Origin of the sequence: Pseudomonas sp. Marseille-P9899 (assembly GCF_903166565.1) — a bacterium.
Lineage (GTDB): Bacteria > Pseudomonadota > Gammaproteobacteria > Pseudomonadales > Pseudomonadaceae > Aquipseudomonas > Aquipseudomonas huaxiensis.
In genome coordinates this window covers 1660927-1776269 of the sequence record NZ_CAESCG010000001.1, presented here as the reverse complement: position 1 = coordinate 1776269, position 115343 = coordinate 1660927, and the positions used below count along the sequence as shown (strand labels likewise).

Annotated in this window: 84 protein-coding genes and 3 pseudogenes (2 of these 87 only partly in view); 51 read left to right on the top strand and 36 right to left on the bottom strand. The window is 64.7% G+C overall.

What is annotated here, in order from left to right; translation table 11 throughout:
* Nucleotides 1-1544, bottom strand: partial view of a TonB-dependent receptor gene (locus tag HWV67_RS07620; RefSeq protein ID WP_175650641.1) — the 5' portion only. The gene continues 463 nt to the left of window position 1, outside the view; the window shows 1544 of its 2007 coding nt (coding positions 1-1544); the start codon lies at nt 1542-1544; its stop codon lies off the left edge, out of view.
* A gap of 104 nt (nt 1545-1648) precedes the next feature.
* Nucleotides 1649-2587, bottom strand: a complete 939-nt coding sequence (locus HWV67_RS07615) for a helix-turn-helix transcriptional regulator (RefSeq protein WP_175650640.1) — start codon at nt 2585-2587, stop codon at nt 1649-1651.
* 936 nt (nt 2588-3523) lie between these two features.
* Between HWV67_RS07615 and HWV67_RS32055 the strand changes: the two are divergent.
* Nucleotides 3524-3769, top strand: a pseudogene (locus tag HWV67_RS32055) (methyl-accepting chemotaxis protein); the annotation flags it as partial.
* Nucleotides 3770-3796: 27 nt separating this feature from the next.
* Nucleotides 3797-4231, top strand: a complete 435-nt coding sequence (locus HWV67_RS32050) for a CZB domain-containing protein (protein ID WP_371929287.1) — start codon at nt 3797-3799, stop codon at nt 4229-4231.
* Between the two features lie 86 nt (nt 4232-4317).
* Here the strand turns inward: HWV67_RS32050 and HWV67_RS07605 are convergent, their stop codons facing one another.
* From HWV67_RS07605 to HWV67_RS07595, 3 genes are all read right to left on the bottom strand, one after another.
* Nucleotides 4318-5211, bottom strand: coding sequence for an alpha/beta fold hydrolase (locus HWV67_RS07605; protein WP_175650638.1), 894 nt, complete (start codon nt 5209-5211; stop codon nt 4318-4320).
* A 9-nt stretch (nt 5212-5220) separates the two neighbouring features.
* On the bottom strand, nt 5221-6003 hold the full coding sequence (locus HWV67_RS07600) for an SDR family NAD(P)-dependent oxidoreductase (RefSeq protein ID WP_175650637.1): 783 nt from the start codon (nt 6001-6003) through the stop codon (nt 5221-5223).
* Nucleotides 6004-6073: 70 nt separating this feature from the next.
* Nucleotides 6074-7492, bottom strand: coding sequence for an aldehyde dehydrogenase family protein (locus HWV67_RS07595; RefSeq protein ID WP_175650636.1), 1419 nt, complete (start codon nt 7490-7492; stop codon nt 6074-6076).
* Nucleotides 7493-7759: 267 nt separating this feature from the next.
* Between HWV67_RS07595 and HWV67_RS31615 the strand changes: the two genes are divergently transcribed.
* Genes HWV67_RS31615 through HWV67_RS07560 form a run of 7 tightly spaced genes read left to right on the top strand, consistent with a single transcriptional unit; the run spans nt 7760 to nt 15731 of the window.
* A complete protein-coding gene (locus HWV67_RS31615; protein WP_175650635.1) occupies nt 7760-10081 on the top strand; it encodes an enoyl-CoA hydratase-related protein in 2322 nt (773 codons plus the stop codon).
* Nucleotides 10078-11304 (top strand): acyl-CoA dehydrogenase family protein, encoded by a 1227-nt coding sequence (locus tag HWV67_RS07585; protein WP_175650634.1) that lies wholly within the window; start codon nt 10078-10080, stop codon nt 11302-11304. The genes HWV67_RS31615 and HWV67_RS07585 overlap by 4 nt, the downstream gene beginning before the upstream one ends.
* A 57-nt stretch (nt 11305-11361) precedes the next feature.
* Nucleotides 11362-11784, top strand: a complete 423-nt coding sequence (locus HWV67_RS07580; protein ID WP_175650633.1) for a Zn-ribbon domain-containing OB-fold protein — start codon at nt 11362-11364, stop codon at nt 11782-11784.
* A gap of 1 nt (nt 11785) precedes the next feature.
* Nucleotides 11786-12952 (top strand): thiolase C-terminal domain-containing protein, encoded by a 1167-nt coding sequence (locus tag HWV67_RS07575; protein ID WP_175650632.1) that lies wholly within the window; start codon nt 11786-11788, stop codon nt 12950-12952.
* Between the two features lie 17 nt (nt 12953-12969).
* Nucleotides 12970-14196, top strand: coding sequence for an NAD(P)/FAD-dependent oxidoreductase (locus HWV67_RS07570; RefSeq protein WP_175650630.1), 1227 nt, complete (start codon nt 12970-12972; stop codon nt 14194-14196).
* 12 nt (nt 14197-14208) lie between these two features.
* Complete coding sequence (locus tag HWV67_RS07565) at nt 14209-14529, top strand: 2Fe-2S iron-sulfur cluster-binding protein (protein WP_175650629.1); 321 nt, start codon at nt 14209-14211, stop codon at nt 14527-14529.
* A 47-nt stretch (nt 14530-14576) separates the two neighbouring features.
* Nucleotides 14577-15731 (top strand): acyl-CoA dehydrogenase family protein, encoded by a 1155-nt coding sequence (locus tag HWV67_RS07560; protein ID WP_175650991.1) that lies wholly within the window; start codon nt 14577-14579, stop codon nt 15729-15731.
* Between the two features lie 39 nt (nt 15732-15770).
* Here the strand turns inward: HWV67_RS07560 and HWV67_RS07555 are convergent, their stop codons facing one another.
* Nucleotides 15771-18386, bottom strand: a complete 2616-nt coding sequence (locus HWV67_RS07555; protein ID WP_175650628.1) for a LuxR C-terminal-related transcriptional regulator — start codon at nt 18384-18386, stop codon at nt 15771-15773.
* A gap of 54 nt (nt 18387-18440) precedes the next feature.
* On the bottom strand, nt 18441-19610 hold the full coding sequence (locus HWV67_RS07550; RefSeq protein ID WP_175650627.1) for an aromatic ring-hydroxylating oxygenase subunit alpha: 1170 nt from the start codon (nt 19608-19610) through the stop codon (nt 18441-18443).
* 271 nt (nt 19611-19881) lie between these two features.
* On the opposite strand from HWV67_RS07550, the gene HWV67_RS07545 reads away from it, so the two are divergent.
* From HWV67_RS07545 to HWV67_RS07485, 13 genes are all read left to right on the top strand, one after another.
* Nucleotides 19882-21087: an acetyl-CoA C-acetyltransferase gene (locus HWV67_RS07545; protein WP_175650626.1), complete on the top strand. Its 1206-nt coding sequence runs from the start codon at nt 19882-19884 to the stop codon at nt 21085-21087.
* 12 nt (nt 21088-21099) lie between these two features.
* Complete coding sequence (locus tag HWV67_RS07540) at nt 21100-23256, top strand: 3-hydroxyacyl-CoA dehydrogenase NAD-binding domain-containing protein (RefSeq protein ID WP_175650625.1); 2157 nt, start codon at nt 21100-21102, stop codon at nt 23254-23256.
* A 12-nt stretch (nt 23257-23268) separates the two neighbouring features.
* A complete protein-coding gene (locus tag HWV67_RS07535) occupies nt 23269-24570 on the top strand; it encodes a 3-hydroxyacyl-CoA dehydrogenase NAD-binding domain-containing protein (RefSeq protein ID WP_175650624.1) in 1302 nt (433 codons plus the stop codon).
* A 17-nt stretch (nt 24571-24587) separates the two neighbouring features.
* Nucleotides 24588-25388, top strand: a complete 801-nt coding sequence (locus HWV67_RS07530; protein WP_175650623.1) for an enoyl-CoA hydratase-related protein — start codon at nt 24588-24590, stop codon at nt 25386-25388.
* 142 nt (nt 25389-25530) lie between these two features.
* Nucleotides 25531-28053, top strand: coding sequence for a LuxR C-terminal-related transcriptional regulator (locus tag HWV67_RS07525; protein WP_175650622.1), 2523 nt, complete (start codon nt 25531-25533; stop codon nt 28051-28053).
* Nucleotides 28054-28182: 129 nt separating this feature from the next.
* Nucleotides 28183-30630 carry a CaiB/BaiF CoA transferase family protein gene (locus HWV67_RS07520; protein WP_175650621.1) on the top strand — a complete coding sequence of 816 codons (2448 nt, stop codon included), beginning with the start codon at nt 28183-28185 and terminating at the stop codon, nt 30628-30630.
* Nucleotides 30627-31493, top strand: coding sequence for a crotonase/enoyl-CoA hydratase family protein (locus HWV67_RS07515; RefSeq protein ID WP_175650620.1), 867 nt, complete (start codon nt 30627-30629; stop codon nt 31491-31493). Before HWV67_RS07520 ends, HWV67_RS07515 begins: the two co-directional genes overlap by 4 nt.
* A gap of 234 nt (nt 31494-31727) precedes the next feature.
* A complete protein-coding gene (locus HWV67_RS07510; RefSeq protein ID WP_175650619.1) occupies nt 31728-33398 on the top strand; it encodes a DUF1302 domain-containing protein in 1671 nt (556 codons plus the stop codon).
* A 133-nt stretch (nt 33399-33531) separates the two neighbouring features.
* Complete coding sequence (locus tag HWV67_RS07505; RefSeq protein WP_175650618.1) at nt 33532-34662, top strand: WD40/YVTN/BNR-like repeat-containing protein; 1131 nt, start codon at nt 33532-33534, stop codon at nt 34660-34662.
* Nucleotides 34662-37154 carry an efflux RND transporter permease subunit gene (locus HWV67_RS07500; protein WP_371929275.1) on the top strand — a complete coding sequence of 831 codons (2493 nt, stop codon included), beginning with the start codon at nt 34662-34664 and terminating at the stop codon, nt 37152-37154. The genes HWV67_RS07505 and HWV67_RS07500 overlap by 1 nt, the downstream gene beginning before the upstream one ends.
* A gap of 63 nt (nt 37155-37217) precedes the next feature.
* The gene (locus HWV67_RS07495) at nt 37218-38576 is read left to right on the top strand and encodes a DUF1329 domain-containing protein (RefSeq protein ID WP_175650616.1); all 1359 of its coding nucleotides are present in this window, start codon (nt 37218-37220) and stop codon (nt 38574-38576) included.
* A 91-nt stretch (nt 38577-38667) separates the two neighbouring features.
* On the top strand, nt 38668-40191 hold the full coding sequence (locus tag HWV67_RS07490) for a class I adenylate-forming enzyme family protein (RefSeq protein WP_175650614.1): 1524 nt from the start codon (nt 38668-38670) through the stop codon (nt 40189-40191).
* Between the two features lie 137 nt (nt 40192-40328).
* Nucleotides 40329-40943, top strand: coding sequence for a glutathione S-transferase family protein (locus HWV67_RS07485; RefSeq protein ID WP_175650613.1), 615 nt, complete (start codon nt 40329-40331; stop codon nt 40941-40943).
* 36 nt (nt 40944-40979) lie between these two features.
* Here HWV67_RS07485 and HWV67_RS07480 read toward each other — a convergent pair whose 3' ends face one another.
* Nucleotides 40980-42182, bottom strand: a complete 1203-nt coding sequence (locus tag HWV67_RS07480) for a cytochrome P450 (protein WP_175650612.1) — start codon at nt 42180-42182, stop codon at nt 40980-40982.
* 115 nt (nt 42183-42297) lie between these two features.
* Nucleotides 42298-42618, bottom strand: a complete 321-nt coding sequence (locus HWV67_RS07475; RefSeq protein ID WP_175650611.1) for a 2Fe-2S iron-sulfur cluster-binding protein — start codon at nt 42616-42618, stop codon at nt 42298-42300.
* A 130-nt stretch (nt 42619-42748) separates the two neighbouring features.
* On the opposite strand from HWV67_RS07475, the gene HWV67_RS07470 reads away from it, so the two are divergent.
* The 14 genes and pseudogenes from HWV67_RS07470 (at nt 42749) to HWV67_RS32040 (ending at nt 57438) form a co-directional block, all read left to right on the top strand.
* On the top strand, nt 42749-44356 hold the full coding sequence (locus HWV67_RS07470; protein ID WP_175650610.1) for a GMC family oxidoreductase: 1608 nt from the start codon (nt 42749-42751) through the stop codon (nt 44354-44356).
* Between the two features lie 14 nt (nt 44357-44370).
* Nucleotides 44371-45498, top strand: coding sequence for an acyl-CoA dehydrogenase family protein (locus tag HWV67_RS07465; RefSeq protein ID WP_175650609.1), 1128 nt, complete (start codon nt 44371-44373; stop codon nt 45496-45498).
* Nucleotides 45499-45601: 103 nt separating this feature from the next.
* A complete protein-coding gene (locus HWV67_RS07460) occupies nt 45602-46195 on the top strand; it encodes a TetR/AcrR family transcriptional regulator (RefSeq protein WP_175650608.1) in 594 nt (197 codons plus the stop codon).
* Between the two features lie 92 nt (nt 46196-46287).
* Nucleotides 46288-47262, top strand: a complete 975-nt coding sequence (locus HWV67_RS07455; RefSeq protein WP_175650607.1) for an NAD(P)H-dependent flavin oxidoreductase — start codon at nt 46288-46290, stop codon at nt 47260-47262.
* A 31-nt stretch (nt 47263-47293) separates the two neighbouring features.
* The gene (gene fadB, locus HWV67_RS07450; RefSeq protein ID WP_175650606.1) at nt 47294-49447 is read left to right on the top strand and encodes a fatty acid oxidation complex subunit alpha FadB; all 2154 of its coding nucleotides are present in this window, start codon (nt 47294-47296) and stop codon (nt 49445-49447) included.
* Between the two features lie 55 nt (nt 49448-49502).
* Complete coding sequence (locus HWV67_RS07445) at nt 49503-50675, top strand: acetyl-CoA C-acetyltransferase (RefSeq protein ID WP_175650605.1); 1173 nt, start codon at nt 49503-49505, stop codon at nt 50673-50675.
* 19 nt (nt 50676-50694) lie between these two features.
* Nucleotides 50695-51477 carry an SDR family NAD(P)-dependent oxidoreductase gene (locus HWV67_RS07440; RefSeq protein ID WP_175650604.1) on the top strand — a complete coding sequence of 261 codons (783 nt, stop codon included), beginning with the start codon at nt 50695-50697 and terminating at the stop codon, nt 51475-51477.
* A 12-nt stretch (nt 51478-51489) separates the two neighbouring features.
* Nucleotides 51490-52668, top strand: coding sequence for an acyl-CoA dehydrogenase family protein (locus HWV67_RS07435; protein WP_175650603.1), 1179 nt, complete (start codon nt 51490-51492; stop codon nt 52666-52668).
* The gene (locus tag HWV67_RS07430) at nt 52668-53432 is read left to right on the top strand and encodes an SDR family NAD(P)-dependent oxidoreductase (RefSeq protein WP_175650602.1); all 765 of its coding nucleotides are present in this window, start codon (nt 52668-52670) and stop codon (nt 53430-53432) included. Before HWV67_RS07435 ends, HWV67_RS07430 begins: the two co-directional genes overlap by 1 nt.
* A 9-nt stretch (nt 53433-53441) precedes the next feature.
* Complete coding sequence (locus tag HWV67_RS07425) at nt 53442-54095, top strand: histidine phosphatase family protein (protein WP_175650601.1); 654 nt, start codon at nt 53442-53444, stop codon at nt 54093-54095.
* Between the two features lie 14 nt (nt 54096-54109).
* Complete coding sequence (locus HWV67_RS07420; RefSeq protein ID WP_175650600.1) at nt 54110-55147, top strand: phosphotransferase family protein; 1038 nt, start codon at nt 54110-54112, stop codon at nt 55145-55147.
* Entirely contained in the window at nt 55144-55464 is a 321-nt protein-coding gene (locus HWV67_RS07415; RefSeq protein ID WP_175649393.1) for a DUF6285 domain-containing protein, read from the top strand. The genes HWV67_RS07420 and HWV67_RS07415 overlap by 4 nt, the downstream gene beginning before the upstream one ends.
* Nucleotides 55465-55503: 39 nt before the next feature.
* A pseudogene (locus tag HWV67_RS32045) lies at nt 55504-56577 on the top strand (HAMP domain-containing protein); the annotation flags it as partial.
* Nucleotides 56563-57438, top strand: coding sequence for a methyl-accepting chemotaxis protein (locus tag HWV67_RS32040; RefSeq protein ID WP_371929286.1), 876 nt, complete (start codon nt 56563-56565; stop codon nt 57436-57438). The pseudogene HWV67_RS32045 and the gene HWV67_RS32040, both read left to right, overlap by 15 nt.
* A 188-nt stretch (nt 57439-57626) precedes the next feature.
* Here the strand turns inward: HWV67_RS32040 and HWV67_RS07405 are convergent, their stop codons facing one another.
* On the bottom strand, nt 57627-58541 hold the full coding sequence (locus HWV67_RS07405) for a LysR family transcriptional regulator (protein ID WP_095155092.1): 915 nt from the start codon (nt 58539-58541) through the stop codon (nt 57627-57629).
* Nucleotides 58542-58761: 220 nt separating this feature from the next.
* Here HWV67_RS07405 and HWV67_RS07400 point away from each other — a divergent pair, with 220 nt between their 5' ends.
* The 6 genes from HWV67_RS07400 (at nt 58762) to HWV67_RS07375 (ending at nt 70111) form a co-directional block, all read left to right on the top strand.
* Entirely contained in the window at nt 58762-59784 is a 1023-nt protein-coding gene (locus HWV67_RS07400; protein WP_095155091.1) for a zinc-dependent alcohol dehydrogenase family protein, read from the top strand.
* Nucleotides 59785-60332: 548 nt separating this feature from the next.
* On the top strand, nt 60333-61709 hold the full coding sequence (locus tag HWV67_RS07395; protein ID WP_175650598.1) for a hypothetical protein: 1377 nt from the start codon (nt 60333-60335) through the stop codon (nt 61707-61709).
* Between the two features lie 71 nt (nt 61710-61780).
* Entirely contained in the window at nt 61781-63430 is a 1650-nt protein-coding gene (locus HWV67_RS07390; protein WP_175650597.1) for a VRR-NUC domain-containing protein, read from the top strand.
* Entirely contained in the window at nt 63427-65688 is a 2262-nt protein-coding gene (locus HWV67_RS07385; protein ID WP_175650989.1) for an ATP-dependent DNA helicase, read from the top strand. The genes HWV67_RS07390 and HWV67_RS07385 overlap by 4 nt, the downstream gene beginning before the upstream one ends.
* A gap of 94 nt (nt 65689-65782) precedes the next feature.
* Nucleotides 65783-67423 carry a phosphoglucomutase (alpha-D-glucose-1,6-bisphosphate-dependent) gene (gene pgm, locus HWV67_RS07380; RefSeq protein ID WP_175650596.1) on the top strand — a complete coding sequence of 547 codons (1641 nt, stop codon included), beginning with the start codon at nt 65783-65785 and terminating at the stop codon, nt 67421-67423.
* Nucleotides 67424-67603: 180 nt separating this feature from the next.
* Nucleotides 67604-70111, top strand: a complete 2508-nt coding sequence (locus HWV67_RS07375) for a UvrD-helicase domain-containing protein (RefSeq protein WP_371929274.1) — start codon at nt 67604-67606, stop codon at nt 70109-70111.
* On the opposite strand, the gene nhaB is transcribed toward HWV67_RS07375, so the two are convergent.
* Nucleotides 70068-71570: a sodium/proton antiporter NhaB gene (gene nhaB / locus HWV67_RS07370; protein ID WP_175650595.1), complete on the bottom strand. Its 1503-nt coding sequence runs from the start codon at nt 71568-71570 to the stop codon at nt 70068-70070. The two genes, HWV67_RS07375 and nhaB, sit on opposite strands and share 44 nt — an antisense overlap.
* Before the next feature lie 165 nt (nt 71571-71735).
* Between nhaB and HWV67_RS07365 the strand changes: the two genes are divergently transcribed.
* Complete coding sequence (locus HWV67_RS07365; protein WP_175650594.1) at nt 71736-72548, top strand: crotonase/enoyl-CoA hydratase family protein; 813 nt, start codon at nt 71736-71738, stop codon at nt 72546-72548.
* Nucleotides 72549-72579: 31 nt separating this feature from the next.
* Entirely contained in the window at nt 72580-73410 is an 831-nt protein-coding gene (nudC, locus tag HWV67_RS07360; protein ID WP_175650593.1) for an NAD(+) diphosphatase, read from the top strand.
* Here nudC and HWV67_RS07355 read toward each other — a convergent pair.
* The 5 genes from HWV67_RS07355 to HWV67_RS07335 form a co-directional block, all read right to left on the bottom strand.
* The gene (locus HWV67_RS07355) at nt 73378-74157 is read right to left on the bottom strand and encodes a TSUP family transporter (protein ID WP_110968653.1); all 780 of its coding nucleotides are present in this window, start codon (nt 74155-74157) and stop codon (nt 73378-73380) included. The genes nudC and HWV67_RS07355 overlap by 33 nt on opposite strands.
* Before the next feature lie 144 nt (nt 74158-74301).
* A complete protein-coding gene (locus HWV67_RS07350; RefSeq protein ID WP_095155082.1) occupies nt 74302-75069 on the bottom strand; it encodes an SDR family oxidoreductase in 768 nt (255 codons plus the stop codon).
* 22 nt (nt 75070-75091) lie between these two features.
* Nucleotides 75092-76159 carry a phosphotransferase family protein gene (locus HWV67_RS07345; protein WP_175650592.1) on the bottom strand — a complete coding sequence of 356 codons (1068 nt, stop codon included), beginning with the start codon at nt 76157-76159 and terminating at the stop codon, nt 75092-75094.
* 195 nt (nt 76160-76354) lie between these two features.
* Nucleotides 76355-76672 (bottom strand): SCP2 sterol-binding domain-containing protein, encoded by a 318-nt coding sequence (locus HWV67_RS07340; protein WP_036995189.1) that lies wholly within the window; start codon nt 76670-76672, stop codon nt 76355-76357.
* A gap of 56 nt (nt 76673-76728) precedes the next feature.
* Entirely contained in the window at nt 76729-77439 is a 711-nt protein-coding gene (locus tag HWV67_RS07335) for a histidine phosphatase family protein (protein WP_175650591.1), read from the bottom strand.
* A gap of 199 nt (nt 77440-77638) precedes the next feature.
* On the opposite strand from HWV67_RS07335, the gene sohB reads away from it, so the two are divergent.
* Both sohB and HWV67_RS07325 read left to right on the top strand, forming a co-directional pair.
* Nucleotides 77639-78655 carry a protease SohB gene (sohB, locus tag HWV67_RS07330; protein ID WP_175650590.1) on the top strand — a complete coding sequence of 339 codons (1017 nt, stop codon included), beginning with the start codon at nt 77639-77641 and terminating at the stop codon, nt 78653-78655.
* Nucleotides 78656-78726: 71 nt separating this feature from the next.
* Complete coding sequence (locus tag HWV67_RS07325) at nt 78727-83946, top strand: dermonecrotic toxin domain-containing protein (RefSeq protein ID WP_175650589.1); 5220 nt, start codon at nt 78727-78729, stop codon at nt 83944-83946.
* 236 nt (nt 83947-84182) lie between these two features.
* On the opposite strand, the gene HWV67_RS07320 is transcribed toward HWV67_RS07325, so the two are convergent.
* The 4 genes from HWV67_RS07320 to metH all read right to left on the bottom strand — a co-directional run bounded on the left by HWV67_RS07320 (nt 84183) and on the right by metH (nt 90890).
* Nucleotides 84183-84677, bottom strand: coding sequence for a DUF934 domain-containing protein (locus tag HWV67_RS07320; RefSeq protein ID WP_175650588.1), 495 nt, complete (start codon nt 84675-84677; stop codon nt 84183-84185).
* A complete protein-coding gene (locus HWV67_RS07315) occupies nt 84661-86319 on the bottom strand; it encodes a nitrite/sulfite reductase (RefSeq protein WP_095155076.1) in 1659 nt (552 codons plus the stop codon). The genes HWV67_RS07320 and HWV67_RS07315 overlap by 17 nt, the downstream gene beginning before the upstream one ends.
* A gap of 524 nt (nt 86320-86843) precedes the next feature.
* Nucleotides 86844-87062: a DUF2970 domain-containing protein gene (locus HWV67_RS07310; protein ID WP_110968648.1), complete on the bottom strand. Its 219-nt coding sequence runs from the start codon at nt 87060-87062 to the stop codon at nt 86844-86846.
* A gap of 120 nt (nt 87063-87182) precedes the next feature.
* On the bottom strand, nt 87183-90890 hold the full coding sequence (gene metH / locus HWV67_RS07305) for a methionine synthase (protein WP_175650587.1): 3708 nt from the start codon (nt 90888-90890) through the stop codon (nt 87183-87185).
* Nucleotides 90891-91049: 159 nt separating this feature from the next.
* Here metH and HWV67_RS07300 point away from each other — a divergent pair, with 159 nt between their 5' ends.
* From HWV67_RS07300 to HWV67_RS07290, 3 genes are all read left to right on the top strand, one after another.
* A complete protein-coding gene (locus tag HWV67_RS07300; RefSeq protein WP_175650586.1) occupies nt 91050-93350 on the top strand; it encodes a fatty acid cis/trans isomerase in 2301 nt (766 codons plus the stop codon).
* A 170-nt stretch (nt 93351-93520) separates the two neighbouring features.
* Nucleotides 93521-94105, top strand: coding sequence for a Fe-S biogenesis protein NfuA (nfuA, locus tag HWV67_RS07295; RefSeq protein ID WP_175650585.1), 585 nt, complete (start codon nt 93521-93523; stop codon nt 94103-94105).
* A 272-nt stretch (nt 94106-94377) separates the two neighbouring features.
* Nucleotides 94378-94836 (top strand): hypothetical protein, encoded by a 459-nt coding sequence (locus HWV67_RS07290; RefSeq protein WP_175650584.1) that lies wholly within the window; start codon nt 94378-94380, stop codon nt 94834-94836.
* On the opposite strand, the gene HWV67_RS07285 is transcribed toward HWV67_RS07290, so the two are convergent.
* From HWV67_RS07285 to paaA, 11 genes and pseudogenes are all read right to left on the bottom strand, one after another.
* Nucleotides 94775-97246 (bottom strand): TonB-dependent receptor plug domain-containing protein, encoded by a 2472-nt coding sequence (locus HWV67_RS07285; RefSeq protein ID WP_175650583.1) that lies wholly within the window; start codon nt 97244-97246, stop codon nt 94775-94777. The two genes, HWV67_RS07290 and HWV67_RS07285, sit on opposite strands and share 62 nt — an antisense overlap.
* Before the next feature lie 61 nt (nt 97247-97307).
* Nucleotides 97308-99542: a TonB-dependent receptor gene (locus HWV67_RS07280; RefSeq protein WP_175650582.1), complete on the bottom strand. Its 2235-nt coding sequence runs from the start codon at nt 99540-99542 to the stop codon at nt 97308-97310.
* 204 nt (nt 99543-99746) lie between these two features.
* Nucleotides 99747-101801, bottom strand: coding sequence for a phenylacetic acid degradation bifunctional protein PaaZ (gene paaZ, locus HWV67_RS07275; RefSeq protein ID WP_175650581.1), 2055 nt, complete (start codon nt 101799-101801; stop codon nt 99747-99749).
* A 33-nt stretch (nt 101802-101834) separates the two neighbouring features.
* Complete coding sequence (locus tag HWV67_RS07270; RefSeq protein WP_175650580.1) at nt 101835-103061, bottom strand: OprD family porin; 1227 nt, start codon at nt 103059-103061, stop codon at nt 101835-101837.
* Between the two features lie 32 nt (nt 103062-103093).
* Nucleotides 103094-104662: pseudogene (locus tag HWV67_RS07265) on the bottom strand (cation acetate symporter); the annotation flags it as partial.
* A complete protein-coding gene (locus HWV67_RS07260; RefSeq protein WP_110968640.1) occupies nt 104653-104961 on the bottom strand; it encodes a DUF485 domain-containing protein in 309 nt (102 codons plus the stop codon). The pseudogene HWV67_RS07265 and the gene HWV67_RS07260, both read right to left, overlap by 10 nt.
* 152 nt (nt 104962-105113) lie before the next feature.
* Nucleotides 105114-106190: a 1,2-phenylacetyl-CoA epoxidase subunit PaaE gene (gene paaE / locus HWV67_RS07255; RefSeq protein ID WP_175650578.1), complete on the bottom strand. Its 1077-nt coding sequence runs from the start codon at nt 106188-106190 to the stop codon at nt 105114-105116.
* A gap of 31 nt (nt 106191-106221) precedes the next feature.
* A complete protein-coding gene (gene paaD / locus HWV67_RS07250) occupies nt 106222-106755 on the bottom strand; it encodes a 1,2-phenylacetyl-CoA epoxidase subunit PaaD (RefSeq protein ID WP_175650577.1) in 534 nt (177 codons plus the stop codon).
* The gene (paaC, locus tag HWV67_RS07245; protein ID WP_110968637.1) at nt 106742-107497 is read right to left on the bottom strand and encodes a 1,2-phenylacetyl-CoA epoxidase subunit PaaC; all 756 of its coding nucleotides are present in this window, start codon (nt 107495-107497) and stop codon (nt 106742-106744) included. Before paaC ends, paaD begins: the two co-directional genes overlap by 14 nt.
* The gene (gene paaB, locus HWV67_RS07240) at nt 107497-107778 is read right to left on the bottom strand and encodes a 1,2-phenylacetyl-CoA epoxidase subunit PaaB (RefSeq protein ID WP_095155061.1); all 282 of its coding nucleotides are present in this window, start codon (nt 107776-107778) and stop codon (nt 107497-107499) included. The genes paaC and paaB overlap by 1 nt, the downstream gene beginning before the upstream one ends.
* A gap of 25 nt (nt 107779-107803) precedes the next feature.
* The gene (paaA, locus tag HWV67_RS07235) at nt 107804-108793 is read right to left on the bottom strand and encodes a 1,2-phenylacetyl-CoA epoxidase subunit PaaA (RefSeq protein WP_175650576.1); all 990 of its coding nucleotides are present in this window, start codon (nt 108791-108793) and stop codon (nt 107804-107806) included.
* Between the two features lie 214 nt (nt 108794-109007).
* On the opposite strand from paaA, the gene HWV67_RS07230 reads away from it, so the two are divergent.
* Nucleotides 109008-109586: an NAD(P)H-dependent oxidoreductase gene (locus HWV67_RS07230; RefSeq protein WP_175650575.1), complete on the top strand. Its 579-nt coding sequence runs from the start codon at nt 109008-109010 to the stop codon at nt 109584-109586.
* Nucleotides 109587-109589: 3 nt separating this feature from the next.
* Entirely contained in the window at nt 109590-110165 is a 576-nt protein-coding gene (locus HWV67_RS07225) for a TetR/AcrR family transcriptional regulator (protein ID WP_175650574.1), read from the top strand.
* Between the two features lie 172 nt (nt 110166-110337).
* Here the strand turns inward: HWV67_RS07225 and paaK are convergent, their stop codons facing one another.
* The 5 genes from paaK to paaG all read right to left on the bottom strand — a co-directional run.
* Nucleotides 110338-111657 carry a phenylacetate--CoA ligase PaaK gene (gene paaK, locus HWV67_RS07220; protein ID WP_175650573.1) on the bottom strand — a complete coding sequence of 440 codons (1320 nt, stop codon included), beginning with the start codon at nt 111655-111657 and terminating at the stop codon, nt 110338-110340.
* 93 nt (nt 111658-111750) lie between these two features.
* Nucleotides 111751-112962 carry a 3-oxoadipyl-CoA thiolase gene (gene pcaF, locus HWV67_RS07215; protein WP_175650572.1) on the bottom strand — a complete coding sequence of 404 codons (1212 nt, stop codon included), beginning with the start codon at nt 112960-112962 and terminating at the stop codon, nt 111751-111753.
* Nucleotides 112959-113399, bottom strand: coding sequence for a hydroxyphenylacetyl-CoA thioesterase PaaI (paaI, locus tag HWV67_RS07210; RefSeq protein ID WP_175650571.1), 441 nt, complete (start codon nt 113397-113399; stop codon nt 112959-112961). Before paaI ends, pcaF begins: the two co-directional genes overlap by 4 nt.
* Nucleotides 113392-114909 (bottom strand): 3-hydroxyacyl-CoA dehydrogenase PaaH, encoded by a 1518-nt coding sequence (paaH, locus tag HWV67_RS07205; protein ID WP_175650570.1) that lies wholly within the window; start codon nt 114907-114909, stop codon nt 113392-113394. Before paaH ends, paaI begins: the two co-directional genes overlap by 8 nt.
* 4 nt (nt 114910-114913) lie before the next feature.
* On the bottom strand, nt 114914-115343 hold the 3' portion of the coding sequence (gene paaG / locus HWV67_RS07200; protein ID WP_175650569.1) for a 2-(1,2-epoxy-1,2-dihydrophenyl)acetyl-CoA isomerase PaaG. The gene runs 362 nt beyond the window's last position; 430 of the gene's 792 nt are visible here — the last part of the coding sequence; the start codon falls outside the window, past its right edge; the stop codon is at nt 114914-114916.

The window sequence follows — 115343 nt, the reverse complement described above, 5'->3', positions numbered from 1 at the left end:
GCGCCGCGGGTGCGTGCATCGCCGACGTTCTGCAGGTACTGGCCCTGCACCGGGCCGACCGAGAGCTGGTAGTCCTTGATGCGCATCTGATAGGCAGCACCGGCCAGTTCCAGGCTGTTGTCGAACAGGTTGGCCTTGAAACCGACCTCGTAGTTGCGCGCTTTTTGCGGTGAATAGGCGAAGTCGATGTTCTGCGGGGTGACCGCGCGGGTGAAACCACCCGCCTTGAAGCCGGTGCTGTACAGGGCGTACACCGAGACGTCGTCGGTGAGCTTGTAGTTGATACCCAGCTTGGGCGAGGTGGCGTTGTCGCGCTTGTCGTTGTCCATCGCCAGGATGGCGAAGCGGGTATCGACATCGGTGCGCTGTTGTTCGAAGCGGATGCCGGGGGTGATGTCCAGGCGTTCGGTAGCGTGCCAGGTGAGCTCGCCGTAGGCGGCGTAGGAGCGGATGTCCTGGTGCGAGTCGAGCGCATATGCCGGGATCTGGCGCTTGAAGTCCAGGTCCTCGGCGTACAGGCCGGTCACGAAGTCCACGGCCTTGCCGGGTTCCTTGCGCGATGCCAGGCGCAGCTCCTGGGAGATCGTGCGCTGCTGCTCGGGGGTGTAGCTGCCGAACACGGTGCGCTGGTTGTCGCGGGTCTGGTAGCCGGTCAGAGCGCTGAGCACCATCGAGCCCAGGTCGTAGTCCACGTGCAGGCCGTAGCGGTTGGTGGCCAGCCGGTAGTTGGACTCCATCGGCAAGACGCGGCGAGCGTCCTTGTCGCCGTCGACCACGAAGTATTCTTCGTCGGAGTGGGTGACGTCGCGCGAGGCGCTGACCATCACGTCCAGCGGGCTGTCGGTGGGTGCGTAGCGCAGGCGTGCGCGGCCGTTGCTGTTGTCGTTGTCGCCCAGGCGCGAGCCGGTGTTCATGTTTTCCAGCTCGCCGCGGGTGTCGCTGGTGCCGACCGCGATGTCACCGAACAGCGCACCTGGCACCAGCGGCCCGCTGGCCATGAGCTGCATGCCCTGGCCGCGCTTGTTGGCATCGAGGCTGGCGTCGAAGCGCGCTTGATCGTCGGGTTTGCGCGTAACCACGTTGATCACCCCGCCGACCGCGCCGCGGCCATACAAAGTGCCTTGCGGGCCGTAGAGAATCTCCACCTGTTCCAGGCCCTGGGGCAGCAGTTGCGAGAGCAGGGCCTGGTCTTGCGGCAGGCCGTCGATCAGCAGTTGCGCCGCCGGGTTGTAGAAGTCAGGCGAGGACTGTCCGCGAATGGTGAAGTTGTCGAAGGCCCGCGAGGAGCGCTGGCGGATGTGCACGTCGGTGAACACCCGGTCGAGCTGGTCGACCCGGCGCAGGCCACGGGGCAGGATTTCGTCGGCAGTGGCCACGTCGGCGGCACCGGCGATGTCCTGCAACTGCTGGTCGCGCTTGGTGGCCTTGACGGTTACGGCGGGCAGTTCGAGGACGGCGCTGGTGGTGTCATCGGCCTGTGCCGGGATGGCCAGAGCGAGGGCGAGCAGCGACAGCGGGTAGGGCAGAAACGTGGTTTTTTTCATGATGGGGGGATCGCTGATTTTTGATAATAATAATTATTATTATCTGTGCGGTCGGCGATCTACCCCATGCGGGAATTTACGATCCCAATCGGGAAAACTTCACCTCAGTGGATGTCCTTGAGCCCTTTGACGGTGGCCGGCGCGACACCGTGGATGCGCCGGAAGGCCGCGGCGAACTGGCCGGGGTTGGAATAGCCGACGAATTCACAGGCCTGCAGCACGCTACAGGCGCCGGCTTCGAGCAGCGAGCGTGCTTGCTGCATGCGCACTCCGCGCAGGTATTGCGCGATGGTCTGGCCGGTGGCGGCTTTGAACGCCGACTTCAGGTAGCACTCGTTGATGCCCACACGCCGGGCCAACGAGGCGATGGAGTGGCTGTGGGCGAACTCGTCGTGAAGGATGTCGCGGGCGTCCTGCACGGCCACCCGCTGGCGCACAGGCAACTGCGGGCGCTGGCGCCAGGGTTTGTGGTCGGCCAGTTGGGCGAGCATCTGCAGGGCGGCGGCTTCGGCGTGCAGGCGTCCAATCGTGGTGTGCATGGCGCTGGTCAACAGGGTACTGGCGGTGGCCATGCCGAGGCTGTGGCACAGGTGTTCGCTGTCGAGCAGCAGCTCGGTGCCGTCCGGGCCGCCAATGGTCTCGGCCTGGTCCTCGAACAGCTGCTCAAGCAGCGGAGTGGGCACCTCGATCGACACGCCGCTGAAATGACCGGCCATCTCGCGATTGAAAGTCTGCTGCTCGCTGGCCTGGCGCAGCATCACCCCGGCACCGTGATAGACCGTGGGCTTGCGCTGCTCGGGGACCTGCAGGTGCAGCTTGCCGGCGACCATGATCTTGATGGTCAGGCAGCCGGGAGGTTGTACGTAGTGATCTTCGAAGGTGCCGGCGAAATCATACTGACCGCGGGCGAGGGTGATGCCATGGGCGATACGGTGCAGGTCGGTCCAGCCGCTTCCGTGGTGTTCGGGCAGGTCGAAGCGGGCATAGCCAGGGTCACGATCTGTGGAAAGCGATGCAGCGGGTGGGCAGGTTGGGGTAGACACAGCACATCTCCCAGAAGCCAATGACCTGAGGCGCCGGGCACCGGAGTGGCAGATCCGGGCGGGGGCACAGGGGCGGGGGCTAGGATAAGGCTTTTTGTCTTTATGTAAATGATAATTATTGTTGATTGTGGGTTGGTGCGAAGACTTGCGCGAAGCGGTGATCCCTTAGAGGTGTGCCGGGTTGGAAAGCAGAATCTGTGAATCACTCGGCCCAAGAAGATCGACCAGAATGGCTGACATCTATTCTCGAGGCTTCTGGCGGATTGATCAGTACGTAACGAGTCCGCCCGAACCCTGACGAACGACAAAGAAACCGGCCATTGAGCCGGTTTTTTGCCTTTGATACCGGACTAATACGCCATGCATTGCTCCACGGCATGGCAACAAAAGGAGGTTCAGAGAAACTATCCGGGTGGTGGTTTTGAGCGCACGGCAGGTTTCACCCGCGATTGTTCGGTGAGGTAGAACGCTGGCGGCTGCATGCAGATGAACGACACGTTTCTGGAATTTGATCGATATAGGTACAGCATGAAAGTGTGGTGGAAGAAGGCAGATTCACGCGGCGCTGAGGTTGAGCGTTTGAAACAGGCACTCGAGATTGCAAACCATGATCTGGAGGCCGCCAATGGTCGCCTCGCGCAAGCAGAACAGCAGGTTGTCGAATGCCACGGTCGTATCAGGAAGTTCGAAGATCTGGCCGCCAATCTCGCTACCTTTTCGCATTCGCTGGAGATGACCCAGTCCTCCTTCGCCAAGTTGGCGGGGACCATGGGCGATGAGCGGCAACACGCAGTACAGGCCCAGCTCATTTCCATGGATAGCCGCAATGCGATCGACCTGATTGCGGTCAACCTCCAGACACTGGCAGGCACTTCCGAAGAAGCCTCGCACAAGGTTGGACAGCTTGATGAGCAGGCGCAGAAGGTCGGTGGAATACTGCAAATGATCAAGGAGATTGCTGACCAGACCAATCTTCTGGCGCTCAACGCCGCCATTGAGGCGGCTCGCGCAGGCGACGCCGGGCGTGGCTTCGCGGTGGTGGCCGATGAAGTGCGCAAGCTGGCCAAGCGCACCGCGGAGGCTACTGCGGAAATCACCACCTTGGTGGGGAAGATTCGTCTGGACAGCTCGGACAGTCGCGATCAGATCGCCTCCCTTGCAGAGCATTCAGCGTCATTCAGCAAGGATGGGCAGGCCGCAGCGGATACCATGAGACGTCTTCTGAGTATGTCTTCCACCAGCGAAAAAACGGTCTCGGCCTCGGCGTTGCGCAGTTTCTGCGAGCTGGCGAAGGTTGATCATCTGATTTACAAGTTTCGCGTGTACAAAGTTCTGTTCGGTATTTCCAATGAAAGCGAATCCAGTTTTGCACTCCATACCCATTGCAGGCTTGGCAAGTGGTATTACGAAGGTGAGGGCAAGACCAGCTACGCCCAACTCCCCGGCTACCGCGATATAGAGAGTCCTCACAAAAAAGTCCACGACGCGGCCTTCGCGGCGCTGCGTGCTCATGCACAGGGCGATTCGGTTACCTTGTTGAAGGAGGTTGCTGCCATGGAAGAGGCAAGCCTGATCGTCCAGGATTGCCTCGAGCACATGGCTGAGAGCGGCGAGAGAGACACGCGTTTGCTGCAGCGTCACTGATGACATGAGCTTCGTGTTGTCGAAGGCAGCGGAACCGCAGTCGTAGATCGCTACTGTTTTTCATCATTGGTTTGGTGGGTACAGCGTCATTCAGGGCGCCCGCTATCTGCTACGAACCCCGCCACCTCCCGCACGAAATCCTCGAACCGGTCGTGATGCGGCCAGTGCCCCGCATTGGCGTACAGAACGACCCGTGCATCGCTGAAGTGGTCGATGCGCGGCTGGTTGTCGGCCAGGGAGAAAAAGCTGTCTTCGCCCCACGGCAGCAGGACGGGGCAGCGTACCGCCTCGATCAGTTCTAGCAGTTCCGCCTCGCTGCTCCAGAGCTGCGCAGGCTTGCGGGCGAAGTCGTCGAATTTCCAGGCGTAGCGGCCATCCTCCAGGCGCCGGCTGCCGTGGCTGGCGAGGTGCTCGGCCTGGGCCGCGCTCAGGTTGGGATTGCGGCTGTGAAAGTGCGCAATCGCCTGTTCCAGGCTGTCGTAGCGATGGCTCTGCCGCTCCGGTAGTTTCAGCCGGTACAGCGCTTGCTCGCGCAGGCGCTCGGCGCTGTTGCGGCGATGGTTGCGTTTGACATCCTCGGGCGCCGGGCCCAGTCCTTCGATGCACACTAGTTTGTGGACACGCTCGGGGAACGCCGCGGCATAGCGCAAGGCGATATAGCCGCCGAGGGAGTGCCCGACCAGGGTGGCACGGTCCAGTCGCAGGTGTTCGGTCAGGGCCAGCAAGTCCCATAACCAGGCGTCGTAGGTGTACAGGCCGCTGTTGCTCCATTGGCTGTCGCCGTGGCCGCGCAGATCCGGGGCGATGATTCGCCAGTCGCGACTGAGGTGTTCGGCCACCCGGTCCCAGTTGCGGCAATGGTCGCGGCCGCCGTGGATCAGCAGTAGGGGCGGGGCATCAGCGGGGCCCCATTCGACGTAGTGCAATTGCAGGCGCTGCGAGGTGAAGAAGCGCGAAACAGGTTTTGGCGGACTGCTCATGGGGGCTCCCTAGCGGGCGTACTGTGCGTCATCGACGCGCAGGCAGATGCCGGTGACGAATTCCGACTGCGGCGACACCAGATACAGCAGGCTGCTGTCCAGTTGCTCCGGTTGTCCGGCGCGGCGGCGGGGCAGGCGGCTGAGCATGCGCTCGGCATGCTCCTGCAACTGGCCCTGGGTCATCTCGGTTTCGAACAAGCCAGGCGCGATGGCATTGACGTTGATGCTGTGGCGCGCCCATTCCATCGCCAAGGCTTCGGTCAGGCGTACCACCGCCGATTTGCAGGCGCAGTAGAGCGCGGCGTTCATGCCGGGGCTGTAGTGGAAGGCACCCACTGAGGCGATGTTGACGATCCTGCCCGGCCTACCGCTACCGATCAGGTGCCGGGCGACTTCGCTGGACAGCACGAACGGCGCGCGGACGTTGGTGAACAGCAGTTCGTCGATATCTCCGGCTGTCGTCTGCAATGCACTGGCCGGGCGTCCGATGCCGGCATTGTTGACCAGAATGTCGAGGCTGCCGTGACGATGCACCAGGCCCTCGATCAGCGCTGGCAGTTGCTGGCTATCACGCACGTCCATGACCTGGGCGAAGGCCTGGCCGCCAGCCTGCTTGATCTCGGTCACCAGTTCTCGCAGGCGCTGTTCGCGGCGCCCCGCGACGATGACGCTGGCGCCCGCGGCCGCCAGTACCAGGGCAAAGCGCCGCCCCAGGCCGCTGGACGCGCCGGTGACCAGCGCCACCTTGCCAGCGAGGTCGGTGTGTCGCGTGACGGGGGGGGTGGAATCCATGGGAGTACTCCGGGCAAGCGCCGCCGCGGCCGGCCGTTGAGGGCTGGTCGTGGCGGCGTAGTGGGGTGGGTCAGGCGGATTTAGGGATGAAGATCGACTTCGGCTGGACGAATTCCATCAGCCCGGCCACGCCGTTTTCGACGCCGAAACCGGATTGCTTATGGCCGCCGAGTGGAATGCCCGGCGAGGACTCCAGGTTCTGGTTGATCCACACGGTGCCGGTGTCCAGGCGCTTGGCGATCGTCACTGCCTGATCGACGTCCTTGCTCCATACCGCGCCCGCCAGGCCGTACTCGGTGGCATTGGCGCGGGCGATAACTTCGTCGATATCGCTGAAACGCAGCAGCGGCAGGATCGGGCCGAAGGCTTCTTCGGTGACGACACGGGCGTCCTCCGGCGGATTGTCCACCAGCGTCAGCGGCATGAAGTAGCCGGTCTCCGGCACCGGGCCACCCTCCAGCAGGGTCAGGCCGGCTTCCCGGGCTTCGTCGCGCATCTGCAGCACGCGACGGTATTGCGCCAGGTTCTGGATCGGACCGAAGACGTTGCCCTCGACCATGCCGTCGCCCACCGGCAGGTTTTGCGCCAACTGGTGCAGGCGGTCACGCAACTGCTCGTAGATGGCGTCATGGATGTACAGGCGCTTGCACGCCACGCAGACCTGGCCGCTGTTGAAGAAGGCGCCCATGAACAGTTGCTGGGCGATCTGCTCGACATCCACATCCGGCAGCACGATGGCCGCGTCGTTGCCGCCAAGTTCCAGGGTAATGCGCTTCAGGTCGCGGGCTGCCGACTCCATGATGCGCCGGCCGGTGGCGGTGGAGCCGGTGAAGGAAATCTTGGCGAAGCCTGGGTGACTGGTCATCAGCGGCCCGAGGTGATCGCCGCCGCTGATGATGTTGAGCACGCCGGCAGGGAGCAGGTCGCGGGTCAGTTCGCCGAGGCGCAGGGTGGTCAGCGGGGTGAAGGGCGAGGGCTTGAGCACCAGGGTGTTGCCGGTGATCAGGGCATGGGAAATCTTCCACGAGGCCAGCAGAACCGGGAAATTCCACGGCACGATGGCGCAGACCACGCCCAGCGGGTCGTAGTGCACTTCGACCCGGCGCTGGGCGGTTTCTTCGACGATTTCTACGGGGGTGTCGAGCTGCGCGATACCGCGAATCCAGTGGGCGGCGCCGAGTATTTCCTCCTTGGCCTGGTTCAACGGGCGACCGTGCTCGAGAGTGAACAGCCGGGCCAGTTCGTCGGCGTGTTCAACCAGGCGTTTGGCGAACTGGTTGAGGGCTTGCTGGCGCTCGGCGCGCGGCGTGGCTTTCCAGCCAGGGAAGGCACGCTGTGCGGCGGCGACCGCCAGGTCCAGTTCGTATTGGCCGGCATCCGGGGCGTGACCGATGACTTCGCCTGTGGCGGGGTTGATCACGTTCAGTTGGCTGGCACATTCGGCGGACTGCGCGTCGATGGTCATGAGGGGCGCGAGGCGTGGGGGCATGGTTCGGGTTCCTGTCGGTTCTTGTTTTTCATAGGGGGCGCAAACGCGCCAGATGAGCAGGCATTTACCTAAAATAGTTAGATAAACATCCTCCGTCAATCAGCCTTTGTCTATCGATAGCGGCTAAAAACAGAGACGGTAAGATGGGTGTTTTCAAATTCAATCTATTACTGTTAGATTAAATCGCACGTCCCGAGTGCGATCCCCCATCGCCCCGAGGCGCCAAGAACAATAAGGGCCAAGCCCCACCGCCTTGAGGATTTGCCGATGTCCCATCCTGCAACGACCGCCGTGATCATCGGGGTCGGCGAATGCGTCGACCGCCCCGATGACGTGCGCGACGCCCTTGAACCCCTGGCCCTGATGGAGCGCGCTGTCCGTGCCGCGAATGCCGACAGCGGCGCCGACCTGCTGACGCATGTGCAGTCGCTGGAGGTGGTCGGCCTGGTCAGTTGGCGCTATGAAGATCCGGCGAAGACGCTCTGCGCGAGGCTGGGCATCCAGCCTGATCGCGTGGTCAACGCCTCCATGGGCGGTGAAACCCCGGTGCGGTTGATCCACGAAGCGGCACTGCGAGTCGCTGCCGGACAGGAGTTGACCTCGTTGATCGTCGGTGGCGAAGCCATGGGCTCCATCAGCAAGGCCCGTCGCCAAGGGCTGAAGCTGGATTGGACACCCATCGCCTCCCGCGAGCGTGCCTGCCGGTTTGCCAACGACTCCATTGCCACCCGTCCCGTAGCCCGCAGCCTGGGTATTCGCGAGCCGGTGCAGATGTACCCCTTCTATGAAATGGCCTGGCAGGCCCGACAAAAAAACAGTCCGGCCCAGGGGCATATCGACTCGTCGCGGCTGTGGGCACGTTTTGCCCAAGTCGCCGCGAGCAACCCGAGTGCCTGGCGCGGTGAAGCGCCCAGCGCCGAACAGATCGCCGAACGCAGCGAAGACAACCGCCTGATCTGCTGGCCCTACAGCAAATGGATGGTCGCCAATCCCAACGTCAACCAGGCCAGCGCGGTATTGGTCACCAGCCTTGCCAAGGCGCGGGCGATGGGCGTAGCAGAGGATCGTCTGGTGTATGTCTGGGGCGGCGCCCTGGCCAGCGAGGCCGATGACTTTCTCGACCGCGACGACTATAGCCGCAGCCCCGCTCAGGCAGCGGTGCTCAAGGAGGCTTCGGCGTTGGCCGAGGGCGAGACGTTCAACCATCTGGAGCTGTATAGCTGCTTCCCGGTGGTGGTGAAGATGGCCCTGGAAAACCTCGGCCTCGATCCCGCCGAAGGGCCGGCGCCGACGGTCTGTGGCGGCCTGAGCTTTTTCGGCGGACCGCTCAACAACTATATGGGCCACGCCACCTGCGCCATGGTGCGGACCTTGCGAGACGCACCGTCGGACCTCGGTTTGCTGTACGGGCAGGGCGGTTTCGTCACCAAACACCAGTCGCTGGTGCTGAGCCGTCGTGCACCGGCGCAGCCCCTGTCGCTGGACCGCAAGCCGGCACCGCAGCAAGGCGCCGCCCCGGCACTCGACCTCGACTACCGCGGCCCCGCCAGCATCGAAAGCTACACCGTGCTCCACGACCGCGACGGCCAGCCGCGCCAGGGCGTGGTGATCCTGCGCACGCCGCAGGGCGCGCGAGCCATGGCGCGGGTTGGCGTCGATGACGAGGAGGCGATGGTGGTATTGCTGTCGGAGACCCACAACGCCATTGGCCGCAGCGGCCACCTTTATCAAGATGTATTCGGCAAACCGTGCTGGCGCCTGGACGCCGCAGCCCGCCCGCGGGCGCTGCGCTTCACCCGCGTCGAGCGGCGCGGTCCGATCACCCTGGTGACCATCGATCGCCCGGCGCAGATGAATGCCTTGCACCGTGACGCCAACGCCGAGCTGGCGCAGATCTTCGATGACTTCGCCGCCGATCCGCAGCAATGGGTGGCGATCATCACCGGTGCCGGTGAGCGGGCGTTTTCTTCCGGTAATGACCTCAAGTACACCGCTAGCGTCATGGCCCGCGGCGAGCAGGTGGAAGTGCCCGTCAGCGGCTTTGCCGGGCTGACCTCGCGCTTCGATCTGAACAAACCGGTGATCGCCGCCGTCAACGGCCTGGCCATGGGCGGCGGTTTCGAGATTGCCTTGGCGTGTGACTTGATTATCGCCAGCCATAACGCCAGTTTCGCCCTGCCCGAGCCCAAGGTCGGGCTCGCTGCCCTGGCGGGTGGTTTGCTGCGCCTGCCGCAGCAGATCGGCTACCAGCAAGCCATGGGCATGATTCTCACCGGTCGCCACGTCAGCGCCGACGAAGCGCTGGAACTGGGCCTGGTCAACGAACTCGCCAGTCCCGCCGAGCTGCTGCCCACCGCACTGCGCTGGGCCGAACAGATTGTCGCCTGCAGCCCGATGTCGATCCGCGCTTCCAAGGAAATCGTCCGTCGTGGCCTGGAAACACCCGAGCTGCGCGTCGCTTATCAGGCCCAGACCGGCTACCCGGCAACCCGTGCCCTGTTCCGGTCACCCGATGTCCTCGAAGGGCCGCGAGCCTTCGCGGAGAAACGCGCACCGCGCTGGGACGGCGGCAAGGGGAGCGCCTCATGAACCTGCAGTGGACCGCCGAAGAGCGGGCCTTCCGCGAGGAAGTGGCGGCGTTTTTCGAGCGCGAGATGAGTGACGATTTGCGGGCGGCCGGGCGTTGGATGACCAGCGTCTACGGTGACCATCAACTGGCCATGCGCTGGCAGCTCAAGCTGCTCGCCCAAGGCTGGCTGGCGCCGTCCTGGCCGGTGGAGCACGGCGGCTGCGACTGGAGCGTCGCCCGGCATTACATCTTCGCCCAGGAAAAAGCCAAGGCCTTCGCGCCGCCCACTTCGCCCATGGGGTTGCAGATGTGTGCGCCGGCGTTGATCGCCTTCGGCACCGCCGAACAGAAAGCGTTCTTCCTGCCGCGCATGCTCAGCGGCGAGCATTTCTGGTGCCAGGGCTATTCCGAGCCCGAAGCCGGTTCTGACCTGGCGGCCCTGTCGATGCCCGCCGAGGATGTCGGCGACGCGCTGCTCTGCCACGGCAGCAAGATCTGGAGCACCCATGCCCATGTCGCCAACTGGGTGTTCTGCCTGGTGCGCACCTCGCGGGAAGACCGCTCGCAGAAGGGCATCAGTTTCGTCCTGATCGACATGCGCAGCCCCGGCGTTGAGGTGCGCCCGATGGTCTCGCTGACCGGCGAGCACATCCAGAACGAGATCGTCTTCGATCGGGTGCGGGTACCCAAGACCCAGGTCGTGGGCCGTATCGGTGAAGGCTGGACCGTCGCCAAGTACCTGCTCGAATTCGAACGCGGTGGCGCGGCCTACGCGCCACAGATGCTGGCGCGCCTGCGCGAATTGCGGGGTTTTGCCCGGCAGGCACCGGGGCAAGCAGGGCGCAGCCTGGCCGAGGACCCGCTGTTCATGGCGCGTTTGGCGGAGGTCGAGTGTCAGGTCCGGGCGCTGGAGATGTATGAACTGCAGACCCTCTCGGCCCTGGCCAAGGGTGGTTCTCCGGGGGCGTCGGCCTCGGTGCTGAAGATCCTCGGCACCGAGCTGCAACAGGCAGTCACCGAGTTGGGCCTGGACGCTGCCGGCCATTACGGCCTGGCGTTCCAGCCCCAGGCCGGATTCACCGGTGGCGCCGTCGGCATTGCCCACGGCGGTCCGAGCTTTCATGGCGAGCGACTCGCGGCCCTGGCGCCGCTGCGTTACCTCAACGAACGGGCCGGCAGCATCTATGCCGGGACCAACGAAATCCAGCGCAACATCCTCGCGAAAACCGCGCTGGGACTCTGAACGGCGCCTGCGCCGAGGCCTGCGTGCGGGCCACCACAATAACAAGGGAGTCAAACAGTGAAAGGTATTGGTGCTGATGGCGAGTACTGGGCCGCGCTGGCCCAGGGGCAATTGAAAATGCAGCGCTGCGACGGCTGTACCCGATGGAACTGGCCGGCGGTCTGGCGCTGCGGTGAATGCGGCGGCTGGAGTCAGAGCTGGCACGCGGTGGTGCCGCGTGGGCGAATTTACAGTTGGACCCGAACCTGGCACGACTTCGGCGCGCCGAAGGGTCTGGCCATTCCCTACATCAGCGTGGTGGTGGAACTGGACGATGCCGGCGGCACGCGCCTGCTCGGCACGCTGGACGCCAGCGCCGCGCAGCCCGTGATCGGCCAGCCGGTCACCGGGCGTCCACATCACGACACGTTCGAGGGCGAAGCCCTGCTGGCCTGGCGCTGGAGCGCCGGCCCTGTCAACTCATCTGCCGAGGAAGTCTGAAATGCCCGCCAATCCAATGCTCGATGCGGTTTCGGTCGCGGGTGTCGGCCTGCGTCAATACAAGCGCGGCACCGCGCCGCTGCCTGAACAAGGCGTGCTGGTGCAGGCGATCATCGATGCCTGCGACGACGCCGGTTTTGACCCGGCGCAGATCGACGGCTTTGTCTCCTACGGCGACGACAAGAACGAACCGGTGCGGCTGATGCCTGACCTGGGCACCCGCGAACTGCGTTTCAACGCGCAGATGTGGGGCGGCGGCGGCGGTGGCATTGCTGGTGCTTTCGGCATCGCCGCTTCGGCGATCATCAGCGGTCAGGCCACTGCGGTGGTGGTGTTCCGCGCCTTGGTGCAGGACAACAGCGGGCGCATGTCGGCGGCGGTGATGCGTCACCACCTCAACGACCATATCGTCGGCGCCGGCCTCGTTTCGCCGGCGCAGATCTGCGCCCTGCGTGCCCAGCGCCTGTACGAGCACCACAAGGTGCCGACCTCGGTCGCCGAGGAGCTTGTCCGCGCTTCCTACTACCACGGCTCGCGCAACCCGCACGCCACCGCCTATGGCAAGCCGCTGGATATCGGGGCCTACCGCGAAGGCCGGCTGATCGCCGATCCGTTCCGCCTGTTCGACTGCTCGCGGGAGAACGACGGCGCTGGCGCGCTGCTGCTGGTGTCCACCGAGCGTGCCCGCGACCTGCGCAAGAAGCCGGTGCGCCTGCTGGGCGTGGCCAACGGTGCGCACAAGGGCTGGGGCGATCTCTGCGAGAACGACCTCGATTACGCCTCGGCCGGTTTCAAGCCGATTGCCAAGCGTCTGTGGGAGCAGACCGGCGTGACCCCAGCGGATGTCGATGTGGTGCAGCTCTACGAGAACTTCAGCGCCCAGGGTGTGGCCTCGCTGATCGACCACGGTTTCTGCACCTACGACAACGTCGCCGAGGTGATCCGCTACGAAAACCTGATCGCCGACGGCGGCAAGCTGCCGGTGAACACCGCCGGCGGCAACTTTGCCGATGGCTTCGTCCACGGCATCGGCGTTGCCATCGAGGCGGTGCGCTGCCTGCGCGGCGAGTCCGCCAACCCGGTGGCGGATGCGCGCATCTGCCTGATGGCCGGCGGCCCCGGTGCACCCACCGTCAGTTCGGCGCTGTTCGCCAGCGACGACCTGTAAGCCGCGAGGAAATGAACATGTCCGAACCTCATTGCGTCATCGTCGGTGGCAGCCATGCCGGCGCCCAAGCCGCGGCCAGCCTGCGCCAGGAAGGCTGGAGCGGGGCGATCACCCTGGTCAGCGCCGAGCCGCTGCTGCCGTACCACCGGCCGCCGCTGTCCAAGGGCTTTCTCTGTGCCGACAAGAGTGACGAAGCGTTATTGATCCGCCCGGCGGATTTCTATGCCAAACAGAACATCGACGTGCGCCTGGACACCCGTGTCACCCGCGTCGATCCGAAGGCCAACCGGCTGTATTGCGACAGCGGCCTGACACTGGATTACAGCCACCTGATCCTCGCCACCGGCGCCGAGGTGCGCCGCCTGCAGTTGCCGGGCGGCGACCTGCCGGGCATCTGCTACCTGCGCGACCGCCAGGATGTGTTGCGCATCCGCGAACACCTGCGCCCCGGCGGCCACGCGGTCATCGTCGGTGGTGGTTACATCGGCCTGGAAACCGCCGCTTCACTGCGCCAGCAGGGCATGCACGTCACGGTGCTGGAAGCGCTGCCGCGAATCCTGCAGCGGGTGACTGCGCCGGAGGTCTCGGCGTTCTACACCCGGGTGCACCGTGAAGAAGGCGTCGAGGTGGTGCTGGACGCCCGCCTCGAATGCTTCGTCGGCGAGGACAAGGTGCGCGAAGTGCTGCTCGCCGACGGCCGCCGCCTGCCGGCGGACCTGGTGGTGGTGGGCATCGGCGTATTGCCCACGGTCGAACTCGGCCGCCAGCTCGGCCTCGCTGATGTGGAGCAGGGCATTACCGTTGACGAACATGCGCGCACGGTGCTGGACAACGTCTACGCGGTGGGCGATTGCACCCGTCACTTCAATCCGCTGTATGACAGCTGGCTGCGTCTGGAATCGGTACAGAACGCCAGCGACCAGGCGCGCATCGCCGCCCTGGCGATCTGTGGCAAAGCCACGGCTTACACGGCGTTGCCTTGGTTCTGGTCCGATCAGTACGACCTCAAGTTGCAGATCGCTGGCCTATCCAGCGGATACGACCGGGTGGTGCTGCGTGGCGACAGCCAGGCCGGTCGCAGCTTCTCCGCGTTCTACTTCCATGGCGACAGGCTGCTGGCAGTGGACGCGATCAACCGTCCCAAGGACTTCATCGTCGCCAAGCGTTTTCTTGCTCAGGGCAAGTCCGCTGATCCGGAGCGGCTGGCGGACGAGTCCATCGATATCCAGGCCTGTTTCAGTTGAAGGAGTCGGCCCATGCCAGTCATTACCTTTGTCGCCCATGACGGGGCGTCTTTCGAAGTCGAAGCCGCAGCGGGCAGCAACCTTATGCAGGTAGCGCTCAACAACGGCATCGACGGCATTCTCGGCGAGTGCGGTGGCGCTTGCAGTTGCGCCACCTGCCATTGCTACCTCAGCGAAGCCGATTTCGCCCGGGTGCCCGCGCCCGGATCGATGGAACGGGACATGCTCGACTGCGTCGCCGAGCCCGAGCCCACCAGCCGCCTGGGTTGCCAGGTGGTGATCAGCGACGACATGGACGGTCTGGTGGTGCGCATGCCCGCCTCGCAGTACTGAGCCTGACAAGCTTCCGACAACGACAAGAAAGGAGAAGCGTGGTCATGATGCCGCGTGTGATTTTCGATGCAGAACACCAGCAGTTCCGCGACAGCGTGCGCCGCTATGTGCAGGGTGAAATCGGCCCCAAGGCCGAGGGCTGGCGCGAGGCCGGACGGGTTGATCGGCAGGCCTGGCTGGATGCGGGCGCCCAGGGCTACCTGTTGATGTGGGCGCCCGAGGAATATGGCGGGCTGGGGATCGATGATTTCCGTTACGACCAGATTCTCTATGAAGAGAACGTGCGCTACGGCGAGGTCGGGTTCTACCTGCAACTGCATTCGCGGTTGGTGGCGCCCTACATCGGCCATCACGGCAGCGAGGAACAGAAGGCGCGCTTCCTGCCGCGCTGCATCAGCGGCGAGAGCATTCTTGCGGTGGCGATGACCGAGCCCGGCGCCGGCTCCGACCTGGGCGGCATGAAAATGCGTGCCGAGGACCGTGGCGACCACTGGCTGCTCAATGGCTCCAAGACCTACATCTCCAACGGCCTGATTGCCGATGTGGTGCTGGTGGCGGCGCGTACCGTACCCGATGCCAAGTACGGCATCGGCCTGTTCCTGGTGGAAGAGGGCATGCCCGGCTTCAGCCGCGGGCGCAAGCTGGACAAGATGGGCCTTGATGCCCAGGACACCGCCGAGCTGTTCTTCCAGGATGTGAAAGTGCCCAAGGCCAACGTGCTGGGCGACCCCACCAAGGGCTTCAGCTACATGATGCAGGGCCTGGCCGAGGAACGCCTGACCGGCTCGGTGATGTCCCTGGCCAGCGCCCAGACCGCCTTCGACTTGACCCTGGAATTCATCCAGGAGCGCAAGGCCTTCGGCCGCAGCGTCGGCAGCTTCCAGAACTCGCGGTTCAGGATGGCCGAGCTGCGCAGCCAACTGGACTCGCTGCAGACCTTCCTCGACCAGTGCGTGCTGCTGCACAACAAGCGCGAGCTGAGCGCCGAGGTGGCGGCCCAGGTCAAGCTGCTGACCTCGGAGCTGGAGGGCAAGGTGATCGACGAGTGCCTGCAGCTGTTTGGCGGGGCGGGCTACATGGAGGAATACCGTATTTGCCGTATGTACCGGGATGCGCGGATTACCCGGATCTTCGCCGGGACCAGCGAGATCATGAAGGAGATCATCGGACGCGGGTTGGGGCTGGATGATCGGAAGGGATAAAGTCGGACCCCATCGCTGACATACCAGCGATGGGGTCCATCAGATCAACTGCATCTGCCGCGCCAGCGACACCGCTTCGGTACGGCTGCGCGCCCCCAGCTTGGCGCTGATGCTGCGCAAGTGGGTGCGCACCGTGGTTTCCGAGACGAACAGGCGGTCGGCCATGTCGTTGTTGCGCATCCCGGTTTCCAGCAGCGCCAGCACTTCGAACTCGCGCTGCGACAGGCTGATCTGCGCCTTCGCCATTTCCGCCGCCGAATTCACCAGCGGTGCGAGCCGGGCGATGAAGCGCTCCAGCAGTGAGTCCTGGCCGCGCAAGGTCGCGCGGTTGCGCTCGCACCACTGACTGGCCAGGTGACAGAGCTGCTCGCCTTCGTCCAGGAAGACCCGGTAATAGCCTTCGCTGATGGCGTGGCGCAGCGGCGCCTCCAGCACCCGCAGTGCCCCGGCCTCGTCGCCACTGCCGACCATGGCGCGGGCCAGCAGCATCTTCAACTCCATGGCCCGACGCACCCGGCCCACCGCCTCGGCGGCGTCCACCGCTTGCCGCAGGTGTTCGATCGTCTGCGCCGCCGGGGTGCCATGGGCCGCCAGACGCAGGCTCATCATCGGTGCCCAGTCGGCATCGTAGACGCAGGCCACCAGCACACCGGATTGCTGCTGGCCCAACTGCACCGTAGAACGCCGGCAGGCATAGCTGGCGCCCGTGAGATCGCCCTGGCGCCAGGCCAGCCAGGCTCGACCGAGCCAGGCGGCGCTGCTCAGCCGCGGGATGGCGTGGATGCTGCCCAGTGAATCCAGTTCGTCGAGGTATTCGTTGGCCAGTTGCGGCGCGCCGTTGATGGCGTGGATCCGCGACACCAGCAGGTGAGCCTGGATCAACTGGTCCGGGGTGCCGTTCTCGGCGATCAGTGGCATTACCCGGGTTAGCACCTGCAGGCAGCGTGCGGTTTCGTCCCGTTCATACAGGGCGATGGCCAGGGTCACGTCACTGAGGCTGGCCCGTTGCAGGTAGGGCGAGTGGTTCGGCCGTTCGCCGCCGAGCTGGCTGAGGGCGGTACTCAGGCGCGCCTGGATCAGGTCGAGTGAGCCGCTGCCGGTGATGGTCAGCGCCTGGTTGAACGAGGACTGCCGCACCTGCGGCGAGGACATCCGCGCCAGATGCCGGCGTGCGATGGCGAAATCATTTCGGGCAATCAGCGCGTAGATCACGATGTGCATCAGCACCAATTGATGGAAGTCCAGTTCGCCTTCTGCCGGGTCGCTGTCGATTTGCGCCAGGTCGAGGCTTTCATGGGTGCGGTCGGCCATGCTCAGGCTGACCGCGCGCACGGTCGGCATCTGGCGGCTGAGTTCCGCCGGCAGGTCGGGAAAGTCGCGCAGGTTGGCGAGGTAGCGCAGCGCTTCGTCGTGACGGCGGTTCAGGCCCAGGGCCCAGGCCATGGTCAGGGTCAGGCGCGGGTGGTTGCCGAAATGCTCACCGGGTAGCTGATCGAGCCAGCGCAACAGCAGGCGCGCGCGACCTTGCACCAGCAGCTCGGGGGACAGTGCCTCCAGCAACCGGACCGCCGCGTCGCTGCAACCGGCCTGCAGGTAGTGGTTGATCGCCAGGATCGGGCGCCCGCGTCGCTGATACCAGTCTGCGGCGCGGCGCTGGATATCGCGGTGCTGCCCGGCGCCGGCCGCGGCCTTGAGCACAGTGGCGAACACACTGTGGTAGCGCCAGGTCTTGTGCTGCGGATCGACCCGGACGATGAACAACTGGTGTTTTTCCAGCCAGGCGATCATGGCTTCGCTGTCCTGGCGTTGCAGGACGTGGTCGCAGGTGTCGGCGTCGAATTCGTCGAGGGCGCAGGACGCAAGCAGGAATTCCCGCACGGGCTCAGCGAGGGTGGCGAGCACCCGCAACGACACCATTTCAGTCATCGAGGCGCGCCCGTCGCCGAAGCGTTGCAGCAGTTCGGCGTCACTCAGCGGGCCCTGCACCGTGGCGCAGAACAGGCCGAGAAAGGCCGGCCAGCCTTCGCTCTTGCGGTGCAGCAGGGTGATTTGCGCGTCGCTCAAGTGGTGACCGGGGCGCTGCTGGAACAGCCGCTGGGTTTCCTCGTGGGTGAAATTGAGTTGGTGCGCGGTGATCTCCAGGATCGCGCCCTGGGCCCGCAGACGCGGCACGCCGATGCTTGGCAGGGTGCGCGAGCCGATGATGACCTCGCTCTCGGGGCCGATGCGTTTGAGCAACTCGCGCATCAAGCTGAGGATGCCTTCGTTGCTGATGGCTTCGAACTCATCGAGGAACAGGCAGATCGGCGCGCCCAGCAGCAGGTGTTCCATGCGCTCGAACAGGTTGCCGCCTGACGCGGGTTCCAGGGCGAAGGCGCGTTCGAGGCGCTGGAGGAAGTGACCGATGTCATTGTCCCGCTCCGACAAGGTCAACCAGGCGCAGGCCCGGTGTGCCGAGCGTTCCTCGAAGAATTGCCGGAGCAGGGTGGTTTTGCCGAAACCCATCGGCGCATGAACCAGGGTCAGCGCCCGAAGTGGTTGTTGGTTGAAGCGTTCGAGCAGGTGCACGCGGCGAAAGGTGACGGCTTGGCCAGGGCCGGGCTTCTGGATGGCCTGGCGCGTGGCTTCGGGGTGATGAATGGCGACGGCTTGCATGGGCTCTCCCTCACGAGGGTGCGGGCTGCCCGCGCGAGGCGGGCAGGGCGGCGCTCAATTCATGTGTTTTTCGAGGGTTTCGTACTGCATCAGGATGCAGTGTTCGAGCCCCGAATAGACCACGTCGATGTTGTCCAGTGCGCCGGTCTTGAGGCCTTTCCAGCAGTACTCGGCGGCGACGAAATCCTCGTTGCCGAACACCCCCAGCACGGTGTCGTAGGAGGTCTTGTACAGCGCTTCGGACTTGGCGTTGTCGGCCTTGTTGAGGGTCAGCATGTGGTAGTCCACCTGGGTTTTGCCGGCTTCGGTGGGGATCACGATCATCACGCTCATGTAGTACGGGCTGGTGATCAGCACGGTGTTGGGGAACAGCAGGTAGGCGTGGGTGATGGTCTTGTGGATGTTCTTTTCGTTCTCCAGACCGTCGGGAGCGAATTCGACCTTGCCGGAGATCTGCCGCAAATGGTCGCCCATGCGGGTGACCACGGTGGGCACGTCGGCGAACAGCGGGCCCACCGATTTGGCGTGCAGGCGCTGCACGTGATAGCCCTCGAGGAAGGGTTCGATCACCTGCTTCCAGTTGGACTCGAGGTGGAAGGTCTTACGCCCGTAAAGGTGCTGTTCGTTCAGGGCCAGGGCGTTGAGGTCGGCGAGGATGTCGTCGCCCAGCAGGCTGAAATCGCCCTCGGCGTCACGGTCGAGAATGGCCCAGATGATGCCGCCGGCTTCCTTGCTGGGCAGTTCCACCAGGTTGCGTTTTTCCTTGTTCAGGCAGGCGAAGGTCTCGGCGCGGGCAACCCCGGCGAGGTTGCCGTCGAGCTTCCACGACCAGGCGTGGTACGGGCAGGTGATGCGCGCGCTTTTCTGTGGCTCGCAGCCGGGTACCAGGGTCGAGCCCTTGTGCATGCAGGCGTTGATGAACACGTGCACCACACCCTCGCGGTCGCGGGAGACGATCAGCGGTACACCGTAGGCATCGTGCGGCAGCAGGCTGCCTGCCTCCGGCAGCATGGCCGAGACGGTGATGGCTACCGGCAGGCGGCGGAAGACCTTTTCCTGCTCCCTGGCGTACACCGCGTCGTCGAGAAACATCGCGGTGGGGCGGGTCGCTTCGATCACCGGGGTGGTGGCTTCGTCGTGGGCCGGGATGGCGCGGATGGCTTCGATCTGACTGGCTGTCAGGTCATTCAAACGCTGGTAACGGATCTGGGTTTCAACGCTCATGGCGGGGTCCTTTTTGTTGTTTTCGAAGGGCTTTGCAGGGGACTCACGATTTAACTAATGGCATTAGGTTATTTCGCGTTCCCGCTAAATACAAGCCCCGATCTGGCCGGTCGTCGCGGCGTCTGACGTGAATCAACACAGGCTGCATTCCCTGTCGCTCGCTGCGCCAAATCGTCGGAAGCGACGACGGCAAAGGGTTTTCGCCTCACTACCATCGCTGCCGACGGCTCGGTTTTTCGCGAGCTTTTTTCTTACTGAACGGGAGTCGCTCGTGGCTGACGCTTATCTCTACGACCATGTCCGCACGCCTCGGGGACGCGGTCGCTCCGACGGCGCTCTGGCGCAAATCACCCCTGTCCAGTTGGCGGCGCAGACCCTCATCGCGCTGCGCCAACGCAATGGCCTGGACACCGCGCAGATCGACGATGTGATCCTCGGTTGCGTGGCACCCATCGGCGAGCAGGGCGCCAACATCGCGCGTCTTGCGGCCATCGTCGCCGACTACGCCGAACAGGTGCCGGGGCAGCAGATCAACCGCTTCTGCGCCTCGGCGCTGGAGGCGGTGAACCTGGCCGCCGCAGTGGTTTCCAGCGGTCAGGCCCAGGCGGTGGTCGCCGGTGGTGTCGAGTCGATGTCGCGCACACCGATGGGCGGCGATGGCGGCCCCTGGTACGCCGATCCGCAGACCAACTGGAAGTCGTACTACACGCCGCAGGGCATCGGTGCCGACCTGATTGCCACCCTCGATGCCTACCGCCGCGAAGACATCGACGCCTTCGCCGTGGAAAGCCAGCGTCGCGCTGCCCATGCCTGGGCCGCGGGCTATTTCGACGGCTCGGTGATTCCGGTGCGCGATGTCATCGGTGAGGTGGTGCTGGCCCGCGACGAACACCTGCGCGCTGGCACCACCGTCGCCGATCTGGCCCGGCTCAAGGCGGCGTTCACCGCCATGGGCGAAAGCGGCTACGACGCCCTGGCCCTGCAACGCTACCCGCAGGTCGAGCGCATCGAACATGTGCACACCGGCGGCAACTCGTCGGGCATTGTCGACGGCGCCAGTGCCGTGCTGGTCGGCAGCCGTGCCTACGGCGAGCGCAACGGGCTCAGGCCGCGCGGCCGGATCCTCGGTTTCCAGTCGATCGGCAGTGAGCCGACCATCATGCTCACCGGCCCTGCGCCCTGCAGCGCGAAGCTGCTGCAACGCCTGGGCCTGGGCTTCGACGATATCGACCTGTTCGAGGTCAACGAAGCGTTCGCCTCGGTGGTGATGCGCTTCATGCGCGAGACCGGCGTCGGCCACGACCGGATCAACGTCAACGGCGGCTCCATCGCCCTCGGCCACCCCCTGGGCGCCACTGGCGCGATGCTGGTGGGCACCGCCCTCGATGAACTGGAACGCCGTGGCGGCCGCCGCGCGCTGATCACCCTGTGCGCGGCAGCGGGCATGGCTACCGCCACCGTGATTGAACGGCTCTGAAGGATGATGACCATGCACAACCTTACTCTCACGATCGATGCCGACGGCGTCGCGCTGATCGGCATCGACGTTCCGGGACGCAGCCTGAACATCCTCACCGCAGACCTGCAGCAAGAGCTGGCCACGGTCTTTGACCAACTGGCCGGCAACGAGGCAGTCAAGGGCGTGGTGATCCACTCGGCCAAGGCCCGTGGCTTTATCGCCGGCGCCGACTTGCTGGAACTGGTGAAGAACTTCGAGCGCGGTACCACCAAGGTCCAGGCCCGCGACCAGAGCGCCAGCCTGCAACGCCTGACCCGGCGCATGGAAACCTGCGGCAAGCCGGTGGCCACCGCCATCGGCGGGTTGGCCCTCGGCGGCGGTCTGGAACTGGCCCTGGCCACCCATTACCGCGTGCTGGCGGATGATCCTGCCGCCCAAGTGGGCCTGCCGGAAGTCAGCGTCGGCCTGCTGCCCGGCGGCGGTGGCACCCAGCGCCTGAGCCGCTTGATCGGCGTGGCCCAGGCCCTGCCGTTGCTACTCGAAGGCAAACCGGTGGGCCCGCAGCGGGCGCTGGAATTGGGCATCGTCGACGCGCTGGCCGAACCTGCACAACTGATCGCCAAGGCCCGGGCCTGGGTGCTGGCCAATCCGCAGGCCAGCCAGCCCTGGGACCGCAAAGGCTGGAAACCCGCTGACCTGCGCCAACTGGCGTATCCCAACGGGCCGTTGACGGCGAAAATCCTCCAGGCCCATGTGGCCTCACGGGGCAATTTCCCGGCGCCGTTGGCGATCCTTTCCTGTGTCGGCGAAGGCTTGCAGGTGGATATCGACACTGGCCTGCGCATCGAGGCCAACTATTTTGCACAACTGCTGACCAGCCCGGTGGCGCGCAACCTGATCCGCACCCAGTTCATCAACAAGGCCGCCGCCGAGAAACTCTCGCGTCGTCCACAAGGCCCGGAGCGCGTGCGGTTCAGCCGTATCGCGGTACTCGGCGCCGGGCAGATGGGCGCCGGTATCGCCCAGGTCGCGGCGCAGGCCGGTATGACTGTGGTGTTGCTGGACGCTTCCCTGGACCAGGCCCGCGCCGCTCACCAACGTATCGCCGACGATCTGGGCAAGGCAGTCAAACGCGGCACTCTGCGCCAGGACCAGGCCGATGCGGCCCTGGCGTTGATCCGTCCGACCGCCACTTACCAAGATCTGGCCGACGCCGAGCTGGTGGTCGAAGCGGTCTTCGAGGATCTGGCAATCAAGGCCGAAGTGACCCGTCGCGCCGTCGAGGTGCTGCCGGCGGGCGTGTTGTTCGCCAGCAACACCTCGACCTTGCCGATCTCGCTGCTGGCCGAGGCTTTCGCCCGTCCCGAGAACTTCATTGGCCTGCATTTCTTCTCTCCGGTGGAGCGCATGCCACTGGTGGAGGTCATCCGCGGTCGCGCTACCAGCGACCCGACCCTGGCCAGGGCGCTGGACTTCATCGGTCAGTTGAAGAAAACCCCGATCGTGGTCAACGACAGCCCGGGCTTCTTCACCAGCCGGGTGTTCGGCAGCTACGTCGATGAAGGTTTCCTGATGCTCAAGGAGGGTATCAGCCCGCAATTGATCGAGCAGGGCGCGCGCCAGGCCGGCATGCCGGTAGGGCCGTTGGCGGTGGCCGACGAGGTGTCGCTGGAACTGCAGCTCAAGGTGCATCGCCAGGCCCTCGAGCTGAACCTTGACGAGCGTTTCCAGCGCGGCGCGGCCATCGACCTGGTGAAGGCGATGGTCCACGAGTTGCAACGGCCGGGGCGCCGCGCCGGCGGTGGTTTCTACGAATACCCGGAAGGCGCCGCCAAGCATCTGTGGCCCGGCCTTGCCAGCCACTGGCCGGTGGCGGAGCACCAGCCAGAGTTGGAGGAAGTTCGCCTGCGCGTATTGACCATTCAGGCGCTGGAAGCTGCGCGCTGCGTGGAAGAGGGTGTGGTCAGCGAAGCGGCGGACGCCGACCTCGGCTCGACCCTGGGGATCGGCTTCCCGACCTGGACGGGCGGTGTGCTGTCGTACATCGACACGCTGGGTGCCGGCGCCTTCGTCGCCCAGTGCGATGCCCTTGCCGAGCGTTGGGGCGAGCGTTATCGGCCTTCGGCGTGGCTGCGCCAACGGGCCACGGCGAGACAGAGCTTCCACCCCAGCCTGCTGTCGGCGTAAGGCGGGTCCAGGATGAGCGGATTTCCTCTCGATCCCCGTCGCGGCGATGCCTTCGCCGCCGACAATGGCCTGCTGGTGCGAACCTGTGTGATCGGTGCTGGCGTGATGGGCGCCGGCATCGCCTACACCTGTGCCTTCAATGGCCTGCCGGTGCGCCTGAAGGACGTGCGTCAGGCGCCGCTGGACCAGGCCATGGCCCAGGTTCGCCGGCTGCTGGCCCGCCAGGTCGGGCAGGCGCGTCTTGATCCGGAGGCTGCGGCCAATATCGCCGCAGCGATCCATCCACAACTGGATTACCAGGGCTTCGAACGCGCCAGCGTGGTGATCGAGGCGGTGGTCGATAACCTCGGCATCAAGAACAAGGTGCTGGGGGAAGTGGAAGGACTGGTGAGTGCCGATGCGGTGCTGCTGAGCAACACCTCGTCGCTGCGCATCGACGACCTCGCCGCGGCCTTGCAGCGCCCGGACAACTTCGCCGGGCTGCACTTCTTCAACCCGGCCCCGGTGATGCCGCTGGTGGAGGTGATCCGTGGTCGCCTGACCAGCGACTACACCGTGCAGACCGCGGTCAAGCAGGCCTTGGCCATGGGCAAGGTGCCGATCGTGGTACGCGACGGGCCGGGCTTTCTGGTCAACCGCATTCTGATGGCCTACATGCACGCCTTCCTGCGGCTGCTGGCCGACGGGGTGGATTTCGCCCGGGTCGACCGGGTCGCCGAAGCCTTCGGTTGGCCCATGGGGCCGGCGTACCTGGAGGACGTGGTGGGGCTGGATATCGGCTCGCATTCCTGCGACCTGATTTTCGCCGGCTATCCGCAGCGGATGCCGGGCATCGCCAACGACGCCATTCGCATCCTGCTGGCCGCCGGCCTGCTCGGACAGAAAAGCGGCGCCGGGTTTTATCTGCACGAAACGGACAGCGATGGCCGCCCGGCCAGGCAAGTGAACCCGGCCGCGCGGCAGTTGCTGGCCGAGCACATTGGTCCGGTGACCGATGAACTGTCCGACGGCGCGATCATCGAGCGGTTGATGCTGGCGATGATCGTCGAGTCAGTGCACGCCCTGGAGGAAGGCGTGGTCGCCAGCGCCGCCGAACTGGACCGGGCGCTGCTGCTGGGCATCGGTTTTCCCGCCTGGCGCGGCGGTGCTCTGCGCTATGCCGACGAACTGGGCGCGGCCAGGGTGCTGGCCCGCTGTGAACATTATCGCCACCTCGGCGACGCCTATGCGCCGCCGCCACTGTTGCGGGCCCTGGCGCGCGAGGGTGGCCGTTTCCATGACGGGGGCGCCGATCCGGGCGACCCGCGAACCTGATGAAAGGACCTCTGACCATGCACCAACCCTTCAGCTACATCACCTACGAGACCCGCGGCGCTGTGGCGCTGCTCTCGCTCAATCTGCCGCACAAACTCAATGGCATGAGCGCGCCGATGCAGGCCGAGATCCGTGCCGTGCTGGAACACCTGCAGACCCAAGGCGACGTGCGGGCGCTAGTCATCACCGGCAGCGGCCGGGCCTTCTGCTCCGGCGCCGATCTCGGCGATATCAGCCAGAAAGGCGATGGCCGCGCCCAGGCCGAGAGCACCTACCGGGCGATGGTCGAGCAGTCCAACCCGATGATTCTTGATATCCGCCAGTCGCGGATTCCGGTGGTGGCGGCGGTCAACGGCATTGCTGCCGGGGCCGGGGCGAGCCTGGCGCTGGCCGCCGATGTGGTGGTGGCGGGGCGCTCGGCGAGTTTTCTCATGCCTTTCGCGCCGCGTCTGGGCATCGTCCCCGATCTTGGCGCCACCTGGCTGTTGCCGCGCTTGCTGGGCGAGGCGCGGGCGCGGGCGGCGCTGTTGCTGGGCGAGCGCATCAGCGCCGAGCAACTGGAGCAATGGGGTGGGATCTGGGCCTGCGTCGAGGACGCCGAACTGCTCGACACCGCCCTGGAACTGGCCGGGCGCCTGGCGGCTTCGCCTCGTCACTCGGCAGAGGAATTGAAACGCGCGCTGGACTGCGCCGAACACAATTCCCTGGCCGAGCAATTGCAGTACGAAGCCGACCGCCAGCGCGAACTGATCGCTCACGCGGATTTCCAGGAAGGTGTGGCTGCGTTTCTTGGCAAGCGCGCCCCGGTATTTCCCTGATCTGCAACCTTGGCAGAGCGTCAGGGTTGCCAATCTATATGCGTTAGGTTTAGCTTAGGCACCGTTTGCAAAACAATAAGAACAGTCCAGGCATCGACGCTCTACCACGGGGGTCGGTGCACTTAACTGAGTGCCCGTGCAAATGCCTTCATCGTCTTTCGCTGAGCCTCTCACCCTGCGCCTGATCGAGCGGCCGCGGCTGCTGGAACCCTTGCTGGCGCAGATCCGCCGGCAGCGGGTGAGCTTTATCCAGGGCCCCGCCGGCAGCGGCAAATCAGTGCTGCTGGACCAGGCGTTCCAAGCCGTGGCCGGGCAGTTGCAGACCGCCCGGCTGTCGCTGGCGTCCAGCCCCCTGAGCAACACCTCCCTGCGCGCCTCTCTGTTATCGCTGTTTTCCCGATTGTGCGGGCAGGACCGTGGGCGGGCGCCGTTCGTGATCTTCATTGACGATGCCGACCAGTTGCTCGGGCGCACCGATCCTTCGGTGCTGCGCCAGTGCCTGAGCAGCCTGCCGGCCCAAGGCAAGCTGGTGATCGCCAGCCGGCGCAAGCTGGCGCTGCATCACTTCGGCCTGGCCAGCGAACCCGGTGAGCCGCTGCAACTGGGGCAACTGCTGTTCACCCCGCAAGAGCTGCGTCAGGCCTTGAGCCGGCACGGCCAGCCGCTGGACGCGGCGGCGCTGATGGCAGCGTGGCGTTTCAGCGAAGGCTGGCCGGCGGTGCTGGCGTTGCTCTGCGCCAGTGATGTCGAGGACGGTTCGCTGGATGCCGAGCACATGCTGCAGGCATGGTTCGAGGAAGAACTGTTCAGTGACCTCGGCCCCGCGTTGTTGCGCTTCGCCTTCGAGGCTAGCGCCGTAGGTCAGATCCAGACGCAATTGCTCGACTGGGTGCGCGGGCGCTGCGACAGCCAGGGCCATATCCGCGGCCTTGCTCATGAGCACGGTCTGTTGCTGGACGGCGGCACGCGCTTGCCGCGTCCATTGCTGGCAACCCTGCGTCGCCAGCACCGGCGTGACGCGCCGCTGCGGGTCAGGGAACTGCACCGCGCCGCGCTGGAAACCCTGCTCGACCTGCAGCGCCTGGAGCCGGCGCTGGAACAGGCCTATCAACTGGGTGATCGGCCGTTGCTGCTGGGTTTGCTCCAGCGTCATGGGCACAGCTTGTTGTGTCAGGGGCGGATGCGTTCGTTAAGTCGCTGGCTCGGCGAACTGGACGCCGCCGGCCTGCTGGAGAGTATCCCCCGCCTGCAACTGACCCTGGCCTGGGCCTTGCTGTTCAGCAACGACCAGGCCGGCGCCCTGGCGATGGTTACGCGCTTGCGCGCCGGGCCCCGGGATGGCGAGCTGGACGCAGACCTCTGCGCTCTGGAACTGACCTCACTGAGCATGCGCGACCAGGTACAACTCGGCCTGGCCCAAGCCGACCTGCGCCGCGCCAATGCAGACGCAGGTGGTTTCGCCGGCGGCGTGCAGCAGTGCACCCGGGCGCTGCTGCACCTGCTGGATGGCGAGCTGCAAGCGGTGGAGGACTGGCTGACCCGGCGCCTGGACTCCCTCGACAGCCAGTCCGGCGCTTTCGTCGGTGCCTATGCCCGGGCGATTCTGGCCATGGGCGCGCTGCTGCGTGGCGAGCCTGACCAAAGCCGAAACTGGTTGCGTCAGGCCCGCGAACAATTGGCGGGCGAGCAGACGCCTTCCCACGGCAATTCCCTGCTTGCCACGCTGCAAGCTCTGGCGCTGTACGAAAGCGGCCGCATCGACGAGGTTCGGCAACTGCTTGAACTGCACCTGCCGCTGCTGCGCCAGACCGGCTTGCTGGACCAGATCATCCTTGCCCACAAGCTCTATGCGCGGATCCTGCTGAACCACGAACAGGGCAGCGCGGCGCTGGAGGTGTTGGCGGCGCTGGAGTGCCTGGGCCGTGACGGGCAACTGCCGCGCATGGTCATTTGCGCGAGGCTGGAGCAGGCCCGTTGCGCCCTCAGCCGTGGCGACCTGGCCCAGGCCCGTGCGCTGTTCGACGAAGCCGCCGAACAGCGCGGCACCGAGCAGGTTCGCCGCTACGCCTTCCTGCCCAGCGACAGCGACAGTTTCGAACTGCTCGGCGCACGCCTAGCGCTGGCCGAAGGCCGTGACGACGGGCTGGTGGAGGGCCTTGCCGCCGAGCTCGAGCGGGGGCTCGGCAGCGATCGCCTGCGCCGCGCGCTGAGCATTCGCATCCTGCTGGCATTGGCGCTGGAGCGCCGCGGCCACGAGCACGCCGCCTTGCGCATGATTGAAGCGGCGCTGTCGTTCGCCGCACCACGGGGCCTGAAGCAGGCCTTTCTTGACGAAGGCCCGGCGGTGTTGGCGCTGGTGCAGCGAGTGGGGCAGGGCGTGTCGTCGCTGGCGACCTTCGCCGCCAGTCTGCTGCTGGGTAGCGGACTGAGCCTCGAGCACCAGCCGGCAACCGTGCCGGTGAACGCCAGCCTGCTCACCGCCAAGGAAGTCCAGGTGCTGGCGCTGATGGCCAGCGGGCAGAGCAACGATGCGCTGGCGCGGCTGTTGTTCGTCTCGGAAAGCACGGTGCGCACCCACCTGCGCAGTATCAACGCCAAGCTCAACGCCCGCAGTCGTCTGGAAGCCCTGGCGATCGCCCGGCGCGAAGGGCTGATCGCTGGCTGAACCACGGGAAAATCGTCGGAAACGATGAGGAAGGCGCCGGCCTCCCTACTCGATACTCACCCCGAACCTCGCGAACGGCCGCGGCCCAGGGCCTGCCGTTCGTTATCACAACACAGAGAAAGGGGCGACATGATGCAGACACGGACGCGGCAAGCGGACCTGCCACTGTCGGGGGTACGGGTGGTGGAGTTGTCCTTCGGCCAACTGGAAATGTGCGGTCGGTTTCTCGCCGACCTGGGTGCCGAGGTGATCCTGGTGGAGCCCCTCGGCGGCGTGCCATCGCGGCATGCGGCGCCGTTGTACGCGGGCCGCAGCTTGCGGTTCGCCAGCCACAACGCCAACAAGCGCAGCGTCGAGCTGGACCTGGACAACGCCGCCGGGCGCGAGGCCCTGGGCCGGCTGCTGGACAGCGCACAGATCTTCCTCGAAGGCGCGCCTCGTGGCTGGCTGGAACGCAGCGGTCTGGCTGCGCACCTGCGCCCTGATCTGGTCACCCTGGCGATCAGTGCCTTTGGCCGCAACGGACCTTACGCCGACTTCCAGGCCAGCAACACCGAGCTGCTGGCGATGGGCGCGGTGCTGGCCCGCTCCGGTATCAAGGGCGAAGCGCCGTTGCTGCCGCCTGGCGAACTGGCCGAGGAAAGCGCCGCGCTGCAGGCCGCCTGGGTGGTCCTCAGCGCTTACTGGAACTGCCTGAATGGCGGTCTCGGTGGTGTGCTGGATTTCTCCATCCATGCCTCGACCCTGCAGGTCCTCGACCCGGGCATGGGCGTGACCGGCAGTGCCGCCGGTGGTCGCAGCGCTCTGGAACTGGCGCCGCGTGGCAGGCCGCCGCGAGGTAATGGCTACCCGATCTTCCCGTGTCTGGACGGCGCCGTGCGTATCTGTCTGCTCAATCCACGGCAGTGGCAGGGCATGTCGACCTGGCTGGGGGACGATCATCCCTTCACCGATCCGTCCTTTGCCAACCTGGCCAAGCGCTTCAAGGTGATCCGCGAAATCAATGCGCTGATCGCCGAGCTGTTCCGCCAGCGTCCGGCGGCCGAACTGGTCAGCGAAGGCCAGCGCCGCGGCGTGCCGATCGCTGCGGTGGCAACGCCCGGTCAGGTGCTGGAAGACCCGCACTTTCTCGCCCGCAACAGCTTCGTCGATTTGCCGCTGGGTGAAGGGCTCAGCGGCCGGGTGCCCGGCGGCTATGTCGAGATCGACGCCTTGCCTGCCGGTATCCGCCAGCCGGCGCCTCTGCTTGGCGAGGCCAATGGGTTGTCGAGCGACAGCGTCGCTGCGCCCCCGGTTGTTGAACGGCATCCCCGACGTCCGTTCGCCGGCATTCGCGTGCTCGACCTCGGGGTCATCGTCGCCGGCGCCGAACTGGGCCGTCTGCTGGCGGACCAGGGCGCCGAGGTGATCAAGGTGGAGAGCCGCGACTACCCCGACGGCCTGCGCCAGTCGCTGGACAATGCGCCCATGAGCATTTCCTTCGCCCAGGGCTCGCGGGGCAAGCAGTCGTTCGGCCTGAACCTGCGCGATCCTCGCGGGGTGGCGCTGTTCAAGCAACTGGTGGCCGACGCCGACGTGGTGCTGTCCAATTTCAAGCCCGGCACCCTGGAGTCGCTGGGCATTGGCTACGAGGTGCTGGCGGCGATCAAGCCGGACATCATCATGGCCGACAGCAGCGCCCTAGGTAACCACGGCCCGTCCAGCAGCAGCATGGGCTACGGCCCGCTGGTGCGCGCAGCCACCGGGCTGACCTGGTTGTGGCGCTACCCCGGCAGCGACGACGGTTTCAGCGACAGCACGACCATCTTCCCCGACCACTTCGCCGCGCGGATTTCCGCGGCGGCCATTGCCGCGCTGCTGGTGCGTCGCCAGCAGCGGGGTATCGGCGGGCGGGTCAGCGTCTGCCAGGCCGAGGCTATTCTCGGTGCGCTGTCCACGGCGTTCCTCGAAGAATCGCTGCGCCCGGGCAGCTTCGTGCCCCAAGGCAATCGCAGCCGCTTCGTGGCGCCGAGCGGCGTCTTTCCCTGCGCGGGCGATGACGAGTGGTGCGCCATCAGCGTGACCTCCGACGCCCAGTGGCGGCGCCTCTGCGAAGTACTGGAACGGCCCGACTGGCTCGACGCTGCACACCTCGCCAGCGTCGACGGCCGCCTGGCCCGGGCCGAGGAACTGGAGGCCGGGATTGCCACCTGGACCGCACAGCACACGCCGCTGCAAGTCCGCGACCAACTCCAGGCTGCGGGCATCCCTGCCGGCAATATGCTGCGCCTGGACCAGATGGCCAGCGACCCGCAGCTATTGGCCCGCGGCTTTTTCAGCACCTTGCGCCAGCCCGGCCTGTCCGCGCCGCTGCTGACCGAAAACACCCCGGCCCTCGGTCCGCTGCCCGAGCCGGAGATTCGCCCCGCACCTTTCCATGGCGAACACACCCTGGCCCTGGCCGAGCGCCTGCTGGGCCTGGATAGCGCCGCCCGCGAGGCGCTGGTCGCCGCCAGTGTGCTCGAACCCCTGTCTGCCGAAACCGCCGCCTGGCTCGCCGAGCGCGAAGCCCCGATCCCTGAGGAGCCCCGTCCATGAACCGCCCAACCTTCGAGACCCTGGAACTGCTGCTGGAAGACGGCATCGCGCTGATCTGCCTGAACCGCCCGGAGCAGCTCAACGCCTTCACCCCCGTGATGGTCCGGGAGTTTCTCCAGGCCCTGGACTACACCGACGCCGACGATGAGGTGAAGGCGGTGGTGGTTACCGGTCGTGGCCGGGCGTTCTGTGCCGGCGCCGATCTCTCGGCGGGGGCTGGCGCCTTTGACTATGCAGGCGAGGGCGAAGGGTCCGAGGGCGTGTTCCGCGATGAAGGCGGGCTGATGACGTTGCGCATTTTCCGCAGCCTCAAGCCGATCATCGGTGCGGTCAATGGGGTCGCTGTCGGCGTCGGCGCCACCCTGTTGCTGGCGATGGATGTGCGAGTGGCTTCCTGCGAAGCCCGCTTCGGTTTTGTCTTCGCCCGTCGCGGCATCGCCCCGGAGGCGGCGTCCTCGTGGTTCTTGAGCAAGGCAGTGGGCATTTCCACGGCCCTGCAGTGGTGCTACTCCGGGCGCCTGGTCAAGGCCGACGAGGCGCTGGCCCGCGGTCTGTTGCAGTCCATTCATGAGCCGGACCAGGTGCTCGCGGCAGCCAAGGAGATGGCGCGCAGTTTCATCGACCATAGTGCGCCGGTGTCGCTGGCCGTGACCCGCCAGATGATCTGGCGCATGAGCACGGTGGAGCACCCGATGGACGCCCACTGCCTGGACAGTCGGGTGGTGCAACAGCGCGGTCGTTCGGCGGACGCGCGCGAGGGGGTCGCGGCGTTTCTGCAGAAGCGCCCGGCGCAGTTCAGCGAGCGGGTCTCGACCGATCTGCCGGACTGTTTCGACTGGCACCGCGAGCCGCCGTTTCACTGATTGAAAGGCCGGGGGTGCGGTCGCCAGGGCTTGAAACAGAGCCGTCCGCGCAAAATCGTCGCATCCGACGATGGGGCCGCCAGCATGGATACCGTAGCGTGGGAAGTGGCTGTCAGGCCGTGTGAATGAAGCGGTACGGGCCCCGTCGCAGGGGCCCACCGCAATGACAACCACTCCCATGGGTTGGGAGTGCCGACGCAGATTCCAACAATAATTACAAAAGGAGAAGCGCTGATGAATGTCAGTCGCAGAGTGTCTCGCAACAAGTCGATGACCCTGGCCCTGTTGCCCCTCGCGGTGATGGCGGCGGGCTGCTCGACGGCGGTGCAGGCGTTCACCTTCACCACCGAAGACTGGAACGGCTACTGGGATAACACGGTGACCTACAACCTGGGCTTTCGTGCCCGTGACGTCGACAACAAGATCGGTAACAACCCGGCCTTCGACGAATCGGAATACAAGTTCAAGGACCGCGGCGATGTGGTGACCAACCGCTTCAACCTGCTCACCGAACTGGGCGGCACCTACCGCGATCATCTTTCGCTGCGGGTGTCGGCCCAGGGCTGGCACGACTTCGCCTATGACGACGATGTCGAGGGCAACCCCGGCGAATATGCGCCGGGCATGCCGTACTCGGCGTTGGCGGCCTATCCGTCGGGCAAGTACCGCAGCGGCGTCAAGCATGCCTATGTCACCGGCGGTCGCCTGCTGGATGCCTTTGTGCAGTACTCCGACACCTTTGCCGGACACTCCACCACCGCTCGTTTGGGCCGCAACACCCAGTACTGGGGCAACGGCCTGTTTTTCCCGTTCCAGAGTATTTCCTACTCCCAGGGCGCGCTGGACGGCATCGCCGGTGCCGCCTCGCCGGGCACCCCGGCCAAGGCATTGTTCATCCCGCGTAACCAGGTCAACCTCAGCACCCAGCTGACCTCCGAATTCTCCCTGGGCTTCCAGTACTTTCTTGACCGCGCCGAGAACATCCTGCCCCAGGGCGGCACCTACCTGGCGCCGAGCGATTTCCTGTTCACCGGTCAGGACAGCATGCTCGGCATCGCCCGCGGCTCCAGCCGGCGCAATGACAAGATCAACGATAACTTCGGCATCAACGCATCCTGGCAGGTCACCCCGGAAACCACCCTCGGCTTCTACTTCCGCCGGCTCGACGAGGTACAGCCCTGGGCGCCGCTGCTGAAGATCAACGACAACGGTGACCCGAACTACTTCCTCTCCTACAACTCGGGCGTGAAGCTCTACGGCATCAGCCTCGATGCTCCCTTGGGCAACAGCAGCCTGGGCATGGAACTGTCGTACCGCGACGGCACGGCGCTGAACAGCGCGCCGGGCTTCGTTTCCGACGACCCGGACCGTGGCGCCACCGGCAACGTCGCCAACCTGATCGCCAACGTCATGGTGCCGCTGGGCAGCACGCCGCTATACGAGACCGGAACGTTCATCGCCGAGCTGGCCCACACCCGGGTGATGTCGGTGGATTCGCGCAATAAGGGTCTCTACAACGGCGAGGGCTATGACGGCTGCGGCGGCGGCAAGTGGGACGGCTGCTCGACCCGCAACGCCACCGCGCTGGCCTTGTCCTTCACCCCCGAGTGGATCCAGGTAGCACCCGGCCTGAACCTGAGCATGCCGAGCAGCGTCACCGTCGGCCTCAAGGGCAACGCCGGCGTTCTCGGCGGTACGGCTCAGGGTTCCTACAAGTTCTCGGTAGGCGTAGCCGCGACCTACCTGTCCAAGCACACCCTGAAAGTCGAGTACATCGGCAGCCGCGCCCGCACCACCGGCACGACCTACACCCCATCGGGACTGCCGATCTACGAGGGCGGCAACGGCGCGTACATGCTCAACGACCGTGACTGGGTGTCCATCACCGCGCAGACGGTGTTTTAACTTCAGCAACGCGCATGTGGTTTTTTGGCCCTCCGGCTCCGAGGGCCCTTTTTTCCGCATGAATGATGAGGAGCGTCGGTCCCGCGTCGTCGGGATCGAAGTCCGCAAAAGCAATAACAAGAAGGACCCGATTATGTGGCGTTGGACCTGCACCCAAGAACACCGCCGGCGGTTCGCCGGACCCGGCAGCGCCGTCCTGATGCTTGGCTTGCTGCTGTCACTGGCCGGCCAGGCCGCGGCCCAGGGCTTCGCCGATCCGCTGGAAACGCCGGCCCCGCGCTACGCCGACGGGCTTGCCGGGCTGCCGATCCAGGCCCTGGCCAATACCGGCGAGGCGTTGCTGGCGGTAGGACTGCGCGGGGTGATCCTGCGTAGCGAGGATGCCGGCCGGCACTGGCAACAGATGCCGGTGCCGCTGAGTTCCGACCTGCTGGATGTGTCGTTCGTCTCGCCGCAACACGGCTGGGTCGTCGGCCAGGACGGGGTGATTCTCGCCAGCGAGGATGGCGGGCGCACCTGGACCCGGCAGTTCGACGGGCGCCAGGCCCTGGAGCAGTTGAGCCGCTATTACCAGGACGACACCGCGCTGGAACCACAGGCCCGTGATGCTTACCTGGACCAGTTGCGCACCAACCTGCAGGCCGGGCCGGTGCTGCCGTTCTTCAGCGTGCGCTTCGTCGACGACCGTCATGGCTTCGCTGTTGGTCCGTTCGGCATGTTCGTCGCCAGCGATGACGGCGGCCAGCATTGGCGGCCGGCGCTGCACCAGATCGACAACCCGGATTTCCTCCACTTGAACGCCATCGCCCAGGTCGGCGAGCACCTGTTCATCACTTCCGAGCAGGGCATCGTGTTCAAGGCCGACCGCAGCGGCGCGCATTTTCGCCCGGTGAGCACCGGCCATGTCGGCTCGTTCTTCAGCCTTGCCGGCCACGGCGATGTGCTGCTGGCCGGCGGCCTGGGCGGCGTGCTCTACGCCAGCCACGACCAGGGCGAAAGCTGGCACGCACTGAAGTCGCCGCTGACCCAACTGGTTTCACGTATCGAGTTCGACCTGCGAGCGCAGCGCTTCACCGCGATCACCGCCGGCGGCGAAGTGCTTGAACTGAGCGCCGATTTTAGCCGTTCCAGCCTGCGCCAGAGCGCCGCGCCGATGCTCTACACCGACGTGCTGAGCCTGCCGGGGCAGGTGATCTACGCCGGAATCCAGGGCCTGCGCCCGGACAGCGCCGAGCCCGTCCAACCGTCCCGAGGGGAGCAGTAATGGTGGATATGTCACGCCACACCAGCATGCCGGTAGTCGCGCGCATCGAGCAGTTCGATGCCCGCAGCGGCGACCTCGCCGAACGCATCATCTTCAATTCGCGGATCGTGGTGATCCTGCTGTCCCTGCTGGCGACCGTGCTGCTGGGCTGGCAGGCGAGCAAGCTGACCGTGGGCGCCAACTTCAACCAGATGGTGCCGCAGTCGCACCCCTTCATCGAAAACTACTTTGCCAACGCCGACTCCCTCGGCGGCCTCGGCAACGCCGTGCGCATCGTGGTGGAGAACAAGCAGGGCGACATCTACGACGCCGAGTACCTCGAAGTGCTCAAGCGCATCAATGACCAGGTGTACCTGCTGCCGGGGGTTGACCGCGCGTTCGTCAAGTCGCTGTGGATGCCGGCGGTGCGCTGGACCGAGGTCACCGACCAAGGCTTCGTCGGCGGCCCGGTGATGCCCGAGGATTACAGTGCTTCTGCGGCGTCCCTGGCCCTGCTCAAGCGCAATGTCGTTCGTGGCAATTTGAGCGGCAGCCTGGTGGCCACCAACGGCCGTTCGAGCATGCTCTTCGTGCCACTGCTGGAGCGTTTCGCCGACAGTGGCGAGCCGGTGGATTCGGCCGGCTTCGCCAAGCGCCTGGAGAGCATTCGCCAGTTCGAGAGCGACAAGATCGGCATCCATGTGGTGGGCTTCCCGCAACTGGTCGGCGACCTGGTGGCGGGCCTCGGCAAGGTCATGGTGTTCTTCGTCTTCGCCGCGCTGATCGCCATGGCGATCATCTTCGTCTACACCCGCTGCGCCCGCAGTACCTTGCTGGTCACGGTGTGCTCGGTGATGGCGGTGTCCTGGCAACTGGGCATCTTCCACCTGATGGGCTACGTCATCGATCCGTATTCGATCCTGGTGCCGTTCCTGGTCTTCGCCATCGGCATTTCCCACGGCGCGCAGAAGATGAACGGGGTGATGCAGGACATTGGCCGCGGCACCCATCGCTATGTTGCCGCGCGCTATACCTTCCGCCGCCTGTTCCTCGCCGGGCTGACCGCGTTGCTGGCCGACGTGGTGGGCTTCGCGGTGCTGGTGATGATCGACATCCCGATGATCCAGGGCCTGGCCATTGCCGCCAGCATCGGCGTTGGCGTATTGATCTTCACCAACCTGATCCTGCTGCCGGTGTTGCTGTCCTATACCGGCGTGTCGCCTCGGGCGGCGCAGCGCAGCCTGCGGGAAGAGCAGGGCGGCAACCGCCTGGAGTTCCTGGTCGCGCTGACCCGGCCGCGTCCGGCTGCGCTGATGGTTGGCGCCTCCGTGGTGCTGGCGTTGGTGGGCTACCTGGCGAGCTTGAACATGCAGGTCGGCGACCTCGATCCGGGCGCCCCGGAGCTGCGCGCCGATTCGCGCTACAACCAGGACAACGCCTTCATTACCGGCAATTTCGGCCTGTCCAGCGACCAGTTCGCGGTAATCGTCAAGACCCCTACGGGGCAGATCAACAGCTTCCAGACCCTGCTGGAAATGGACCGCCTCGAAGAGCGCCTGCGCCGTCTGCCGGGTGTGCAGACCACGGTGTCCATGGGCAGCCTGACCCGGCTGTTCACCGCCGGCAACTCGGAGAACAACCCGAAATGGCTGAGCATCCCGCGGGACGCGCTGATGACCACCAACGCCACGTCGCAGATCGCCGTGACCTACCCGGACCTGGTCAACGGCGATTACACCGTGGCCCCGGTGATCGTCTACCTCGCCGACCACAAGGCGCAGACCCTGGAGGCGGTGGTCGCCCTGGTGCAGGACTTCGCCCGCGAGCACGACAGCGCCGACCGGCAGTTCCTGCTGGCCGCCGGCAGCGCCGGGATCGAGGCGGCGACCAATGACATGGTGCGCCATTCCCACTACCGGCTGATCGGCTGGGTCTACCTGGCGGTGATCGTGCTCTGCTTCATCACCTTCCGCTCGTGGCGGGCGGTGCTGGTGGCGGTGATCCCGCTGGCTATCACCACCATCCTCTGCGAGGCATTGATGGTCTGGCTGGGCATCGGCCTGAAGGTCGCCACGCTGCCGGTGATGGCGCTGGGCGTGGGTATCGGCGTGGACTACGCGCTGTACCTGCTGAGCGTGCAACTGGGCAACATGCGCCGCGGCCTGCCGCTGGCCGAGGCCTACCGCAATGCGCTGAATTTCACCGGCAAGGTGGTGGCGCTGATCGGCATCACCCTGGCGGTGTCGGTGGTGACCTGGGTGTGGTCGCCAATCAAATTCCAGGCCGACATGGGCTGGCTGCTGACCTTCATGTTCGTCTGGAACATGGTCGGCGCCCTGGCCCTGATTCCGGCGCTCTCGTATTTCCTGCTGAACCGGCAGTTCCAGGATTCCGCGTCCCGCCTGGCGGGGCAGGAACCGGTGGATGAGCACGCCATCCACGCCCCCCGACAACAGGCGTCAGTGCGCGACAAGGCACAGGCGCTGGTTGCTCCGCTTCCCGAGGTTCGTTAGTACCCGCCCACGTTCAGTGATGCCTGCGTTTTGAATAATAAAAATCGAGACAGGAGAACAACAATGAAGACCCCCGATATCCGCAAACACACCCTGGCTGCCCTCAGCCTGGCCGTGTCCCTGGTGTTCGCCGCGGCCCCGGCCCTGGCCGAGGAGCTGACTCCGTTTGGCGCCATCAAAGGCGCCAATGCCGACGGCAGCATCCCGGCCTACACCGGCGGCCTGACCCAGCCGCCAGCCGGTTACACCGGCAACGGCAATTACATCGATCCCTATGCCGCCGACAAGCCGCTGTACAGCATCACCAAGCAGAACCTGGCGCAGTACGCCGACAGCCTGACCCCGGGCACGCGCTTTCTGTTCGAGCGTTTTCCGGATTACCGCATCGACGTCTACCCGACCCGGCGCAGCATGCACTGGCCGGATGCGGTGCTGAAGAGCACCGTCGAGCACGCCGGCCAGGCGAAGCTGGCGGGAGAGGTCGAGGGCGACCGCATCGACAACTCGTTTGCCGGGATTCCGTTCCCGCAGCCAAAGACCGGCACCGAGGCGCTGTGGAACCGCTACTTTACCTACATCCCGTACCTGGAGCTGACCGCCGCCTCGTACATGGTCGACTCCCGCGGCAATGTTTCGCTGCTGCCTGAGGGCACCATGCACAAGGCCAACGTGATCTACGAGCCGAAGCTGCAGAACAGCGACAACACCGGCATCACCGACATGGCCAACATCGTCTCCTCGGCGCCCGCCAACGTTGCCGGCTACGCGCAACTGCGCAAGGAACGCCTGGACTACGGCTCCAGCGGCACCCTGGCGTGGTTCTACGATCCGGGCCAGCGTCGCGTGCGTGTGGCGCCGAACTACACCTACGACATTCCGGCGTCGAGCCAGGGCGGGGTGCTGTTCTATGACGAAGTGTTCCTCTTCTCCGGGCGCATGGACCGCTTCAACTACAAGCTGGTGGGCCGCGAGGAAATGGTCCTGCCGTACAACAGCTACAAGCTGCTGCAATCCAACTACAAGGATGTGCTCGGACCAAAATTCCTCAATCCCGATGCCATCCGCTGGGAGAAGCACCGCGTCTGGGTGATCGAGGCCGAGCTCAAGGACGGCGCCCGTCACGCTTACCAGAAACGCCGCTACTTCCTCGACGAAGACTCCTGGGTGGTACTGGCCACCGAAGGCTACGATCATGCCGGGCAGATTCACCGCGTCGGCTATACCTATCCGGTGTTCGAGTACACCGGGTTGGGCGGCGTGTCCAACGGCAGCCATGGTTTCTACGATTTCAACCGTGGCAGCTACGCGGTGATCTGGATGGGCAAGACCTCCGGCAAGCCGGCCGACGTGAAGTTCTTCAGTGAGGTCAAGCGTCCGGAGATGTTCACCCCGCGCGGCATTGCCGGTACATCCACCCGCTGAGTGCTTCAAAACCCGGCGTGCCGCTGGCCGCCGGGACTGACAAGAACAAGACCGCCTCTGCATTTCATGAGGCACCGTGAGGATTACAAAGATGTCCGGGACGCTTATCGAGACGTTCAACTGGTGGGCGGTGGAGCGCGCCGACGTGCCTGCGCTGGTGGTTGGCGACGAGCACGTCAGTTACGCCCAGCTCAAGGCCTGGGCCGGCTCGGCCGCGCAGTGGCTGGTGGCCCAGGGTGTGGAGCCCGGTGACCGGGTCGGGATCATGGCGGCCAACTCGCTGCAATGGATCATCCTCAGCCAGGCGGCGATGCTGGCCGGGGCGATTCTCGCGCCGGTCAACCCGCGTTTCACTTTCAGCGAGGCGTCTTATCTGCTGCTGGAGCGTTACCGGGTCAAGGCGATTTTCCATGACGCCGAGCGCGCCGACGTGGCACGCAAGATGGCCGACCAGGTGCCGGGTTGCGGGGTGTTCGACCTGGCGGAAATGGACCGGCTGCGGGATGTTCCGTTCGACCCTGAAATCGCTCTGCCAGAGGGAGCCCTGGACGCTGATCTGGTGATCATTCCCACCAGCGGCTCCACCGGGCGGCCCAAGGGCGTGGTGCTGTCGCATCGTTCCATGGCCGGCTACATCGCCGACTCCTGCCTGGCCCGGCCCGGCGCCTTCAGCGAGCCGCGGGTGTTGCTGTTCGCGCCGCTGTGCACCTCCGCCGGCTACGTGGTGCTGACCCAGTATCTGGCTTATGGCGGCACGGTCTATCTGGAGCAGGCGTTCGACGCCGAGCGGGCGATCGACAAGATCGTCAGCCAGCGCATCACCACCATGATGGGCACGCCGATCTTCTTCGAACGCATGGCGGCGTGCGACAGCTTCCGCGATGCCGACCTGAGCAGCCTCTATTACTGCCTGGTGGGTGGTTCGCGGGTATCCCGCGCCTTGCTCGATGCCTGGCTGGGCAAGGGCGTCCTGCTGCGCCAGCTCTACGGCCAGACCGAAGTGGGCGGGCAGGCTACCTTCAACACCGACCAGGCCTCCATCAGCCACCCGGAGAAATGCGGGCGCGGCTCGATGTACACGCGTATCGCGGTGATCGACCTGCAAGGCAGCTTCGTGCCGCCGAATACGCCGGGGCAAATCGTGGTCAAGGGCCCGGGGGTGATGGTGCGCTACTGGGAAGACCCGGAAGCCACTGCCAGCACCCTGGTGGATGGCTGGGTGCGCACCGGCGACCTGGGCATGCTCGACGAGGACGGGCTGCTGACCATGCTCGACCGGATCAAGGACATCATCATTTCCGGTGGCCTGAATATTTCTGCGGCGGAAGTGGAACGGGTCATCTCCGAGTATCCGGGGGTGCACGAAGTGGCGGTAATCGCTGCCCGCGACGACACCTTCGGCGAGACTCCGCTGGCGATCATCCATGGCCCGGCGCCGGGTGATATCCCTGAACTGCTGCTGCATTGCAGCACCCACCTGAGCAGCTACAAGGTGCCGCGCTATATGGTCTGCACCAGCGAACCGCTGCCGCGGCTGGCTTCGGGCAAGATCGCCAAGCCGAGCTTGCGTGAAGAGTATGCGGAGGCGCACCTGAGGTTGAGTCGGGTGCGCTGAGGTTGTTTTTGGGCCGCTTTGCGGCCCTTCGCGAGCAAGCTCGCTCCCACCGGTTCTCAGCAGACACTGTGGGAGCGAGCTTGCTCGCGAAGGGCTGCAAAGCAGCCCCGATGATCCCTGTCATGAGGACACTGCCAATGATCACCCTGTACCACAGCAAGGATTCCCGCTCACTGCGTTGCCTCTGGTTGCTGCAAGAACTCGGTCTGCCGCATCAGGTGGAGTGGGTGGCCTTTCCGCCGCAGTTGAAACAGCCCGAGTACCTTCAAATCAACCCCAACGGCACGGTGCCGTACCTGATCGATGGCGAGAACGCGCTGCGCGAGTCTGCCGCTATCCTGCTCTATCTGGCCAACCGCTATGGCCACGGCAACTGTGTGGTCCCCGTGGACTCGCCGTTTTACGCCGCCATGCTCGACTGGCTGTTCTACGGCGAGACCGCCCTGGCCGGGTCGCTCTCCGCGGCGCTGCGCTACGCCATGTTCCTGCCGCGCCCGCAGCGCAATGAAGTGGTCGCGCAGGACTACCGGGAAATGATGGTGCAACGCCTCGATGCCCTGGACCGGGCGCTTGCGCAGGGCCCGTACCTGTGCGGCGACACTTTCACCATCGCCGATATCTCGGTGGGCTACGGCCTGCTGCTGGGCGAATTGTTGGGGCTGGCGCCGCGTTACCCGCAGCGTATCGCCGACTACCTCGCACGCCTGAAAGACCGCCCGGCGTTTCTCAAGGCCCGCGGCCTCGCCAACTGAGTGAAGCCTGGCGGCTCGCGCCGCCAGGCTCCCGCCTCACCACTGCAACGGCAGTTCCAGCAAGGCCAGCGCGTAGCCCATGCGGTATTTCGGCACGCTGCCCGGCACCACACTGAAGCTCGGCACACGCTTGAGCCATTCCTCGGCCAGGATGCGCATCTCTGCGCGGGCCAGGAAGTGCCCCAGGCACAGGTGGGCTCCGGTGGAGAAGGTCAGTGCTTCCTTCTTCGGCCGGTCGATATCGAAGCGGTGCGGGTCTGCGTTCTTGCGCTCATCGCGGCCGGAAATCGGCAGCAGGCAGAGCACCATGTCGCCTTTCCTGAACTGCATGCCGAAGCGCTCGCAATCCTTCAGCACCATGCGCGGCGTACTGATGATGCCGAAGCAACGCAGGCCCTCGTCGACGAAGGACGGGATCAGCGCCGGATCGGCCGCCAGCCGGGCCTGCAACGCGCTGTCGCCGGCCAGTTGACGGAAGGTGAAGGCGGTGGCGTTGGCCACCGTGTCCATGCCGCCGAGGAACAGCAGGAAGCACATGTTCTGGATCTCGTCGAGGCGGATCGGCCGGCCGTCGATCTGCACGGTCAACAAGTGGCTGATCAGATCCTCGCCGGGAGCCGCGCGTTTGGCCTCGATCAACTCGGTCATGATGCCGACGATCTGCCCGCCCAGATCATGCAGTTCCGCCTGCACGTTGGTGGCGAAGAAACGGTCGGAGAGGGTGCGGAACTCCCGCAGCCGCTCCAGCGGCATGCCCATCAACTCCATGAAGATCGACACCGGAAAGGCCGAGGAAATGCTGTCGGCAAAATCGCAGTGCCCCTGGTCCTGCACCTCATCGATCAGGCGGTTGGCCCAGTAGCGGATCTTCTCTTCCAGCGCCTTGACGTTCTTCGGCGAGAAATGCGGCATCAGTGCCTGGCGATAGGGCAGGTTGGCCGGTGGATCGAGGCTCAGCGGAATGAACACCGGCGGGTTCTCGATACGCGGGATCTGCTGCTCGGACGCGGAGAAATGCTCGGGATCGCGCACCACCTCACTGATCTCGTCATACCGCGTGACGACCCAGTGGCCGCCGTTACGCAGGGTGTAGAACACCGCCGGCGCCTCGCCGTGCAGGCGCCGGGCATAGGTTTCGTGGAGGTTTTCGGTGGGGTGGTCGGTGCCCGTGACGTTGAACATGTCGAAGTCATACAGGTGCTCGGGAGCGACGTGGTCCGGACGGGGTGAGACGGTCATTGCGTGTTCCTCGGTTTTTGTTATGTGAGGTTGTTTTTAACTAATTAAATTAGTTTATAGGTCGTAATCCGACGCCATTTCATGACGTCCTCCGGCAAGTGTCCGCTGCGTTGTCTCAGCGCTGCAGCCGTGGCACCTCCAGTTCGAGGCCGTCGAGGGCTTCGGTCAGGCGGATCTGGCAGCTCAGGCGCGTGTTGGGGCGGGGCTCCGGCACGCATTCGAGCATGTCGCGTTCCATTTCGGTTTGTTCTGGAAGCCTCGCCTGGAAAGGCTCGGGCACGATCACGTGGCAAGTGCCGCAGACCAGGTTGCCGCCGCAATCGGCAAGGATGCCGTCGACGCCGTGGGCCACGGCCACTTCCATCAGCGTCGGCCCCGGGGCGGTCTGGATGTCATGCCGGCTGCCGTCGGGCGTGATGAATGTCAGGTTGATCATCGGTGCAGGTCCTCATTGTTTTCATTGTGGGTTGACCCTGGAAAAATATCTAAATAGATTAGATAAATGTCCCGGGGCCTGTGTCAACCGTTCCGGCGTGTGCCAACAACAATAAAAACGAGTGAGTACCATGGCTGAATTCGATTACATCATCGTCGGCGCCGGCGCGGCCGGTTGTGTATTGGCCCATCGGCTGTCCGCCGATTCGCGGGTCAGCGTGGCCCTGCTGGAGGCGGGCGGGCGCGACAACAGCTATTTCGTCAAGATGCCCAAGGGCCTGGCCAAGGTCATGCAGGACGCCAGTTGCACCTGGCTGTATCCCGCCGAACCGGAGGAGGGCAACGCCTTCATCGGTGATATCTGGGCGCGCGGCCGGCTGATGGGCGGTTCCAGCAGCATCAACGGCATGATGTACGTGCGCGGCCAGCCGGCGGATTTCGACGAGATCGCCGCGCAGTCCAGCGACGACTGGGCCTGGGCTCATATCGGCGAAGCCTATCGGGCTTTGGAATCCCACGAACTGGGCGCCGGCCCGACCCGGGGTGACCAGGGCCCGCTGCGCCTGAGCCTGGCCGACCGGCGCAATGCCCTGACCGAAGCCGTGCTGCAAGCCGGTGTCAGCATGGACCTGCCGCGCAAGGGCGACGTCAACCAGCCCGACGATCAGCCGGCGGTCGGCTATTCCTCGCGGACCATCTGGAAGGGCCAGCGCCAGAGCGCATCACGGGCGTTTATCGAGCCGGTGCGCGGGCGCCCCAACCTGACCATCATCAGCGACACCACCGTCGACCGCGTGCTGTTCGACGGCCAACAGGCGGTGGCCGTCGAACTGGCGTCCGGCGGCAGCATCAGCGGCACCTTGCGTGCCCGTCGGGAAATCATCCTTGCCTGCGGCGCCATGGCTTCACCGGGAATTCTCCAGCGCTCCGGCGTCGGGCCGGGTCATCTGTTGCGCGATCTTGGCATCGAGGTGGTCTGCGACAACCCCGAGGTCGGCCAGAACCTGCTGGAACACCGCGCCCTGTTGCCTCAGTGGCGCTTGCGCCAGCCGCTCTCCGACAACTGCGAATACACCGGCCTGCGTCTGCTGAAAAACACCCTGCAATACGTGCTCCGGCACAGCGGCCCGATGTCGTCGGCAGCCTATGAAATGGGCCTGTGGCTGAAATCCGATGCGAACCAGCTGCGCCCGGACATCCAGTTCCTCGTCGCGCCGTTCACCTTTGACTACAGCACCCACCGCCAGACCCTGGAGAAGCATCCGGGGCTGGGCATGGTCGCCTATCCGCTGCGCCCGACGTCGAAGGGCCAGGTGAACATCCGCAGCCGCGACCCGCACCAGTTGCCGGAGCTGAAACCCAACTACCGCACCACCGAGCACGACCGTGCGCTGATGATCCGCACGCTGCAACTGGCCCGCGAGTTCGCCGCGCAATCGCCATTGGCGCCCTACATTGCCGAAGAAACCTTCCCCGGCCCGCAGTGTGTCAGCGACGAGCAGATCCTTGCCGCCTACGACCAGCACGGCAGTTGCGGCTACCACGCCGTCGGCACGTGCCGGATGGGCAAGGATGACGCTTCGGTGGTCGATCCGGCGCTGCGCGTGCGCGGTGTCAGCGGCCTGCGAGTGGTCGACGCCTCGATCTTCCCGCAGATCCCGTCGGGCAACACCAACGGCCCGACCATGGCCATGGCCTGGCGCGCAGCTGACCTGATCCTGCGCAACGCGGCCAACTAAGGGAGAGCACACCGATGGACCTGTCCCTGACCACCGAGCAGCGCCTGCTGCAGGACACCCTTGAACGTTGCGTGCGCGACTATCGCCACGGCCCCACCTCAACTGCCGGCCTGGCCTGGGCTGTACCTCAGGGCCAGGAACTGTGGCGCCGACTGATCGGCGAGCTGGGCCTCGGTCTGCTGGTGCCGAAGGCGGGCGGCGAGCCGCTGCATGTGGAGCACGCGCTGGTGCTGGAAGTGTTCGGCCGGCATTTGCTGCGCGAGCCGTTTCTCGAATCCGTGGTCGTGGCGGGGCACCTGCTGGCGGCCCTGGGCGGCGAGCGGGCTGAAACCTTGCTGGATGAAATTAGCGCCGCCGAAGCCATCGCTGTACTGGCGTGGGCCGAGCCGCAATCGAGTCATGACTTCGCCGATCTTGCCCTGCTCGCAAGCCGTGACAACAACGGCTGGACCCTCGACGGACGCAAGTGCCTGGTGCGCAGCGCCGCCTGCGCCAGTCATTTCCTGGTGGTGGCGCGGACTTCCGGCCGTCCTGGCGACGCGCAGGGGTTGTCGCTGTTCCTGTTGCCGAAGGACACGCCAGGGCTCAGCCTGAATGAATACCCCTGCGTCGATGGCGGCCACGCCGCCGACCTGCAACTGGATCGGGTCAGGCTCGATGCGTCGGCGCTGCTGGGCGAGGAGGGCGCAGTGTTTTCTCACCTGGAGCGCCTGCGCGACATCGCCGTCGCCGGTGCCTGCGCCCAGGCCCGCGGCCTGCTCGGCGAAATGCTCGAACAGACCCGCGCCCATGTCGGCCAGCGTCGCCAGTTCGGTCAGTCGCTGGCGGGTTTCCAGGTGGTCCAGCACCGCCTGGTGGACATGTATTTGCACGTGCTCAAAGCCGGCTCGGCCTCGTTGTTGGCGACCCCCAGCCTCGACACGCCCGGCAGTGGCCAGGCGGCCTCGGCGGCCCAGGTGGTCATGGCCTCGGCCTGCCGCTTTGTCGGCCAGTCAGCCGTGCAGTTGCACGGCGGCATGGGCATGAGCAATGAAATCGCGATCAGTCACTACTTTCGCCGCGCCACCGCTCTGGAGCGGGAGTTCGGCAGTCGTGACTTTCATTTGGTCCGATACAACGCTCTCCAGCCTCTGGCGCCCTGATAGAATCGCGCATCGTCGATGACCGGCAACCGCGCCGGCTCCCCACTCAAACCACGGCGCCCGCACGAAGCAGGCGCTGACGGCTCTCACAGGAATGATTCTCTTGGGTAGACCTTCAAAACCGATCATCTCGAAGGAACTGGCGGTACGTGCCGCGCTGGAAGTCGTGGACGACAAAGGCATCGACGGGCTGACCCTGCAACTGGTGGCGCGCAAGCTCGGTGTGCAGGCGCCGTCGCTGTATTACCACTTCAAGGGCAAGTCGGAGATGCTCGAAGAAGTGGCGCGGATGATCCAGGTCGACGCAATCATTCCCAACCTGCGCACCACCGGCAATTGGCGCGATGCGTTGATCGAGCTGGCCGTGGCGGTGCGTGCGTCGATCCTCCGGCACCCCAAGGCGGCGCCGCTGCTGCTGCAGTTCTTCCCCCGCCACCTGATGCTCAAGTACTACGATTTCTGGGCCACCCGCTACGACATCCCCGCCGAGCGCAAGATGCTGGTCATCGAAGGCGTCGAAAAACTCACCTATGGCTCGGCCCTGATTGGCGCCATGAGCCGTGCCGGTGGTGTGCCGCCGATGCCCGAGTTCGACCAGACCGAATACCCGGCGCTGGCCGAGGCGGTCAATGCCAATCAGCTTGATGACGATGCAATGTTTGTCGAGACGCTGCGGGTGTTTCTCTACGCGTTCTAGCTCCGCAGATTCGTCGTAACCGACGATACCCGCCCCCCCGCTGATGCCGGACCATGGCCATCGACCGATTGTTCAGGTGGATGGCCACAGGCATGAATACACGAATCACGAAACTCTTGGGCATCAGCTACCCGATCATCCAGGGCGGCATGATGTGGGTCGGCCGCGCCGAGCTGGCGGCGGCAGTTTCCAATGCTGGCGGCCTGGGGATCATCACCGCGCTGACCCAGCCAGACCCACAGGCACTGGCCGAAGAGATCGCCCGCTGCCGCACCCTCACGTCGCGCCCGTTCGGGGTCAACCTGACGCTCCTGCCGTCGATTAATCCGCCGCCCTACGAGGCTTACCTGGACGTCATCATCGAGTCCGGGGTGAAGGTGTTGGAAACTGCCGGCAACAACCCCCGCGAGTTCATCGCCAAGGCCAAACAGGCCGGGCTGGTGGTGATCCACAAATGCGTGGCGGTGCGCCATGCGCTGTCCGCCGAGCGCAATGGCGTCGACGCGGTGTCCATCGATGGCTTCGAATGCGCCGGCCACCCCGGTGAAGACGATATCTCCGGCCTGGTGCTGATCCCCGCTGCCGCGCGGCGGCTGTCGATTCCGGTGATCGCCTCTGGCGGCATCGCCGACGGCCATGGCCTGGCTGCCGCCCTGGCTCTGGGCGCGGAGGGCGTGAACATGGGCACGCGCTTCTGCGCCACCCAGGAAGCGCCGATCCACCCGTCCATCAAGCAGGCGCTGCTGGCCGCCGACGAGCGCGACACCCGCCTGATCTTCCGCAGCCTGCGCAACACCGCGCGAGTGCTGCGCAATGCCATTTCCGAAGAAGTGGTGAGCCTTGAGCGCCGCGAGGGCGGGGTGACCTTCGAGGACATCCGCCCGCTGGTGGCCGGTGCCCGTGGACGTGCGGCACTGGAGTCGGGGCAGGTGGACGACGGGGTGATCACCGCCGGCCAGTGCGTCGGCCTGATCGATGACATTCCCACCTGCGCCGAGCTGATCGAGCGCATGGTCGCCGAGGCCCGCGAGCAAGTGCGACGCGTGGCCGGCCAGTTCGACGCCTGACCCGAAAAACAACAACAAGAGGGGCTTTGCAGTGACCGATTTTCTCTTCCGTGGCCAGTCCCTGACCCTGGCGCGAATCGAACAAGGCTTCGCCGAGCTGTGCCTGCGCCGCGACGATGCGGCTATCAACAAGCTCGACGCCCGCACCGTGGATGAACTGAACACTGCTCTCGGCCTGCTGGAGCAGCAGGCCGACCTGCGTGGTCTGCTGGTCAGCAGTGGCCTCGACGTGTTCGTGGTGGGCGCCGATATCAACGAATTCACCGACCTGTTCACCCGCACCCGGCAGGACATCGTCAGCCACACCTGGCAGGCCAACCAACTGTTCGAGCGGCTGGCCGCCATGGCGGTCCCCAGCGTGGTTGCCATCAACGGTTTCGCTCTTGGCGGCGGCCTGGAACTGGCCCTGGCCTTCGATTACCGGGTCATGGCGGAGGGCGCCCGCATCGGCCTGCCTGAGGTCAGTCTCGGGTTGATTCCCGGCTATGGCGGAACCGTTCGCCTGCCGCGGGTCAGCTCGCTGGACGTGGCGCTGGACTGGATCGTCAGCGGCAAACCGCAATCCGCCGCCGCAGCACTTGAGGCCGGCGTGGTGGAACAGCAGGTGGCCGCCAGTGAACTACGTTCCGTTGCCCTGGAATTGCTGGAGCAGGCCGCCTCTGGTCAGCTCGACTGGCGTGCCCGCCGCGAGCGGCGCCTGGGCCCGCCAGCAGCCATCGTCGACACCGACCGTTTCGAACAGGCCCGTGCCCAGGCGCGGCGCCTGGCCGGCAAGCACCAGCCGGCCCGTAGCTGGGTGGTCGATCTGCTGGAGGCGGCCAGTCGCGCCAGTCACCGGGAGGCCCTGCGCCTCGAAGGCGAAACCTTCGCCAAGGTGGCCAAGACCCAGGCGGCGGCGTCGCTGGTGCGCACCTTCCTCAACGACCAGGCGATCAAGAAGATCAGCCGTCAGCATGATCGCCAGGCCGAGCCGATCCGCCAGGCGGTGGTGCTGGGCGCCGGCATCATGGGCGGCGGTATCGCCTACACCAGTGCCTTGCACGGCACCGCCACGCGGATGAAAGACATCCATCAGCAGGCCCTCGACCAGGGCATGGCCGAGGCCACCAAGCTGCTGGCGCGGCAGGTTGGCAACGGCCGTCTCAGCGAAGCGCGTGCCGCTGCCGCACTGGCGGCGATCACCCCGCAACTGGACCACAGCGGCTTTGCCGAGACCGACATCCTTATCGAGGCGGTGGTGGAGAATCTGGCGGTCAAGCGCAGCGTTTTGCAGGAGACCGAACGCCAGGTTTCGACACGTACCGTGCTGTTGTCCAACACCTCGTCACTGGGGATCGACGAGATCGCCGTGGGCCTGGTCCGGCCGGAAAATTTTGCCGGCATGCACTTTTTCAACCCGGTGCCGGTGATGCCGCTGGTGGAGATCATCCGTGGCAGCCGCAGCAGCGCGACCACGGTCGCCAGTGCCGTGGCCCTGGCGCTGAAAATGGGCAAGACGCCGATCGTGGTCAAGGACTGTCCGGGCTTTCTGGTCAACCGCATCCTTGCCGCCTATATCCGCGCCTTCCTGCAACTGGTGGACGAGGGCGCCGACTACGAGGCGGTGGACCGTGCCGCCGAAGCGTTCGGCTGGCCCATGGGCCCGGCCTATCTGGAAGACGTGGTCGGCCTGGATACCGGCGCCCATGTCTGCGATGTGATTTTTGCCGGTTATCCGCGGCGCATGCCGGCGGTGCCGGGCAATGCGATCAAGGCGCTGCTGGCAGCCGGGCGTCTGGGTCAGAAGAACGGCAAGGGCTTCTACCGCTACGAAGCCGGTCCCGGCGGGCGCCCGGCGCGTTTCCCCGACCCTGAAGCCCAGGCCCTGGTGGCCGCCGCTCGTAGTGGTGCGGCGCGGGTATTCCGCGACGAGGAGATCACCGAGCGGCTGATGCTGGCGATGATCGTCGAAGCCGTTCATGCCCTCGAGGAAGGTGTGGTTGCCAGCGCCGCCGAACTGGATACCGCCCTGCTGCTGGGGCTGGGTTTCCCGGCGTATCTCGGCGGCGCGCTGGTCTATGCCGACTGGCTCGGCGCGGCCCATCTGGTATCGCGCTGCACCCATTACGCGGCGCTGGGCGAAGCCTACCGGGCGCCGGCGTTGCTGCTGGAACTGGCGGTGAACGACGGCCGTTTCTATCCCTGAACTGGCCGGGCCTGCTTGGCCCGGCACCCTCGACAACAAGAACAAGGAATCGAGCATGGCTCAAGCCTATATCGTGGCCACCGCGCGTACTGCGGGCGGTCGCCGCAACGGACGCTTGTCCGGCTGGCACCCGGCGGACCTCGCCGGTGAAGTGCTGAACGCCCTGGTGCAGCGTGCGGGCATCGACCCGGCGCTGATTGAGGACGTGATCCTCGGCTGTGTCGGCCAGGCCGGCGAGCAGTCCACCAATATCGCCCGCAATGCGGTGCTGGCGGCGGGGCTGCCGGAAAGCATTCCGGCGACCACCGTTGACCGCCAGTGCGGTTCGTCCCAACAGGCCCTGCATTTCGCGGTGCAGGCGGTGCTGTCCGGAACCCAGGACATCGTCGTCGCGGGCGGCGTGGAAAGCATGAGCCGCGTGCCCATGGCCCTGGCGCACTGGCTGCCTGAGCAACACGGCTACGGCCAGTACGTCAGTCCGGGCATGCAAGCGCGTTATCCAGGCGTGGTGTTCAGCCAGTTTGATGGTGCCGAGGCGATTGCCCGCAAATACGCGCTGGACAAGGACACCCTCGACCGCTTCGCCCTCGACAGCCACCGCAAGGCCGCCGAGGCGACCCGTAGCGGTGCCTTCGACGCGGAGATCGTGCCGGTGCGCATCAGCCTCGAAGGCGGCGGCAGCGACTGGCACCGGGTGGACGAGGGTATTCGTTTCGACGCCACCCTCGAAGGTATCGCCGGGGTCAAGCTGCTTACCGAAGGCGGGCGCATCAGCGCTGCCAGTGCCAGCCAGATCTGCGATGGCGCCTCGGCGTTGCTGGTGGTCAACGAGCGCGGTCTGAAGACCCTCGGCGTCGAGCCGCTGGCGCGCATCGAGCACATCAGTGTCCTCGGCCACGACCCGGTGATCATGCTCGAAGCGCCGATTCCGGCGACCCGCCGCGCCCTGCAGCGCGCCGGTTTGCGCATCGACGACATCGACCTCTACGAAGTCAACGAAGCCTTCGCCCCGGTGCCGCTGGCCTGGTTGCAGGCGCTGGAGGCCGATCCGCAGCGCCTCAACGTCCACGGCGGCGCCATCGCCCTCGGCCATCCCCTGGGCGGTACCGGCACCAAGCTGCTCGGCACGCTGCTCCATGCCCTCGGCCGTCACGGCAAGCGCTATGGCCTGCAAACCGTCTGCGAAGGCGGCGGCCTGGCCAACGTCACGATCATCGAACGCCTTTGATTTCTGGAGAGCCAGCAGCATGAAACTCGACAATTCCATCGTTGCCGTGGTCACCGGCGGCGCTTCCGGCCTCGGCGCCGCCACGGTGCGCGCCCTGGCCGCCCGCGGCGCCAGGGTGGCGATCTTCGACCTCAACGAAAACCTCGGCCTGGCCCTGGCCGAAGAAGTCGGCGGCGCCTTTTTCAAGGTCGACGTCACCTCCGATGCCAGTGTCGATGAAGGTTTCCGCGGTGCCCGCGAGGCGCTTGGCCAGGAGCGGGTGCTGGTCAACTGCGCAGGCACCGGCAACGCCATCAAGACCGCCTCGCGTGACCGGGTCACCGGCGAAATTCGCCATTTCCCGCTGAACGACTTCGACCGCATCGTCCAGATCAATCTGCTCGGCACCTTCCGGGCCCTGGCCAAGAGCGCCGCCGGGCAACTGGCGCTGGCGCCGCTGGCCGATGGCGAGCGCGGGGTCATCGTCAACACCGCTTCGGTGGCTGCCGAGGACGGCCAGATCGGCCAGGCCGCGTACTCGGCGTCCAAGGGCGGGGTTGCGGCGATGACGCTGCCAGTCGCCCGGGACTTGTCCGGCGAGGGTATCCGGGTCAACACCATCCTGCCGGGGATCTTCGACACGCCACTACTCAAGGGCGCGCCGCAACCGGTGCTGGATGCCCTCGGCGCCTCGGTGCCGTTTCCCAAGCGTCTGGGCCGGGTCGAGGAGTTTGCCGCACTGGTCCTGTCCATCATCGAGAACGGCTACATCAACGGCGCCTGCCTGCGCCTGGACGGCGCCATCCGCATGGCGCCGCGCTGAGGATTTCTGCCCATGAATTTCGCAATCGACCCAACCCTGCAGGCCCTGCAGGCGAAAACCCGGCGCTTCATCGATGAAGTGGTGCGCCGTTATGAAACCGATCCGCGGCAGGATGCCCACGGCCCGCACGAGGCGCTGCGCGACGAACTGGTGGCGCAGGCGCGGGAATGGGGGCTGCTCAGTCCCCACGCCGGCACCGAGCTGGGTGGCATGGGCTTGTCCCACATTGCCAAGGCCATCGTCTTCGAAGAAGCCGGCTATTCGGCCCTGGGCCCTGTGGCGATGAATATCCACGCCCCCGACGAAGGCAATATTCACCTGCTGGAAGTGGTCGCCAGCCCGGCCCAGCGCAAACGCTGGCTGCGGCCACTGGTAGAGGGCACGGTACGCTCCTGCTTCTGCATGACAGAACCTGCGCCGGGTGCCGGCTCCGACCCCTCGATGTTGCGCACCACGGCCCGGCGCGATGGCGATGACTACGTGATCAGCGGCACCAAATGGTTTATCACCGGGGCCGAAGGTGCTGGTTTCGCCATCATCATGGCGCGGATTGAGGACGGTGAGGCCACCATGTTCCTCGCCGACATGAACCAGCCCGGTGTGAAAATCGAGCGGCTGATGGATTCCCTCGACAGTTGCTTCACCGGTGGCCATTGCGTGGTGCATTTCGACGGCCTTCGGGTACCCGCCGACGCGGTGCTGGGAGAAGTGGGGCAGGGCTTGCGTTATGCCCAGGTGCGCCTGGCGCCGGCTCGCCTGACCCACTGCATGCGCTGGCTCGGCCAGGCGCGTCGTGCCCATGACGAGGCGGTGGCGTATGTCAGCGAGCGCGAGGCCTTCGGCAAGCGCCTGATCGAGCACGAAGGCGTGGGTTTCCAGTTGGCCGACAACGAAATGGACCTGCACAGCGCGCGCCTGACCATCTGGCATTGCGCCTGGCTGCTGGACCAGGGCCAGAAGGGCCGCCATGAGTCCAGCGTGGCCAAGGTGCTGTGTTCCGAAGCCCTGTGGCGGGTGGTCGACCGCAGCGTGCAGGTGCTCGGCGGCAGCGGCGTGACCGGCGAGCGCGTGGTCTCGCGGATCTTCCGTGACATGCGTGCTTTCCGCATCTACGACGGCCCGTCGGAGACCCACCGCTGGAGTATCGCCCGGCACATCGACCGCCAGCACAACCCGGCGAGGTTCCGTTGATGAGTGGCGTCTTTGACCTTGCCGGCAAACGCGCGCTGGTCACCGGCGCCTCCAGTGGCCTGGGCGAACACTTCGCCCGCTTCCTGGCCGCCGCGGGGGCCGAGGTGCTGGTTGCCGCGCGCCGCCGCGAGCGCCTCGACACGTTGGTGGCGGACCTGCGCTGGCAGGGTGCGACGGCCCGTGCGCTGGAACTGGACGTCACCAACGCCGCTTCGATCGACGCGGCGTTGGCCGAACTGCGCGGTGTCGGCGGTATCGATGTGCTGGTCAACAACGCTGGCGTGAGCATTGCCAAGCCGGCGCTGGAACAGGCGGAACAGGACTGGGACGCCGTACTCGACACCAACCTCAAGGGTTGCTGGAGCATGGCCACCGCCGTGGCGCGGCAGATGGTGGCACTGGGGCGACCGGGCAGCATCATCAATATCGCCTCGATCCTCGGCGAACGAGTGGCCGGCGGCGTGGCGCCCTACGCGGTGTCCAAGGCCGGGGTGCTGCAACTGACCCGCGCCCTGGCCCTGGAGCTGGCCCGCCATGGCATCCGGGTCAACGCCTTGGCACCGGGTTACATCAGCACCGAGCTGAACCAGGACTTCCTCGCCAGCGATGCCGGGCAACGGTTGCTGTCGCGCATCCCGCAGCGCCGCTTCGCCACCCCGGAAGACCTGCGCGGCGCCTTGCTGCTGCTGGCCAGCGACGCCGGGCGGTCGATCACCGGGGCAACCCTGGCGGTCGATGGCGGCCACTTGATCAGTTCGTTGTAGGAGCGGCCGATGTCCAGTCTGTTGCTGCTGCGTCACGGCCAGGCCGCGTTCGGTGCGGATGATTACGACAGTCTGTCGCCGCTGGGTGTGCGTCAGGCCGAGGCCACCGGGGTGTTTTTCGCCGAGCGGGAGATGGCGTTCGACGCGGTTTATGTCGGACCACGCCACCGGCACCGCGACACGGCACGCTCGGCGGTCAGCGACGCCGGGTTGCTGGCCGTGCCGGCGCTGGACGAGTTCGCCGAGGGCGACGTCCTGCTGGCGGCCGCCAGGCGCGAGTTGCTGGCACGGGGTGAGCCCTGGCCCGAGGATCGTGCGGCTCAGTTGCGGCACTACGGTGCGCAGTTGCGCCACTGGTCCACCGGCACGGCAACGGTCGCCGGCGCCACGCCACTGGCCGAATTCGGCGCCACCGTCGGCGACTGGCTCGATAGCCTGCGTCAAGGAGTTCGGGGCCAGCGGCTGCTGGCGGTGACCTCGGCGGGCACCATCGCCCTGCTTGCTTGCCGTGCGTTGTGGCTGCCCGACAACCGCGTCCACGAACTGCTGCTGGCGCTGGACAACGCCTCGCTTAGCGAAATCGTCTTCGACGCGCAGCGCTTGTCGCTGCGGGTCTTCAACAGCACGGCGCACCTGCCGGCGGCGCTGGCCAGCCGCATATGAAACGGGAACAGAGCATGAGCATTGATTCAACTGCCGTCCGGGCCCTGGATGCACCCGAGGTGCTCGCGGCCCTGGCTGCCGAGCTTGGGGATAGCCTGTCGGCGCGGGCGCTGGAAGTCCTTTCTGTGCAGCGCCTCTCCGGCGGTGCAGTGCAGGAAAACTGGGCGCTGCGCCTGCTTGTCGACGGCGTCCGGCACGCCTGGGTATTGCGCACCGATGCGCCGTCGGCGGTGGGTGCGAGCCTTGGTCGCCAGCAGGAGTTCGCCGTGTTGCAACGGGTTCACCAGGCCGGGGTGCGGGTGCCACGTCCGGTGCTGATGGTCGAGCACAGCGTGGCGTTGGGCCGGCCGTATTTTCTGATGGAGTGCCTTGGCGGCATCGCTGCCGGCCATCGACTGACCCGTGAACGGGATGCGCTGCTCGATTCCGATGCGCTGCTGGACGACCTGGCCGCGACACTGGCCCGCTTGCACGGTATCGAGCCGGTCTCCGGTGAGCTGGATTTCCTCTCGCGCCCCGAAGGCTCACCAGCCCTGGCTGCGATCGCCGACTACCGCCGCTACCTCGACACCCTGGCAGAACCGCAGCCGGTACTGGAGTGGGGGCTGCGCTGGTGCGAGCGGCACGTTCCGCCGTCGCTGCCGCTGCGCTTGATCCACCGCGACTTTCGTACCGGCAACTACCTTGTCGACCACGGCCGTCTGAGTGGCGTGCTCGACTGGGAATTCACTGCCTTTGGCGACCCGCGGGAAGACCTCGGCTGGTTCAGCGCCCGCTGCTGGCGTTTCGCCGCGCCGCAACGCGAGGCCGGTGGCATCGGCGATCTGAGCACGTTCCTCGACGCTTACCAACGGGCTGGCGGCATTGCCCTGGCGCCAGCCGAGCTGACCTACTGGCAAGTCATGGCGCACCTGCGCTGGGGTGTGATCGCCCTGCAACAGGCCCAGCGTCACCTCAGCGGCCAAGAGCGCTCGCTGGAGCTGGCGCTGACCGGGCGCCTGTTGCCGGACCTGGAAATCGAAATCCTAAAGCTGACCCGGGAGGCCCCATGAGCCGCTTGCCTGATGCCCACGACCTGTTGCTGACCGCCCGCGAGTCGCTGTTGCAGCGCTTGTTGCCCGCGTTGCCGGCGGAGTTGCACTACGACGCGCGGATGTTGGCCAGCGTCCTGGCCATCGCCATTCGCGAACAGGTGCCCGCGCCCCCGTCCGATCCCTCGCGGGCTCTGACCCGGGAAGTGGTGCTGGCCATCCGCCGCGGCGAGCACGATGACGGCTCGCTGTTCCCGGCGCTGCTGGAGCACACCCGCGCCAAGCTGCGGATCAGCAATCCCCGGCTGCTGGAGGTTTACGCCGGTATTTTCGACTGAGGCCGCCTGCGCCTCGCCGCATACAACAAGGACAACAACATGCGCGCCATCCTCCTCGGACTTTCCAACCTGTCGGTGGGCAACCGCCTGTACCTGGGTTTTGGCTTGACCTGTCTGCTGACCCTGGTAGTGGGCCTCAGCGGTTTCAAGGTTATCGACCTGCTGACCGCTGGCAACGACCGGGCCAGCGACCTGTCCCAGGTGCAACTGCTGGTGCTGCGGGTGCAGGTGGCCGAACGCACCTTCGCCCACCAGCGCAGCGACGAGGCGGCGGGGCAGGTGCGGGCACTGGTGGCGCAACTGTCCGATTATCTGCACCGGCATCCCGGCTTGCCGGGCCGTGAGACCCTGGACGTCGCCAAGGGCCAGTACCTCGAAGAGTTCGAGCGCTTCGACCGGCTGCAACAGGATGCCCTGCAGGCCAGGGTCAAGATGCAGCAACAGGCGGACGAGGTGCGGCGTAGTTTCGAAACCCTGGAGCAAGACTTCTTCGACGCCGCCAAAGGCCTCGACGAGCAGGCCGCGATCAGCGCCGCCGAGGCCCTCGACCGGGCCAATGATGTGGCGGAACTGGTTCGCATGCTGCTGACCTTGCGCACCCTGGAGTTCACCTGGGACCTGCAACCCAGCGCCGAGCACTACGATGCCTGGCACACCTTCAATGCCGGCATCACCGAAAACCTGGAAAGTCTCTCGCGCCAGGTCGAAGGTCCACACCGCAGCGCCTTGCAGGACGCCCTGAAAGCCTTGCAGCACTACACCGAAGCCTTTGTCGGCTATCGCGACGGCATGCACAGCAGCGCCTCCAGCCAGACCCGCATGATCGGTCTGGCGCAACAGATGCTTGGCCTGAGCGCCAGCGCCTACGACCATGAGGCCGCACTGCTGCATCAGCAGAGTCGCAGCTTTCTGCTGGGCATGGGCCTGATCCTGCTGTTTTCCATGCTCCTCAGCGTGCTGGCCGCCTGGCTGATTCGCCGGCTGACCCTGCAACCGCTGCGCGAAACCCTGGTAATGGCTCGACGGGTGGCCGATGGTGATCTGCGCGAGGAGTCGCCCTGCCCACGACGCGATGAATTCGGCGAGCTGCAACAGGCGATGCATGGCATGACCGGCAACCTGCGTGGGCTGGTGGGGCATATCCAGCGTGGCGTGAGTCAGTTATCCCGGGCCACCGAGGGCCTTGGCGTGCTCAGCCGCGAAAGCCTCGACGGTATGGACCGGCAGCGCAGCGAGACCGAACAGACCGCCAGCGCTGTGCAGCAACTGGCAGCCAGTGCCCAGAGCGTCGCCGAAGACGGCGCCCGCGCGTCCCAGGCCGCGCTGGAGGCTGATGACAGAGCCAAGCGCGGCGAGCAGGTGGTGCTGCAGATGCTCGGGCAGATCAGGTTGCTGTCCGATGGCATGCAACAGACCGCAGGTTCCGTTGCCCGTCTGGATGAGCAGAGCCGCAGCATCGTGCGGGTACTGGACGTGATCAAAGCCCTGGCCGAACAAACCAACCTGCTGGCCCTGAATGCTGCCATCGAAGCGGCGCGGGCCGGCGAGTACGGCCGTGGTTTCGCCGTAGTCGCTGACGGCGTGCGTGGCCTTGCCGGGCGCACACGCCAGTCGGCAGGGGAAATCGAAGGCACTATCGATCAATTGCTTCACGTCACCACCCAAGTGGTTCAGGAAATGCAATCGGGCCTGGCTTTGATCGACGACAGCCTGTTATTGGCCGAAGAGGCGGGCTCGTCACTGGAATACATCACCCGCATGGCGTCGGTCATCGAACAGCGCAACCAGCAGATCGCCGCCGCAGCCGAGGAGCAGAGCAGCGTGGTGGAGCAGATCAGCGACAGGGTGGTGCGCATCTGCGATGTGACTCAGTTGAATGTGGCGACGAATCATCAGATCGACCTATCCACTCAGGAGGTTTCGAACCTGGGGCGGCAGTTGACGGAGCGGATTGAGTTCTTTCGGAATTTTTGAGGGTGTTGGAATAAAGAAACGAGGATTGCACTATTCAGGACCGCATCGATCAAAACGTAGCTCGGTTACAGCACGTTCACGCTGGCAGAGGTCGCAGTTGAGGATCGGGAGGAGCGGACGATTCTCTGGACATGGATGGCCTTCACGGTCAATCAAACGGTAGAAATGATCAGGCTATCTGCCGATGCCTAGAGACTATCCGGATCCCCAAAAAACATCTGAATCCTCGACCGCAACCACTTCTCCCCCGGATCATTATCCTGCGCCCCGCGCCAGGCCATATGCAGTTCGAAGGTCCGCGCCTCCAGCGGCAGCTCTTCGGCGCGCAGGCCGCCGGCGGCGGTGAGGATGTCGGCGGTGTAGTCGGGGACGGTGGCGACGATGTCGGTGCCGGTCAGCAGGCTGCCCAGGCCATTGAACTGCGGCACCGCCAGCACCACGTGGCGTTCGCGGCCAAGCTTTTGCAACTCTTCATCGATGAAGCCGCTGAGGTCGCCGGCGAAGGACACCAGTGCATGGGGTCGTTTGCAGAAGTCATCAAGGCTCAGCGAGCCGGGCACGCTGTCGGCCCGCAGCAGTTTCGGCTTGCTGCGTCGCAGTACCTTGCGCTTGGCGTTGGCGGGTAGATCGGCGGTGTAGCTGACGCCGACGGAGATTTCGCCGGAGGCGAGCAGGGTCGGCATCAACAGGTAATTCACCCGGCGCACCACCAGCACGACGCCCGGTGCCTCGGCACGGACGCGCTTGAGCAGCAGTGGCAGCAGGGCGAATTCGGCGTCGTCCGACAGGCCGATACGGAACACGTTGGTGCTGGTCGCCGGATCGAAGTCGGCAGCGCGGCTGACGGCGGTGGAGATGGAGTCCAGCGCCGGCGAGAGCAGGGCGAAAATCTCGGTGGCCCGCGCCGAGGGCTCCATCGCGCGTCCGGTGCGGACGAACAGCGGGTCATCGAACAGGGTACGCAGCCGCGACAGCGCGGCGCTGATCGCCGGCTGGCCGAGGAAGAGTTTTTCCGCAGCCCGGGTGACGCTGCGTTCGTGCATCAGGGTCTCGAAGACGATCAGCAAATTGAGATCGACGCGGCGCAGGTCGTTACGGTTCATCGGCTTCGCTTCGCTGGCGGTTCGGGGCAAGGGGTGAATCTTACGAGCAAAGGCTGTTACCCTGCACCGTAAATTGTGGCTGTGTGCCAGTGTACGGCAAGCAGCCCGGCATGAGCCCAATCGATGACAAGCATGTCGACTATTAATGACCACTGATGGTCTAACCGTGAAAGCCCCGATAGAGTTCAGGGCATTAGAGGTTCACTAGGCGAGGTTTGCGATGTCCCGCATGATCCGTTTCCACAAGTTCGGTCCGGCCGAGGTGCTCAAGATCGAAGAGCAACCAACACCCGCACCGGCTGCCGGGGAAGTGCAGATTCGTGTCCAGGCGATCGGCGTCAGTTGGTATGACGTGCTCTGGCGGCAGAATCTGGCGCCGTCCCAGGCGCGTCTGCCGGTCGGTATCGGCCATGAAATGGCGGGCGTGGTGACGGCGGTAGGCGAAGGTGTCGATGACCTGGCGGTGGGCGACAAGGTCGCCAGCTTCCCGGCCAGCAGCCCCAACGATCACCCGGTCTACGGCGAAATCATCGTTCTGCCGCGGCTGGCGCTGACCCGCTACCCCGACATCCTGACCCCCATCGAAGCCAGCGTGCACTACACGCCGCTGCTGATGGCCTATTTCGCCTACGTCGATCTGGCCCGTGCCAAGGCCGGGCAGACCGCGCTGGTCACTGATGCCAGCCACTGCGCCGGCCCTTCATTCGTGCAACTGGGCAAGGCCCTGGGCCTGAAGGTGATCGCTGCCACCCGCGATGCCGAACAGCGCGAGCCGCTGCTCAAGCTGGGTGCCGACAAGGTGATCGTCACCGAGGAGCAGGATCTGCTCATGCAGATCAACAAGTACACCGACAACCGTGGGGTCGACATGGTTCTGGACGGGCTCGGCGGGCCGCAGATGTCGCTGCTCGGCGATGTCCTCGCACCGCGCGGCAGCCTGGTCCTGTACGGCCTGCAGGGCGGCAACCAGACGCCATTCCCGGCTTGCGCGGCGTTCCAGAAGAACATCCAGTTCTTTGTCCACTGCATCAGCAACTTCACCGGCAAGCCGGAGTTGGGCATCACCCAGGACCAGGTCGCCCTGCACCGGGCGCTGCGGGATATCAACCAGTTCACCGCGGACCGCCAGTTGTTGCCGCAAATCATCCAGGTCTACCCGTTCGAGCGTGTCGTCGACGCTCACCGGCATATGGACGAGTGTCCGTGTGGTGGCCGTGTAGTACTGGAACTGCCCGACGCCTGACAGCATTTTCAGCTCCCTCCTGCAAAGCCCGAGAATATGCTCGGGCTTTTTTGTGAATTTTACCTCCTAAAATTTCAGAAATTTCCTATTAGTCTTATGCGGACTAAGGACTTTGCTTCGGCTATGTTGTTGCTGTGGGAATAAAGGTATTCCAGTGTCCGTAGAATTACGCTGCGCTGTGCAAAAGTATCAGTTGCATCAGGCCGCAGAGGACTTCCCGCACGTAATCAAACCCGCCTTGCCGTTGTCGTCTCAAGGAGTGAGATATGTACGTTGAATTGTTGATTGCCTTGAATTCCAGCCGGAGCAGGCGTGTTCCGGCTGCCGGGGCTTGCGGCGAAGCCTGTCGGGAGTGCGTGTTTAAGTGTGTTGGTTGGAATGTAAGAAACTTCCTGCAAGCTGGAAATAGATTCCTACATTGAAAGTAAAAATTGAATCCGAAGAGAAGGAGAGTTTCTTCTTTGGGCATCTTTTCGGGTGTGTTTCCAGTTTTCAATAGTTGCAATAAATATCAGGGAAATACTATGGGCGCGATTCATGACCAAGCCATGCAATATGTCTATCAGCAAGTCCTGCAGCGACTGCTCGAACGCCTGACCCAGGGCCAACGCGCGTCCTTGCAGTTGCTGATCCAGCGGCTGATGGTGATTGCCGGAGGTCTTGAATGCATCCATGGGTTGAAGGTCATGCTGGTGCACACCGGCAGTCAGGACAGCACCCACACCCTGGCCTTTCTCAGGGCTGCGCAACTGAGCCTGGCGGCGCGCTCGCCCGGCACGTTCAACCTGCGGGTAGCCACGGCCCGGCATACCGATATGCCCGCCGTCGTGCTGAGCAACATCGAGCGGGCGTTCGCCGCGCTGGTGGTGCATGACGATCCGCGGGTCGAGCTGCTGATGATCGATGATGGCCAGGTGCGTCCCTTCGATGCCCGTCAGGCGATTTCCCGGCCGCAGCAGCAGGCGGACCGCCACGCGGTGCTGATGGCGGGTCATCTGACGCCGGGCCACCCGCACCTGGCCCTGACCCACAGGCACTACCTCGATCTGGCCGACCTGCATCGCCTCGGCGCGGCCTGGAACGGCGGTGTCGACGTGCTGGTCAGCGGTGACCCCGGTCCACGGCGCAAGCGCTTTCTTGCCAGTGCCCTGCGGATGATGCGTGAGGTCGGGCTGCCGCGCGTGCGGCCGCTCGAGGCCTTTCCTCGCGCCCTGTTTGAACTGGCTTGCGCTGTGCGCCAGGAATACCGAGCGCCCGCGTCTGGCGATGGTGTAGCGGAAAAGCCCGAAGCGCCCGAACCTCGCAGCCGCATGCCGCGCTTTATCGCCGTGGACGACCTGGTCCACGACCCGTCCTGTGGCTCCGGGCAGCTTCTGCTCGAACTGCTGCGCTACCGCCACGATGAATGGTCGTTCGCGTTTCCTGTCACGGAGCCCGGCAACCCGTTGTTGCGCGCGCATCTGCAGGGCCTGCGCAGCGAGTTCGCCGACGGGCGCTGCTATCAGGATGGACTTGAAGACTGCTTGCGGCGCGCGCAAGAGGGGATGCAGCGCGAGCAATTGCCGATGGCCCTGCGTGAACAATTGCTCGGGCCCTGGCAGAAGGCCGATGACCTGTTGCAGGTAAGGCGTCTTGCCGGAGATTTTGCGTCGCAGGCGTTTGGTGCCAGCGAGGCGCAACTGATCTGCCTGCTGTTCTCGCCATTCGTCAGCCAGGGCAGGGCGCTGGAGGGCTTTTTGCGGCGCTGTCACCCGGGGATGGTGGTGGCACTGCCTTATCTGCACAAGGCCCTGCATGGGCAGCCGTCGTCGGAGTCGGTGGTGCAATGGCTGACCGGTACCAGCGGGTTGCCAATGGCCACGCTGCAGGCGCTGTATCGGCGCAAGGCGCTGATCGAGGCCTGCGCGGACGCGCCCGACCATTGATCTTGTGCGGTTGCCAATAGCGCTGGTCTGTATGTATAACCAGTATCCGTTTTCCGTTGGTTGTACCGCTCGTGATCGCCCACTCCGTCAACGACCCGCTTTATTACCTGCACAATTTCCGCCAAGTGCTGGACTGGCTGCGTGCGCGCTACACCGATTTGCTGGATGCCGGCGAACACGCCTTCATCGAGCAATTCGAGCGCCTGCCGCAGCCCAGCCAGGCGTTGTTGGTGCGGATGGTGATGCGCAAGGGCGTGCTGTTCCGTGAGCGCCGGCTGGTCTACGCCGAGATAGGTGCGCCCCGCGAGGCGCTGGAACCCTTGCTGGCGCTGGGCTGGGTCGATGATGACGCGCCCTTGGGGCTGGATGCGCTGTTCGAGGTATTGCTCAAGGAGGAAATCAGTACCTGTTTTGCCGCCGTGCTGAGCCGACCCAAAGCCGCCAAGCACGAGCTGTTCGAGCAGTTGCACGAGCAGTTTCCCGAGCCGCGGCCGTTACGGCAGTGGTGGCCGGACTGCGAGGAGGCGATCTATGTGCTGCGCCAGCAGGCGCTCTGCGACCGTTTGCGGCTGATGTTCTTTGGCAATCTCTATCAGGATTGGTCCGAGTTCGTCCTCGCCGACCTGGGTCTGCTGCGCTATGAGCAGGTGCGCTTCAGCACCGATTCCCGGGCCTTGCGCGAGCGCGCCGATATCGAGTTGTGCCTGACGTTGCATGCCTGCGCCGAGCAACTGGAAAGTGAACCGGATATCGACCTGTTGCTCGGACAGTTATCCGCTCTGAATACAGACAACCCGTGGCTGGAGCGCCGCCGGGCACGCGTTCAATACCAGCTTGCCTACCACTGCGAGCGCCAGGGCGACTGGCCGCGGGCGTTGCTGATCTATCCGAACTGCGTCCACCCGCAGGCGCGGGAACGGCATATCCGCGTTCTCGAGCGCAGCGGCGATTACCCCGCAGCCCTCGAATTGGCGCTGCTGGCCGCGGAGCAGCCGGGCAACGCCGCCGAAGCTCAGGCGCTGAGCCGGATTTTGCCGCGGCTCAAGCGCAAGCTCGGTGGTCCGCCGCAGTCACGGCGCAAGCCCCACGCAATCAGTCGCCTGGACCTGTGTCTCTCGCAGGAACTGGCGGCATTGGGCGTGGAGCGGGCCGTCCAGGTTTACCTGGAACAGGCCGAGGCGGCGCCGGTTCACTATGTCGAGAACACCCTGTTCAACAGCCTGTTCGGCCTGCTGTGCTGGAGCGCGATCTTCGCGCCGCTGCCCGGTGCGTTCTTCCACCCGTTCCAGAGCGGCCCGCAAGACCTGCTGGATGCCGGCTTCCAGGCTCGCCGCGCTGAGCTGTTCGCCGATTGCCTCGGGCAACTGGAGGATGGCCGCTACCGCCAGACCATTCTCGCCAACTACGCCGCCAAGCACGGCCTGCAATCGCCATTCGTGTACTGGGAACTGCTGACCCTGGGATTGTTGGAACAGGCACTGGAGTGCCTGCCGCCTGCTCACCTGAAGCAGTGTTTCCTGCGTTTGCTGGAGGATATCCAGGCCAATCGCGCCGGCATGCCTGACCTGATCCAATTCTGGCCCGAAGAGAAACGCTACCGGATGATCGAGGTAAAAGGCCCCGGCGACCGCCTGCAGGACAACCAATTGCGCTGGATCGAATTCTGCTCCACCCACGGGCTGCCGGTGGATGTCTGCCACGTCGAATGGGCGAGCCCGTGAGCTATCGGGTGGCGGTGCGCACCTTGTGCGAGTTCACCGCCAAGGTCGGCGACCTGGACCTGCGGTTTACCCCGTCACCCACCGCGCAGGAAGGTGTGGCCGGGCATCGCCGGGTGGTGGGGCGGCGCGGCAGCGACTACGAGGCCGAGGTTGCGCTGGACGGGGTATTCGGCAGCCTTGAAGTCCGTGGCCGTGCCGACGGCTATGCGTCGGGCCGCAATTGCCTGGAAGAGATCAAGACCCATCGCGGTGACCTGAACACCCAGCCGGACAACCACCGGCAATTGCACTGGGCACAGGCGCGGGTCTATGGCTGGCTGATGTGCCAGCAGCGCAACCTGGCAACGATCAACCTGGCGCTGGTCTACCTGGATGTCGACAGCGACCAGGAAACCCGTTTCGAATGCACCGCCAGCGCCGCCGAGCTCGAAGCCTATTTCCACCAGCTATGCGGACGCTTCGTACAGTGGGCCGAGCAACAAAGCCGGCGCCTGACGCTGCGCGATGCCGGGCTGCAGACGTTGGGCTTTCCCTGGCCGGCGTTTCGCAAGGGGCAACGGGAGCTGGCCGAGACTGTTTACAAGGCGGTTAGCACCGGCCGCTGCCTGATGGCCCAGGCCACCACGGGCATCGGCAAAACCCTCGGCACGCTGTTTCCGTTGCTCAAGGCCATGCCTCGCCAGCCGCTGGACAAGATCCTCTTCCTCACCGCCAAGACCCCGGGTCGCGGGCTGGCCCTGGATGCGCTGCGTCAGGTAATGGCGGCCGATCCCGAGCTGGCCCTGCGTAGCCTGGAGCTGGTCGCTCGCGACAAAGCCTGCGAATACCCCGGCACCGCCTGCCACGGCGACGCCTGTCCGTTGGCCAAAGGCTTTTATGACCGCCTGCCAGCCGCCCGCGAGGCAGCGATGCGCCTGCCGCTGCTGGACAAAGCCCAGGTCCGCGAACTGGCCCTGGCTCATCAGGTCTGTCCGTACTACCTCGCCCAGGAGCTGGCACGCTGGGTCGATGTGCTGGTGGCGGACTACAACTACTACTTCGACCAGAGTGCGTTGCTGTTCGGCCTTGCCCAGACCGATCAATGGCGTCTGGCGCTGGCGGTGGACGAGGCGCACAACCTGGTGGAGCGGGCGCGGCAGATGTACAGCGCCAGCCTCGACCAGGGCCAGTTGCAGGCCTTGCGCCGCGAACCGCCGGCGGGCATGGCCAGCGCCTTGCAGAGCCTTAACCGTGAATGGAACCGCCTGCACAAGGAACAGGTGGCGCCGTATCAGGCGGGCAACGAGCTGCCGACGGCGTTTCTCAAGGCGTTGCTGCGCTGTGTCGGTCTGGTCCAGGAATTGATGAACCGCACGCCCCAGGCGGTGGACCCGGCGCTGTTGCAGTTTTTCTTCCAGGCTTTGCAGTTCCTGCGTTTGAGCGAGGTGTTCGACGAGCACTTCCTGTTCGACATCAGCAAACGCAACGGGGCAGGGCGCCGCAGCCTTTCGACCTTGTGCCTGCGCAACGTGGTGCCGGCGCCGCTGCTGGCCCCGCGATTCGCCGCCGCGCGCAGCGCCGTGCTGTTTTCCGCCACGCTCAGCCCACGGCATTTCTACGCCGACCTGCTGGGCATACCCGCCGACACGGCCTGGCTCGAGGTCGAATCGCCTTTCGTGGCAGAGCAGTTGCAGGTGCGTATCGTCAGCGAGGTGTCCACCCGCTATCAGCACCGTCAGGCCTCGCTGGCGCCGATCGTTGAACTGATTGCCAGTCAGTATCGCGATCAGCCGGGTAACTACCTGGCGTTTTTCAGCAGTTTCGAATACCTCCAGCAGGTGTCGGCGCTGCTGGCCGAGCGTTATCCGGGCATTGAGCAGTGGTCGCAGTCCTCTGGCATGGACGAAGAACAGCGTCAGGGCTTTCTCGATCGCTTTGTCGAAAACGGCCACGGCATTGGTTTTGCGGTGCTCGGCGGGGCGTTCGCCGAGGGCGTGGACCTTCCGGGAACGCGCTTGATCGGCGCATTCATCGCCACCCTCGGGCTGCCTCAGGTCAATCCGGTGAATGAGCAACTCAAGCAACGTATGGCGGCATTGTTCAGTTCAGGCTTCGACTACACCTATCTCTACCCCGGTGTGCGCAAGGTGATCCAGGCGGCCGGGCGGGTGATCCGTGGCACCGAGGATCGTGGCACCGTCATGCTGATCGACGACCGTTTCGCTGAAGCCCGCGTGCAACGGATGTTTCCGGCCTGGTGGGCGCCTCAGGATAAATAGTCAGGTGGCGTGGATCTTCATCGTCGCCTTGTAGTCGAAGTGCCAGTAAACTGCGTGATTTCATCACCCTGAAACTCTTTTCTTGAGGTTTTGCATGAAGCTCAGTCCTCTGGCTGGCAAGTTGGCTCCCGCTTCCGTACTGGTCGATATCCCGCGTCTGCTGACCGCTTACTACACTGGCCAGCCCGATGTTGGCGTGGCTACCCAGCGGGTCGCCTTCGGCACCTCCGGCCATCGCGGCAGTTCCTTTGACCTGAGTTTCAACGAGAACCATGTGCTGGCTATCAGCCAGGCCATCTGCCTGTACCGTCAGGCGCAGGGCATTGATGGCCCGCTATTCATCGGCGCCGACACCCACGCGCTGTCGACTCCAGCCCTGGCCAGTGCGCTGGAAGTGCTGGCGGCCAATGGCGTCGAGGTGATGCTGTCGAAGGACGACGAGTACACCCCGACTCCGGCCGTGTCCCACGCGATCATCTGCTACACCCGTGGCCGCACCTCCGGCCTTGCCGACGGCATCGTCATCACGCCGTCGCACAACCCGCCGCAGAGTGGCGGCTTCAAGTACAACCCGCCCAACGGCGGCCCGGCCGACAGCCATGTGACCAAGTGGGTCGAGGCCAAGGCCAATGAACTGCTGGCCGACGGCCTCAAGGGCGTCAAGCGCCTGCCTTACGAGCAGGCACTGAAGGCGGCCACCACCCATCGCCATGATTACGTCGGCAGCTATGTCGCCGATCTGGTCAACGTCATCGATTTCGATGCTATTCGCGGCGCCAACCTGCGCCTGGGCGTCGATCCGCTGGGCGGCGCGGGCGTGCGCTACTGGTCGGCCATCGCCGAGCACTACAAGCTCAACCTGGAAGTGGTCAACGCCGAGGTCGATCCGACCTTCCGCTTCATGTCGGTGGACTGGGACGGCCAGATCCGCATGGACCCGTCCTCGCCGTACGCCATGCAGGGCCTGATCGGCCTGCGTGACCGTTTCGACGTGGCCTTCGCCTGCGACCCAGACCACGACCGCCACGGCATCGTCACCCCGACCGGTGGCCTGCTGGCACCGAACAACTACCTGGCCGTGGCCATCGACTACCTGTTCCAGAACCGTCCGCAGTGGCGTGCGGACGCCGCGGTCGGCAAGACCGTGGTCAGCAGCGGTCTGATCGACCGGGTTACCGCGCGTCTGGGTCGTCGCCTGTACGAAGTGCCGGTGGGCTTCAAGTTCTTCGCCGATGGGCTGTTCGACGGCTCGCTGGGCTTCGGTGGCGAGGAGAGCGCGGGGGCGTCGTTCCTGCGCAAGGACGGCAGCGTCTGGACCACCGACAAGGACGGCCTGATCCCGGCGCTGCTGGCAGCGGAGATTACCGCCCGTACCGGCCGTGACCCGAGCCAGGCCTATGCCGAGCTGACCGCCGAACTGGGCGAGCCGTTCGCCACCCGCGTCGAGGCCAAGGCCAACCCGCAACAGAAGGCCCTGCTGGGCAAGCTGGCGCCGGAGCAGGTCAAATCCACGGAGCTGGCCGGCGAGCCGATCCAGCAGATACTCAGCCATGCACCGGGTAACGACCAGGCCATCGGCGGCCTGAAAGTGATGACCGCCAATGGCTGGTTCGCCGCGCGGCCGTCGGGCACCGAGGACATCTACAAAATCTACGCCGAAAGCTTTATCGACGATGCGCACCTGCAGCGTCTGGTGAGCGAAGCGCAGGAGCTGGTGGACAAGGCGATTTCCTGACCCTGATCGCCGGCAAGCCGGCTTCCACCTTGTGGGAGCCGGCTTGCCGGGCGCCTTGCCGCAGCGATGACCTTTCTCAACTCCCCCCGCTAATCCCCTGATTTTCCAGACAATCAGTTCTGTCCCATTGCGCCCGAATGGGGTAAAACTTCCGGCTTATGTGATTTCCTGCCGGAGCCGGTGTGTCAGACAAAGCTTCCCCCGCAACCCCTCGAATTGACCCTCTCCGCCCAGCTGCCGTGGATCCGGCGCCTCACCGCGCGCCTGCTCGGCCGTGGCCTCAATCGCCTGCGGGCACAACACCGGGATTCCTGGTTCCAGGGCCACGCCAGCGGTCAGCGCACTGGCCACGCTGATGGCCTGCGTGAGGGTTACGACCAGGGTCGTGTCGATGGTTACGAAGCCGGGCGCCAGGTGCTGGTGATCCGTGACACCCGTCCCGACGGCCACGGTATTCCCGGCCTGGACGACAGCCTGTTCGACGACTGGCGCCTGCCACTCACCGCCGAGCTGAAGAAGCGCTTCAAGGCCGATGTCGCCCGGCATCTGCCGGAGCACGCCCAACCCAGCGCCGCGCAATGGAAGATGATCTTCAGCGACACGCCTTCCACCTGTGTCATCGCCGGCGCGGGAGCGGGCAAGTCCACGTCCCTGGTGCTGCGCATCCTGCTGCTGCGCCACTACCTCGGTTACGAGCTGGACGCCATGACCGTGGTGACGTTCACCCGCGAGTCGCGCAAAGACTTTATTGCCCGTCTGCTGCAGGTGTTCAGCCTCTGGCAGGTGGCGTTGAACCCGGCGCAGGCGCGGGAGCTGGTGCGCACCTTCCACTCAAGGATCCTGCCGCTGGTGCGCAGCCTGCCGGGGTTCAGCCAGGTGCGCGCCTTCGAGACCCTCGGCAGCGAGCTACCCGCCGGCGCGGAAGCCGATGCCGAGAGCAACCCCTTCGACCTGCGCATCAACGACGCCCAGCGTCAGCAACTCAACCTGTGCTACCGCGACCTGCTGCGGACCAATCCGCGCTTTGCCGCGTTGATCGGCGGGCTGCGCCGCGAGGCGGTGCAACTGAAGTCGCTGGAAAAAGACCATCCCGACGTGCAGAAGCGCATGGCGGTGACCCAGCTCTCGGCCAGTCGCGATGAAGAACTGTGCGACACCATCGAAGACCTGTGGTTTGGCGCCGGTGCCTGGCCCATCAAAGGCATCGAGCCGAGCCGCGAGACGGTCGAAATCAACGGCAGTCGCTTCCATTTCCATGGTCATATCGCCGAGCTGGATGCCTGGGTGGTGCTGGGCTTCGATCCGGGGGAAAACCAGCAGTACAAGCGCCCGAGCGCCAAGCTGCCGGTCTGGGCTGAGTGGGTTATCAAACGCACCCTGTTTCAAGCTTTCTGCGATAAGCCTGTGATCTGGCTGGAAAATTACGCTGCCGCCAAGCGCTTGACCGCGTCCCTGGCGGGCGATGCGGTGGCGGGTCCCGGCTTCGATTACAAGGTCAAGGGCGAGCTGGCCGCAGCGCCGCTGCTGGATGCTTTCGTCACGGCGGCGGGCTTTATCGAGAATCTGGGGCTGGATGTGACTGTCGCAGTGAGTGGCATGAGCTTCCCGCAGGGCGACAGCGATGCGCAGTTCTTCGAGGCCCTGAGCCTGTACTGGAAAGCGCTGGAAGACCATCTGCTGGGGCAGTCGCCGCCGGTGATGAGCTACAACCGCATGTTCGCCCTGTTCGGCGAGAACAACCCGGAGAACCTGCGGCTGTTGCCCGACCCGTTGCTGCGGCCGCTGGCGCACCTGATGATCGACGAGTTCCAGGATGTCTCGCCACAGATCGTTTCCTGGCTGCGGGCCAGCCTGCGGGAAATCCGCCGCCGTGGCCCGGCCGTGCAGGTCGGGCGCCGGGCCCAGCATTCCTCGCTGCTTTGCGTGGGCGATGACTGGCAGTCGATCTATGGCTGGCGGGGCAGCTCGCCGAAGTACTTCATGGAGTTCGCCAAGACCTTCGTCGCGCCTTCCAGCACCCGGGTGATGCTCACCGACAACTACCGTAGCCACCAGCACATCATTGATGCCGCCGAGCATATCGTGAAGTCCGCGCCGTCGATCACCGGCAAAAAGGCCAAGGCGGTGGGGGCGGCGGCTGAAGAGCGTTGGCCCGTGCACGTGCAGGAGCGGGACGAGGCAGCGCTGGCGCAGCAGGTAATGGAGCACTACCAGCGCGGCGATTCGATCATGATCCTGTTTCGAAAAGGTTCCGATAAAGCATTGATTTCAGAGCATATTCAATCGGTAGTTAATGTGGATTCTAGCTTGCCGCCCGGGCAGCGCCGGCTGCGCCAATTGACCTATCACAGCGCCAAGGGCCTGCAGGCGGATGCGGTGTTCATGCTCGGGGATTGCCAGTATGTGACCCGCTCGCCGTACAAGAGTCAGGTCTACCGACTGGCGGGGCTGGGCCGCTCGGGTGACCCGGAAGCCTTCGATACGGCGCAGAAGGAAGAGATCCTGCGGCTGGCCTATGTCGCGATTACCCGGGCGGTGCGCCACTGCTACTGGCACGTGGAAGTGCCTAACGGGGAGCAGGCGAACCTGCCCCGGGCTTCGGTGCAGGTGGATGGGAAGAAGGCGTTCTTCGAGGATTTGCGCGTCACAACCAGTAGGTCACAGCCCACCAGCCCAATCCGCCCATGACAACGGTGTACGGCAACGCCATCCACACCATCCGTCCGTAAGACAGCCGGATCAGCGGCGCAATGGCCGAGGTCAGCAGGAACAGGAACGCCGCCTGGCCGTTCGGCGTGGCCACGCTGGGCAGGTTGGTGCCGGTGTTGATCGCCACGGCCAGGGTCTCGAAGTGCTCGCGGCTCATGGCGCCGTCGAGGAACGCCTGCTTGACCTCGGTGATGTAGATGGTGGCGACGAACACGTTGTCGCTGATGGCCGAGAGCAGGCCGTTGGCGATAAACAGCATGCCCGGCTGCTGCTCCGCCGGCAGCGCCAGCACCGCCTGGATCAGCGGTGTGAACAGCGCCTGCTGGTGAATCACCGCGGCCACGGCGAAAAACACCACCAGCAGCGAGGTGAACGGCATGGCGTCCTGGAACGCCCGACCCAGGCGGTGCTCGTCGGTGATACCGGTGAACGAGGTGATCAGCACGATCACCAGCAGGCCGATCAGGCCCACTTCGGCAATGTGCAGTCCCAGGCAGACGATCAGGATCAGCGCGGCAATCCCCTGCACCAGCAGGGCGGCGCGTTGCTGGGCGGTGCGCTGGGCGTCGTCTTCGGCGGCGTAGGCGGCGAGCACCTGGCGCACCCGGTCCGGCAGCAGGGTGCCGTAGCCGAACCAGCGCAGCTTCTCCAGCAGTACGCAGGTCATCAGGCCCGCCACCAGCACCGGCAGCGACACCGGCGCGACCTTGAAGAAGAAGTCCTGGAAATGCCAGCCCAGCTCATGGCCGATCAACAGGTTCTGCGGCTCGCCCACCAGCGTGCACACACCACCCAGCGCGGTGCCCACCGCACCGTGCATCAACAGGCTGCGCAGGAAGGCGCGGAACTGCTGCAGGTCTTCACGGGCCAGTTCGGGAATCTGCTGATCGCTATCGATGTGCGCATCGCCTCGCGGATTGCTGCCGGAGGTCACGCGGTGATACACGGCGTAGAAACCGACGGCGGCGCTGATGATCACGGCGGTCACGGTCAGCGCATCAAGGAAGGCGGACAGGAAAGCTGAGAGAAAGCAAAAAGTCAGCGCAAGCAATGACTTGGACTTTATACCTAACAAAATACGTGAGAAGGCGAACAGCAACAGATCCTTCATGAAGTAGATCCCGGCCACCATGAACATCAGCAGCAGGATCACCGGGAAGTTGTGCTGCAGTTCTTCGTACAGCGCCTGTGGCGTGGTCATCCCCAGCAACAGGGCTTCGACCAGCAGCAGGCCGCCGGGCATCAGCGGGTAGCATTTCAGCGCCATGCCCAAGGTGAAGATGAACTGCACCACCAGCACCCAGCCGGTGACCACCGGACCGAGGGTGAACAGCAGCAGCGGATTGAGCAGCAGGAACAGGCAGAGGGTGGCCTTGTACCAGCGCGGCGATTGGCCGAGGAAGTTGTGGGCCAGGGCACCGGCAAGGGAGCGGGGCATGAAGATGTTTCCTGATAATTCAAAGACCTGGGCACGGTGCCGCAAGCGCTTTGCAAGATCAAGGCATGGAGTCCCGGTTTTGGCACAAGTGCGGCCTGGCGGTTGGGATATAGTCCGAGCTTTCTAATCTCTCTTTCCTGCCTCTGCTGCTCAAGGAGCGTCGCCGTGACCGACTACACCGCGTTCAAGGTCGAGCTGTCGAACAACATCGCCCACGTCCAGATCAACCGCCCGGAAAAGATCAACGCCATGAACGCCGCGTTCTGGAGCGAGATCGTCGACATCTTTCAGTGGATCGATGAGACCGATGCGGTGCGGGTGGTGGTTATCAGCGGTGCCGGCAAACACTTTTCCTCGGGCATCGACCTGATGCTGCTGGCCTCGGTGGCCAACGAGCTGGGCAAGGACGTCGGCCGCAACGCCCGCCTGTTGCGCCGCAAGATCCTGCAGATGCAAGCCTCCTTCAACGCCGTCGACAACTGCCGCAAACCGGTGCTGGCGGCGATCCAGGGTTATTGCATCGGCGGCGCCATCGACCTGATCGCCGCCTGTGACATGCGCTATGCCGCCAGCGATGCCCAGTTCTCCATCAAGGAAATCGACATGGGCATGGCCGCCGACGTCGGCACCCTGCAACGTTTGCCGCGGATCATCAGCGATGGGCTGGTGCGCGAACTGGCCTACACCGGGCGCACCATCGACGCCGAAGAGGCGTTGCGCATCGGCCTGGTCAACCGTACGTTCGACGATCACGCCAGCCTGCTTGACGGAGTCTTTGCCATTGCCACGGAAATTGCGGGAAAATCCCCGATTGCCGTGGCCGGCACCAAGGAGATGCTCAGCTACATGCGCGATCACCGGATCGACGACGGGCTCGAGTACATCGCCACCTGGAACGCCGCCATGCTGCAATCCACCGACCTGCGGGTGGCCGTGGCCGCCCACATGAGCAAACAGAAGCCGGAGTTCGCCGACTGAGCAGGGCGGCGACCCGCTAAGGAAAGGGAACATGTCAGCGCGTTGGACCACAGCGGTACTGGATACGACTCTCAATGGCGGCCTGGCGGTCGTGCGCAGCGCCGAAGGATTCATGCTGGACGCCAACGGCGCGCTGTTCCCCCGCGACTGGCTCAAGCGCCAGGAGCTGGATATCCGCTTCGAACACGGCATTGGCCATTACGATGGCCAGCCGGTCTACCTGATCGAGTTGCACGGCACCCAGGCGTTGCCCGGGTGCGGCTGGCAGGGGCTGCGTCAGTTCATGCTGGACGGCGACTTCGATACCTACAAGATCCTCGGCTATGCCGCGCAGATTTCCACCTGGGCCCGCGAGCACCGCTTCTGCGGCAGTTGCGGCCAGGCCATGACCCAGGTGCCGCTGGAGCGGGCGATGTACTGCCAGCCCTGTGACCTGCGCAGCTACCCGCGGATTTCCCCGAGCATGATCGTGCTTGTCACCCGTGGCGACGAAATCCTCCTGGCGCGTTCGCCGCGCTTTGTCACCGGCGTCTACAGCACCCTGGCCGGCTTTGCCGAGCCGGGCGAGTCGGCGGAGGATTGTCTGGTGCGCGAGGTGCGCGAGGAAGTGGCGATCGAGGTGCAGAACATCCAGTACGTCGGCAGCCAGTGCTGGCCGTTCCCGCACTCGATGATGCTGGGCTTCCATGCCGAGTACGCGGGTGGCGAGATCGTCATGCAGCCGGACGAGATCGAGGACGCCCAGTGGTTCCGCATCGATGCGCTGCCGCCACTGCCGGCCGGGCGCTCCATCGCCCGCTACCTGATCGACCTCTATGTGGCGCGGCGCTTAGGCCTGGCCGAACCAGTGCTGCCACGCTAGGCGCACGGTCAGCGCCAGCACCACGGTGATGAACACCGGGCGAATGAACTTCGAACCGCCGCTGATGGCGGTTCGGGCACCGAAGAAGGCGCCGACCATCAACGCCGAGCCCATCGACAACCCCACCAGCCAATCCACCTGACCCGAGAAGATGAACACCGACAGCGCCGCCGCGTTGCTGACGAAGTTCATGCTGCGCGCTACGCCGCTGGCCTTGACCAGGTCGATGGGGTAGATCAGCAGCGTGCTGACGGTCCAGAAGGCACCGGTACCGGGGCCAGCGACGCCGTCATAGAAACCGAGGGTGAAACCCTGCGGGAACTGCCATTTCTTCTTGATGGGCGCATCGGCGTCCAGTGGCGCCTTTGGCGTGCCGCCGAACAGCAGATAAACGCCGCAGGCGAAGACCACCACCGGCAACATCTTGTTCAGCCACTCTGCTGGCAGGTAGTGGGCGATGACCGCGCCGATCAGCGCACCGACCAGGGTGCCCACCAGCGCGTGCTTCCACTGCGCCGGGTGGAACAGCTTGCGCCGGTAGTAAGTGAAACCGGCGGTGGCCGAGCCGAAGGTGGAACTGAGCTTATTGGTGCCCAGGACCAGGTGCGGCGGCATGCCAGCGGTGAGCAGGGCGGGTGTGGTCAGCAGGCCGCCACCGCCGGCGATGGCATCGATGAAACCGGCAACGAAGGCTACGGCGGCGAGAATGGCGAGGGTGGTGAGGTCAACGCTGAGTTCGAAAGGCATGGGAATTTCTTGAGCGACAGGGGCAGGCGGGAATGGGCTCGCCGGAAGGGCTGTATGTTACCGCTGTCGTCAGGTTTTGTGTTGGGTTGAGGGCCTCATCGCTGGCTTGTCGGGGCGCCGAGCCGAGCGATGAGGCCCAAAAAGTCAGGACAGGAACCCACCGTCCACATTCAACGCCACACCCGTGGTGTAGCTCGACGCATCGCTGGCCAGATACAGCACCGCGCCCGCCATCTCTTTCGGATCGGCCACGCGCTTGAGCGGGATCTGTTGCAGCGCGGTATTGAGGATGGCCTCGTTCTTCACCAGCGCCGAGGCGAACTTGGTGTCGGTCAGGCCCGGCAGCAGGGCGTTGCAGCGGATGCCGAACGGCGCGCATTCCTTGGCGAAGACCTTGGTCATGTTGATCACCGCGGCCTTGGTCACCGAATAGATGCCCTGGAACACGCCTGGCGAGACGCCGTTGATCGAGGCGACGTTGATGATGCTGCCGCCGCCGTTCTCGCGCATCAGCTTGCCGGCTTCCACCGACATGAAGAAGTAGCCGCGTATGTTCACGTCCACGGTTTTCTGGAAGGCGCTGAGGTCGGTGTCCAGCACGTTGCAGAACTGCGGGTTGGTGGCGGCATTGTTGACCAGGATGTCCAGGCGCCCGAACTGCTCGCGAATACCGGCGAACACGGCGCCGATCTGCTCCATTTCGCCAATGTGGCAGGCAACGGCGGTAGCCTTGCCGCCGGCGGCGATGATGGCGTCAGCGACATGCTGGCAGCCGTCCAGTTTGCGGCTGGAGACGATCACATGCGCGCCTTGCTGGGCCAGCAGGTGGGCGATGGCCTCGCCGATGCCGCGGCTGGCGCCGGAGACGAAGGCGATCTTGCCATCGAGGTCGAATAGTTGGGTCTTGGACATGGGCGGTTCCTTGTTGTAGTTGTCAGAGGCTGGACGCTTTGATGACCTGCAGGCTCATGTGTTCCAGCAGCTTGTTCATGTGGATGAACTGGGCGAAGCGTTTGTCCTGGGTCTGGCCGTGGTAGAAGCGGTAGTAGATCTGCTGGACGATCCCGGCCAGGCGGAACAGGCCGTAGGTGTAGTAGAAGTCGAAGTTGTTGATCTCGATGCCCGCGCGTTCGGCGTAGTAGTCGACGAACTGGCGGCGGGTGAGCATGCCGGGGGCATTGCTCGGCTGGCGACGCATCAGTTGCACCGGCGCCGGGTCATCGGCTTCGATCCAGTAGGCCAGGGTGTTGCCCAGGTCCATCAGCGGGTCGCCGATGGTAGTCATTTCCCAGTCCAGCACGCCAATGATGCGCATCGGGTTTTCCGCGTCGAGGATGACGTTGTCGAAGCGGTAATCGTTATGGATGATGCCGGGGCGGTGATGGTCCGCCGGCATCTTCTCGCGCAGCCAGGCGATCACGGCTTCCCAGCGCGGCGCGTCGGGGGTCAGGGCCTTTTCGTAGCGGGTGTTCCAGCCTTCGATCTGGCGCTGCACGTAGCCTTCCGGCTTGCCCAGGTCGGCCAGGCCGCAGGCGTGGTAATCGACCTGGTGCAGTTCCACCAGGCGATCGATAAAGCTCTTGCACAGTGCCTCGGTGCGCTGGGCGTCGAGGCCCAGTTCAGGCGGCAGGTCGGAGCGCAGGATGATGCCCTTGACCCGCTCCATCACGTAGAACTCGCCACCGATCAGCGACTCATCGGTGCAGTGCACGTAGGCCTTGGGGCAGTACGGGAAGCCGGCGTTGAGCTGGTTGAGGATGCGGAACTCGCGACCCATGTCGTGGGCCGATTTGGCCTTGTGGCCAAAGGGCGGCCGGCGCAGCACGAATTCGCGCTCCGGGTAGGTCACCAGGTAGGTCAGGTTGGAGGCGCCGCCGGGGAACTGGCTGATGGTCGGAACACCGCTGAGGCCGGGGATGTTCGCCTTCAGGTACGGATCGATCAGGGCGGGATCGAGTTCTTCGCCGGGGCGGACCTGGGTGGACTGGTCGGTGAGCGTCATGCTTTTCCCTTATTTTGGTAGCCATGGAACATTGGCTAATCTAATTCTCGCGCGGATGACTGCCAAGTGCCGCCGTGCCTTATTGGCGTGGGTGTTGCCTGTCGATCAACGCACCTGATGCCGTCTGATTCGCGGGCGAAAAAAAACCGAAGCGGGTGAGGGCTTCGGTTCTTTTTTCCGCCATGGGCGTGACGCTTAGGCCGGGAACAGCTCGCTGAGCTTCATCGACAGCATCATGTCGCCTTCAACGCGCAGCTTGCCGCCCATGAAGGCCTGCATGCCGTCGGTTTCGCCGCTGACGATGCCTTTCAGGGTTTCGCTGTCCAGCACCAGGGTGCAGTTGGCGTCGGCGTTTTCGCCTTCTTGGATTTCGCAGGTGCCATCCTTGACGATCAGGGCGTAGTGCTTGTCTTCATCGGTGATGTTGAAACCGAAGACCAGGTCCAGGCCGGCAGCGGCAGCCGGGTTGAATTTGGCTTTCATGGCTTCAACGGCTTTGGCGACATCGCTCATGGTGTTTTCCTTATTAAGTGATTTCAGCGACGCAGGGGGTCGCGGTGAGCCGGAATTCATCGGTAGGTGACGAGTTCCGGCACCCTCAATAGCCGCACGTGGGCTTGGCTGTTGAAGGAGGCCAGGGTCACTTCGCTGCCACGGAACTTCAGTTGGCTGAGCGAGGTGTTGATGATCTGCCAGTTCAGCTCGAAAGCCTGGCTGGCGCTGATACCGGTGACGCGGTGAAGCAGGGCGGCGATGGTGCCGCCGGAGGTGAAGATCGCAATGTTGTCGCCGCTGGCGGCCTGCTCCAGCACTCGCTGCAAGCCGTCGCCGGTGCGCTGGACGAAACCGGCCCAGCTTTCCAGGCCATCGGTGTCGTGTTGCCCGCCATGCCAGCGCTGCACGATCAGCGCGAACAAGCGCTGGAACTCGGCGCGGTTATCGCGGGCGTTGCGCAATATATGCAGAGCTTCGGGCTCATCCGGCAGAAGGCCGGGGAGCAGCGCGCGGATCACCGCGTCGGCGTCGAATTCGTTGAAAGCAGCATCGGTTTCAAGCGCTGGCACCAGGGCGCCGCCCGCTTGCATGCTGGCCATCGCCAGGCTCGCGGTGTCTTGTTGACGGCGCAGGTCGCCGGCCAGGCAGCGATCCAGGCTCAGTCCGAGTTCGGCCATATGAGCGCCGAGCACTTTGCTCTGGCGTGTGCCGACCGGGGACAGCACGTCGTAATCATCTGCACCGAATGAGGCCTGGCCATGTCGAATCAGGTAGATGCTGCCCACGTCGTACGCCTGGGTAAGTAGGATTTGGCGAGGTTAGGTTGCCACCGGCAGGCTGTCAACGAAAAAACATACAAGCGTTTGAAAAGGGCGTTTGAACTGCGTTGCTGGAAATTTCCTACGCTGGCGACGGTCTGCCGGCGTCGGTATGCTTCACTATCGTTTTCGCGCCCTCACGGCGCAGGTCAGCTAAGGAGTTATCGTGGAGTTTCTTGCAGAGTACGCAAGCTTTCTCGCCAAGACCGCCACCCTGGTGATCGCGGTTCTGGTTGTGCTGTCGGCTATCGCCGGTCTTCGCGGCAAGGGGCGGCGCAAGGCCGGCGGGCATTTGCAGGTTACTCGGCTCAATGAGTTCTACAAGGACTTGCGTGAGCGCCTGGAGTCGGGCCTGTTGGAAAAGAGCGAGCTCAAGGCCCTGCGCAAGCAGCAGGCCAAGGAGCTGAAGAAACAGAAGAAAACCCCGGAAGACAAACCTCGGGTGTTTGTCCTGGACTTTGACGGCGACATCAAGGCCTCGGCCACCGACAGCCTGCGCCACGAAATCACTGCGCTGCTGACGTTGGCAACGCCGCGCGACGAAGTGGTGCTGCGTCTCGAAAGCGGCGGCGGCATGGTCCACAGCTACGGCCTGGCTGCCTCCCAGTTGGCGCGTATTCGTCAGGCCGGCGTGCCGCTGACGGTGTGCATCGACAAGGTCGCGGCCAGCGGCGGCTACATGATGGCCTGTATCGGCGAGCGCATCGTCAGTGCGCCATTCGCCATCCTGGGCTCCATCGGCGTGGTGGCGCAGTTGCCCAACGTCAACCGCCTGCTGAAGAAGCACGATATCGACTTCGAAGTCCTCACTGCCGGCGAATACAAGCGCACCCTGACGGTGTTCGGCGAGAACACCGAGAAAGGGCGGGAGAAATTCCAGGAAGACCTGGACGTGACCCATCAGTTGTTCAAGGACTTCGTGTCGCGTTATCGCCCGCAGTTGCACATCGATGATGTCGCGACCGGTGAAGTCTGGTTGGGCGTGGCGGCGCTGAACAAGCAACTGGTCGATGAACTCAAGACCAGCGACGAGTACCTTGGCGAGCGCGCGCGTGATTCGAACCTCTATCACCTGCACTATGCCGAGCGCAAAAGCCTGCAGGAGCGGGTAGGGCTGGCGGCTAGCGGCTCGGTTGAGAACGCGGTGCTCGGGCTGTGGAGCCGCCTCAGCCGCTGGCGTTAAGCAGTATGTAGCACCGTCGCATCAGCTCAAGCAGGTTTCCTTGGTGCTCATTTGCCTCAGGAAAACCTGCGATGACATCCCCCCATCCCCCCGCTGTCCCCGATCTGCACGCGCCCTTCATCCAGGGGCGCTTGCCCGATCACTTCAAGCACTCCACTCCCGCCGACTTCAAGCGTCTTCGCGACAGTCACCTGGCCGAGCAACACGGTGCCTCGGCGCCCGACCATTGGTTCAACAGCGCCCTTGAGGTAGAACGTCAGTCCCTGCTGGAGTATCAGGCCCGCCGCCGTCACTCCAGGACGGCGTTGGCCATCACGCTCAAGCCACTGCAGGGCATTGGCGAATTTGCCGAGCCCTTGCTCCAGGCGCGTATTGCGTCTGTGTTGGGCGTGACGGTTGATCTGAACAAGGATGAGTTCGTCCAGATCACCCGCGAGCCGGACATGGCTGGCTCCATGCTCAGGACCGTTCCACAGCGGCAAAGCCTGATGCAGGCTGCGCTGCAGAACTTTGCCAAGGACGTCGAGTTCGAGGCCGGCACTGCGCTTGCGCCCAAAGATGCGTTCAGTCTGGAACTGGTTCCCGCCAACCCGGGTGCCTATCCGCGCTTTCGCTATCGCTATCGGGAGAAGCTATCCATCGAGCCGGCGCGGTTCGCCCGCCTGTGCCACGACCTTGACCTCGGCGGACAGTACCAGCGGCACCTGACCCAGGTGTACGGCAACCCTGCTACCCGCAACACGGTGCGTGAGCAATCCGTTGTCGCCTGCAAGGATCAATTGCGGGTTGATATGCAGATCGCCTTCCTGAAGCAGGACATCGGTCCCTCGGCCCGGCAGATGCTGCTGGCGTTGCTGGGAGGGGAGCGGGCTCCGCGCTTCAATGACAGGCCGGTCCGTTGCTGGCAGTTGTCGATGTTCGGCACGGCATTGGCCCAGGTGCTGCTGATCAGCGGTGGCCTGGGCAGAGGAGACAGCGCCGAGCCGCTGTTGGTCTACCTGCCGGGGGCGCCTTCGAGTCCGTTGAAGGAATATCCCTCGGCCAGCGCGGCCATACGCGACCTGCGGGTCAAGCTGCGCTTGCCCGACTATCAGGCACTGTTGCGCCGGTATGTGCCCAAGGCCAGCGAGGCCCATGTCATGCACCGGCTCGAAGGGGTGTTGTACCACCAGGTTCGCCAGCCCAATGGGGTGCATGAGCGCCAGCCCGATCCCAACGCCAATCTTAATTTGAGCGCAGTGCCCATCGAGGCTGAGCTCTTCGGTCACCTGCAGGACCGTTACGTCGAAAAGCTCAAGGCCGATGCCAGGACGCTGGCCGTGCCCAGCGCCGATGCCGATGAGCAAGCGCGCAAGGCACGCCTGGCGTACTGGGAGAGCATGGGTTTCGATCTGCTTAACGCCGCCGCGTTCTTTGTGCCCGGGCTGGATCTGGTCATGGCGGCCGTGGCAGCAGAGCAATTGTTCGCGCAGGTGGTCGACGGCGTTCATCTCTGGGAGGAGGGTGATCGGGACGAGGCCTGGTCGGTTTTTGAGGCGGTGGGGCTGAATACCGCCCTGATGGCGGGGCTGGGCGTGGTCGGTCATCAGGCGTCGAGGGCCGCTTCAAGCGAATTCATGGACGGGCTGATCCAGGTCAGTCGGCCGGACGGCCAGCTTCGTTTGTGGAAGCCGGACCTGAAGCCCTATGCCAGTGAGGTGGATCTGGCCAACGAGGTGTGCGACGCACAGGGGGTATACGCGCTCGCCGGCAAGCGCTACCTGCGCCTGCACGATAGCGTTCATGAGATCGCCCAGGGCGCGGATGGCGAATGGCGGATTCTCCATCCCGGCAACGCCGAAGCCTATCAACCGCAGCTCAGGCATAACGGCCAGGGTACCTGGGTGGCGAAGGGCGAGCAGCCGCTGACCTGGAGCCGGCGGCAACTGTTGTGCCGCATGGGTCCGGTGACTCACGGGCTGGAGGATATCGAGCTGGCGCACGCAGCCGATATCAGTGGTATCAGCGACGATATGCTGCGTCGGGTGTACCTGGAGAACACCCCGATCCCGCCGTTGCTGGTCGACACCCTGCGACGGCTGCGCCTGGATCAGCGTATCAGCCGGATGGTCGAACATATGCGCAGCGGCTTGCCTGGCGGGGTGGACATGGGCTTCTGTGCAGGGCTGGCGATAGAGTTGCCGGGCTGGCCGGAGCGGGTGATCGAGGTGTTCGACGGGCCTGCGTTCTCGGGTGCTTCGACGGCCTATGGGCGGCAGCTCTGGCCGGAAGGCCGGTCGATCAAGGTGCTTGCCCGTGACCTGTTTGACAACCGCCTGCCCGAAGCCATCGTTGCGCAGCTTGATGAAGACGAAATCAATCACCTGCTGGGCGCGGGTGTGGCGCCCGATACGCGGGCGCAGGTCGTACGTGAGCGATTGGCCAGACGTATCATCCGGCGTCGGAGGACGATCTTCGAAAGCCTGTACGACCAAGGCGAGGTGCCCAGGTCGCCGAGGGCCAGGATTCTTCAGCAACGGTATGCCTCGCTGCCTGATGAGGTCGTCGATGAGCTGCTCAGCCACGCCAGCGGCCTGGAGGACGGCAATCAGCGAATTCCCCTGACCCTGGCAGAGGAAGCCCGCCTGTATCAGCGCCAGATTCGATTGAGTCGAGCATTCGAGGGCCTGTATCGGTCAACCATGGCAAACCGGGACAGTGATCGCCTGGCCTTGCGCTTGGTGGAAAAGCTGCCCAGCTGGAATGGCGGGGTTCGTTTCGAGCTGCGCAGAGACACCCCGGACGGGCACTTGCTGGAACAGCTCGGCGGCACGGGCGCGGCGTTGAAGAGGACGTTCGTGCGCGAGCACGGGAGCTATGTCACATACGACGTTGACGGTCAGGTGCTCGCCAAGAGCGAGTCCATGGCCGCGGCCATCCTGGCAGCCCTTCCAGCCAACAAGCGCGCCGAACTGATGCTGGATTTGCCCGGACAGCCGCCGTTGCAGGCCTTGCTGTACCGGTTGGCCACGGACGACCGTGCGCAGGCCTCGCAGTTGTTGGGCCAGCAGCCGGTAAAGCCAGGGTTTCGTTCGCCGATGCGGCTGGCTGACGGACGAGTCGGTTACACGCTCGGAGGTACCCAGAGTACTCAAGCAACGGGACGACGGCTGAGCGAGCTCTACCCTGACTTGAACCGCAATCAGATACGGGACCTCAAGGTCCGTTTGTTATCGAAGTACGAGCATCTGGGCACCGCGATCGAGGTGCTGGAAAACGAATACGCGGAGCTTTCACACAGCCTGCGGGAATGGCAGCTTGAACTGCGGATCAGTGCCATCGAGCGTGATTACCGTTGGCGGATAGGACAGCGCCTGAAGGAGGCCTGGCGCCTTGCCGGTGACGGCGAGCGATCACATACCCTCGACTTGTCCGGGCAGCGCGTTTCCCGGTTGCCTGAACTGGAGGCCCGATTCGATCACATAAAGCAACTGAACATGGAGAGCATGGGGCTGGAAGAGCTGCCCGAGAGCTTCCTGGGCTGCTTCGGTGAGTTGCGTGAACTCATCTTGCTCAACAATAACCTGAGCACCGTTCCCGCGTCTGTGGCTCACATGACCAGCCTGAGCACCCTCGACCTGAGCATCAACTCATTGTCCAACTCGCTGAGTGTGTTCGCGCCGCTGCGCTCGCTCCACGGGCTACAGTCGCTGAACCTGACCAGCAATCGCCTGGCGAGTCTTCCCAACCAGGTATTGCGTGACCTGTGCGGCCTGCCTTCGCTGTGCCGGTTGAGCATGCGCTTCAATGGGTTGGTGTTGAGCGCCAGTGACCTCGAAGCATTGTCCGTCCTGCCGCTGGAGCGCCTGAGCCTGGGCAGCAACCGGATCGTCCTCGATGCCGATGGTGCGCGTGCGTTCAGCCGCTTTTCGCAGCTCCGGGTGCTGTCACTGTCATCCAACCCGCTGGGGCTTGCGCCGGATGTCGGCAACCTGGCGCTGTTGCAGCATCTGGACCTGGAGTCATGCGCCATCACCGCCTGGCCCCAGGGCCTTTCCCGGCTGATGAGCTCGCCACGTTGTCGCTTGCGCCAGGTCGAGCTGAGTTCGAACTACATCACTGAACTCCCGGAGTTGGCGAATACACGCTTCGCCGAGATTCTGCAGGAGAGCGATACCAATCAGAGCCGGCTGCACGTCAACTACAACCCGTTGTTGGCCGAGAGCGTGGCGCAGCTTGAAGCCACGGGCTCGATTTTCCACGCCACCGGGCAGTTCCAGCACCCGACCTTGCCTTGGCTGGTGGGGTGCAGCGCCGAACAGCGCGAGCTGTGGAGCGAACTGTTCGTTCGCCGGGGTAACAGTGAACTGATGGACGTTCTGGACCGTCTGGCCGAATCCCGGGAATACGAGATCAACAAATCTGGCCTGAACGACAGGGTCTGGGAGTTGCTTGAGTACAGCTCGCAACATGACGAACTGCGCGAGGAACTGATCGAGATCGCCCGCAGCTTTCCGTTTACCTGCGGCGATGCCGGCACGGATGCCTTCAGCGAGCTGGAAACCACTGCGCTGGTTCACCCTTTTGGCGCGGAGGCCGCCAACAACATCGAACTGAGCCATGTGCTGGTTCACCTCTACCGAAAACTGTTTCGGTGCCATGAGGTGCAGCGCCTGAGCGAACTTGTGGCCCAGCGTCGGGTGCTGCGGCGCCGGGCGCTGATCCGGCAGGAGACACTGCCTGATCTGGCCGTTCAGGACGACATCAGTGACGGGTTGCTCATGCGTGAGAATGTGGACGACATCGAGATCCGCCTGGCACTGCGCCAAGGCCTTGCGAAAGCGCTGAACTATCCCGAACTGTCGAAGGGCATGCACTACAGGGCGGAAGCAAACCTTTCGAAGAGAACGGTGATGAACGTCAGGGACGCGGTGCTGTTGAATGAGACCGCTGCAAACCGGCAACAGTGGATGGCCGCAGACGCGAGTTGGCAACGCTACCTCAAACGGCGTTTTCCCTTGCAGTTCGAAAGTGTCGTGGCGCCATGGGCCGATGGGTTGGAGTACCTGGAATACTGTGCGCAGGTCTACCAGGGCCCGGTGCCCACACTGGACCAGCGCGTGCTGGAGGTATTGGGTACCGCCCTCGGTGAAAGTCCGCTGGACGGAAATGGAGTGTTACGCAGAGTGGAACTGAGCGGTCAGCGCTACCTGAATGTCGTCAATGCCGTGAGGGATGCTCACCACAAGGCTGAGGTCGACTGTATTTCGCGATTGACCAAGGCGGAGGATGAGGCGGTCGAGGAACTTTAGGGGGCGGGATTGGCTGAATGAACAAAGGCCCCGGCAACGGTAATGCCAGTCAGTTAAACCAATTGGGGCCGCTTTGCGGCCCTTCGCGAGCAAGCTCGCTCCCACAGAACCCGAGCCAAGGTGCAGGTTGAACTGTGGGAGCGAGCTTGCTCGCGAAGGGCTGCAAAGCAGCCCCAACATAGCCGCCAAACGCTAACTGACTGGCATCACCCGATAAAGGGGCTTTGCCTGAACGATCAGCGGCGGCGGAACAGCGGCAGCGGTTCGTCAGTGGCGGCCTGGTAGGTCACCGAGAAGTCCTTGAGACTTTGCAGTGCATCTTCCGGGTCTTTGTCGGCGCGGACGGCGAAAGCGTCGAAACCGCAGCGAGCCATGTAGAACAACTGGTCACGCAGCACGTCGCCAATGGCACGCAGCTCACCGGTGAACTTGTAGCGATCACGCAGCAGGCGCGCATTGGAGTAGTTGCGCCCGTCGGTGAAGGCCGGGAAGTTCAGGGCGATGACCTGGAAATGCGCGACGTCTTCACCGATTTCCTCGGCTTCTTCGTCGCTGTCCAGCCACACACCCAGGCCGCCGTCGCGGGCTTTCAGGGCGTGGGCGTGTTCGCGCCACAGTTGCAGCGGCACGATGTAGTCGTCGCAGTTGCTCAGTTGCTCCAGGGTCACGTCCTTGGGCAGCAGGTGCCAGGTTTCGTCGACGATCTGGTTGTTCTTAATGATTCGCTGCATAGACGCGCTCCTTGAAGGGGTCGATGCCGATGCGCTGGTAGGTGTCGATGAAGCGCTCGTCTTCGTTGCGTTTCTCAACGTAGACGTTGATCAGCTTCTCGATCACGTCCGGCATGGCGTCCTGGGCGAAGGACGGGCCGAGGATCTTGCCCAGGCTGGCGTCACGGCTGGCGCTACCACCGAGGGAGACCTGGTAGAACTCTTCACCCTTCTTGTCCACGCCGAGAATACCGATATGACCGACGTGGTGGTGACCACAGGCGTTCATGCAACCGGAGATATTCAGGTCCAGTTCGCCGATGTCGAACAGGTAGTCCAGGTCGTCGAAACGGCGCTGGATGGATTCGGCGATCGGGATCGACTTGGCGTTGGCCAGCGAGCAGAAGTCACCACCCGGGCAGCAGATGATGTCGGTCAGCAGGCCAATGTTCGGCGTGGCGAAGCCATGCTCGCGCAGTTCCAGCCAGAGCGTGTGCAGCTCGCTCTGCTCGACATCGGCGAGGATGATGTTTTGTTCGTGGGAGGTGCGCAGCTGGCCGAAGCTGTAGCGCTCGGCGAGGTCGGCGACCTTGTCCAGTTGCTTGTCGGTCAGGTCGCCCGGGGCGACGCCGGTAGGCTTGAGCGACAGGGTGACGGCAACGTAGCCCGGCTTCTTGTGCGCCAGGGTGTTGCGCACGCGCCAGCGGGCGAAGCCCGGGTGCTGCTGGTCAAGCTCGGCCAGTTGCGTATCGAGGTTGTCCAGGGCCTTGTAGTCCGGATCGACGAAGTGCTTGGCAACGCGATGCACTTCGGCATCGGTCAGGGTGCTGCTGCCGCCGCGCAGGTGGACCATTTCGGCCTCGACCTTCTCAGCAAACACTTCCGGCGTCAGGGCCTTGACCAGGATCTTGATGCGCGCCTTGTACTTGTTGTCACGACGGCCGTAGCGGTTGTAAACCCGCAGGATGGCGTCCAGGTAGCTCAGCAGGTCCTGCCATGGCAGGAACTCGTTGATGAAGGCGCCGATTACCGGGGTACGGCCGAGGCCGCCGCCGACCAGTACGCGGAAGCCCAGCTCGCCGGCTTCGTTGTGCACCGGCTCCAGGCCGATGTCGTGCACTTCGATGGCCGCGCGGTCGCTGGTCGAGCCGTTGATGGCGATCTTGAACTTGCGCGGCAGGTAGGCGAATTCCGGGTGGAACGTAGTCCACTGACGGACGATCTCGCACCATGGGCGCGGATCGATCAACTCGTCGGCGGCGACACCGGCGAACTGGTCGGTGGTGACGTTGCGCAGGCAGTTGCCGCTGGTCTGGATCGCGTGCATCTGCACGGTGGCCAGCTCGGCGAGGATGTCCGGGATGTCTTCCAGGGCAGGCCAGTTGTACTGGACGTTCTGCCGGGTGCTGATGTGCGCGTAGCCCTTGTCATAGTCGCGAGCGATCTTCGCCAGCAGGCGGGTCTGACGCGAGGTCAGCTGACCGTAAGGCACGGCAACCCGCAACATCGGGGCAAAACGTTGGATATAGAGGCCGTTCTGCAGGCGCAGAGGGCGGAATTCTTCTTCGCTCAGTTCGCCGGCCAGGTAGCGGCGGGTCTGATCCCGGAACTGCTTGACGCGGTCCTCGATGATCCGCTGATCGTACTCGTCGTATACGTACATAGGGGTCCTGTTCTCAAGCTGCTTGCAGCTAATCGCGCGCACGGCCGCGCACTCCGGATGCGGAGCCGGGGAAAGATAGCAGGTTGTATTTATGCGCAAAAGTGATGTTTTTGCATATGAAAAGAACCATTTGGACTAAGTGAGATTTGCTGGCATTTACCGGTCTTTGCGAGGGGCTTGGCAGGTGCCGTCAGCCGACGAAACGAAGGTCGGACAGGGCGTCCGTCGACTCGTCAAAGTCCCTGCTTGAGCAATGGGCATTGCTGGACTTTACTGCTGGGGGTATGCATTCCCATAACCACCAATAAAAGAGGCAATGCAATGGGAAACCCGACCAAAGCCGTCAAAAGCGACAGCAATGTCGACGCTTGGGCAATCCTCTGCCTGATAGTCCTGGTTGTCGTGACCGCTGTGTATTGGGTCAGTCATCAGTGATGGAGCGCTGAGGCTGCCCGCAACAACCGTGATCTTGCGACCTGAAATGAAAACCGCCCGCGGCATGGACCCCGCGGGCGGTTTTCGTTTCAGCGGGCGGTAAGGTGCAGGGCCAGTTGGACCAGCCCGTACAGCACCAGAATGAACACCAGGGTGAACGCGATGCCCATGGCGATGAAGTGCGAGGGCTTGCCGTGGGTGAAGTCGCGCGCGCGGTTCTTGCCGCTCTGCACGCCGAAGGCGGCAGCGAGGGTGCTGTGCAGGAGTTGCCAGAAGGTGGGCGGTTTGCCTTGGCTTGGATCTTCCATGATGGGCTCCCTGTTCAGGTTTGACAGAGAGTCTAGTCGCTGAGGACGCTGGCAGAGCCGCTTGCGCGCCATTCACGGCGGTTCGGTGTCCCGAACCGCCGTGCAGCGGCTTTTAGACCCTCAGTTGTCGTAGCCGAGGTTCGGCGCCAGCCAGCGCTCGCTCACCGAAACATCCTGCGCTTTACGCGCGCTGTAGCTTTCGATCTGGTCCTTGTCCACCTTGCCGACCGCGAAGTACTGCGCCTGCGGATGGGCGAAGTCCCAGCCGCTGACCGCCGCTGCCGGGAACATGGCGAAGTGTTCGGTGAGGAACACGCCGCTCTGGCCGGTTTCGCCAATGGCGGTGCCGTCCAGCAGGCGGAACAGGGTGGCTTTTTCGGTGTGGTCCGGGCAGGCCGGGTAGCCGGGGGCAGGGCGGATACCGGCGTACTGCTCCTTGATCAGCGCGTCGTTGTCCAGGTGCTCGTCTTTCGCGTAACCCCAGTAGTCTTTGCGCACCTGTTCGTGCAGCCATTCGGCACAGGCTTCGGCCAGGCGGTCGGCGAGGGCCTTGACCATGATCGAACTGTAGTCGTCGCCCTTGTCCTGATAGGCCTTGGCCACTTCTTCGGCGCCGATGCCGGCGGTGGTGATGAAGCCGCCTACGTAGTCGGTGACGCCGCTGTCTTTCGGCGCGACGAAGTCGGCCAGGCTGAAGTTGGGCTTGTTGTCCGGCTTGATGGTCTGCTGGCGCAGGTGGTGCAGGCGCTCCAGCGGCTGGCCGTCGTCGCCGTAGACCTCGATATCGTCATCGGCGACCTGGTTGGCCGGCCAGAAGCCGAATACCGCGCGGGCGCTGATCAGTTTCTCGTCGATCAGCTTGGCGAGCATCTCCTGGGCGTCCTCGTACAGCGCGGTCGCCGCTTCGCCCACCACTTCATCGGTGAGGATGCGCGGGAATTTGCCGGCCAGGTCCCAGGAAATGAAGAACGGCGTCCAGTCGATGTACTGGGCGAGCACGTTCAGGTCGATGTCCTGCAGCACTTTGACGCCGGTAAAGCTCGGAACTGCCGGCTGATAGTCGGCCCAGTCGTACTTCGGTTTGGCGGCGATCGACTGCGCGTAGCTCAGGCGCTCGGTGCGGGCGCTGCGGTTGGCGGTGCGCTCGCGAACGTCGATGTACTCGGTGCGGGTCTTCTCGACGAAGGCCGGCTTCAATTCCTTGGACAGCAGTTGCGTGGCCACGCCGACCGCGCGCGAGGCGTCGGTGACGTAGATCACCGCGTCGTTGCTGTAGCGCGGCTCGATCTTCACCGCGGTGTGGGCCTTGGAGGTGGTGGCGCCGCCGATCATCAGTGGCAGGTGGAAGTCCTGGCGCTGCATTTCGCGGGCGACGTGGACCATTTCGTCCAGCGACGGGGTGATCAGGCCGGACAGGCCGATGATGTCGCATTTCTCTTCGCGGGCGACCTGGAGGATTTTCTCCGCCGGCACCATCACGCCGAGGTCGACGATGTCGTAGCCGTTACAGCCGAGCACCACGCCGACGATGTTCTTGCCAATGTCGTGGACATCGCCCTTGACCGTGGCCATGAGGATCTTGCCCTTGGCCTCTGGCTTGTCGCCTTTCTCTTCTTCGATGAAGGGGATCAGGTGCGCCACGGCCTGTTTCATCACCCGCGCCGACTTGACCACCTGGGGCAGGAACATCTTGCCGGCGCCGAACAGGTCGCCAACGATGTTCATCCCGCTCATCAGTGGGCCTTCGATCACTTCGATCGGGCGCGCGCATTGCTGGCGGCAGAGTTCGGTGTCTTCGACGATAAAGGCGGTGATGCCCTTGACCAGCGCGTGCTCCAGGCGCTTTTGCACCGGCAGCGAACGCCACTCTTCGGTTTCCACTTCCTTGGTCGCGCCGCCGCCACGGTAGTCCTCGGCGATCGCCAGCAGAGCGTCGGTGCCTTCCGGGGTGCGGTTGAGCACCACATCTTCGACGCGCTCGCGCAGCGCCGGTGGAATCTCGTCGTAGATTTCCAGTTGGCCGGCGTTGACGATGCCCATGGTCAGGCCGTTCTGGATGGCGTGGTAGAGGAATACCGAGTGGATCGCCTCACGCACCGGGTTGTTGCCGCGGAACGAGAACGACACGTTGGACACCCCGCCCGACGACAGGGCGTAGGGCAGGTGGTCGCGGATATAGGCGCAGGCTTCGATGAAGTCCACGGCGTAGTTGTTGTGCTCTTCGATGCCGGTGGCGACGGCGAAGATGTTCGGGTCGAAGATGATGTCTTCCGGCGGGAAGCCGACTTCGTTGACCAGGATGTCGTAGCTGCGCTGGCAGATTTCGCGTTTGCGCGCGGCGGTGTCGGCCTGGCCGACCTCGTCGAAGGCCATCACCACCACGGCGGCGCCGTAGCGCTTGCACAGCTTGGCGTGATGCTTGAAGGCGTCGACGCCTTCCTTCATCGAGATCGAGTTGACGATGCCCTTGCCCTGGATGCACTTGAGGCCGGCCTCGATCACTTCCCACTTGGAGGAGTCGATCATGATCGGCACGCGGGAGATGTCCGGCTCGCCGGCGATCATATTGAGGAAGCGGACCATGGCGGCCTGGGAGTCGAGCATCCCTTCGTCCATGTTGATGTCGATCACCTGGGCGCCGGCCTCGACCTGCTGCAGGGCGACTTCCAGTGCTTCGGTGTAGTTTTCCTCGCGGATCAGCCGGGCGAACTTGGCGGAACCGGTGATGTTGGTACGCTCGCCGACGTTCACGAACAGCGAGTTGCGGTCGATGGTGAAGGGTTCCAGGCCGGACAGGCGGCAGGCCCTTGGAATCTCGGGGATTTCCCGCGGCTTGTACTTGGCCACGGCCTCGGCGATCGCCTGGATGTGGCCCGGGGTGGTACCGCAGCACCCGCCGATGATGTTGAGGAAGCCGCTGGCGGCGAACTCTTCGACCACCACGGCCATTTCCGCTGGCGTCTCGTCGTATTCACCGAAGGCGTTGGGCAAACCGGCGTTCGGGTGCGCGGAGACGTGGGTGCCGGCCTTGGTCGACAGTTCTTCCAGGTACGGGCGCAGGTCCTTGGCGCCAAGGGCGCAGTTCAGGCCGACGGAGATCGGGTTGGCGTGGCGCACCGAGTTCCAGAAGGCTTCGGTGGTCTGCCCGGACAGCGTGCGGCCGGAGGCGTCGGTGATGGTGCCGGAGATCATGATCGGCAGTTCGATGCCGTCGTCCTCGAACACCTGCTGCACGGCGAAGATCGCCGCCTTGGCGTTGAGGGTGTCGAAGATGGTTTCGATGAGGATCAGGTCGGCGCCGCCCTCGATCAGGCCGCGGGTGGCCTCGATGTAGTTTTCCACCAGTTCGTCGAAGGTGACGTTGCGGTAGCCGGGGTCGTTGACGTCCGGGGAAATCGAGCAGGTGCGGCTGGTCGGGCCCAGTACGCCGGCGACGAAGCGCGGACGGTCCGGGGTTTCCAGGGTCTTGGCGTCCGCCACCTGGCGCGCAATGCGTGCGCCTTCGACGTTCAGCTCGTACACCAGCGCTTCCATGCCGTAGTCGGCCTGGGAAATCTGCGTGGCGTTGAAGGTGTTGGTTTCGAGGATGTCGGCGCCGGCGTCCAGGTAGGCCTTTTCAATGGCGGCGATGACGTCCGGGCGGCTGAGCAGAAGCAGATCGTTGTTGCCTTTGACGTCGCTCGGCCAGTCGGCGAAGCGCGTTCCACGATAGTCTTCTTCCTCAAGACGGTAGCTTTGGATCATAGTGCCCATGCCGCCATCTAGAATCAGGATGCGCTCTTTGAGTGCTTGCTGAAGTGCTTGGAAACGAGCGCTGCGGTCAGACATTGGGACTACCTGGGTCAGACAAAGACGAAAGTTGCGGGATGATAACAAAGCTGCGCGCTTTTTAGACGCGCTGCACATTTGCATGAATTTCATTCATGTTGGCACCGCGGCCCACCGTAGAATCGTGAAAAGCCTTTATGAAATCAGGACATACGGCACATGGTGCATCGCTTTCTTGCCGGCGCCTTCGCTCTGCTCATCAGTGGCGCGGCGTTCGGACAAGCCCCTCAAAACGCTCCGGCAATTTCCTATACCCGGGACATCCAGCCGATTTTCACCGAGAAGTGTGTGGCCTGCCACGCCTGCAACGACGCGGCCTGCCAGCTCAATCTCGGCAGTGCCGAGGGCGCCAGCCGCGGCATGTCGAAGGTGCCTGTCTACCAGGGCGACCGCAGCCAGGCGGTCGCGCCGACCCGATTGTTCTATGACGCCAGCGGCCCGGCCGCCTGGCAGCGCATGGGCTTCAACTCGGTGCTGGACCGCCAGGGCAGCCAGGCCGCGTTGATGGCGCGGATGCTCGAACTCGGGCACACCACACCGCTGACGCCTAATGCCAAGCTGCCCGAGGAAATCGTCCTGGGCCTGAACCGCAACAACATGTGCCCGTTGCCCGGCGAATTCGACGCCTATGCCGGCGCGCACCCGAAAGAAGGCATGCCGCTGGCCGTCACCGGCCTGACCAACGCCCAGTACCAGACCCTGCAGCGCTGGCTGGCCCAGGGTGCACCGGTGGAGCACAACCCTGTGCAGCCGAGCGCGAAGGAGGCGGCGCAGGTCGCGGAGTGGGAGGAACTGCTGAACCGTCCGGGTTCTTCCGAGGCGCTGGTGGGGCGCTGGCTCTATGAGCACCTGTTCCTCGCGCATATCTATTTTGTCGGCGGCGAGCCGGGGCATTTCTTCCAGTGGGTGCGTTCGCGCACACCGAGCGGCCAGCCCGTTGACCTGATTGCCACGCGCCGGCCCAATGATCCGCCGGGCACCGATTTCTACTACCGGCTGATGCCTGTGCAGGGCGTGATCGTGCACAAGACCCACATCACCTACCCGATGGGGCCGCAGAAGCTCAAGCGCGTGAAGCAGTTGTTCTACAGCGGCGACTGGCATGCCACGTCGCTGCCCGGCTACGGCCCGCGACACCGGTCCAACCCATTCGAGACCTTCGAGGCGATCCCGGCGGTCGCGCGTTACCAGTTCATGCTGGATAACGCCGAATACTTCGTCCGTACCTTTATCCGTGGCCCGGTGTGCCGCGGGCAGATCGCCACCGACGTGATCCGCGACAACTTCTGGGCCTTGTTCCAGGAGCCCGCCCACGACCGCTACATCACCGATGCGGTGTACCGTGCCGAAGCCACGCCTTTGCTGGCAATGCCTGGCCAGATCGACGACGTTGGCAGCATTCTCAGTCTCTGGCACGCCTACCGCGACAAGCGCAACGAGTACGAGAGCCTGCGCCGTGACACCTACGCCGACATGCCGCCACCGAGCTGGTCGAGTCTGTGGGCCGGCAACGACAATGCGCTGCTGACCATCTTCCGTCACTTCGACAGCGCCTCGGTGACCAAAGGCCTGATCGGCGATGTGCCGCTGACAATGTGGCTGTTCGACTACCCGTTGCTGGAGCGCACTTACTACCAGTTGGCGGTCAACTTCGACGTGTACGGCAACGTCTCGCACCAGGCCCAGACCCGCTTGTACTTCGACCTGATCCGCAACGGCGCGGAGGTCAATTTCCTGCGTCTGATGCCGGCCGACCAGCGTGGCGATATCCTCAGCAACTGGTATCAGAACAGTGGCAAGGTCAAGATGTGGATGGACTACGAGGAGATCGACACCAGCACGCCAAGCGCGCTGAGGCTTGATCCGCGCAACCCGACGCGTGATTTCGGCCTCAAGCTGATCGAGCGCACTGGCAGCCTCAATGCCTCGCCTGACCCGATCAACCGTTGCACCGGCGCCTATTGCTCGCGGGACACCGTCAGCGAAGAGTTCCGTGATGTCGAGCAGGCCCTGAGCCGTCTGGCATCGCGTCCGGCGGCGGGTTTGAAGGTGATTGGCCAGTTGCCAGAAGCGACCTTGCTGCGTATCGAGGGGCAGGGCGGCAAACGGCAGGTCTACAGCATGTTGCGCAACCGCGCGCACAGCAACGTCGCCTTCATGCTGGGCGAGGCCTACCGCTACCAGCCAGGGCTGGACACCCTGACCCTCTATCCGGGGGTGATGAGCAGCTACCCGAACTTCATCTTCAACGTACCGGCCAGCGATGTACCGGAGTTCGTCGAAGACATGGAGGCCGTCCGCGACGACACGGCGAAGTTCGAGCGGATTGTCATGCGTTGGGGCGTACGCCGCAGCCACCCGCAGTTCTGGCAGTACTTCCATGACCTGAACAGCTACATCAAGGAAACCGACCCGGTGGAATCCGGGGTTCTGGACATGAACCGCTACGAGAATCTCTGAAGCCGCAAGCTTCAAGCCTCGAGCGACAAGAGAAAGCAGCGGCGACGCGGGCTGCTTTTTCTTGCCGCTTGCAACTTGCGGCTTGCAGCTATCTTTCCCGACATATTTGGTAGGACTTTGTTCGTCGGCGTGCTTGGCGTAAACTGCCGACAAGTCTGTGAGGAAATTCCATGAGCGCTATAACTATTACCGACGCCGCGCACGATTACCTGGCCGATCTGCTGTCCAAGCAGAACACGCCGGGGATCGGTATCCGAGTCTTCATCACCCAGCCCGGCACCCAATATGCCGAAACCTGCATTGCCTACTGCAAGCCGGGTGAAGAGAAGCCTGAAGACACCGCGCTGGGCCTGAAGAACTTTACTGCCTACATCGACGCTGTCAGCGAGCCGTTCCTCGACGACGCCGTCGTCGACTACGCCACCGACCGCATGGGCGGCCAACTGACCATCAAGGCGCCGAACGCCAAGGTGCCGATGGTCAACGATGACAGCCCGGTCAACGAGCGCATCAACTACTACCTGCAGACCGAGATCAACCCGGGGCTGGCCAGCCACGGTGGTCAGGTCAGCCTGATCGAAGTGGTCGAAGACGGCATCGCCGTGTTGCAGTTCGGCGGTGGTTGCCAGGGCTGCGGCCAGGCCGACGTGACCCTCAAGGACGGTATCGAGCGCACCCTGCTCGAGCGTATCCCGGAGTTGAAGGGCGTTCGCGACGTGACTGACCACACGCAGAAAGAAAACGCTTACTACTAAGCAAAGAGAACGGAGCCAGAGGGCTTAATGCCAGTCAGTTAGCGTTTTGGCGCTTATGTTGGGGCTGCTTTGCAGCCCCAATCTGTTTAACTGACTGGCATTGGCCAGATGGCTCCGTTCTTTTTGTCTGGGATTTCCCATTTCTCCGGGATGGCATGACCGACCTCTTGCAGAAAGGGAACACTTGCTACTGAGGTGTGTCTCAGTCTGGCAATATGACATCGCGGGCCCGCCCCGCGATGTATTTCAGCAGATCCTCAGTCAGGGCCGACATGCAACCTCTCTATCTCAAAAAAATGGTCAACGCCTATATTCAGGCGTCGACATTCTTCGACTCGCAATCCCAGCCGTCTTTCTCCACCGTGCCGATGGCGCCAAAGATGGAGAGCTGGTGGGTGGGCGGAACGGTAGAGGTGACGCAGGACGTCCTGTCTTTCTCGGCCAACTTCGCCAACCGCCTGGCTCATGACCACCTCAACGAGGTGCATATCCCCACAGCGGATATGACCTCGGTCGAATACGAATTCGGCTGGTTCACCGGCATCGTGGTGGTCAGGCATGTAAACGGCGAGTTTCGCTTCCGCTGCTACGGCGCCAAAGGCGTGGTTGCCCGGCTAAATGAGGCGTTCATCGAGCCAAGGGCCGCGACGCTCTCCCTGGCTAAGCCGGTCAAAAGTCGTAACTCACGCTGGAGTAGTAAAACGCCCCCTGGGCGCCTTCGGGAGAAGTGATCGAGTACTTCGGCACGCCGTACAACTGCGCACCCTTGAGCTTGTCCGGGTGGCTGTCGAACAGGTTGATCGCGCCGACCGAGACTTTCAGTCCGAGGTCGAAGCGGTAGCTCAGGTCCAGGTCGGTCACCCACTGCGGGCTGAAGGTCTGGTCCAGTGCCGGGTTGCTGGCGTTGAGGTTTTTCCACTCGCCATAACGGCGCTGGGTCAGGGTCAGGCCCCAGTTCTCGTACAGCCAGTTGGCGCTGAAGGTCAGCTTGTTCTCCGGGGTGCCGTGTTCGATCAGGCCTTGGGTGTTGCGCCCGACAATCTGGTCACCCCGAATGCCACCCACATCCCGCAGGTCGGTGATCCGCGTGCGGGTCTTGGCGACGCCGGCGTTCAGGTCCAGCCGGCCATAGGCCGCGAGGTCCAGTTGGTACTGGCCGCTCAGCTCGATGCCGTCGGTGCGGGTGTCGGCGATGTTGGTGTAGAACGCCGCGCTCTGGATGTTGGCGTAGGGCGTGCCAGCGAAGATCGGTCCGACCACGTTGGACGGCAACTGGTCGGAGAGGGTGATGCGGTTGTCGATATCGATGCGGTAGGCATCCACGCTCAGCGACGCGTTGGTCAATGGTCGCCAGACCAGCCCCAGGGAATAGTTGGTGGATTCCTCGGGCTTCAGCGCCCGGCCACCGAGCAACGCCGCTTCCGGGCTGTCGGCGCGCAGGGTGCGCTGTTGCACTTCAACCCAGTTGCCGCTGCCGGTCGGCTGTTCGACCACCTGCACGCTGAACGATGACAAACCGCTCTGCACCAGCGATGGCGCGCGATAACCGCTGCTGATACTGCCGCGGGCGGCGATCTGCGGGGTGAAGTCGTAGCGCAGCGACAGCTTGCCGTTGGTGGTGTCGCCGAAGTCCGAGTAGTGCTCGGAGCGCACCGCCAGGCCGGCCTGGAACTTGTCGGTGATCTGCCCTTCGAAATCCAGATACGCGCCGAGGACCTTGCGCTCCAGCGAGGCGGCATCGACCTGGGTGATCCCCGAGTAATAGCCCGGAATGCGCCGTCCGGTGATCGGGTCGAGGGTGTTGAACAGCGCGCCATTCTGCCAGCCGGCGGCTTCGCCGGCGCTCAGGACGTAATTTTCCTTGCGCCAGGCCAGGCCCGCGGAAACGGTCAGCGGCTTGGCCAGCAGGTCGGTAGGAAAGTCCCGCACCCAGTCCAGGGTCAGGTTGGTCTGCTCGTTCTCGCGTTCACCGGTGTAGATGTTGTACGGGCTGGCCGTGCCCCAGCTCGGGTTGATGGCATCGCGGTCGGTGGACTTGAGGGTGTCGTTGCCGTAGTTGGCCGCCAGGTCGAACTTGCCCAGTTGCTCGCTTTCGTAACGCACGCCGCCGGTCAGCGCGTAGTCCTCAAGGGCGTAGCGGGTGATCGGCAGGCGCCCGTCCGGATACCGTGACAGGGCCACGCTGCCGTAGTTGCTGCGCAGGGTGGTGGGCGGGTCGAAAAAGCCTTCGGCGTCGGTGTTCTTGTGCGCGTAGGTGGCGAAGCCGTAGGCGGTCAGGCCGTCGCCGAGGCCGATTTCACTGTTGGCGACGAAGTTGTACTGGTCCGATACGCCGCCCGAACCCCAGTTCCAGGTGCGGTAGCGGTTGTTCTGCTCTCGGGGCGTATTGATGCTGGTGCTGCCGGGATAGAAGATCCGGTTGTCCGGGCGGGTGTCGCTGGCCGGGTCCTGGCTGCCGGCGTCGAACGACAGGGTGAGGAAGCCGTCGTTGGGCAGGGCAAAGCCTTTCCAGCCACTAAGCTTGCGCTGCAGGCCGTCGCCCTTGTCGTAGCCGCCGAAACGGTAGCCGATGTTGCCGCCGTCATCGTTTTCCTTGAGCACGATGTTGATCACCCCGGCGATCGCGTCGGAGCCGTATTGGGCGGCGGCGCCGTCGCGCAGGATTTCCACCCGTTGCACCGCGCTGAGCGGGATCAGGCTGAGGTCGACCGCCGCTGCGCCGCGGCCGTTGGCCAGCGCCTGGCGGGTGACGTTGGCGCTGCTGTGGCGGCGCTTGCCGTTGACCAGCACCAGCACCTGGTCCGAGGCCAGCCCGCGCAGCGAGGCGCCCTGGGCGATGGAGCCGGCGAAGGCGCCCTGCGGCGACTGCGGGAAGCTGAAGGACGGCGACAGCGCGGTGAGTGCGCCGGACAAGTCCTTGGCGCCGGTTTCTTCGAGACGTTCGGCGCTCAGCACATCCACCGGCGCGGCGCTTTCCAGCGCGGTAACGTCGCTGCGGCGGGTACCGACCACCACCACGGTGTCGAGCTTGTCACTTTTGGCAGCGGGACCACTGGCGGGTTGCTGGGCCTGAACGGCGGGCACGGCAAGGCCGCCGATGACCAGCGCCACGGCGCCGGCCAAAGGATTCAAACGGAACATGCAAGGCTACTCCTGTAACACGGAAGGAGGCCGGCGATCGGGGTCGCCGGCAAACACGGGATCAGAACCGGCTGGTGACGCTCAAACCGACGGTGCGCGGGTCGCCGTAGGTAATGACGTATTGGCCGGCGGTGCCGTTGGGCCGGCCATGGACCTGGTAGCGGCGGTCGGTGAGGTTGTTGACGAAGCCGGTGACGCTGAGTTTTTCGTCACCGCTGAACCAGGTCAGGCGGCTGTTGACCAGCGTGTAGTGCGGCTGGTTGAGCGGTTCATCGGCGCTGCTCTGGCGGTCGGCGAGGAAGTATTCCTTGTCGCGGTAGCTGACATCACCACCGGCCACCAGCTTGCCGGGGATATCCAGCGGCAGGGTGTAGTCGGCGCCGAGCGAGACCACGTGGCGCGGCGAGCGGACGAAGCTGTTGCCGCTGTAGTCGGCGGTAACGGCGCCGGTGGTGGGGTTGGTGTTCTTGAAGTCGGTGTATTCGGTGTCGAGGAACGACAGCGCCGCGCGCAGGTGCAGGCGATCGGTAGGCTGGCCCTCGATCTCGAGTTCCGCGCCCTTGACCTTGCCCTTGGCGCCGTTGGTCAGCGCGGTGGTGAGGATGCCGTTGTTGACGGTCAGCAGGTTGACCTGGATGTCCTGGTAGTCGTAGTAGAAGACGTTGGCGTTGACCGTCAGGCGGCGGTCGAACCACTCCGATTTCAGGCCCAGTTCGTAGGCGTCCAGCTCTTCTGGATCCACCGTGGTCAACTGCGCGAGGCTGGTGGACAGGCCGGTGTTGAAGCCGCCGGAGCGGAAACCGTGGGCGTAGCGGAAGAACACCCGCAGGTTGTCGTTGATGCGGTATTCCGGGGTCAGGTCGTAGGTCCAGGCATCCCAGCGTTTCTCTTCTTCCTGGTTGCCGTTGCTGCCGGCGGCGGTCAGCGGGATCAGCGGGCCGTTGGCGGTGGCGCGGGTCAACTGGGTCAGGTTGAGGTCGATGTCCTTTTTCTCGGTGGTCCAGCGCAGGCCGCCGGTGACCGTGAGGTTGTCGGTGAAGTCGTAGGCCAGGTTGCCGAACAGCGCATAGCTGTCGGTGCGGTGGTCGTAGTTCAGGTCGCGGAACCCGACGGCGCCGCCGGTCTGGTTGGAGCCGGTGCCGTTGGGCGTCGGGCCGGGAATCACGCGGCGCACGGCGCTGCTGTCGAGGGTTTCATGGAAGTAGTGGGTGCCGAGCATCCAGCGCAGGGTTTCCTGCTGTGGCGAAGCCAGGCGGAATTCCTGCGAATACTGGTCGTAGCGGTTGTCGCTGTCGGTGGCGCCGTTCACCTCGTAGGGGGTGTAGTCGGCGTCGGTGAGGGACTGGTTGCGCAGGTAATCGTAGGCGGTGATCGAGGTCAGGGTGTAGTCACCGAGGTTCCAGTTCAGGGTCAGCGACGTGCCGCTGTGATCGAGTTTGTAGTCCTCGTCGGTGTTCAACTCGATGCGCCGCCCTTCGGGACGCTGGTAGCCGACGTTGTAGTAACGCCCCAGCGGCAGCGAGCCGCTGCTGCCGTCGCCCTTGAACTCGCGGCTGTGGATTTTCAGCAGCGCTTCCAGGTCGTCAGTCACCTTGGCGAGGAACTGCACGCGCACGGCCTTCTTGTTGACGTCGCCGTAGGTCTGGTCGTTGGTCAGGTTATGCGTGAAACCGTCGCGCTCCTCGGAGTACAGCGATACCCGGCCGGCCAAGCGGTCTTCCACCAGCGTGCCGCCGATGGCGCCGTTGAGGATGCGTTCGTTCTTGCTGCCGAAGCCGATGGTGCCGTAGCCGTCGGTGTCGAAGGTGGGTTTCTTCGAGATCACATTGACCGCGCCGGCCGTGGTGTTCTTGCCGTACAGGGTACCTTGCGGACCGCGCAGGATCTCGATGCGTTCCAGGTCGAACAGCGGACCGCCACCGGCCACCGGGGCATTGAGGTAGACGTCGTCGGCGTAGATGCCGACCGGGTAGACCGTGGCGGCGCCGGTGTCGCCGGTGCCCAGGCCGCGGATGTACCAGCGCGGACGGCCGTCACCGTCAGGGTTCTTCGCCGAAGCGTTGGGAATGAAGGTGGTGATATCGCCCATGGCGCGCACGCCGTCGGCGACGAGACTGGTGCCCTGGACCGCCGAGACCGCCACCGGCACTTCCTGGAGGGTTTCCTCGCGGTGCTGGGCGGTGACCGTGACGGCCTTGAGTGACGTGGTGGTGGTGTCGTCGTCGGCGTGAGCGAACTGGCCGGCCAGCAACAGGCTGAGGCCGATGCCTTTAGTGATTGGATTGATCTGGAACATGCTGCTTCTCCCCGAGCGTTGCAGATACAGGGATAGAGCAGGGTTTATGCCAGTTTTATAAGGTATTGATTTATATCAATAAAACGTGAATTTTAGGCGGTGACTGCTAGTTGGGCAGCAGGCGGCTGTGGAATGGCTGCTGCTGGAGCAGCAGCCATCAGGGCCTGATCGCTGCGATTAGGCCCGATAGGGCAAGCGCGAGCCTCAGCCCTCGCGCTTCACCACCAGCGTCAGAATGTCGTAACTCGCCACCAGCTCACCCAACTGGTTGGTCACCTCCACATCCCACGCCACCACCCCTTGCGGAATGCCCTGCGGGCTCTTCTTGCCCTGGTCGATCTTGCGCTTGCAGGTCAGGCGCGCCTGGATGGTGTCGCCGATGCCCACCGGATTGATGAAGCGCAGGTTGTCCAGGCCGTAGTTGGCCAGCACCGGGCCGGGCGCAGGGCTGACGAACAGGCCTGCGGCGGCCGACAGCACGAAGTAGCCGTGAGCGATGCGCTTGCCGAACTGCGATTCGCGGGCGGCGATTTCGTCGAAGTGCATATAGAAATGGTCGCCCGACAGGCAGCCGAAGTTCACCAGGTCAGCCTCGGTGACGGTGCGGCGGTGGGTCAGCAGTGACTCGCCGATGCGCAGGTCTTCGAAGTGGCGGCGGAACGGGTGCACATCGGTTTCGATCACTTCGGCACCGCGCACGTATTCGCCAGTCACGGCCATCAGCATGCTCGGCGAGCCCTGGATCGCGGCGCGTTGCAGGTAGTGCTTGACCGCCCGCAGGCCGCCCAGTTCTTCACCACCACCGGCACGGCCGGGGCCGCCGTGCTTGAGTTGGGGCAAGGGCGAACCGTGGCCGGTGGACTCAGTAGCAGCTTCGCGGTCCAGCACCAGCAGCCGGCCATGCCAGGCCGCTGCTACTGGAATCGCCTTGGCCGCCACGGCCCGGTCGGCGGTGACCAGGCTCGCCACCAGGCTGCCTTTGCCGCGGGCGGCAAGGTCGAGGGCTTCGTCGAGGTCGTCGTAGGTCATCAGGGTGCTGACCGGGCCGAACGCTTCGATGTCGTGGGCGCCGCCTTCGGCATGGGCATCCCGGGCCAGCAGCAGGGTCGGGGCGAAGAACGCACCGTTGGCCACGCCTTCGCCGCGCGGCTCGAAACCGTCGCGCGCGCCGAACAACAGGTCGCAGCTTTGCAGCAGTTGTTCGACCCGTTCACCGACGTCGGCTTGCTGATCGTGGGACGCCAGGGCGCCCATGCGCACGCCTTCCACCGACGGATCACCCACCACCACCTTGCTCAGGCGCTCGCGCAGGCGAGTGGCCACGGCATCCAGGTGCTTTGCCGGGACGATGGCGCGGCGGATGGCCGTGCATTTCTGCCCGGCCTTGGTGGTCATCTCGCGCACCACTTCCTTGATATAGAGGTCGAACTCCTCGCTGTCCGGCGTCACGTCCGGGCCGAGGATGGCGCAGTTCAGCGAGTCGGCCTCGGCGGTGAAGGGCACCGAGTGGCGGATCAGGTTGGGATTGACGCGCAGTTTCGCCGCGGTGTCGGCCGAGCCGGTGAAGGTCACCACGTCCTGGCCGTCGAGACGGTCGAGCAGGTCGCCGGTGCTGCCGATCACCAGTTGCAGGGCGCCTTGTGGCAGCAGGCCGGATTCATCCATCAGGCGCACCACGGCTTCGGTCAGGTAGCTGGTGGCGGTGGCCGGCTTGATGATGCACGGCATGCCGGCGAGGAAGGTCGGCGCGAACTTCTCCAGCATCCCCCAGATCGGGAAGTTGAAGGCGTTGATGTGCACTGCCACGCCGGTGCGCGGCACCAGGATGTGGCTGCCGGCGAAGCGGCCCTGTTTGCCCAGCGGGATCGCCGGGCCTTCATGCACGAGGTTGCCCGACGGCAGTTCGCGGGCGCCGATGCCGGCATAGGAGAACAGCGTGGCGTTGCCGCCTTCGATGTCGATCCAGCTGTCGGCGCGGGTCGCGCCGCTGTGGTGGGACAGGGCGTAGAGCTGTTCCTTGCGCTCGGCCAGGTACAGCGCCAGTGCCTTGAGGCGCTGGGCGCGTTGCTGGAAATCCAGGCCCATCAGCGCCACGCGACCGCGCCGGCGGGCGTGTTCGACAGCTTCGGCGAAGTCCGGGCGCTCTTCGTGGGCATGGGCGAGGACGTGACCGTCCAGGGCGCTGCGCAGGGACTGCGCGCCGTGCTCGCCGATCCAGCGGCCGGCGATGAAGCTTTGCAAGGTTGGGGCAGCAGGCATGGTGTGTCCTCCGATTCTTTTAAGACGGCGCTGTTACCACAGCGCCAGGGTGTAGCCGACGATCAGGCGGTTCTCGTCCAAGGCATTGGTCAGGCCGTTGCCGGAGCGGAAGGTGACGTTGCGCCAGCGCAGGCTGACGTTTTTCAGCGGGCCGCTCTGGATCACGTAGGCAAGGTCGGTGTCGCGCTCGCGCTCACGGCCGTTGTCGATGGACGCGGTCTTGGCGTGGCGGCCGTCTGTGTAGCGGGTCATGAAGGTCAGGCCGGGGATACCGAGGGCGGCGAAGTCGTAGTCGTAGCGCGCCTGCCAGGAATCCAGCCCGGCGCGGGTGAAGGTGTTGTAGGTGACCAGGTTGACGGTGTACGGATCGCCGCCATTGAGGAACGGGAAGGCGCTGTCACCGGACATCTGCTGGAAGGTGCCGCTGAACTTGTGGGCGCCGACCGCCAGGGTGAACATGCTGTTGAAGTTGCGGTTGTCGATGCGTCCGGCACGCTCGGCGCCGTCGCCGCGGCTGTCGAAGTAGCGCAGGTCGCTGCGCAGGCTCACGCCTTCGCCCAGCGGCAGGGTGTGGACCAGGCCGACGAACTGCTGGCGGTAGATCTCTTCCAGCTTGGCGTAGTAGTAGGTCACCGCCAGTTGCGGGTTGAAGGCGTAGGTGCCGCCGCCGAAGTCGAAGTGGTCGCTGGTGGCGGCGCCATAGCCGATGTCGTCATTGCTCGATGAGTCGCGCAGGTTGGCCTTGGTCAGGCGCCCGCCGTTAAGGGTCAGGCCGTCCACTTCCTGGCTGGTCAGCAGGCCGCCGCGGAAGGTCGAGGCCAGCAGGCGGGTGTCGTTGTAGGTCACCACCGGCAGCAGCGGCTGCAGGGTGCCGAGGCGCAGCACGCTTTTCGACAGGCGCACCTTGGCGGTCACACCCAGCTCGCTGTAGTCGTCCGCCGGCTCCAGGCTGTTGCGCCCGTAAGGCAGCAAGCCGGTGCCGCGGCGGTCGCGGCTGGAGTCGAGCTTGATGCCCAGTTGGCCAATGGCATCGACGCCGAAGCCCAATGTGCCGTCGGTGAAGCCCGACTCCAGCTTGGCGGTGAAGCCCTGGGCCCATTCTTCGGCCTTGGATTGCGGCGCGTTGTCCTGGCGGAAGTCGCGGTTGATGTAGTGGTTGCGCAGCTCGATTTTCGCGTGGCTGTCTTCGACGAAGCCGGCCATGGCCTGGGTGCAGGCGAAGGGCAGGGCGATACCGGCCAGAAGGCGAACAGGGTTCATTGTTGTTATTCCCGAGTCGTGTGCTTGTTGAATTAGTGTTTGCTGGCACCGGCGGCGCCGATACCGGTCATGGAGCGGATGAACTGCGCCAGGTAGCGGCCGCGTTCTTCGCTGGCCTGGGCCGAGCGGTCGGTGACCGAGAACACCCAGGCACTGAGGAAGGCCGCGCTCATGGAGAACAGCGCCGGGTTGCTGTAGGGGAACAGCGCCTTGTCGTGATGCAGCACGTTGACCCACACCACCGGGCTCAACACCAGCAGGATCACCGCCGAAAGCAGGCCCGCCAGGCTGCCGGCAACGGCGCCACGGGTGGTCAGGCCTTTCCAGAACATCGACAGGAACAGCACCGGGAAGTTGACCGAGGCTGCGATCGCCAGCACCAGACCGGAGAGGAAGGCGATGTTCTGCGATTCGAACATCAGCCCGAGGATGATCGCCAGTACGCCGATCACCAGGGTAGCGACGCGGGAGACGCGGATTTCTTCCTGTTCGGTAGCCTTGCCCTTGCGGATCACGCAGGCGTACAGGTCGTGGGACACCGCCGAGGCGCCGGACAGCGCCAGACCGGCAACCACCGCGAGGATGGTGGCGAACGCCACGGCCGAGATGAAGCCGAGGAACAGGTTGCCGCCTACGGCTTGCGCCAGGTGCACGGCGATCATGTTGCCGCCGCCGATGATCGCGCCGCTGGCGTCGCGGTAGGCCGGTTCAGTACCGACCATGACGATGGCGCCGAAGCCGATCACGATCAGCAGCAGGTAGAAATAGCCGATGAAGCCGGTGGCGTAGAACACCGATTTACGTGCTTCCTTGGCGTCGCTGACGGTGAAGAAGCGCATCAGGATATGCGGCAGGCCGGCGGTGCCGAACATCATGCCGACGGCCAGGGAAATGGCGTCCACCGGGTTCGACAGCAAGCCGCCCGGCGCCATGATGGCCGCGCCCTTTGCGTGCACGGCGGTGGCGCTGGCGAACATCGCTTCAGTGCTGAAACCGAAATGCTTGAGCACCATGAACGCCATGAACGTGGTGCCGGACAGCAGCATCACCGCCTTGATGATCTGCACCCAGGTGGTGGCGAGCATGCCGCCGAAAGTCACGTAGAACACCATCAGCACGCCCACCAGCATCACCGCGTACAGGTAGCTGATGCCGAACAGCAACTCGATCAGCTTGCCGGCGCCAACCATCTGCGCCACCAGGTACAGCAGCGCCACGGTCAGGGTGCCGAAGGCCGACGTCAGGCGTACCGGCGTCTGCGACAGGCGATAGGAGACCACATCGGCGAAGGTGTATTTGCCCAGGTTGCGCAGGCGTTCGGCGATCAGGAACAGGATGATTGGCCAGCCGGCGAGCACGCCGAGGGCGTAGAGCAGGCCGTCATAGCCGTTGAGGAACATCATCGCCGAGATGCCGAGGAAGGACGCGGCGCTGATCATGTCGCCGGCAATCGCCAGCCCGTTCTGCATCCCGGTCAGGCCGCCGCCGGCGGTGTAGAAGTCACTGGCCGAGCGGGTGCGCAGGGCGGCCCAGCGGGTCACGCCGAGGGTGAACAAGACGAACAGCAGGAACATGCCGATGGCGGTCCAGTTCATTGCGCGCACTCCTGCTTGACCTTGTCATTGAGCGGATCGAGGACGTTGTTGGCGCGGTACACGTAGATACCGGTGAGGGCGAAGGACAGCAGCACGATCAGCACGCCCACCAACATGCCCACCGTGGTCACGCCGCCACTGAGGGACTGGCCCAGGGTGCTGGGGGAAAAGGCCACGAGCAGGACGAAGCCGTAGTAGATCACCAGCATGGCGGCGGTCAGCGTGCCGTTGAGCCGGCGCTTGCGCCGGACCAGTTGCTGGAAATCGGGGTTGTTGCTGATGGATTCGATATGACTGGGGGTCATGGGTGGGCGCTCTCTTGATCTTGTTGTAGTTGTTGTTTGATTCACGCTTGGGTACTGTGGTGTTGCTTGAGTCTTCTCAGGGCTTGCCGGCCTCATCGCTGGCAACGCCAGCTCCCACAGGGTTGGGCACGCCGCGACCGGCCAGGACAGATTCAGAGCTGATCGAAATCGAGCACCACGCGCTCGCTCACCGGGTAGCTCTGGCACGACAGCACATACCCGGCCGCCACTTCGTAGTCTTCCAGGGCATGGTTGCTGTCCATTTCCACTTCGCCTTCGATAACCTTGCACTTGCAGGTCGAGCACACCCCGGCCTTGCACGAGTACGGCAGTTCGGCGCCGATGGCGTTGCCGGCGTCGAGCACGCTCACGGTGTTGCGCGGCAGGTCGAAGGAGAGGGCGCGGCCGTCGCTGATCACGGTGATCTGACTCAGCGCCGAGTCCACTTGCCGCGCGGCTTCGCGGGCCTGGCGGCGCTCGTTGTTGCCGGCGCTGGCGAACAGTTCGAAGTGGATGCGCTCGGCCGCCATGCCCTTGGCCTTCAGCGCATCGCGCACGGTCTCGGTCATTTCCTGCGGACCGCAGATGAACGCGGCGTCGAGCTTGGGCACATCGAGCCAGCGGCTGAACAGTTGCTCGCATTTGTCGGCGTCGATACGGCCGTTGTAGAGGTCGATGTCCTGCTGTTCACGGCTGAACACGAAGATCAGGTTCAGGCGCTGCAGGTAGCGGTTCTTGAGGTCTTCCAACTGTTCGCGAAACAGCGCCGCCGAGCTTGCGCGGTTGCCGTAGAGCAGGGTGACGCGGCTGTTCGGCTCGGCTTCCAGGGTGCTTTTGACGATGGACAGGACCGGCGTGATGCCGCTGCCCGCCGCAACCGCGAGGTAATGGCCGTGGCGCGCCGGGTCGAGGGCGACGTGGAAGCTGCCGGACGGCGGCATCACTTCGAGTACGTCACCGGCCGCCAGGGCTTCGTTGGCGAAGGCGGAGAAACGCCCGCCGTTGACTTTCTTCACCGCTACCCGCAGTTCGTCATCATTGATGCCGGTGCAGATCGAGTACGAGCGACGCACTTCTTCGTCGTCCAGCCGGGTGCGCAGCACCAGGTACTGGCCCTGGGTGAAGCGGAAGGTTTCGCGCAGGTCGTGCGGCACGTCGAACAGGATCGACACGGCGTCACGGGTTTCGCTGCGGACTTGCTTGACGGTCAGGCTATGGAACTGGCTCATGGAATTCTCCATCAGGCGCGCTTGGCCGCGCCTAGATGCACTTGAAGTAGTCAAAGGGCTCGCGGCAGTCGCAGCAGCGGTACAGCGCCTTGCAGGCGGTGGAGCCGAACTGGCTGAGCAGCTCGGTGTGCACGCTGCCGCACTGCGGGCAGGCGATCACGTCGGTCTCGCCCAGCAGGCTGCGCTTGTTGCTGCTGCCGACCGGCGCGGCGATGCCGTAGGCGCGCAGGCGTTCGCGGCCGCTGGCGCTGATCCAGTCGGTGGTCCAGGCCGGGCTCAGTTGCCGGTTCAGTCGCGGCGCGGCGAAACCGGCCTGTTCCAGGGCGTCGCGGATGTCCTGCTCGATCACCTCGGTGGCCGGGCAGCCGGAGTAGGTCGGGGTCACGGTCACGTGCAGGTGCCCTTCGGCCCAGTCCAGATCGCGGACGATGCCCAGCTCGACCACGCTGACCACCGGCACTTCCGGGTCCATGACCTGTTCCAGCACGGTCCAGGCCTGCTGCAGGTCGTCGACCCGGGGCGCGCGGGCGCCGCGGTCGCTGGCGATCAGTTCACCAGGTCGCATCGGGATAGGCTCGCGGCAGGAATTGCATTTCCGCCAGCAGCAAACCCAGGTGCTCGCTGTGCACGCCCTGGCGACCGCTGAGGTAGAAGTGGCTGGCCGGTTGCGGCACCGGCAGGCTGGCGCGGTCGAAGGTGGCTTCGACCTGTTGCTGCCAGTCCAGCGCGACCTGCTCCGGGTTACCGATCACGCCGGCCTGGAACAGGCGCTGCTCGACGGCATCGGCCTCCACCAGCTCGACCGTGAAGCGCCACACCTGGGGCAGGGCGGTGAGCATGCGCTGACGGCTTTCCTCGGTGCCGTCGCCCAGACGCTCGACCCATTCGCCGGAGCGGCGCAGGTGATAGGTGACTTCTTTCAGCGCCTTGGCGGCGACGCCCTGCACGCGCTCGTCAGTGGAGCGGCACAGGCCTTGAAGCACCGCGTAATGCCAGGCGTCGTAGAAGAACTGCTTAAGGATGGTCACCGCGTAATCGCCGTTGGGTTGTTCCACCAGCAGCAGGTTGCGGTAGGCGCGCTCGTCGCGGCGGAACACCAGGTGGTCGGCGTCGCGGCCGTCATCTGCAAGCTCAGCGGCGTATTCCAGCCAGTTGCGCGCCTGGCCGACCAGATCGAGGCCGACGTTCATCAGCGCCAGCTCTTCTTCCAGCGCCGGGGCGCGGCCGCACCACTGGCACAGGCGCTGGGCCTGGACCATGGCGCTGTCGCCCAGGCGCAGCAGGTACTGGATCAGGTCCTGGTTCATCACATGTGCCCCACTTCGGCGGGCAGCTCGTAGAAGCTGGCGTGGCGGTAGATCTTGTCTTCGGACGGGGCGAACAGCGGGTCTTTTTCGTCCGGCGACGAGGCGGTGATCAGCGCCGAAGGCACTACCCACAGGCTCACGCCTTCATTGCGGCGGGTGTACAGCTCGCGGGCGTTCTCGATGGCCATTACCGCGTCGGCGGCGTGCACGCTGCCGACATGCTTGTGGTTAAGGCCGTGCTTGCTGCGCACGAAGACTTCGAAAAGGGTCCATTCGGACATGGCGGGATCTCCTGTCAGGCGGCGGTCAGGCGGCGTTCTTGTTGTGTTTTTTGCGAGCGTGGGCGACCGCGGCCGCGCGTACCCAGGCACCGTCTTCGATGGCCTGGCGGCGGGTGGCGACGCGCTCCTGGTTGCACGGGCCGTTGCCCTTGAGCACTTCGTAGAATTCGTCCCACTGGATCTGGCCGAAGTCGTAGTGGCCGCGCTCGGCATTCCACTTCAGCTCCGGGTCCGGGGCGGTGCAGCCGAGCAATTCCAGCTGCGGCACGGTCTGGTCGACGAAGCGCTGGCGCAGCTCGTCGTTGCTCTGGCGCTTGATTTTCCAGGCCATGGACTGGGCGCTGTTGGGCGAGTGTTCGTCGCTGGGGCCGAACATCATCAGCGAAGGCCACCAGAGGCGGTTGATCGCGTCCTGGACCATGTCCTTCTGGGCCTGGGTGCCCTCGCGCATCATGGTCAGCAGCAGTTCATAGCCCTGGCGCTGGTGGAAGCTCTCTTCCTTGCAGATGCGGATCATCGCCCGCGAATAAGGGCCGTAGCTGGTGCGCTGGAGCACCACCTGATTGACGATGGCGGCGCCATCCACCAGCCAGCCCACCGCGCCGATATCGGCCCAGCTCAGGGTCGGGTAGTTGAAAATGCTCGAATACTTGGCTTTTCCGCTGTGAAGCTTGTCAATTTCTGTATCGCGATCAGCGCCCAGGGTTTCCATGGCGCTGTACAGGTACAAACCGTGGCCGGCTTCGTCCTGAATCTTCGCCATCAGCTGCAATTTGCGCTTGAGGCTCGGGGCGCGGGTGACCCAGTTGCCTTCCGGCAGCATGCCGACGATTTCGGAGTGGGCGTGTTGGGAAATCTGCCGGATCAGCGTCTGTCGGTAGGCGTCCGGCATCCAGTTCTTGGCTTCGATCTTGATCTCGGCGTCGATGCGCTCCTGGAAGGCGCGCTCCTGCTCGGACATCTCTTCGAGCGTCTTCAGGCGCTTGACGCCGGTTTCGACCAATTGTGCGTACATGAGGGGTCTCCCGCCTTTTTGTCGTGGGGGCTTTGGGGCGTGAGACAGTTATAAGTGATACAAAACCAAATATCAAACAGAAAAAATCGTGTCGTAATTGTTTTTTGTATCAGATCGCGGTGTTGATGACGAACGGCGGCAGGGTTGCGCTATGTACCAAAAGTAACCTACCTTTGGTATGTCCATAATTCATCTCAACTGCCCGGAGTAACCCATGCAAAATGCCCTGATCGTTGTTGCGCATCCCGACACCGAATCCCTGACTCACCGCGTCGCCGCCGAACTGGCTCGCGGCGTTGCTGAACAGGACGCGTTCGAGCTCGCCGACCTCAGCGCCGAAGGTTTCGATCCGCGCTACAACACCGAAGATCTCGACCTGTTCCGCAACCAGGCGGCCGTGCCTGCGGATGTCGTTGCCGAACAGGCGCGAATCGACCGGGCCGATGCGCTGGTGCTAGTGTATCCGGTGTATTGGTGGTCGTTCCCGGCGCTGCTCAAGGGCTGGATCGACCGCGTGTTCACCAGCGGCTGGGCCTACGATCAGGCCGAGCAAGGGCTGTTGCAGCGTTTGCCGGTGCACCTGGTGGCGATTGCCGGCGCCGGTCCGCGCACCTACGACAAACACGGCTATTCGGTGGCGATGCACACCCAGATCGAACACGGGATCTTTGGCTATTGCGGCGCGCGGGTGGCATCCTCGACGCTTTTGACCCAGATGGATGAGCATTTCCCCGAGGGGCATTTCGAGACAGCGCGGCGTATTGGCCGTGAGCTGTTCAGTCACAGGAGTTGAAGCATGAGCGACACCCGCAAGCGCCTGACCCGCGAGCAGCGCCTGGAGCAGTTGCTCGACGTCTCTCGGCAGCTGATCGCCGCCGAGGGCACCGATGCCCTGAGTCTGGGCCGACTGGCCGAGGCGGCGGGGATCACCAAGCCGACGGTGTATGACCATTTCGGCACGCGGGAAGGGCTGCTGACCGCGCTTTACCGGGATTTTGAAACGCGGCAGAACCTGCTGATCGACGCGGCCATGGCGGCGGGTGAAGCGAGTCTGACGGGCAAGGCGCGGGCGATCGCCGACAGTTATGTCGATTGCGTGCTGGCCGAGGGGCGGGAGATTCCCGGGGTGCTGGCGGCGCTGGAAGGCTCGCCGGAACTGGCGCGGTTGAAGCGCGAGTGTCAGCTTGAATTTCTCGGCAAGTGCCGGACGGTGCTCGGGCCGTTTGCCGGGGCGCTTTCTACGGCGGGGCTATGGGGAATGCTGGGCGCGGCGGACGCGTTGTCTGGAGTTGCGGTGGCTGGAGAGATTGACCATGGGCAGGCGCGGGGGGAGTTGTTTGCGGTGATTGTCAGTCTGGTGGACAGGAGTTGAGGTTGTCACTGGTTAGTGAGGGCCCTATCGCTGCATGGGTATCTACACATCTCGCTGCTCACCAACCTGTGGGAGCGGATGAATCCGCTCCCACAGGATCGCAAGTGGCTGACGATTTGCGATTGCCTGTGAGATGTGTCAGCGATAAGGCCTAAAAGACCGACCTCAGCCCTCAACCCGCCTGCTTGCGCTTGTCATACACATGACACGCCTTGCCTTCCGAGCGCTTGATCGAATACGCCGGCTGCAACACGATCCGCGAGCTGATGCCGATATGGGTCTTGATATGCCGGCTCAGCTCCGAGCACACCTCTTTCTGCTGCGCATCGCCCAGATGCTGGTGCTCACCACGCAATTCAACATGGATATCGATGCTGTCCAGGTTGCCATTGCGGTACAGGTGAATCTCGTAGCATTCGGATAGCTGTTTGACTTTCAGCACCTGCTCCTCGACCTGGGTCGGGAACACGTTGACCCCGCGGATGATCAGCATGTCGTCGCTGCGGCCGGTGATCTTGTCGATGCGCCGCATCGGCCGCGCGGTCCCCGGCAGCAGGCGGGTCAGGTCGCGGGTGCGGTAGCGCACCATCGGCAGCGCTTCCTTGCTCAGGGTGGTGAACACCAGTTCGCCCAGCTCGCCGTCCGGCAGCACTTCGCCGGTTACCGGGTCGATGATCTCAGGGTAGAAGTGGTCTTCCCAGACAGTCGGCCCGTCTCGGCTTTCGGCGCATTCCATGGCGACGCCCGGCCCCATGATTTCCGACAGGCCATAAATATCCAGCGCGGTGATGCCCAGGCGCGCTTCGATCGATGCGCGCAGTTCCGGCGTCCACGGCTCGGCGCCGAAGATGCCCAGGCGCAGCGCCAGCTTGTGCGGGTCGATGCCCTGGCGTTCGATTTCGTCGGCCAGATTGAGCATGTACGACGGCGTGACCATGATGATGTCGGGCTGGAAGTCGCGGATCAGTTGCACCTGTTTCTCGGTCTGGCCGCCGGACATCGGGATCACTGTGCAACCCAAGCGTTCGGCGCCGTAATGGGCGCCGAGGCCACCGGTGAACAGGCCGTAGCCATAGGAGATATGCACCTTGTCGCCCTTGCGCCCACCCGCGGCGCGGATCGAACGGGCCACCAGGTCGGCCCAGTTGTCGATGTCTCTCTGGGTGTAGCCGACCACGGTCGGTTTGCCGGTGGTGCCGCTGGAGGCGTGCAGGCGAACGATGTCGTGTTGTGGCACGGCGAACATGCCGAACGGGTAGTTGTCGCGCAGGTCGTTCTTCACCGTGAACGGGAAGCGCGCGAGGTCATCGAGGCTGTTCAGGTCGGAAGGGTGAATGCCCAGTTCGTCGAAGCGCTGCCGGTACATCGGCACGTTCTGGTACGCGTGCTCCAGGCTCCAGCGCAGGCGCTGCAACTGGTGGGCGCGCAGTTCGTCGACACTGGCGGTTTCCATCGGGTCAAGCACGGAGGCGGGGGAAAGCTGCATGTTCATGGGTTCACTCTAATGTTGTTGTTGTCTGCGGCCGGCACGTCGGCCCGAGTGCATGACGCCAAGCATAACCCGGCGCCATGGAGCGTTCAGTGTTCAGTCGTCGAGGCGTTCGATGATCATCGCCAGCCCCTGGCCAACGCCGATGCACAAGGTGCACAGGGCGTAGCGGCCATTGCGTTGTTCCAGTTCGGTGAGGGCGGTGGTGACCAGCCGCGCGCCGCTCATGCCCAGTGGATGACCCAGGGCGATGGCGCCGCCGTTGGGGTTGACCCGTGGATCGTCATCGGCCACGCCGAGTTCCCGCAGTACCGCCAGGCCCTGGGCGGCAAAGGCTTCGTTGAGTTCGATCACGTCCATGTCGGCCAGGGCCAGCCCGGCCAGTTCCAGCACCTTGCGGGTCGCTGGCACCGGGCCGATGCCCATGATCCGCGGTTCGACCCCGGCGCTGGCCATTGCCACCACTCGGCCACGGGCTTTCAGGCCGTAGCGGCGGGCGACGTCGCGGCTGGCCAGCAGCACGGCGCAGGCACCGTCATTCACCCCCGAGGCGTTGCCGGCGGTGATGCTGCCGCCCTCGCGGAACGGCGTGCCGAGGCGTTGCAACTGTTCCAGGGTGGTGTCGGCGCGCGGGTGCTCGTCGTGTTCCACCAGTTTCGGCGGGCCTTTGCGCTGCGGCACCGGCACCGGGACGATTTCCAGTGCGAGGCGGCCGCTGGCCTGGGCCGCGCCTGCACGCCGCTGGCTGCGCAGGGCGAAGGCGTCCTGGTCGGCGCGGTTGATCTTGAACTGCGCAGCAACGTTCTCGGCGGTCTCCGGCATGCTGTCGATGCCGTACTGCTGCTGCATCAGCGGATTGACGAAGCGCCAGCCGATGGTGGTGTCGAAGAGCTCAGCCTGGCGTGAAAACGCCTGTTCGGCCTTGCCCATCACTAGCGGTGCGCGGGACATCGATTCGACGCCGCCGGCCAGCACCAGCCCAGCTTCGTTGCAGCGAATCGCCCGCGCGGCGGCGCCGACCGCTTCCAGGCCGGAGGCGCAGAGGCGGTTGAGGGTCACGCCGGGCACGCTGATTGGCAGGCCGGCCAGCAGCGACGACATGCGCGCGACGTTGCGGTTGTCTTCGCCGGCCTGGTTGGCGCAGCCGTAGAACACATCGTCCACCTGGCTCCAGTCCACCTGCGGATGGCGTTGCATCAGGGCGCGCAGCGGCACGGCGCCGAGGTCGTCGGCGCGCACGCCGCTCAAGGCGCCGGCGTAGCGCCCGATAGGGGTGCGCACGGCATCGATGATCAGGGCGTCATTCATGTCAGGGTCTCCGGTTCGAGTACGCTGCCGCGTATCTGGTAGGACTTGCCGCGAAACAGCGCGATCAACTTGCCGTGCTGGTTCTCGATGCGGACGTCATAAGTGCCGGTGCGTTTGCCGCGGCTCAGTTCAGTGCAGTCGGCGGTCAGGGTGTCATCGAGCTGCGCCGGGGCGATGTATTCGATGCTGCAACCCTGGGCCACGGTGGCGTTGTTGTGGCTGTTGCAGGCGAAGGCGAACGCCGAATCGGCGAGGGCGAACAGAAACCCGCCGTGGCAGGTGCCGTGGCCTTGCAACATGTCGGCGCGCACGCTCATGCCGACCCGCGCCGTGCCCGGGCCGCTGGCCAGCAGGCGCATGCCGAGGCCCTGGCTGGCGGCATCGCGGTCGAACAGGGCCTGGGCGCAGCGGCTGGCCAGATCCAGACGGTCATTCATGAAAGCGTGCTCCTTCGGCCAGTTGCCGACGCAGTTGCAGGGACGGGCGATAGCGTTCTTCGCCATAGGCGGCTTGCAGGTGATCGAGCACGGTCACCAGGGTGTCGGCGCCGACCTGATCGGCCCAGGCCAGCGGGCCACGGGGGTAATTGACCCCGGCGCGCATCGCCAGGTCGATATCCGCCGCCGAGGCCACGCCTTGCAGCAGGGCGTCGGCGGCTTCGTTGGCGAGCATGGCGACGGTGCGCAGCACGCACAGCGCCGGGCTGTCGCGCAGCGGGGTGACGGCGATGCCGGCGGCGTTCAGCAGCGCGACCACCTGGTCCACGGCCTCGGCCGAGGTGCCGTTGGCCCAACTGATACCCACGCGGGTGCAGCGGCGGTAATCCAGGGCCAGGTCGAGCAGCACCAGTTCGGTCAGGCTGTCATCGGCGGCGCGCTGGCTGGCCAGACGTCCGTCGCTCAGGGCCACGGTGGCGTCGCCGACCCGCAGTAACCCGCGCCCGGCGCGGCGGCTGATGCTCACGCCCTGTTCGGTCAGGCGCTCCAGCAATGGCTGCAACAGTCCGGCGTCGCCTTCGACGACCACGGCCGGCACTTTTACCGGGCTGTCCAGGCTGGCGGCGGACGGGCGCACGGCGCCTTCGCGGTAGTCATAGAAGCCGCGACCGCTCTTGCGTCCGTAGTGGCCAGCGTCCACCAGTTCTTTCTGGATCTGCGACGGCTGGAAGCGCATGTCCTGGTAATAGGCGTCGAACACCGAACAGGTCACCGCGTAATTGACGTCGTGGCCGATCAGGTCGGTCAGTTCGAAGGCGCCCATGGCAAAGCCGCCGGCCTCCCGCAGCAGCGCATCGAGGCTGGCGCAATCGGCGGCGCCTTCTTGCAGCAAACGCAGGCTTTCGGCATAGAACGGCCGGGCCACGCGGTTGACGATAAAGCCAGGGGTGGAGCGCGCCAGTACCGGCTGCTTGCCCCAGGCCAGGGCGGTGGCGAGCACGCGCGCGGCGACATTCGGGTCGGTGGCCAGGCCCTTGATCACTTCCACCAGGGCCATGACCGGCGCCGGGTTGAAGAAGTGCATGCCGACCAGCCGCTCGGGCCGGCGCATGCCGGCGCCGAGGCGGGTGATGGAAATCGACGAGGTATTGCTGGCGAGGATGCAGTCCGGGGCGCAGAGGGATTCCAGCTGCTGCAGCAACGCCTGCTTGACCTCCAGGTTCTCGACGATGGCCTCGATCACCAGCCCGGCATCGGCCAGTCGCTCCAGGCTGTCGGCGGGCACCAGCGCGGCAAGGCAGGCGTCGCGGGCGCTGGCGGCCAGCTTGCCGTTGTCGACCCGTTTCGCCAGTTGCCGCGCGATGCCGTCGATGGCCTGGGCGGCGGCGCCGGGGCGGTTGTCGTGGAGCCAGACTCGATGCCCGGCGCTGGCGGCCACCTGGGCGATGCCGGCGCCCATGGCACCGGCGCCGATCACCGCGACGGGCACGTTGCTGTTCAGTGCACTCATCGACTCAGTACCCCTTGAACTGCGGCGTGCGTTTTTCCATGAAGGCGGCGACGCCTTCGCGGTAGTCCTCGCTGCGTCCGGCCAGGCGTTGCAGGTCGCGCTCCAGCGTCAGTTGCTGCTCGAAGCTGCTGTCCAGGCTGGCGTGCAGGCTGCGCTTGATCAGGCCCAGGCCGTAGGTTGGCTGGGTGGCGAGCTGGCGGGCGAGGGCGATGGCCTGGTCGCGCAGTTCGGCGTCATCGACCACCCGATAGATCAGCCCCCATTCCAGCGCCTGCTCGGCGCTCAGGCGCTCGCCGAGCAGCGTCAGCGCCTTGGCCCGGGCCATGCCGACCAGCCGTGGCAACGCCCAGGTGCCGGCGGAGTCGGGAATCAGGCCGATCTTGCAAAACGCCTGGATAAAGCTGGCCGAGCGCGCCGCCAGGACCAGGTCGCAG

Coding starts and splice junctions, on each gene's coding strand:
- HWV67_RS07490 (WP_175650614.1), top strand. CDS start 38,668: ATGTCCGGGACGCTTATCGAGACGTTCAACTGGTGGGCGGTGGAGCGC.
- HWV67_RS07405 (WP_095155092.1), bottom strand. CDS start 58,541: ATGAACCGTAACGACCTGCGCCGCGTCGATCTCAATTTGCTGATCGTC.
- HWV67_RS07440 (WP_175650604.1), top strand. CDS start 50,695: ATGAAACTCGACAATTCCATCGTTGCCGTGGTCACCGGCGGCGCTTCC.
- HWV67_RS07520 (WP_175650621.1), top strand. CDS start 28,183: ATGATGCAGACACGGACGCGGCAAGCGGACCTGCCACTGTCGGGGGTA.
- paaZ (WP_175650581.1), bottom strand. CDS start 101,801: ATGCCTGCTGCCCCAACCTTGCAAAGCTTCATCGCCGGCCGCTGGATC.
- HWV67_RS07535 (WP_175650624.1), top strand. CDS start 23,269: ATGAGCGGATTTCCTCTCGATCCCCGTCGCGGCGATGCCTTCGCCGCC.
- HWV67_RS07470 (WP_175650610.1), top strand. CDS start 42,749: ATGGCTGAATTCGATTACATCATCGTCGGCGCCGGCGCGGCCGGTTGT.
- HWV67_RS07280 (WP_175650582.1), bottom strand. CDS start 99,542: ATGTTCCAGATCAATCCAATCACTAAAGGCATCGGCCTCAGCCTGTTG.
- HWV67_RS07505 (WP_175650618.1), top strand. CDS start 33,532: ATGTGGCGTTGGACCTGCACCCAAGAACACCGCCGGCGGTTCGCCGGA.
- nfuA (WP_175650585.1), top strand. CDS start 93,521: ATGAGCGCTATAACTATTACCGACGCCGCGCACGATTACCTGGCCGAT.
- HWV67_RS07320 (WP_175650588.1), bottom strand. CDS start 84,677: ATGCAGCGAATCATTAAGAACAACCAGATCGTCGACGAAACCTGGCAC.
- HWV67_RS07345 (WP_175650592.1), bottom strand. CDS start 76,159: ATGACGCTCACCGACCAGTCCACCCAGGTCCGCCCCGGCGAAGAACTC.
- paaB (WP_095155061.1), bottom strand. CDS start 107,778: ATGTCCGAATGGACCCTTTTCGAAGTCTTCGTGCGCAGCAAGCACGGC.
- paaE (WP_175650578.1), bottom strand. CDS start 106,190: ATGAGCCAGTTCCATAGCCTGACCGTCAAGCAAGTCCGCAGCGAAACC.
- HWV67_RS07290 (WP_175650584.1), top strand. CDS start 94,378: ATGCAACCTCTCTATCTCAAAAAAATGGTCAACGCCTATATTCAGGCG.
- HWV67_RS07500 (WP_371929275.1), top strand. CDS start 34,662: ATGGTGGATATGTCACGCCACACCAGCATGCCGGTAGTCGCGCGCATC.
- HWV67_RS07565 (WP_175650629.1), top strand. CDS start 14,209: ATGCCAGTCATTACCTTTGTCGCCCATGACGGGGCGTCTTTCGAAGTC.
- HWV67_RS07445 (WP_175650605.1), top strand. CDS start 49,503: ATGGCTCAAGCCTATATCGTGGCCACCGCGCGTACTGCGGGCGGTCGC.
- HWV67_RS07260 (WP_110968640.1), bottom strand. CDS start 104,961: ATGACCCCCAGTCATATCGAATCCATCAGCAACAACCCCGATTTCCAG.
- HWV67_RS07350 (WP_095155082.1), bottom strand. CDS start 75,069: ATGTCCAAGACCCAACTATTCGACCTCGATGGCAAGATCGCCTTCGTC.
- HWV67_RS07550 (WP_175650627.1), bottom strand. CDS start 19,610: ATGAGCGTTGAAACCCAGATCCGTTACCAGCGTTTGAATGACCTGACA.
- HWV67_RS07540 (WP_175650625.1), top strand. CDS start 21,100: ATGCACAACCTTACTCTCACGATCGATGCCGACGGCGTCGCGCTGATC.
- HWV67_RS32040 (WP_371929286.1), top strand. CDS start 56,563: ATGCATGGCATGACCGGCAACCTGCGTGGGCTGGTGGGGCATATCCAG.
- HWV67_RS07435 (WP_175650603.1), top strand. CDS start 51,490: ATGAATTTCGCAATCGACCCAACCCTGCAGGCCCTGCAGGCGAAAACC.
- HWV67_RS07340 (WP_036995189.1), bottom strand. CDS start 76,672: ATGAGCGATGTCGCCAAAGCCGTTGAAGCCATGAAAGCCAAATTCAAC.
- HWV67_RS07455 (WP_175650607.1), top strand. CDS start 46,288: ATGAATACACGAATCACGAAACTCTTGGGCATCAGCTACCCGATCATC.
- HWV67_RS07415 (WP_175649393.1), top strand. CDS start 55,144: ATGAGCCGCTTGCCTGATGCCCACGACCTGTTGCTGACCGCCCGCGAG.
- HWV67_RS32050 (WP_371929287.1), top strand. CDS start 3,797: ATGAGACGTCTTCTGAGTATGTCTTCCACCAGCGAAAAAACGGTCTCG.
- HWV67_RS07430 (WP_175650602.1), top strand. CDS start 52,668: ATGAGTGGCGTCTTTGACCTTGCCGGCAAACGCGCGCTGGTCACCGGC.
- HWV67_RS07585 (WP_175650634.1), top strand. CDS start 10,078: ATGAACCTGCAGTGGACCGCCGAAGAGCGGGCCTTCCGCGAGGAAGTG.
- HWV67_RS07575 (WP_175650632.1), top strand. CDS start 11,786: ATGCCCGCCAATCCAATGCTCGATGCGGTTTCGGTCGCGGGTGTCGGC.
- paaC (WP_110968637.1), bottom strand. CDS start 107,497: ATGAACCAGGACCTGATCCAGTACCTGCTGCGCCTGGGCGACAGCGCC.
- HWV67_RS07325 (WP_175650589.1), top strand. CDS start 78,727: ATGACATCCCCCCATCCCCCCGCTGTCCCCGATCTGCACGCGCCCTTC.
- metH (WP_175650587.1), bottom strand. CDS start 90,890: ATGTCTGACCGCAGCGCTCGTTTCCAAGCACTTCAGCAAGCACTCAAA.
- HWV67_RS07225 (WP_175650574.1), top strand. CDS start 109,590: ATGAGCGACACCCGCAAGCGCCTGACCCGCGAGCAGCGCCTGGAGCAG.
- HWV67_RS07425 (WP_175650601.1), top strand. CDS start 53,442: ATGTCCAGTCTGTTGCTGCTGCGTCACGGCCAGGCCGCGTTCGGTGCG.
- HWV67_RS07270 (WP_175650580.1), bottom strand. CDS start 103,061: ATGAACCCTGTTCGCCTTCTGGCCGGTATCGCCCTGCCCTTCGCCTGC.
- HWV67_RS07480 (WP_175650612.1), bottom strand. CDS start 42,182: ATGACCGTCTCACCCCGTCCGGACCACGTCGCTCCCGAGCACCTGTAT.
- HWV67_RS07600 (WP_175650637.1), bottom strand. CDS start 6,003: ATGGATTCCACCCCCCCCGTCACGCGACACACCGACCTCGCTGGCAAG.
- pcaF (WP_175650572.1), bottom strand. CDS start 112,962: ATGAATGACGCCCTGATCATCGATGCCGTGCGCACCCCTATCGGGCGC.
- HWV67_RS07315 (WP_095155076.1), bottom strand. CDS start 86,319: ATGTACGTATACGACGAGTACGATCAGCGGATCATCGAGGACCGCGTC.
- pgm (WP_175650596.1), top strand. CDS start 65,783: ATGAAGCTCAGTCCTCTGGCTGGCAAGTTGGCTCCCGCTTCCGTACTG.
- HWV67_RS07495 (WP_175650616.1), top strand. CDS start 37,218: ATGAAGACCCCCGATATCCGCAAACACACCCTGGCTGCCCTCAGCCTG.
- HWV67_RS07230 (WP_175650575.1), top strand. CDS start 109,008: ATGCAAAATGCCCTGATCGTTGTTGCGCATCCCGACACCGAATCCCTG.
- HWV67_RS07515 (WP_175650620.1), top strand. CDS start 30,627: ATGAACCGCCCAACCTTCGAGACCCTGGAACTGCTGCTGGAAGACGGC.
- nudC (WP_175650593.1), top strand. CDS start 72,580: ATGTCAGCGCGTTGGACCACAGCGGTACTGGATACGACTCTCAATGGC.
- HWV67_RS07475 (WP_175650611.1), bottom strand. CDS start 42,618: ATGATCAACCTGACATTCATCACGCCCGACGGCAGCCGGCATGACATC.
- HWV67_RS07570 (WP_175650630.1), top strand. CDS start 12,970: ATGTCCGAACCTCATTGCGTCATCGTCGGTGGCAGCCATGCCGGCGCC.
- HWV67_RS07605 (WP_175650638.1), bottom strand. CDS start 5,211: ATGAGCAGTCCGCCAAAACCTGTTTCGCGCTTCTTCACCTCGCAGCGC.
- HWV67_RS07310 (WP_110968648.1), bottom strand. CDS start 87,062: ATGGAAGATCCAAGCCAAGGCAAACCGCCCACCTTCTGGCAACTCCTG.
- HWV67_RS07300 (WP_175650586.1), top strand. CDS start 91,050: ATGGTGCATCGCTTTCTTGCCGGCGCCTTCGCTCTGCTCATCAGTGGC.
- paaK (WP_175650573.1), bottom strand. CDS start 111,657: ATGAACATGCAGCTTTCCCCCGCCTCCGTGCTTGACCCGATGGAAACC.
- HWV67_RS07465 (WP_175650609.1), top strand. CDS start 44,371: ATGGACCTGTCCCTGACCACCGAGCAGCGCCTGCTGCAGGACACCCTT.
- HWV67_RS07285 (WP_175650583.1), bottom strand. CDS start 97,246: ATGTTCCGTTTGAATCCTTTGGCCGGCGCCGTGGCGCTGGTCATCGGC.
- HWV67_RS07510 (WP_175650619.1), top strand. CDS start 31,728: ATGAATGTCAGTCGCAGAGTGTCTCGCAACAAGTCGATGACCCTGGCC.
- HWV67_RS07560 (WP_175650991.1), top strand. CDS start 14,577: ATGCCGCGTGTGATTTTCGATGCAGAACACCAGCAGTTCCGCGACAGC.
- paaA (WP_175650576.1), bottom strand. CDS start 108,793: ATGTACGCACAATTGGTCGAAACCGGCGTCAAGCGCCTGAAGACGCTC.
- HWV67_RS07525 (WP_175650622.1), top strand. CDS start 25,531: ATGCCTTCATCGTCTTTCGCTGAGCCTCTCACCCTGCGCCTGATCGAG.
- HWV67_RS31615 (WP_175650635.1), top strand. CDS start 7,760: ATGTCCCATCCTGCAACGACCGCCGTGATCATCGGGGTCGGCGAATGC.
- HWV67_RS07395 (WP_175650598.1), top strand. CDS start 60,333: ATGCAATATGTCTATCAGCAAGTCCTGCAGCGACTGCTCGAACGCCTG.
- HWV67_RS07400 (WP_095155091.1), top strand. CDS start 58,762: ATGTCCCGCATGATCCGTTTCCACAAGTTCGGTCCGGCCGAGGTGCTC.
- HWV67_RS07420 (WP_175650600.1), top strand. CDS start 54,110: ATGAGCATTGATTCAACTGCCGTCCGGGCCCTGGATGCACCCGAGGTG.
- paaD (WP_175650577.1), bottom strand. CDS start 106,755: ATGCGACCTGGTGAACTGATCGCCAGCGACCGCGGCGCCCGCGCGCCC.
- paaH (WP_175650570.1), bottom strand. CDS start 114,909: ATGAGTGCACTGAACAGCAACGTGCCCGTCGCGGTGATCGGCGCCGGT.
- HWV67_RS07485 (WP_175650613.1), top strand. CDS start 40,329: ATGATCACCCTGTACCACAGCAAGGATTCCCGCTCACTGCGTTGCCTC.
- HWV67_RS07555 (WP_175650628.1), bottom strand. CDS start 18,386: ATGCAAGCCGTCGCCATTCATCACCCCGAAGCCACGCGCCAGGCCATC.
- HWV67_RS07530 (WP_175650623.1), top strand. CDS start 24,588: ATGCACCAACCCTTCAGCTACATCACCTACGAGACCCGCGGCGCTGTG.
- HWV67_RS07355 (WP_110968653.1), bottom strand. CDS start 74,157: ATGCCTTTCGAACTCAGCGTTGACCTCACCACCCTCGCCATTCTCGCC.
- HWV67_RS07595 (WP_175650636.1), bottom strand. CDS start 7,492: ATGCCCCCACGCCTCGCGCCCCTCATGACCATCGACGCGCAGTCCGCC.
- paaI (WP_175650571.1), bottom strand. CDS start 113,399: ATGAATGACCGTCTGGATCTGGCCAGCCGCTGCGCCCAGGCCCTGTTC.
- nhaB (WP_175650595.1), bottom strand. CDS start 71,570: ATGCCCCGCTCCCTTGCCGGTGCCCTGGCCCACAACTTCCTCGGCCAA.